This window comes from Fluviicola sp. (assembly GCF_039596355.1).
Classification (GTDB): Bacteria; Bacteroidota; Bacteroidia; order Flavobacteriales_D; family Crocinitomicaceae; genus Fluviicola.
The window spans coordinates 692,058-807,400 of the sequence record NZ_JBCNJW010000001.1; the positions used below are offsets into that span (position 1 = coordinate 692,058).

The following is a 115,343-nucleotide window of genomic DNA, read 5'->3' on the forward strand; positions in this document are numbered from 1 at the left end:
CGCCAGGAAGGATTATTCACTGCTGAAAGAGTTTACGGAGAATACTTCGCATGAATTGCAGACGCCGCTGGCAGTGATCAAGGCGCGCATCGAATCATTGCTGGAAACGGAATTGAATGAAAATCAATATGCCTTGTTATCCGGTATGCTGGATGAACTGGAACGGCTTTCAGCGATCAACCAGGCCCTGATCGTACTGGCAAAACTGGAATATCATGATCCGACACAGAGCGGGCAGACCAATATCAGTGAGTTGGTACAGGAAGTTGTTCAGGGCTATAAAGATGCCATCGCGATGCGTAAACTGGAATTACACACCGTTATTGAACCAGGCCTGGTAATGCAGATCGACTCACCTCTTTTTCAGCTGGTTTTGAAAAACCTCCTGAGCAATGCTTCCAGGCATAACAGGGACCAGGGAGCGATTGAAATCCGGCTGTCGCAGGAAGAACTGCTGATCCGAAACACCGGTTATCCGCCGCAGGTTCCTACGGAGGAATTGTTCGGGCGGTTTAAAAAGGGAAATACTTCCGTCAATTCGATCGGGATCGGCTTGGCAATCGTGAAAAAAATCTGCGAGCGCTACCAGTTCCCGATTCAGTACGTGTACCGGGAAGGCTGGCATGAGATCCGGATCGCGTTCGAACCAGGCAGCGACCAGGCGGTTATAGAGGGATAGCACCGGGGATTTAACCAATCTGAATGGAAGCAATCATTGTTTTACACCATCTAATACGCATTCGAGAAAAAGAAAAATCCAACCTTTTAAGGGGGAGCTCGTCTACGAAATGTAGGCAAGTTTCCTTGTCCTACCGGATGGTATGACAAAAACTAATTTTAGTAATATTTTTTATCAATTGGGTAGACCTGTTTTTTATATAACTTTTATTCTAACACTGTTCACTTTCCTGCATGGGTATGCTCAGGAGAAGAACCTTGTTCCAAATGGAAGCTTTGAAGAATACTATCAATGTCCTATCTCGGTAGGTGCCGTAGGCAATGACCAATTGGAAAGATGCAAATATTGGTACAAGCCAACACACGCAACTACAGATTATTATAATGCTTGCCAAACAGACCCAAGTTCAGGGGTTTGCGTCCCAAGTAATTGGTTTGGTTGGCAACAGCCTTTTGAGGGCGAAGGATATATTGGATTAGGTACTTTTATTGAAGGATCTTCTTCTGCTGAATATGTCCAATGTAAACTTTTACAACCATTAGAAGCATGTAAAAAATATCATTTTTCAATGCGTGTAAGTCTTGCGGATTTCAGTTCCAGATCGACAAATACTTTAGGAGTACGGTTTGATAAATACCCTATAACGTACACTCTTCCGCTAGAATTTATTGGATTTGAGCTACCTGCTAGTGTTGCGATGTATGCTTATATCACAGACACTGTAAATTGGGTTCTTTTTTCCGGAAGTTATATTGCTGAAGGCGGAGAACAATTTTTAACCATAGGCAGGTTTGTTGATACAAGTCTTTATTCAAATTCAAATGTCCCAAACATTCCAGTAAATTGTGACTCTTGTTTTGGAGGTCTTCCAGAAGCTTATTACTACGTGGACTCTGTTACACTAGTTCGAACTAATGAAATGGAAACAGATGAAAACATCCCAAATATTCTAACTGTAAATGGAGATGGAATAAATGATTATTGGCATCCAAATAACGCTTGTTTAGATAATTGGAGCTGCGAAATTTTTAATAGATGGGGAAATAAAGTCTTTCAATTTGTTCAAGGAGATAAAGGCTGGAATGGAAAAGACAAATCTGGAAATGAGTTGACAGAGGGAGAATATTTTTATAGGGTCTTCAGTGAAAACAAAGAAAAAACAGGTTTTATTCAGTTGGTAAAGTAACGCTTATCAATACATGAAAATAAAATATATTTCAAGACCGTTCCTGTTTTCCGCAGTAGCAGTGAATGCAAAAATAAATCCAATGATTTTCCTGTTTTTCGTGCTAGCGTGGTGATTAGTTCTGTCTTGTTCATTTCATTTAGATTGAATAACCTAAATATATGAAATAGATGACCAGAAGACAAATGAGTATTTATTCATCAAAATCAAATAATTCTTTCATGCTGATATTGAGGGCAGATGCTATCATTTTCAATGTACAAACACTTGCGTTCTGTTCCCCTCTCTCTATTCTGCCGATTTGTTCTGCAAAATTGTCCATTTTGCCTGCCAAATCTAATTGGGTCATTTTACGCTCTTTTCTAAGAATTCTAATTCTTTTTCCGAGCTTTTTAAGGTACACAACATCTTTTACATCCTGCATGATACAAAGTGGCAGGTTTTAAAAAGAAAATAATAGAATATATATGTTCTATTTTGTGAATAATGTTACATTCGCATTTTAGATAGATGCTAGTTCAGTAGCATATTTGACTGGACGGAAATACCAAGCTTCCGTTTTCCTTTTGTTTTAGCGCAAAAGAGTACTACAACTTCTTGACGTAATTGTCATGCACAATCGGAAGATCGTAAAATGCTTACGGTGCTGAAATCTAATTTTGCATTAAGTTCACACCCTTTAAAAAACAAACAAAGAACAGAAATCCTATTCACTGGCGAAGCTGTCCTATCGTGGGGCATCATGTATAGGGAGACCTAGGCACTTCGGAAGTCCATTGCCCGATTGGACAATTGAACGATCACTATTTTGTTCCACTATTTAAATTAACGCTCAAATGAATAAATAATCCAACCTTTTGTTAGGTAGCTCGTCTATGAAATGTAGGCAGGTTTCCCTGTCAGCCGGATGGCATGACAAAAACTAATACTATTTTTGGAACAAACTTATCAATTGGATAAACTCGTTTTGCATATTGTTTTTTTATTGACGCTATTCATTGCCAAAGCACAGGAAAACCTTGTTCCAAATGGTAGCTTTGAGGAATACTATTCCTGTCCGGAAAGCAATGACCTAAACGATGGGCAACTGGAGCACTGTAAGGGCTGGTGGAAACCTACTAAGGGTACAAGCGATTACTTTAATGAATGTAACCATACCATCGTTAGTGTGCCAGCTAATTTTTGGGGCTACCAGCAAGCTTTTCAAGGGCACGGATATGTAGGTATAGTTCCTATCGAATGGAACAAAACAACCGGTGAGATTGTAGCGCAAGAATATATCCAAACAAAATTGTCTCGTCCCTTGAAACCCTGTACAACTTTTCATTTAAGCTTTTATGTTTCATGTGCCGATTTATCGCACTATGCGATCGGTAAACTTGGTGCATATTTTAGCAAGCACGAAATACAAGGGCAGACAAATCAAGTTCTAGAATTTATTCCACAGGTTCGAAATCAACAAATTATATCTGACACAATTAACTGGATAAAAATTGAAAGTGATTTTATAGCTACGGGAGGAGAAGAATATTTGACTATTGGATATTTCTCGTCGAATTTCGCCTATGATACAATGTTTATACAAACGGCGAGTACTCCAAGTGTCGCACCTTATTATTACATTGACAGTGTATCGGTAATAGAAATCGGAGAAGTTGATGGGTGCGATATTAAAATCCCCAATATCTTCTCGCCAAACAGTGACGGGATAAACGACCAGATTGATTTCAGTTATCTCGACGGTTTCGAAGAACTCGACTTTAGGATATTGAACCGTTGGGGAAATGTCATTTTCAAGTATGATGCTAACAACATAATATGGGATGGTACAACTCCAAACGGAGAGCCTTGCACAGACGGGGTATATTTTTACGTGCTTAATTCGAAGACCACAAGAAAAACAGGATTTATCCAATTGATAAGGTAACGCTTATCAATACATGAAAATTAAATACATTTTAGGGCTGTTCCTGTTTTCATTGGGAATGGCACAGGCACAGCAGATACCTTCCGGATTTCCTGTTCCGAACGGCAACTACACCACGGCCCAACAGGCAGCGAGTGCCTGGTATCGTGGAGGGAATTTACAGGGAAATCAAGCCCAGGACTTTAACTTGTTCGGAACGGCCTGGAACTCACCGATCTATTTCATTACCGGGGGTTATTCAACCACAAATTATCGGATGAAGTTGAATGGGGATTTCTCCAATTCTTCACAATATCCAATTGATGGTTACGGTACTTATGGAAATGCGAATACCTTAGTAAATACCAGCGGTTATCTGTTGTTGGGGCCGGACGCTCCATTCCAGACCCAGCTGAACCAGACGATCTACAACAATCGTGGCGCATATTCACTGTTGCACTTAAACGGTACAGCTCCTATCCAACAAAACGGGTACAGACCCTGGATGAAGACTGGTATAACTTTCACGGATAACCAGGACATGAGCTATTTCGGACTGCGACAGATCGGAACCGCTTTGGACTACACAGAGACAGTGCTCAACTGGTCGGACAATACCAATGGTTTGGACGATGATATGTGTTTCCGTTTTACGGGACCGACCACATCCAGCACCACGATTGATCAGACAAACCTGCGTAGTACAACTGATCTTGACGGATTGCACATTGCCCGTTTTTCTTCGACTGGTCGGTTTGGATTGGGGAATACCTTCGGACATACCAATGCACCGGGACACCCGATCAACTTCTATGTTTCACCACAGTCATTGTTGCACATGAGTTATGACCATCAGGTTGGAGTGGCCAATCAGCCTTATGGTTTCATGCAGGTTACCTACCGTCAGGGAACAGGTAGCCCCGTGATCGGAACAGGAGAGGCAGCAACCGATGGCCTGCGTTTTGGAATTGATAATACAATTTTTTCAGGGCCTCAGAACCACCTGAACAGCTATTTGCGTTGGCAGGAAGCATCCAGTTTTATTATTCAAACCGAGGATGATAATGTACCAAATATTTCATCCAATGAAAGACTTCGCGTTACTTCCATCGGAGCGTTGAACTTAAATTATAACACATTGCTTTACGACGGTTTGACAGCCACAACCAATGCAACGCGTATTTCAATGAGTGAGTCCGGTTCGGCACCGCTTATGCGCCCGAAAAGTCTCCTGCACCTGGGATATGATTATGGAGGACTTTTTACTGTACAGGGTTACCGTAAATGGATGGACTTGGGAGTACTTACCAGTAACAACAAAGATCATGTGTGGCTTGGTTTGAAACCTCGTACATCACTGACAACAACAGTTGCAGCTGACTACGATCAACTGGATGCAGTGGTAGCCTGGGGAACCGACAGAGAAGCGACCTCTCCGACAGCAGTAGATAACATGCGATTTATTTTTACAGGACATACGTTTGATGCAAACCCGGAGGGTGCTCCTTCCGTAAGTACCGATGGTTTGGAGATGGCGCGACTATACCCTGCTACAGTGTATACTCATCCAGTCTATAATGCGAGTGGTGCACTCATTGGCAGTGAAAAAAGCTATGGTAGATTTGGCGTTGGAGATTTTACTGCTTCCGGGGTTAACGGAAATCCAACTGAAAAGTTAGATGTAGTAGGAAACGCACGATTACGTTATCTGCCAGATTCAACGTACATGGCCGATACCACGGTTCAAAAGATCGTCATGGTAGACAAGAATGGCGTATTGCGCTGGAAATCTTCTATTCCGACATCATTTGGAGCAGCATGTTCCGATGCGATTAATGGAAAGTTGCAATTTGATACCAAGGTAGACCTCAATGACCACAACCTGTATTTTACAAGAAACAACGTTGTTGGAACCAATAAAATGGGGCTTGGATATGATTGCGGGACAATCATGGAAGCAAAGTTGAACGTGTTTTCTAAAAATGAAACCTGGTCAGGAAGCTTTTATGTGGACGGAAATTCTCCGGTTGATGTTTCTGCAAACAGCCACCAGGGAGGTGTAAAAAGTATCATTGACTCTACCCGTACATTAAACGCAACAGCGATGTACGGTTATGTCGCTCCTAATAACTATGTTACAATGGGATCCCAGATTGGGGTTAAAGGAGAAGTAGACGCACGTTCCGCAAAAGAGGCTATCGGTGTTTTCGGAGATGCGAGCGTACTAACACCAACAAGCGGTGCGCTTGGAGGTAGATTTCTTTCCAGTGGAAGTGCAGCTGGTAGAGCAGTACAAGCTCAAAACAGTACCGTACAAACGGCTGGAACCTATTCCGGATTTGGTTTCGGAGGAGATTTCAATTCCATTACGACTTTCGGGCATATTGTAAACTCCAATACCGGAGTTGGAGGAAGTGCCACAGGAAATGCGACCGTGAATATCGGTGTGCGAGGTTTGGCAAGCGGAAACGGTACAACCAATATTGGCGTATATGGAGAAGCACTCAGCGGAGGTGTTAACTGGGCAGGTTACTTTGAAGGAAACGTATACGTTTCCGGTTCATTTGGTCCTTCCGACCAGAATCTGAAAGAAAATGTGGTGACAATGGAACATGCAGACTCGCTCCTTGGCCTGTTGAACCCGGTAACGTTTGATTTCAAGGTAAATGATTACCCGCAGCTGCATCTGCAATCAGAAAACCAGATGGGATTGATCGCACAGCAGGTAGAAACCGTTTTCCCAAATATTGTGAAGGAAAACACTTCTCCGGCGCAGTATGATTCAGTAGGAACGATGATCTATCCATCTGTGACATTCAAAACAGTGGATTACACCAAATTAATTCCGGTGCTGATTTCCGGACACCAGGAACAGGCAAGAGAGCTGCACGCAAAGGATTCAATTATTGACTCCCAGCAAAGCCAGATTACAGATTTGAATAACCGTTTGACGCAATTGGAAAACTGTTTATCCGGAATCCTGCCTTACTTGTGTCAATTGAGTCAAAGTGCCATTCAGGCAAATACGCCTGAAGCACAGGAAGAAGTACGCAGAAACCTCAATATCACGTTGAGCAACCGCAGTGCGATCGTTTTGGATCAGAACGTTCCAAACCCGTTTGCAGAACAAACTGTTATCAACTTCTCCATTCCTGAGACGGTACAAAAGGCACAAATCCATTTCTATGATGGAAACGGACGTTTCATGAATTCAGTTGAAGTGACGGAAAGAGGCATCGGAAGCGTGACCGTATTTGGTTCCGATCTAAGCACAGGGATCTACACGTATACGCTTGTTGCTGATGGACAAGTTGTCGCAACGAAAAAGATGATGAAGCAATAAGCAGGAAAATTCTTGCTCCCATTTCTTTAAAAGCCGTTCCCTGACATTATCAGTCTGGGAACGGCTTTTTTTTGCCTCAAAGTCTCATCTCTTTCAACAAAACAAGTCTTTCGAAGAAATTGAGTAATTTTGGATGCCCCGATCTCTCAGTCAGGGGAACCCTTGATGCCAACTATGACAAAGTTTGTTTTATTCTTCGTTTTAATCGGGGCTGTTTTACTTCCCCGGCAGCTGTTTGGTCAGGATCCTGTGGATTCCCTGCGTTCGTTGATGAAACAGGCGGGTGAAAAACGCAAGGGCGAACTCAACCTGGAGTTGGCCAATTATTTCCTGGCAGAATATCCGGATTCTTCGATTGTTTATAGTGGAATTGCCCGTACGATCGGGAAGCAGACAAACAATCACGTGCTTGTTATCCGTTCTTATACTGTAATCGGAGAAGCCTATCAACGGCAAAATAAGATGAAGGAAGCCATTTCGTCTTATCTGAAGGGACTTAAACTGGCAGAGAAATACGACGAAAAATCGCTGGCAGGAACCATTTACAACGGAATCGGGGTTTGTTACTTTTACCTGAGTAACCCGAAAAAGGCCGAAGCCTATATGAAGCTGGCGGCCCAGGCCAAAAAAGAGGCGAATGATTACCAGTATTATGCGATCATTGCAACGAACCTGGCCGGTTTGCAAATCATGAACCAGTCGTTTGATGCATCGATCAAAACGCTGAAAGAAGCCGAAAAGACCCTGATCAAGAATAAACAAGACGAATACCTGGCAACGGTTTACAACTCGCTCGGAGCCGCATATCAGTCCGTTCAGCCCGATTCTTGCCTGTTTTATTACGAGAAAAGCCTGGATCTCGCAATCCGGAAGAAAAATTACCTGAATATGATGAATGCCTATCAGAATATCGGTGATTATTATTTGGATCGAAAGCAATATTCCCGTGCAATCGACTACATGAAAAAAGCACTGCAGACGAATGAGCATCGTCCGGAAGATCACTACAAACCGGCGATGTTTGAACGGATCAGTGCCTTGTATGATTCGATCGGGGACTATAAAAATGCCTACCACTACAAAAAACTGGAAACGGAAGTCCGTCAGCGCTTGTTTTCAGCTGAAAAGGAAAAAGAAATCGAGGAACTGGAAATCAAATATCAAAGCGAGAAGAAGGAAAAGGAAATTCAACAGCACAAACAGGAAATCGAAAAACAGAAGAACCAGCAAAACAGGCTGTTGTTCGGTGCTGTCTCGGTGTTTTTAATTGCCGGATTCAGTACCTACCTGCTTTTCCAGCGCAGAAGAATTACGCAGCAATTTGAACAGGAAAAATTGCGTTTGTTTGAGAATATTTTCCACGAGATCAGAACACCACTCACGCTGATTGAAGGCCCGATTCAGCTGATGAAACAACAGGGAGATGCGGTTTACCGGGAAGAACTGGCATTGATGGAGCGGAATTCCAAAAAACTGATCAGCCTGGTCAATGAACTGCTGGATGCATCCAAACTGGGAAAAGGCAGTTTTCAGCTTCATTATACCACCGGAAATCCGGGAGATTTTATCGGGAATATCGTGAACAGTTTCGTTGCCGAAGCCGCTTTGAAGGAAATCCGGGTTGTTCATACAGTGCATGATTTCGGATCGTCTTATTCTTTCCCGTCAAACGCTTTGGAAAAAATACTTTCAAACCTGGTTGGGAATGCAGTGAAATACTGCCCGCCGAAAGCGGAAATCCAGGTAGAATCACGGATAGAAGAAAACAAACTAATCGTCCGTGTAAGCGATAACGGGCCGGGAATCCCAAAAAGAGAACTGAAAAAGGTCTTCCGCCGTTTCTTTAGAGGAAAACACGATGCGGATGTGAGCGGAACCGGAATTGGATTGTCGCTGGTAAAAGAACTGGTTGATTTGACCAAAGGAACGATCTCGCTTCAAAGCAGTACTTCCGGAACCACATTTACTGTCGTTATCCCGGTTGAAACTGTACAGCATGCCACAGAAATGATCCTACCGAATGAAGGTGTCCCGATCTTGCTCCTGGCAGAAGATGATCCGGACACCGCTGCATTCAGCATGTCGGTATTGAAAGAACATTTCCACATCATTCACGCTAAAAACGGGAGAGAGGCGCTTGACCTGATTCGGGAAAACCTGCCGGATATGGTTCTTTCCGATATCATGATGCCGGAGAAAGACGGAATTGACCTGCTGCGTGAAATCCGTTCGAATGAACTGACGAATCACCTTCCTGTGGTTTTGTTTTCCGCAAAAGCATCTCCCGAAAGTCGTTTGGAAGGATTGCAGCACGGGGCGGATGCCTACGTTTCCAAACCGTTTTCGCCGGAAGAGTTGAAACTCACGATCCGCAACCTGTTCACTACTATTCAGCGAAATAAAGAGGCTTACCGGGAATCCATTCAGTCGGAAAAAACATTCGAAGAACGGATCCAAAGTGAGCATGCGTATGTGAACAAAGTAATCGGGTATATTGTCCATAATATCGACGATCCTGAATATTCTGTCAACGAACTTGCTGCGGATATGACTGTCAGCAGAAGTCAGCTGCACCGGAAATTAGCCGCCTTAACCGGCTTTTCAACAACAAACTTTATCGCGATGATCCGGCTCGAAAAAGCAAAGGATTTGTTGCGGAACAACGAAGGAAACATCACCGAAATTGCATATAAATGTGGTTTCAGCAGTCAGTCTTATTTCACCAAATCATTTACCGAATATGTCGGTCGGAGTCCCAGTCAATTTATTAAAAATCAATAGTTTTTGATCGCTTGCAACAATAGTGCACGATCCGGCAACATGATTACACATCGTTTCAAACACTGCTGGCTAATTTTGCAGACGTATCAATTATTTAAATCAATCAGTTTTATGACAAAGTATCTTTTGTTATTCATCATTTCTCTCTGGCATATTTTCTCCTATGCCAATGATGAATGTGCCAATGCGGTGCAATTAACTCCCGGAACAACCTGTACTTATACTACGGGATCATTCAGCGGGATGACCATGACCGGCGCTGCACCTTCCTGCGGAAGTAACTCGATTCAGGATGTGTGGTACAAGTTTACCGCAACAGATTCCACGATGAGTATCAGCCTGGGGTCAGTGTCCGGGTTAAATCATGGTTTTGAGCTTATCCAGGGCAGTTGCGGCGGAACAGTAATAGCTTGTGTGAATAATTATGCATCCAGTTATGCAGAGAGTTATTTCAACAATAACTTCATTCCCGGACAAGTGTATTATATCCGTGTCTTCAATGCCATTTCGTCCTTGAGTACGGCATCCTTCTCGATCTGCGTTCAAAAATACGCCGCCCCTTCAAATGACGTGTGCGCGAATGCAACGGTTCTAACTCCCGGTACTTCCTGTACCAATACTGCCGCAACTTTCAGCGGGGCCATGATGAATGGCGGAACACCTGCTTGTGGAATCGATGCATTCCAGGATGTGTGGTACAAGTTTACGGCAACGGATTCTACCATGAGCATCAGCCTGGGATCTAGTTCGGGATTAAATCACGGATTTGAAATTATCCAGGGTAGTTGCGGAGGAACCGTGGTTGCTTGTGTGAATGGTTACGGATACAGCTATGCGGAGAGTTATTTCAACAATAATTTCATCCCGGGACAGGTGTATTATATCCGTGTCTTCAATGCTGCGGCATCTTTAACAACCTTGTCTTTCACCATTTGTGTTCAAAGATATCCGAGTCCGGCGAATGACCAGTGTGTCAACGCTACGACATTAACACCTGGAACTACCTGTACCAATGTGGCTGGAACGTTCAGCGGAGCGATGATGAACGGCGGAATTCCTTCCTGTGGAATCAACACGATCCAGGATGTGTGGTACAAGTTTACGGCAACGGATGCCACCATGAGTATCAACCTGGGGGCAACTTCCGGATTGAATCACGGATTTGAGATCATCCAGGGAAGCTGTAACGGAACCGTTATTGAATGTGTGAATGGTAATGGAGTCAGCTATTCGGAAAGCTATTTCAACAATAATTTTATCCCGGGACAGGTATATTATATTCGTGTCTTCAACGCATCAGGGGCTTTAACGACTGCATCTTTTACGATCTGTGTTCAAAAGTTTCCAAGCCCGGCCAATGATGCCTGTGCGAATGCAATTACCTTGACACCTTATGTTACCTGTGGTTATACAACCGTTAATTTCAGCGGAGCGATGATGAATGGTCCGGCTCCGTCTTGTGCTCCGAATGCTTCACAAGATGTTTGGTATAAATTCGTTGCGACCGATTCTACGTTGAGTATCGATTTGGATGCTCAATCCGGAGTAAACCACGGATTTGAACTGATCCAGGGTGGTTGTGGCGGAACGGTTCTGTTTTGTATGAACAATAACGGAACATCCTACTCGGAAGGTTACTTCAACAACAATTTCATCCCGGGACAGGAGTATTACATCCGTGTTTTCAACGTTTCCGGTAATTTGTCTACGTCCAGTTTCCTGATGTGTATTCGCAAATACCCGAGTCCGTCGAATGACCTGTGTTCAAACGCAATAACGATTACCCCGGGAACAAGCTGCGGGAATATCTCGGCGACTTTCAGTGGTGCGATGATGAACGGTCCGGCTCCGTCTTGTGCTCCGAATGCTTCACAGGATATCTGGTACAAATTTGTGGCAGTTGATTCCACGATGAGCATCGATTTGACAGCTACCTCCGGTGTGAATCATGGATTTGAGATCATCCAGGGCAGCTGTACCGGAACGGTAATTGCTTGTATGAATAATAATGGTGTTTCTTATTCAGAAGGCTATTTCAATAATAATTTCATTCCGGGACAAACCTATTACCTGCGTATTTTCAACGCTTCGGCGAACTTGTCAACTACCAGCTTCACGTTTTGTGTCCGCAGATACCCGGTTCCGGCGAATGACCTGTGTTCAAACGCAATAACGATTACCCCGGGAACAAGCTGCGGGAATATCTCGGCGACTTTCAGTGGTGCGATGATGAATGGTCCGGTTCCGTCTTGTGCCCCGAATGCTTCGCAGGATATCTGGTACAAATTTGTAGCTGTCGATTCCACGATGAGTGTTGATCTGACCGCCACATCCGGTGTGGATTTCGGTTTGGAGATCATCCAGGGTGGTTGTACCGGAACGGTAGTTGCTTGTATGAATAATAACGGAGCTTCTTATTCAGAAGGTTATTTCAATAACAATTTCATCCCGGGACAAACCTATTACCTGCGTATTTTCAACGCTTCGGGTAACTTGTCAACGACCAGCTTTACGTTTTGTGTCCGCAGATACCCGGTTCCGGCGAATGACCTGTGTTCAAACGCAACAACCATTACACCGGGCACAAGCTGCGGGAATATCTCGGCGACTTTCAGTGGTGCGATGATGAACGGATCAACTCCATCTTGTGCACCGAATACTTCTCAGGATATTTGGTACAAATTTGTAGCTGTCGATTCTACAATGAGTATCGATTTGACGGCAACATCCGGTGTGAATCATGGATTTGAGATCATCCAGGGTGGTTGTAACGGAACGGTAATTACTTGTATGAATAATAACGGAGCTTCTTATTCAGAAGGTTATTTCAATAACAATTTCATCCCGGGACAAACCTATTACCTGCGTATTTTTAACGCTTCGGGTAACTTGTCAACTGCCAGCTTCACGTTTTGTGTCCGCAGATACCCGACTCCGGTCAATGATCAATGTATGAATGCCATTGAGCTTACACCGAACCCGTCTTGCAGTTATACCTACGGAACGTTCAGCGGTGCGATGATGAACGGCGGAATTCCTGCCTGTGCAATTAGTACGCCGCAAGACGTTTGGTACAAGTTTACCGCATCAGCTACGTCAATGGGAATTCAATTGAATGCAAATAGTGGTTTGAACAGTGGTTTCCAGGTTTACGAAGGAAGCTGTTCCGGCTCAGTCATTAACTGTACCAATGCGAATGGTAGCAGTTATAGTGAGGCTGCGACACTGACCAGTCTCACGATCGGACAAACTTATTACATCCGTGTGATCAACGCGTCATCGGGATTGACTACCAGTACTTTTGGAATTTGTTTGACCGGTCCGACTCCAACTTCCTGTACACCTTCTGTGTCTATTTCTACGTCAAACACGACTATTTGCCAGGGAAGTTCTACAGTATTTACTGCCGTACCGACGCACGGAGGAACTTCACCTTCTTACCAGTGGAAAGTGGATGGAGGAAACGTTGGTACAAACAGCGCGACTTACACCACCAGTACTTTGCTGAGCGGAAGTGTTGTGACTTGTGTCATGGGAAGTAATGCAAGTTGTGCTTCGCCAACCGTTGCAACCAGTAATGCCATTACGATGACAGTTGTGAGTAATGTTACTCCGACCTTTACCCAAATTCCATCGATTTGTTCCGGTGATCCGTTGAGTTTGCCAACCACTTCGAATAATGGAATCAGTGGTACGTGGAGTCCGGCAGTGAACAACACGGCAACAACAACCTATACGTTTACGCCGAATGGGGGGCAGTGTGCAACAACGACTACCATGACCGTGTCTGTGGGAAGCGTTGTACCAACATTTACTCAGATTGCAGCGATTTGTACGGGCGGGTCATTTACTTTGCCGACCACTTCGAATAACGGAATCAGTGGTACTTGGAGTCCGGCGATCAACAATATGACGACTACTACGTATACCTTTACTCCAAATGGAGGACAGTGTGCTTCACAAACAACGATGACAGTTACTGTAAATACTGGAACAGTACCTTCTTTTAACCAGATTGCAGCGATTTGTACGGGTGGGTCATTTACTTTGCCAACGACTTCTACGAATGGAATCAGCGGTTCGTGGAGTCCGGCAGTGAATAACACGGCAACGACAACATATACTTTTACGCCGAATACCGGACAGTGCGCAACGACTACGACGATGACCGTAACAGTGAACAATGGTTCAACAACGCCTTCGTTCACGCAGGTTGCAGCGATTTGTACCGGAGGCTCGTTTACACTTCCAACGACTTCCACGAATGGAATTACCGGTTCGTGGAGCCCGGCAGTGAATAACACGGCAACGACAACATATACTTTTACACCGAATGCCGGTCAATGTGCAACGACGACAACGATGACTGTAACTGTAAACAATGCGTCGATTACGCCGACGTTTACACAGATCGCTGCAATTTGTCCGGGCGGATCCCTGGTATTACCGGGAACTTCCACCAACGGAATCAGTGGTTCATGGAGCCCGGCGGTGAATAACACGGCAACAACGACGTATACCTTTACGCCGAATGGAGGACAGTGTGCAACAACAACTACGATGACCGTAGCGGTGAGTAGTACAGCAGTAACGCCGACATTTACACAGATTCCTGCAATTTGTATTGGTGGATCATTCACTTTACCGACCACTTCGAATAACGGAATCAGTGGTACGTGGAGTCCGGCAGTGAACAACACGGCAACAACCACGTACACTTTTACACCGAATGCAGGGCAGTGCGGATCAACAACGACCATGACAGTTACGGTGAATACTACTTCCGTAACACCAACGTTTAACCAGGTTCCTGCAATTTGTGCGGGGGGATCGTTTACTTTGCCGACTACTTCCACCAATGGAATCAGTGGTACATGGAGTCCGGCAGTGAACAACATGGCAACAACAACTTACACGTTTACACCGAATGCAGGGCAGTGTGGAACAACTACCACGATGACCGTTACGGTCAATAACAGTGTGACGCCGACCTTTACCCAGGTTCCTGCAATTTGTTCCGGTGGCTCATTCACCTTGCCAACTACTTCTACGAATGGAATCAATGGTACGTGGAGTCCGGCAGTAGACAATACCGTAACAACGACCTATACATTCACACCGACTTCGGGACAGTGTGTTGTAACGACAACTATGACGGTTGTGGTGAATTCGGTGAACACAGGAACAAGCGTTCAGGGGAATACAATCACGGCGCTGGCAACAGGAGCAACGTATCAATGGATCAATTGTTTAACGAATCAGCCGATCAATGGAGCTATAAATGCTTCGTTCACACCAACAGAAAGCGGAGCGTATGCGGTTACCGTTACTCAAAACGGGTGTTCCGAAACATCAGATTGTGAGGTGATGATTGTTCTTGGCCTGGAAGCCAATACTCAAAAAGGATGGAATGTGTATCCGAATCCTGCAAGCGATGAACTGTTTGTGGAACTGGATGAAACAAGTGCGATTGAGATTATGGATATGACCGGAAAAGTGATTCAGACTCAAGTTCTGAAACCGGGCAAAAATGCGATTAATATTCACGAGCTGAGCACCGGAGTTTACTTCCTGAGATCGGCATCGGGAGCGAACGTGAAGTTTGTGAAGAAGATGTGATACTGGAAATGGGATTTCCCAGCTTTTTGCCACCCCTTTACAAATTGATAAAATGGTGTAAAAAGCCCGGATTTATTGGCTTAAATGCCATTTCCTACTACCTCCAAGCCCCTGGTTCTTTCAAAAGAGTCAGGGGTTTTTCATTCATTCATTATCAGAAACAACTCAATGCGTCAAAGCGGAAGACATCAACGATGCCTGGAACAAAGTCGAGAACAAAGAGGCGCGTTACAGATACGTGATTGATGCAAGTACGTTTTAACGAATTACAATTTCTGTACATACAACAAAAAGCGGGGAGAACCAGTCCTGGAACTTCCCGCTTTTTTTGAATCCGTTTCGTATGATGGATTATCCTTTTCCGGGCTTTTTGATCTTTTTGAGTGAAGCTAATTCTGCTTCTTCTGCTATTCCGGTCCTGGTGCAGCTGTTGGTTTCAAAGGTGTTGGGCATTTTAGTATGTTCTCCATAACCGATAAAGATGTCTTCGACAGCATAAATGATGTAGCTTTCACCAACCTTGAATCGAACACCACAATCACCTCCACCGAAACCGGTGATGATCGTAACGGTATCCGATTGAATTTTGCCTTTGTACCTGGAAGTCACCAATACCCGAAAACTAACGCGTTCCAACTCTCTTCTTAATGAATTGTTTTCATCCCGAGGCAGCGTGATTTCATCTCGCGACAGGATTTTTCCTACTATTACCAGGTCCGATCGTTTCACTTCCTCTTTTACGGAATTTTCACCGATGCAGGAACAGCAAAAACCGGTTTGCCCCAAAAGGAGCAGGAATAAGAGAATAATTCCGTTTTTCATAATGATCTGATTGGAGTTGTTAAGATACCATTTTTCCGATTTTTCCATAATTTGATTCGCGCATTTTTGATTTACTTTACTGGCTGAAAACTGAAATTGTATGGAATCTCCCAAATTACCTCCTTATTTTAAACCGTTTCTGGCCGTTGTATTTGGCGTTCCGCTGGTTTTATCTTACCTGTTTACTGAAATGCAATGGTATCCGGCGACGTATGTGATCGAATGGCTGACAGATGAATCCGGGATGTTCCGTTTCAAGACCGCTGTTGTTTTGAATTGGGCCTTGTTTCTGATCCCGGTATTGATATTGGGGCTTATTGCATTGCCTTTTATCAAGAAGCGATATGATAAATAAGTAACAATTGAGAATTGAAAAGTGACTTCGACTCCGCTCAGTCTACTTTTCAATTTTAAATGAGTGGGTAGGTGGACGTAATTCCGCAATATTACGTCCAGATAAGATTGGGGCGAATCACTGTGTTTTTGAAGTTACAATCATACGGACTTCCCGCATCAATCCTTCCAAATTATCCACCTGCTGAATGCCGAAGCGCTCACAGACAATATCCACGTTTCCCTTTCTCCAAAAACCTTCCGGACAACATACGATCACTTTCCCCGACCGGGCGAAAAGTCCCAGTTCAAGTAAGGTAACCGGAGATTTTGTTTCGGGGGAGAAGTAATACACAATCAAATCGGAACGTTCCAGTCCGTTGAGTTCCCAACTTACCTGTTCGTTGAAAATGGCATTGCTCTTTTCCTGTTTCCAGCTCGCATCCCAGTCGTCGCGCCGTGGATTGAGCAAGCAGATGTTGTCCACGTCCGACAGTTCCACAGCAATGCGTTCCTGCCAGTCTGTCGCTGTTCCCATTTCAATTGATCCGGCAAGGAAAATAGTGAACCGGCCTGCTGCGAGTGCTAAATCGGATGTTGGTTTGAGGATCATATGGTTTAGTAGTTTACCGGAATTTCAAACGCTTCTTTGAAGATATTCAGGATAGCGACGTCTTTTCTTCCGTAAATGGCAAATACAATCTTTTTGAAGCAGTTTGCATACTTTCCTTCAAGTAGTTCTTTAAAATAACCGGCTACTTTCACCGGATCATTTTGGAACACACCGCAACCCCAGGCTCCGAGAATCAGGCACTCGCTTTGCTGGCTGAAAGCCGTTGCAAGCATGTGATCAATGCGTCGCTTGAATGTGTCCTCAAGTGCTTCGAGTTCATTCTCGCGGTGATGCTGCAACATCGCACCTTTGTTCGGAGCGGGTGAGGTGATCACGTGCACCGGAACCGGTTTGTCCAGGAAATCGCCATTGTCATTCATCCAAAAGAGTACATCCGGACTGTAAATCAAATAGTCGGAATACAGGAAGCTGGAATGTGCCCTGTTGTATTGGTACATGGTCAGGTCCTTCGTCAGGGAAGCATACAGAGATGAGGAACGTGCCAGGCTCTCTTCCTGTGCGGATGCTCCGCCGATGAAACCGCCGCCCGGATTTTTAGCCGAAGCAAAGTTCAGAACGGTTGTTTTCCGGTAAGCGGATTCGTGCAGCAGTGCTTCGATCGTGGATTGATGTGTAACCAGCAATTCTGTTTCGAAGGTTCCCGGTGCAACGATTGGTTCTCTGGCCAGTTTTTCCAGTTCTTCCGGACTGAGAGTGAAAGTGCGGTCAACACTGGAGTGAATTGCTGCGCTGACATCGATTTGATCCGTTTCCCTCACAAGGATCCCGGTATCAATGATTTCCAGTGTGCGTTCTGCTATATAGGCGTTTTTGTGTTTTGACATGTTTTTATGATTTAATTGGTTAATAGTTCATATTTCGACAAGCTCAGTATGTTTAGTTCAATAGTTCAAAATTGGTTTAAACGTTTTGAACCCATTGAACTAGTGCTGTTAGTTTCTTCCGCGTTCGTCCGGATAAAGGGTTTGAACGACATCGCTTTGCCAGAACTCCTTTGTTTCGATGTCCATGATGCTCAATTTTCCGGTAAAAGCAGATCCGGTGTCCACATTCCAGACATTGATTCCGTTCATCGGAATGTCTGAATGGTAATTGATCGTGGGGGTGTGACCGATGAAAATCTCGCTGAACAATTTCAGGCGTTTCGGGTAGAGAACAGAATCCTTTTGAACCCGTTTATCCATCGTCAAAGCCATTTCCCACAGGGTGCGATCCCAGCTGTAGTTGGTAGCGTAGACTTCCTGTTCCGGTCCGTGCATGGACGAAAAACCGGCATGGATGAACAAACGGTTGTTTCTATCGATGAAGTAATTGTACATCTGGTGGTAGAATTCCAGGTGTTTGGTTCGTTCTTCTTCGGTAATCGAAGCATAACTTTCCACCGTTGCTTTACCGCCATGTATCAGCCATTTCTCATTCGACAAACCAAATCGAAGCCATTCTTCGCACCAGGTATCGTGATTTCCACGAATAAACAGGCAGGAATTGCTTTCGCTCAGGGAAATCAGGCGATCAATGACTTGTTTCGACTCGCTCCAGCCGTCTACATAATCTCCGAGAAAAACCAGGGTGTCGTTCTCCGTAATCGCGGCTCTTTCCAGCACCTGCTCCAAAGCTCTGAGTGCTCCGTGAATATCTCCGATAACCAGTATTCTTTTTTTCATGACTGTAATTTGTACATAACATCGGTTCGTAAAGCATATTTGACCCCGGAGAGAACCGTTTCCCCGGTATGTTTTAGTGGATGATGGAAAACCAGTGCAGTGCCTTTTTTCGGCTTGACAATACAGTTTTCAAAGCTGGTTTCCCCGCCTTCAAAATCATCGTTGAGATAAATCATGAAGGTGAATAGGCTGACTTCTTCATCATTTCGGATAAAGCTCCCGTCGCGGTGTTTCTTGAAGCGCTGATTGGGCTCGTATTTGTAAAAACGAAACAATTCGTTCAAACCGATTGCGGTGCTGTTTTCGAAAGGTGTCACAGCATACGCTTCGAAGCGATTCCAGATGCGTTTGGCAAGATCAACATCCGTCAGGAGAATCCGGGAATTATTCCGGATTCCTTTTAGCATGATTTCCTGTCCATCTACCTGGACTTTGGCTTCTTCAAAACCGGTTTGTTCGCTCCAGATGATGAGGTCGTCACATTCCTGCACACTGAAGAAATCTTCAATGAGGTAGAGGTCTGTGTCCAGATCGATTCGTTTCATGGCTTAAAACTGGATGTACTCAACCGGAACCTGGTCGCAGAGCCATACGCCGTTTTTGGATCGGTAGAAGGAATACCCGTCCTGGTTCATTCGTACTGCATCAACCGTCAGAATGACTGGTTTTCCGCGTCTGCTCCCCACTTTCACAGCTGTTTCAAGGTCTTTGCTCAAATGAACGTGGTGGCGGTTCATCTTTTTCAAGCCCTCGGCGCGAATGTTTCCCAGGAATTTATCGACCGTTCCATGGTAGAGGAAGCCCGGAGGCTCAACTGCTTCGTAATCCAGGTCAATCTCAATCGAATGTCCCTGGTTTGCACGAATTCGGGTAAGGTCTTCATTGAATGAAAAGCGTTGTTTGTCGTTTCCGGCAACCACTTCTTCCAACGTTTCAAAATCCAGGTGTCGTTTCTTTAAGTTGCATTTTTCGATCAGTTCGTCTACATCGACCCAACCGTTTGCATCTGGTGTAATGCCTATTTCCTGTGGTTTGTGACGCAATACCAAACTGAGGAATTTACTGATATGTTTTAAATCTTTCATGATTGTAATAAGTTGTCCCGGACTTCCATGAGGGCAAAACCGAGAAGGTTTTCACCGCGCCATTTCGCCGGATTGTTTGCATTTTCGTGGTCTTCAGCCAAACCGATTCCCCAAACAGGATCTACCGGGCTGGCTTCAACCAATACTTTGTTTGTTGTTTGAATCAGGAACTGCTTCAAGGCTTCGTTTTGCGAAAACTTCAGAAGATTTCCCTGTCGTACGATTTCATATTTGTGTTTGTCCCACTTTTCGGGATCAAAATTCCGTACCTGTCTTCCCAGGTCTTTGACATCTTTCGGGGAATCTTTTGCTACAATACGTGCAGCAATTTCCTCGTCTCCGAACAACAAGGCTTTGTGTGCCATCATGTAGTGTTCGGCAGTTTTGTAGATCACCCCGTTTTCCGTAAATGGGGTAGGCCACCACTGACTCATACAGGTTTTGATGATCGATCCGTCTCTGCTCGGTTGATGTCCCCAGAAGAATAAGTAATCGACTTCCGGTTGGTTCTTTAATTGTTCGATAGAATATTTCATCATGTTGTTTTTCAGTTAAATAATTTCTTTTAGTTAAAGCTCAAAGTGAAATCCTTTTTTGGTGAGTTCCTCATACGCTTTTTTGTCAAAGCTGTAGTAAAACGCCGCTTTTCTCGGTACGTTTTGCTCTTTTTCATCGAGTTGTTTCAACAAGCCCATCCCGATGATTTTCTTCCGGAAGTTCCGTTTGTCAATCGGAGCCTGGAGGATGGCTTCGTACACGGATTGGAGCTGGCTCAGCGTAAACTTCAAATCCAGGAGCTCGAAACCGATCGGCTGGTAGCGAACCTTGCCTTTCAGTCGTTCAATGGCTACGGAAACAATCTCACTGTGATCAAACCCCAATTCCGGGAGCGCGGAGATCGGGTGCCATGCTGCCTGAATCGTGTCCCGACCTGCGATCAGTGCAAACTGTGTTTTGTTCACCAAAGCAAAATAACTTACCGAAACGATCCGTTCACGTGGATCGCGGTCAATACTGCTGAAAGTGTACAACTGCTCAATAAAGACATTTCCGATGCCGGCTTTTTCCCGGAGCAGTCTTTTGGCCGCTGTTTCCGTTGTTTCATGCATGAATACAAAACCTCCCGGAAGTGCCCAGGTATTTTCAAACGGAGCTTTCTCTCTTTTCAGAAGCAGGAGTTTTAATTCTCCGCCGTCGAACCCGAAGATCACACAATCGGTTGCCAGGGCCGGCCTTTCATATTCGTATTGAACCATTGTTTCAAAGTGTTATTTTGACACAAAGGTAATGCATCATTTGAATAATGCAAATTTTAAAGTGTTAAATTTACACTTTGATGTTTTTGTGTTGTGAAATCTGAGAGGTGGAGTGTTGGTGTATTAGGTTTAATATGTTGATTGTTATCGTGTTTTGTTTCCGGTAAGTACAGTGGTTTTATGATGCTTACTTCCGAAGCTCCGGGACATTTAAGCGAGACCAGCCTGTCCCGACTTTTCGGGAGTAGACTCGCTCTAATCTGCTCATCTGTGGTAAAAAATAAAGAGTGCCTGCTGGTAAGTATTGAAATTATAAACGCAAAGATGCAACACTTACGCTATAGCTTTAGCGAAGGTGCAAAGAACGCAGAGGTTTTGATTACTGGAGTTGAATAATGATCCGCTGGTTTTTTGGTTCAATCTGGATCCATTTTTTCTGATTCTCATCCGGAATGGTGTGAACGAGACTCAGATTGCCCATATAATTTGCGATAGCCTGTTCACCCAGCCGGATAATCATTTCGTAATGATTTTCTCCTTCTCTCCCGATCCAGGCTTTGGTAACAATTTCTTGGTGTTCCCGAATCTTACTTTTCGTCAGGCTTTTGATATCAGCAGGTAAATGATCAACCCCGTCACACCAAAATCCTGTTAGCTCCTCCATGTCCAATTCGTCAAAGTCGAGTTTCCACTCCAGATGCGAGCAAAACTCCCTGTTGAACGGAGGTTCATCGAAATTGTAATTGAACGCATGGCATTTAGGACACTCAACATTTTCTCCTGTCAGATTCTTAAAATTGCATTTCACACAATGTCCGTTTTCACAATGGATATGTATTGCGACAACTTTTGCGTCGGAGTGACTCATCTTGAATTCATTGATTAGCTTACTGACGAGAAAGATCTTCATGTTTTGAGCCGCCAAGCCCCAGATTTCCAGTTTTTGATCTTCTGTGAAATTCAGCTCGGGGATTTCATTGGAACATTTTTTACAGGTGTGTGCCATAGATTGTTATCGTTATAAACTCAATGTTTCACAAACTTCACCGATTTGCAAACTGTCTGATCCATCGAACCGCTGAGGATGTAAACGCCCGAAGAGAGGTGGCTGATTGAAACCGGGTGATCCGAAGCTTCAGATTGTTCCAGTGTTTTTTCCAATGCCAGGCTTCCGCGGCTGTCCGTAATACGAACCGTAACGATTCCGCAATGCTCACAATGGAGGTGAATCGTCTCAGTTGCCGGATTCGGGAACAGCACAAAATCACAATTATCCAAAACAAGCGGTACAGCATTGGAAGGAATGTACGAAACCCATGGTCTGGCTTGCTTAATCACCAATTGCCCGGTGCTGTCTATTTTGTATTCGATGTCCATGGCAAAAGTAGGATTGTTTTCCGCGTGATACAAAACTGCAAAACGATCGTGAATGGTTGCCAGGTAATGCCGGAGCAGGTTCCGTTGAGAATCGTTCATCAATAATGAATCCACATCGAGCAAACTCGAATACTGGATAATCGAATAATCATCGGTTCCATTGGGGTAACGTTTGAGTAATAATTCTTCCGGGAAAGTACTTTCCGGGTTTGTGATCAGCTCTTCTCCCAATTGTGAATTCAGGTAAAACGTACTGTCGGTGAAATAAACAGGATCGGCACTTACGCCCACGCCGTTCACTTGCTCATCTTCAAAATTCGGATGGCATAACACTCCCATGGAAGCATAAAAATGGTTCACACGGTAAAATTCACGCTCTTCAAATGCACGCAGGTTCCACAAACTGGCATAAACCTGTTTGATCGTTTTGCTGATGTGTCCTTCATTGGGATGATGCGTTTTGGAGTCGTAGAGACCGGCACCGCTGAATCCCGGAAGGTCTTCGTTGTTGGTACTGGAACGGCAGCGAACAGATGTTCCCGTCGGAAATGCTTCCTGCATAGCGGAAAGCTGATCGAGCATCCAGGCCGGCATGCTTGCGGCTTTGATCTCCGAACGAAGATCAGCCAGCATCGCATCGCGGATGGTTCTGTCTGAGACAAAGCCCGGATCGTGAATCATGGATTCGATTTCCTCGAAAAAATGGTTGTGCTTCATGAATTTCTGGTAGAAGTAGAAGGGAATACCGAAACCATTGGGAATAGCTCCTTCCGGGAATCCGAAAGTGCGCATTGTGGCAATATTGGAAGCTTTGGCTCCAAAACCGTCGCTCATGGCGAAAGCAATCTCATCCAGCGGGAGAATTTCCGTGTAAGAGAGGTTGAGCGGAGGAAGCTGTTCGGCAGCCGGTCGTTGTTGCTCATACCAGTGATTCACTTCTTCAAGCGATGCCTCCCGGATTTCAAAATTACTCTGGTTGGTTTTGAAGTAGATGTAATGATTCAGGAGATTGGCAATGGTGTCAATAGACAGCGGATCGCGGACGAAAGCATTGGGAACATTGTCCTACATGGCTCTCAGGTTCACATGAGAAAGCGGGGTTTGGATCACAGAAGTCATGATTCCACCCACTCTCGGAAGCGAATTCGGAAGCGCTTCGTACAGTACAATATCTTTGGAATCGGGAACTTCTCCCGGAGACATCAGCCGGAAAAAGCCGTAACCTTCCGATTGGTGTAATCCCCAGTAATTGATTCCTGCATACACATTGGTTTCAAACAAAACGGCTACCCGCGATTGCTGGTAAAGCGCCAGGTTATTCTGGTAATCGGTTTCGTTGTTCTCCGTAACGAAGTATGCCAGGTTGTTTTTCAGGTACGACATGTTTGACGCGAGTAATTCCTGTGTCCGTTGCACCGTTTCAAAGGGCATGGTTTCGTTATTGGTGAAGTTGAATGCATATGTTCCGAGCGTTCCGTTTGCCGATAATACATTCGGGAAATAAATGATCTGCCCTTTTTTGACGGTCGGCGCCAGGTGGTTGACACCCAGATAAGAAGCAAAATCTGCATGCAGATCGTAGTTGTTGCTGTTGATGAAATAGATTTTTGGTGCATTGGAATCGAAGTCCAGGATGATGAATTTGACAAACTCCACGTCGTTCAGGTATTCTACCCAGGGAGCCGAATTATCCTCCGTTGAAACGGTCTGAAACGCAGCAAGCGTGTTTAAGGCTAGTGATGCATGGTGAATATCAACCGGTGTAGCGGCGTTGAGTGCACCGCGTTGTGGCATGGCGTAGTATTCCGTGATATCATCCGATCCGTCACCATCGGAATCTGCAGGAGAGTTAACGGAATATTCCAGGACACGGTAATGATTTTGCGGATACGCTTTCAACGGTTCTGTGAGGATGGTTGTCCCTGCTTGTCCCGGCGTCATAGACGTTTTGAACACAAACGCAGAATCCGGGTGCTGTCTTACCTCCAGGATGTAGTACTTATCAGTTCCGGAGTTTACTTTCAGGCGCACCTGTCCGTTTACATCCAGTGCGTAATCCAGGATCGGAACTTGTTGTCCGTGAATTGTTCCTGTAATGAAAAGAAAAAGTAGAAAAGGAAAGAACACTTTCATGCGTATGATTTAGAATGAGGTAACTGCATCGAAAACAACATGTTTGTTTGCTCCCGGATGATGGCAAGTTACAAAAATACCTCAAACAATCAAAAGAAACACACTTCACTCAAGGATTACCTTCAATAAGTGACCGGAATGTCGGGATCGCGCCGAATGAATAATCAAGCGGTTTTTCACAGCACGGGGTTTCAGTGAATAGCATAGCGGTGTCGTTTCGTTTCATAAATAGTGGAAGCTTTCCGTGGACAAAGTGCGAAAGGTATAATCAAAAACTACCGTATAAATACCTGATTTTGACATGTGGTTTTCCGAAAAGGAAAAAGTCAGTGATTGGGTAGTTTAAGTACTAAAACTACGGCGTAAGCACTTCGGTCAGAGCGCTCAAAATCCTCTCTGAATATTGAGTTTCGGGTAATAATCTTCGTGATATTCGCTTAGTACAAAGGAATCGTACACTTTTCCTGCTTCCAGTCCTGTTGTTCGTTCACTGGTAACCACCAGGTCAAAAATGATTTCCTGTTCATCTCGTTCTTTATAGGCTCCTTCGAATTGGTTGTCCCGGCAGTAAATAAACGGACGGTAGAAGCAGAATCTCCTGTAATTCGTGTATGATAACATATCCGGATGCAGGGGGAAATCGTGACAGAACGTACTGTTTTCGAGGTTCCCAAGTACCCGAAGCAGCAATTCCGTTGAATAGCCTGAGAGCGTTTCATACTCTTTCCGGAGCGTGAGTTTCAATCGTGTAACGGGTGGAAGATCGGTCCCCATTCTGAAAAACGCTACCATGGCTTTTTTGGTCTTGTTTCCGTCTACCGCTTTCATCACCGCCTTTACCTGGTCTGCAGAAAAGGAAGCCGGATTCGAAAAAGCCAGGTCAACCCATTCACCGAGTTCTTCATCCGATGTTTCAGGCTCAAAATCTGCCAATCCAAGTGCGCGACGCAACAAATTGACCACATACAGACCGCTGCGTCTGCCGAAGAATTTCCGGTAAGCAGATCCGTTCAGTTCTTCCAGTTCGTTGACAGTCAATGCGTATGTTTTGAGCGGCTCAGACTCTTGCGAAAGCAGGTCGATTAGGCGCTGATTTTCCGGGTGGAGTCGTTCATCAATCCAGTTTGTTCCGAAGTGCCGTCTGATTCCCTGCTCCAGGATGTCTGAAAATTCACCATCGAAACGGTTAACAAATCCGTCGTTATCCCAATCATAGAAGGCAATCCCTGTTTTTGAGCGAACCATAATGGCTCCCCAGGCAGCATCGTCCCCGATAAAAAAGAGGACTTCATCGTTTTTGTCGATCGTCAGTTCTGATTCCTCATGGAGGAAATAGGAGAAACTACTCGCTTTGGCGTAAGGCATTTTGTAGTAATTCGTTGCGGGATGATACGTCCGTTTCCCATCGGAATCGAGACCCAGCAATGTGAAGCCGTTCCAGGTTTGATCCCCGCAGCTGAAAAGAAACGATAATCCATTGACGCTGTTGTAGAACGAAAGCATTTCGGCCGGCAGGATATCCTGCCATTTGGAGAGTTTTTCCCCGAAGCGAATCCGGGATTCTTCAATCTTCACATCACTGCGCGAAGCTATTTTTCCAATCCAGACAAGCACCTGCTGTGCCAGCGTCATCTCGGTGTTTCTATCGTGTTGCATAAGGGCACAAGAATAACGATAAAAATGGAGAAAACGGTCGGGTAGAGGGATTGTGGGGTAAGATATGAATTAGTAAATCTTTTGAAATATTTCTGATGTGTTGAAGGATTTTTTGAATTCATCTTCCCAAATCGTAGTATCATTAATACTTAATGGTAATTTGGGGTTGGTAGGTATTGTTGACTTCATAATTTCTAAAAGCCTTTCTCCATCTATTAGGTCTAAATGTAGTTTGGTTTGTACTTTTTTTAATTTTTCAGGAATCTCATAGGTTGGTTTTGTAAAGCGTTCAGCAGTTGTTACAAATATTCCTTGTTGAAACCCTTCGATCACCATCGCTCCAACAAAGTTCTTTACTTCTTGTATAGATTCTATTTCGCGATTAATTCTTCTTTTTACCTGAACTGCTGTTTGAATGGTTGAATTGTCATGACAAACATAAAGATCAATCCCTCCATCAGGAGTATTTACATTGGAGGTCGTATAAAAAACATCACATGACAAATGTTCTTTCAGGATATCTTTTACCAACTCTTCAGCTTTGGAAGCCGAAATCAATTTTCTGTCATTCCAGTGATCCGATAGATGCTTTTTCAATTCGGAGATTTTAACGTCATTGCTTGAAATATCAATACGTTCTAAAATCGAGTGATATTGATAGGCGTAATTTACTTTTTGATTATCCCAGTCAAACTCTTGTTTACATTGCCACCACCCACAGTGAATACAAAAAAACAAGATATTTCGACTGTCGTAGTATTTTTCATTAATAATGAGGCTGTCTATTTTGATATTTGAATACTTTTCAAATGCACTGTTACAATTTGGGCAAAGCCCATTCTCAAATCCTTTGAATACATTGATTCCGATTAAATCATCACCGGATTCAGTATCGACATGGTCATGTTCCTGAAAATCCTGGTAAAAAAGTCGTTTTATTTTGCTCATGATGTATATCACTGTTTAAGTAGTGTGAAGACATTTTAGAACTAGTACTTCAAACAATTCTCCCGCAGTTCATTTTGCTCATCCAGTTCTAAAATGACCTCTTTGATTCGCTCTTCGGATAACTCCGTGACCAGGATCATTTTTTGCATGGACAGGTAATTTTGTCCTTTCAACAGTTCATTCAAATACATGGGGGTCGTAAATTTTGTCCAGTACCTGTCTCCATCGGAAAACTCAATGGTCACTTCAACCAGGCCGGATTCCGGATTTTCAATCGGATCGTCTATTGAAATCGACTGAATTTCGGATTCTTTTTGCAGATCAAAGTAATACGAAGCATACCATTTCAGTTTACCCTGATCGTTTTGAATCCGTACATTTTCCGAATTCACTGCTTCAATGACGTATGCTTTTCTCTTTGTCAGCTGGCTTTTGTAGGTTCCGATGTTGTTACAGAATACGGTTGTTTTTGGAGTCATCATGGTGGGAGAGTTTGTGTAAAACGATTTCAATGCTTCAACACAGGGTACAAAAATTGAAATGCATTCATCACTGCCAGGTGCATGATCGTCGCGTGGTTTTCCAACGGTAAATAATCGAAAAATACGTTTACCTGCTTGCTTTTGCTTTCTTTCAGTTTGTCTGCCAGTAAATTGGCATCTACTTCCATAACCCGCGGTATTTCGGTTGGAGTCAGTCCTTCTTTTCCAACAGCAAGATACACGCTCGTTGGCTGCGTGAAGCTCTCAGAAAGAACCGGTGAATTCAGCTCCAGTAGTGAACCATTGTCCCACCATAAACTCGGGCTGATAATGATGTACCGGTTAAACAACGTCGGTTTTTTCAGGAGAACTTCCGTTGCAAGCAGTCCGCCCAGGGATTGCCCGATAATGGTTTTGTCCGTATTTCCGCGGTATTTTGATTCGATAAATGGCTGAAGTTCTTTTTCGATAAACGAGATAAACTTGTCGGAATGTCCTGCCGTTGGAAGCGGTATGGTCGTTTTGAAGGTACTCGGAAAGGTGAAATCCCGCTGTCTATCCACGTTTGCAATACCAACCAAAATAGACTTCGGCAGTTGATTGATCCACTCAAAATTGTAGAACTGAACAAGTCCAGCAATGTGGATAAAGTCTTCGTCTGCCGATCCGTCTAGCAGGTAGATCACCGGGTATTTCGTCGAATCATTCGGATTGTATCCTTCCGGAAGATAGATGTTCAGCGTTCTTTTTTCGGAAAGTTCTTTTGACTGGATTTCGTCAATTACACCCAGCACAAAGGGTTTACTCGTCGTTTGTGTTTGTTGCGATTTCCCTTTCTGTGCAATTGCAATCGCAGTGGAAAAGACAATTGCCAGGAGTAGTATGATTTTTTTCATGTGTTTCTGATTTATCCAATGGATCTGTTTGTATTTCAATAGTAGCCATAAAAAGTGAGAAGAGGGGATAGCCTTCCGGGTAAACAGGAATCTTTAGGAACCTGAATTCTTCTGCTTCTGTATTTCCGATTACTTCTTATTCAAGTCCTTCGATCTGTTTCTGGTGTTGTTCGACCTGGTATTTATTGAAATTGTTCCATCGCGGTGATGCGGTGGTTTTTTGTCCCATCAATGCATCAATGCAGGTATTGTTATCCCGATATTTTTCGTGTAAGACGGTCAGAATCCTGAAGAAAAAATCATCCAGCATCCCGGTGTTTTCAAAACCGGAAGTACCGGATAACTGCAATACATGGAGAACGCTTTGTTTTTCTTCTTCGTTTATTTCCGTGCGGTAACCGTTTTTCAGGCTTTTGAACACCAGATTATTCCACACCACACTGTCGTGACCCCAGCTTACGTCCGGAACATGGAGGGAATGCTCACAAACCAGCACAATGGCATGGAGTACATCGTTCAAATAATCAGCCGGAAATTCATCAAAACTTCTGAATTCAAACCCGCTCTGGTACATTTTTTCCAGGTTAAAATCCAGGCCGATGTCTGCCAGCAATTCATAATCCATGGTTGATTCGACCTGGTCGCGCCACCAAATATTTTCTTCTTTGCTAAATTTTAAAAGCTTTCTGAATTCATCTACCGGGTAGGTCAACACTTTGCCTTTTGGCATGGCTTTGTTGAAGGTGCCAACACCTGTGTAACGGGACATGGCATTTCGCATTGAACCGGATGCAAATTGTTCTTTCAGACCAAACCTGGAAGAAACGACACTCATGATATCCGGACTTCCCAATGTGGCAATAAATAAGGGCTCAAACCATTGCAGCATGTAAACGGCATTGGTATGCATGGCTTCAAACGCAGGATAATCGACAATCCGGCTATTTTCTGTCAGAACCGGTAACGTGAGGTGAAAATGGTAGGTTCCGTTATTAAACAAAACCAGGTTTTCCTGGTTCGACATGAACATGTTCAGCCCGATGTTGTAATTCGGAAAATTCAGCTTTCCGTCGAAAACCCCGGATTTATTTAATTCATGAATGAATAATCGTTTCGTTTCTCTTAATTCATCACAGGAATCAGAGATCGTGCGGTTTTCAAAATATTTGGTTACAAATTCGATGGAGTCGCCATCAAAATTGACGGATCCCATCGGATTGGTTTTTTGAGTAACAATACTTCGGATATTGTAGGGTTGATTTTCCAAAAAGGTTTCCAGAACGGATTTTCCAAGATACTCCGGGTTGTCTTCCAGCGGATCTGTTCCGGCAATCGTCTTGTGCTGATAGTTTACATCGAGCTTTTCGAGTGAATGACTATTGATCATTCGACTGACCCGGTATGTTTTTGTTCTGTCAAAACCTGCTTCCAGCACTGGTGTCAATGCTCCTGATTTATAACATTTTCGGTAATCGATGCTATAGCGTTCGCAACCGATGTTGTCTTGAACAAATTCACCGGAAACTACCAGAGATTCTTCGAATTTCAGATAGGTTTCGTTTTCTAATCCAATTCCCCAATACGTATTTCTTTTCGGATGTTCTTTCATTTATTTTAAAACAATAATGGATGGTATTTTGTGTTGAAATGTTTGTGTTTAATCGTGATAATAGAAAACATGTGATGAATAACGTTCATGATTCCACCAGTCTTTACGGGCTTTTGAAAAGTAATTGTAATTCAGTTTTCCGGCTTGCGATTGCAGGGGATAAACGACCACTCCATTTTCGCGGTATGCTTTTTTTACATTGGTTTCAGGAACAATGGGTACGATGTGTCCGGAAAGTCCGGCAGTTTTTCGCTTGGCACAAATAATTCCTATTCCACCTTCCTGATTCACTTTGTCCTGAATTTCATCCAGGTTTGTCATTTTTTTCCACCCGAAACTCGGTCCCCATTTGATCAGCCAATCGTGAATGGCACTGGAGTAAATAGGGAGCACCGTTTCGTTAAAAATGGGTTCTACCTCTTCACCGTTTGCAATCTTTTCCAGCGACTCTTCCGTCCACCAAACCGTAGGTAAATAAACCTGCGTGAAATAACAGTAATCATACGAATACACATTGCAATACGTATCTTCCGGCGTACGCTGGTAACGCTGACTTTTGATTACATCCAATTTATTGATAATCCGGCGAATGCTTTCTTTTTTCGTTTCCAGGTCGGTTAAATCGCGAAACGGAATCGAAGGGTCGTCCATCGGATGAAATTTGTCTAAAACAGAATCTAAGCGGGAATTCGGACTTGTGGGCAAAGCCGCAGGCACAATTCGCCCGACGGATATTTTTTCTTCAAGGATATTTGTAATGTTGTTAACTATCATCATTTCGATTCTTTTCTAATGAAGGGCACTCCTTTTTATAATGCATATAAAAATACACTTTCGGATTGAATTGGGTCGTAAAGAAGTCCTTTTTGAGGAAATCAATAATCCGACTTGTTCTTTTTTATTTTGATCCTTAATGTGTTCAAACCGACCAAAAAATCTGAAATACAATGCCTTTCAGGCAAACCGGAATCGAACCGTTGTCGTTTCAATACTTTCGCCTGTCAGGCTGTCGTTCTCCTTAATCCTTCCCGAAGTGTCGGAAAGGAGACTTGAATTGTACTTCGAAGCGGGATTCTAAAGTGAATGTTTAACTATTCAATTCGGCATTTTTTAATTCGCTGTAAAATTTGCTTCTATCGGTTTTGTCAGGAAGTCCGGCAACTTGGCCATCCCCAAGTTCAATGATGATGAACGTCCCGTTTTTTTGCCTGGCAATGTCCATACTGAAAAAATGGCTTTGAATTTGAGCGGCAAGTTGTTCAAATTCAACCGTGTTGGGTTTGTCAAGTTTGTATTCACCTTCTTCCCAGTAGTCGTAAGTTCCAATAAGCTTCCCATTGCAAAAAAATAAACGATATTCTTCAGTCAAAGGCATTCCACTTTTTGAATGAATTGTTAAGTCATTCAGCTCTATAAACTCCCGGACAACAATTCCTTCGTTTAAATAGCTGCCGCGAAGCTCGATAAGCTTACTGATTTTTTGTCTCAAATCGTCTTCATTTGAAGCGTCTCTTACGAAACAAGCACCTTCCCAATCATGTTTTTCGGATTTCACATAGTCCTTAAGGATTATGGGGTTCTTTCCGAAGACTTTCGATTTTTGGATTAACTTGTCAAGACTATTTTCCGAATCAAATTTTTCAAATACGGTTTTGGGCGTCCTGGCTTCGATGAATTTCAGGCTGTTGGGTAAATAATGGCAATTCTGATATTCCTCAACCGTATTGATGAGTTGATAATTTTTTGACAGTAAATCATGGTATAGAACCGCATACTGATCCGGCGTTAACATCCAGCCCCTGTAAATAACCCGGACTAATTGATCGCTTGAGATTATCTGCCTGGTTGCACTTGAAAACCGGTCATCATTTGTTAAGTCCTCAAAACTGAATAATAGTGTTCCAAATCCATTTTCTTGTGCTGAAGCGAATTCATCCTCAAAGTCTTCGTCAACCCTGTTTTTTTCGAATGGACTTTCACAGAATAAGATGTAAAGTTGTTCTGACATTGGTGTCTGAATTGGTACTGCTTTTATTAAAGTGAGTATAATTAGAATCGTTTGCGATTGATCATCTGTCCCTAAGAAGGGAAGTAGATTTTAGACCTATTTGATCAATTTATAAAGTCGCCTTTGTGTAATCGAATGTATTTTATTTGTAAATCAATCAGATTTTCTTCTTTATACAGGTCGTAAAATTCATCGTCATACACATCTAATGGATTGTTTTCATACGATTTACTGAATCCTTCCAGGGTTCCGTCCTGATGTTCTGTTATTTTATCGTATTCTAATTGGTATGTAGCATTTGCTCTACCAGCTAAATCGGCAAATTTAATTGCACCAATTCGTTTTAAAGCATCGGGAACCAGTTCTGAAAACTGACCACTTGAATTGAAATAAAATTGATTAAATCCGCCGTTATTGACTTCTCCCTCCAACAACCAAATGATATAAATAGCCTGGCGAGATTTATTCCATGAGGTCACTATGTTGAATTCGTTCTTATAATTATCTCCGACATTTTGGAGTAAGTTATCAAATACAAGTTGCGGTAAATCATCGTCTTCCGAAGAATCGATCATTTGTTCGGTTATTATTGATTTGTTGGATCGAAATAATTTTAAGAGATGCTTGAGCATGGTGGATTTTGATTTTTTGTAACGAGAATCAATACTACCAAAAAAATCTGAAATACAATGCCTTTCAGGCAAACCGGAATCGAACCGTTGTCGTTTCAATACTTTCGCCTGTCAGGCTGTCGTTCTCTCTGACAGAGTCATCAAGACCTTAATCCTCCCGGCACAAACCATTGGTTTTCAAATGCAAAAAAGCATCCAACTGCTGCTGAATGCTTTTTCCGGATGAATAGGTTGGTTTGGCAGAGCATTCGGAAATCAGCGGGTAACTTTTATGATATAATAGATGTATGCGTTTTTACTCCTGGTTTCTTTAGCTGTTCTCGGTTCTCCATTGGTTCCGTCATTAATCGGGTTGGTGATGGTCAGCTCTGTAAAATAGTGTCCGTTACGTTCATCCCCACTATCGGTATTGTTGGGGCCACCGTAACTCGGCGAACCATGGCTCCACGATATACCATGCCGGTGTCCCTGGAAAGCATCGTACTGGATCGATCCCACCAGGTTTCCATTGTTTCCGGGGTTCCCCGAAGGTTCACTTCTGGGAGAACTTCGAGTGGTTTTATCCGGATCGTTGTCACTGTCTCCCGAAACGCCTCTCAAAAACATTCCGCGTAAATCGGGTAAATAAAAACTCGGAATCCCTGAACCTCCCCAAACTGTCCCGATGGCTTGAAACAAATCCGGAAAGGCGTCTTTACTCAATTCTCTTCCGTCGCATTCATACCAGCCTGCCGGAATCTTGTTGTATTCACCTGCGAATGCTATAATTGTTCCTATAGGAACACCACCGATAATTGGTAGTTCTGTTGCTTCATTATTCATAATATCAATTTTTAATGATTTATTGAAGCAAACATACAAGCGATTGTTTGAGGAATCTATGGGAGTTTCCTCCATGGTAGCCGGGTGTTTTTCGCTCAGTTTTTTGTGTGAATTACGAGTTGATGTCTTTATTGTTAGTTGATTGAAATGCCTTGGTCGGGTCTCACTAAAGATTTGTGGTTCCCATGTTCCAGGGTTCTTCCTGAATGGTTGGGATGGGATTTCACGCTCATTCTCGTTCTCATTTTCGCTCTGCAAAAAGGAAAAAGCCCGGAAAGACAGAGTGAGTGTGAGCGCGAGTATTGAGGGACAAAAAGCAAAAAAGCATCCAACTACCGCTGAATGCTTTTTTCTTTTTGTGGAGAAGGGCGAACGGAAATGGAACCAAAAATGATTCAGATTTACTTGCGTTTTCTGTTTACTCTATTCAAATAATATTGTGTTTTTTTAATGTGTACACCAGCTTGTTTTTGTAAATCAGCTATAATATTCTCTTGGGTAGAACTCTTTTCTTCAAGTTCCTTAAATTTAAGCATTAATGATTCAATTTCAGGAGTAAAGCTATATCCTTTTTCTTTCACGATTTTAGCAAATTTGAGATATTCATCAAATTCTAATTTGGTGTTTATATCATCAGTTTCGTCTGAAATTTCATCTAGATCATCAGATGAATTGTCGGATGACAAATGTTCATGAATTGCATCTTTTAAATCCTTTTTTAATCTTACTATATTTTTATCCTTTAAATCAACACCAGCGTTAACTAAATGCTTAATGTGTAACCAATTTTCGTTAACTACATCAATTAAAAAGGGGTTATCAAACAAGTTCACAGTCTCTTTAGCACTCATAGTAAACAATCCAATTTGCTCAAAAATGTTAAGTAACGCAGAAGGGTTAACAGTTACATTCTGCTTAAGCCCAATCATATAAGCACATCTCAAAGTACGTATAGACGAGGTGACTAAATAAAAATCTCCAGGTAGGATTTTAACTTCTTGTGAATTGCTAATCTTTTTATTGAGAAAATAAGCAGTCAAATACTGTTTTGCATCAGTTGCTGCTATTGACTTATTCTCATCTTCCGTTCTATATTGTGCTTTCGCAGTTTTAATTGTTGCTTTATAAACTTCCGAAGACAATTTTGTCAATAATTCATCAGGAATTTGAGTTGTTTCAATTTCCTCAATTGTTTTAAAAATAATTGATTTGCTCAAATAGGTTTTTATGAATTCACATAAAAATTCATAGCCATTATCAGGATCATAGTAATTAGATAAATAGGTTTTAAATGTCAATGTTGAATTTAACTTTCTTGCAGAATAGTACCCTTTTACAAATATGTTTGAAATTTTTTCGTCTATAACCAGATCGTCAATGACATCAAATGTATTTTTAAAATAATTGTAATTACGCTCAGCAAATTCTGCATGCTTAATTACCTCATAAACTACGTCTTCAGTGATTTCAACTTGACATCGGGACTTAATTAATTCACTTAGTAATGATCTGTAAATTGGACTGATTTTAGTTTCTCCAACGATACAGTATAATAAAAAATCAGTATCTAGAATGAAAGTTTTCTTTGTAAGATTTGTTAACTGAAACTCTTTTAATGATGGGTCAAGACTCATTATTTGCGCTCCAATAAATGCTTTTGACCATTCAGCTAATGTCTCCGCTTGAGCATCTGATGGGTTCTTAATAATCTCACCCAATGAATATAACAAAGCATCTCCTAAAGGTTTTGATAGCCCTTTTCTAATTATAGCAGTTATATCAGCGTTTGTAGAAATCGAATCATCTAAATTTTTAAAAAGAGGATTCATTGATTCATCAGAATATTCTAATCCATGCAATCTAAAAAAAAGGCTTAATCCATTTTTTACATTTTGCTCAATATTGTAAGTACTCGCATTATCTATTTTATCTGGATAAATACTTACAACATTAAGAACTATATCATTGATTAATGCTTTGGTGCCTTGATTGATTTTTGATACGTTAGACTCAATTTTTTCAATTGAATTTTTAGAGGGCTCGAATTTTCCATCACTTTTTTTAGTTAAGAGCCCTGATTTTTTAAGTCTATCAATAGCCGAGCTTACTTTATCAATGGGAATTACCTTAAAAAACTTGTCACTAAAAACATTTACAACATCTTCTGCAATACCCGATTTCAAATCAACAAATATTGCAAGTACAGTCCTATCAAATAATGCTTTCCTTGTAGAACCACCATCCTTATTAAATGTGAATAATAGAGAACATTTTAACAGCGAGTTCGTCAATGTTTCGTTAGATGCATCTGTAAAAATTGTTTTACGCTCAAACAACTGTCCAGTTAATTGCTTTTGAATATCTCCAAAATACCTAGTAAAAATATCATTACGTGTTGACAATGTCGTAACAAACGTTGATCTTTCTATGATTTCTAACTTAACTCTATTTGAAAATTTCGTTCGAACTTTTGCCTTAATCGCCTGAATATTATTTATTTGGTTTGAGGAGACTATTATTAATTCGTTGAAAGAAATAGCGTTTGCTTCTAGTTTCCTAATAGTATCGTAAACCTTAGCATTTATATTATCTTGTAAAGTAATTTGAAATACCGTTGTTTTTGTCTCATCGTGATAATATTTAACTAATATGGCATCAATTCCATCATCATCAATACCACCCACGGGTATGATATTTTCGAAACCATTTAATTTCAATATTTCTATAGAAAGCTGCTCGAATCTACGAAAATCTGTATAATGCTCTAAAGCAATCTCTATTATATCCATCATATAATTTTTTATGGATTCTTTAATTAAGTAACGGTATTTTGAATAGCATGAATAGTCTAAGCATGATAAAAATACCTTTTTTTTCGAAAAATGACATTCAAAATATAGGATTGGAACCACTGAACTCTTAAACTAGTTGCTACAATTCTCAGCTATACCAAGTGGTTTAGGGGAAACAAAAAAGGACAAACTAAGTATTATCCTAGTTTGTCCCTCTTGGTGGAGTCGGAGGGGTTCGAACCCTCGTCCAAACGATGAATCCCAATGTCTTCTACATGTTTAGTTTTTGATTGATTGTAGGAAGAAGTCCGGACAAAAACACCCAATACTTCAACTTAGCCTCTAAGATCTCACACCGCCCGCGAGGCGTGTTTGGTGCCAGATTTTCTAAAATGATTCCCCTGAGCCTGCTGACCGAAAATCACAATCGTGCAGAGGAGAAACTTGTCCGTGTACTATATCTTCCACTGGATTAAGCCGAATTTACCTGGTAAATTAAGCAGCAAGTGCGTATGACGTATTGTCAATTATTGTTCGAACCAAGATATTTACGAGCTTCAGTTCACCGCTCGACATGCTTCCCACCGAAATCGCTACCGCTGTCAAATCCAACGTCGACCCCAATTTGAATATACAAATCTACTAAAAAATATTGATTTCAGGCAGTCATCTTAGGGTTTCTTAACCAAAGCCTCAAAATAGAAACGAGTAGAGCAGGAGGGAGCTTTAAGAGCGGAACACAGATTGCATAAAACAAAAAATCCCTCCGGCTTAGCCGGAGGGATTACTATTAATAGTCATCATCTTCGTCGTCGTCATCGTCCCAGCCTGAGGAACGATTTCTATTGTAATTCAACAGATCGTCATCGTCCTCATCATCTTCTTCAAAGAAACGATTTCCTTTCCCGCTTTTTTTGTACGCATCCATTTTCGTTTTCTTCGGAGCATCCTTACTTCCACGGTTATCTTTCTCCTTTTTGCGCTCTACTTTTGCAGGTGCAATATCATCCGGACTGTTGAACGCTGGCTTCGGAGCTCTGTTGTCGTCGAGTTTTTTGTAATCGGATTTGTAATCAGTTGTTGTATTCCGATCTTCTCTTGGACGGTCGTTGTTCCTGTTGAAAGGTCTGTCATTCTGGCGGCCACCATGGTTGTCACCGGAAGGTTTTCCGCCGGAAGCACGGTCATCAGCCTTTTTAACAGCAATGTTTCTGCCGTTAACAGCATAATTGTCCAACGCCTTGATAGCGGCTTCAGCCTCTGATTCATCGAACATTTCCACAAAAGCAAAACCCCTTGGTTTTCCTGTTTCGCGATCTTTTGCAATGGTGACACGGTTGACACGACCATGTTCTTCAAAAAGGGACTTCAGCTGTTCTTCTGTTGCGCTGAAATCGAGTTTTGCCACAAAAATACTTGTCATTTGTATTTGAATATTCTCTTTTCCGTCCTTAAAGGACAATTGTTTCGAACGAAGATATATAAATTTTCAAATTCTCAAAACTTTGAACGATAATTCCTTTGAACCAATTTATTGAATGGTTTTCAAGAGTGATTAAACGTACCCGTTTTTCGGATGCTTATTTGTTCTTCAACAAGTCGCGGATTTCTGTCAAAAGTTTCTCTTCATTAGACGGTTCCGGCGCAGCAGCAGGAACTTCTTCTTCCTTCTTTTTACGCAGCGACATGGCTTTGTTCATTCCTTTTACGATCATGAAAATACAGAAAGCAACCACCAGGAAATTGATTACTGCGGCAATAAATTTACCATACAGCACACCATTCCAGGATAAATTCTGTAAATCGGTAATCTGTAATTTTTTCATTACCGGGTTCAGAATCAGCGGAGTGATGATATCGGCAACCAAAGAAGAAACAATCGCACTGAAAGCAGCACCAATGATCACGGCAACAGCAAGGTCTACCACATTCCCCCGCATAATGAACGATCTAAATTCTTTTAACATAGTCTTTACTTTGAAGTTCAACCAAATATACCATTATTTTAATCCCGGCAATGGAAAGTAAAAACAAATTTTGGCTTTAGGATTGAAAAGGAATGCGTTGCTGAATAGACCGTGAAAGGGTAATTTCATCGGCATACTGGATCTCAGAACCTACTGCAATTCCGCGGGAAAGCGTAGTGATTTGAACCTGCGAAGCATGCAGTTTCTTGTATAGGAAAAAGTTGGTCGTGTCGCCTTCCATCGTGGGGCTGAGTGCAAGAATCACTTCATCAACTGTCGATGCGGTACATTTATCCACCAATGGCTGAATAAACAGGTCGTTGGGACCGATTCCGTCCATCGGGGAAATAATGCCGCCCAATACGTGATAAATACCGGTATAGGTTCCGGTGCTTTCGATCGCCATCACGTCGCGGATATCTTCCACTACACAAACCAGCCGATGGTTCCGTTTCTCATTGGAGCAGATGGAGCATATCGGCGTATCTGAAATATTCCCGCAGGAAGAGCAACTTTGAACGTGCGTTTTCAATTGCTGGAGAACATCCCCGAAGCGTTCCAGTTCGTCCGGATTGCGCTTCAGTAAATTAAGCACCAGGCGCAGGGCAGTACGCTTCCCGATTCCAGGAAGGGAACTGAATTGCTCTACAGCTTCTTCAACATATTTGGATGGAATATTCATCGGCTCAAAAGTACGGATAATCTCCCGCTGATTTTGCCGATTCTGCTGATCTTTTTATAAAGGAATCGAAACATCGTGTTTTATATCTTTAATGAAGGCAAAGAAGCAACGAACGCAACGTTTTTTAGGAATGATCAGCGTGATTCGCGGGAGCACATTTGCATTTATTTGTGTTTTCTGGCTCGAAACAGTACTTTTGCCCCGTGGAAGTAATACAATTTGATTTTTTAGGATTGCATTTGCAGGAGCCGATGGCACTGCTTTTTAATTGGATCATTGCCGGATTCTGTTTTTTTGCGTTCAGTAGGCTTGGGACATATAAGAACACCGCAAACTTCTATTGGAGAGCGTTTTACCTGACGTTCGGAATCTCGACTGTATTTGGTGGATTGGGACATTTGTTCTTTCAGTATACCGGCTTTTTCGGGAAATATCCAAGCTGGATTTTCGGATGTATTGCAAACGGTTTCGCGGGAATGGGAATGTTGAACTTCAGAGGAATTTCGACTCCCAAAAACTATGCATATCACCTGATTTGGATCAAAAGCATCGGTTTTTGCGTCGCTTCCATCCTGACTCAGAAATTTATTTTCGTGGCGGTCGATGCGATTTTAACGTACATCGGTTACACCGGAGTATATGCATACATGTTGATGAAGCGCGATGTGCGTGCGAAGTTTCTCAAGTACATGATTACTGCGGTATTGATTCTACTACCGTCAGCATTTATTTTTATTTTTAAATTCAATGTACATCAGTGGCTGAACAAAGATGATTTGAGCCATATTCTGATGTTGATTACGATTTACTATTTTTACCTTGGTTTAAAGGAATGGGGTCGAAACGAGGCCCAGGTTGAATATGTCTAAGAACGAAATAAATATCAAGAACAAACGCGCCCGGTTCGAATACCAGCTGGACGAGTTTTTCACTGCAGGAATGGTGCTTTCCGGTACTGAAATTAAAAGTATCCGGAATGGAAAAGCCAGTATCCTGGAGGCATATTGTATTGTAGACAACGGCCAGGTTTTTATCCGGAATATGCACGTTTCTCCCTACGAAAACGGATCATTTTACAACCACACTGCGCGCTCTGACAGAAAATTACTTCTGAATAAGAAGGAAATCAAAAAGTTGGAAAAGTGGGTAAAAACGAAGGGAAATACCATTGTTCCACTCAAATTATTCTTGTCTGAAAAAGGTTGGTTGAAACTGGAAATGGCAACTGCTGTCGGTAAAAAACTTCACGACAAACGTCAGGATCTGAAAGAAAAAGACGACAAACGCGCGATGGATCGTGCGATGAAACGTTAATTCATTCGACGTATAGTTTGTTCCGCTAGATGCGCGAAATGAGCACAATCCGGGGGAGAATCAATCTAAAGAAATCCAAGACTGAGTACATGCAGTAATCTTCCCTGCGTCAGTAGAATATAAGCCGAGATAATCCCGACTCCCCAAAACGATAAATGATAAACAAAGACAAATGTCAGTGTTTTTCTGCGCCACAAATAGGGGAAAAGCGGAACCAGCAACAAAGCGATCAGTAAATAACGAATGCTCCAGACATGAAAATCGAATACGCTCCGGTATCGGGAGAAATCATCTGTTGAAATCATCTTAATCGGTGTATGAAGCATCCAGGAACTTTCAATGAGCACTTCCGGATAGGTACTTTCCCACGCAAAAGCATTGTTTTGAATGTAATATGAACCTCTTTCCCGGAGTTTAATTCGCGTAATATTGCTGCGGATAATCCCGTTGTTCAATGATTTGGTAGAGCCGATCAGGATATCCCGTTCGTAATGCCGCGGAAGAAACAATTCGATCGTCATAGCCAATGAAAGTACCAGCGAAACCCACATGATGCATTGGTAAATTTTCCAGCGTTTCCCAGTGGTCAGAGACAGAAAATACCGGGCATTGTCGGTTGCCTGACGCATCTGTTGTTGTTCGAAGCGCATTTTGGCCACGCGCATGCGTTCCAGTCGTTCTTCTTCTGTTTCGTTTCCTGCTCTCCTGGAAGGGCGTTTATCAACTTTTTCCTCTGTGTAATTCGGATCCAGGAGAATATCCACCGCTTTACTAAGCAGAATAAAAGCCTCATGCGCCTTGGGATCAGGGTTCACGTCCGGGTGCAGCCGGAGCGCCATTTTCTTATACTGCTTCCGGATTTCGCTTTCACTCGCAGTATGTGGTAACCCCAGCAGACGGAAGCATTCGTTTCTCGTCATTTGAGTGCGTTTAGGATTTCTTTTCTTCGGATTTTCCCACTGGCAGTCTTCAGGATCGGATACACGACCTGTTTTTTAGGAATGGCATATTTCCCGAAGTGCTCCTGCACGATGGTTTGTATGCTAGAAAAATCTGTTTTCGGAATCGCCTCTTCAACAATGAGTACGCACATTTCCCCAAAAGAGGGATCAGACACTCCACCGATGATAAACGGAACAGGCAAGTAAGGGTCGATTACTTGTTCCAAAGTTTCCGGATGAATCTTGATTCCACCGCTGTTAATCGCAAAATCTGCTCTTCCCAGCCATTCAAAACGATTGGGGCCGTGAAACTGAATCTGGTCGTTGGTTGCCATGTGAGAGATGCCCAGTTTGGAATCGGAAACCACCAGGCAGTCTGCTTCAGATTGGAGTTCAACACCGTCCAATGCTTCATATACCGGATTTCCCATTTTTCTCATCGCAATGTGGGAAACGGTTTCCGTCATTCCGAATCCAATGTATACTGCCGGTTTAATTAGAGACAGCTTTTGTTCTAATTCATGGGAAAGTCCCATCCCGCCAAGCAATACCTGGTCAAACTGCTCCAGTTTTTCCGGACTTTCATCCAGCATACGCTTGATCTGGTAGGGAACCAGCGACACAAAGGAATAATGCACACCGTCCGGAATATACTCCTCGGGATTCCCGCTTGCTTCCGTGATATCGATCTCATAATTCCCGACCATGGCACGGATCAGCATCATTTTTCCCCCAATGGTGTGCGGAGACAAACACATGAAAACACGTGCGCGCTCATCCAATCCGAAAAATGCGTTGCTTCTTTTGGCAGAAGCTTCCAGTTGTTCACGGAGTAAAGTGATCGGTTTGGGGGGTCCTGTCGATCCACTCGTTTTTACTTCATATTTCGCCTGAAGGCTCTGCCATTGATCAATGACCGATGAAATTTCAGACTGGGTTTCGGAAGAACAATGCAGATAACGAACGTTGAAAGCCATGAGTTTGGAACAGTACTTGTTGTTTGTTTAATTTTCGAATACAAAATAGGGGATTTATAATTGAAAATTGAAAAGGGAAGCGGGAAAATATGATTCGGGATTGCGTTTCGGTCGAAAATAAACGATTGTTTCCGGAGGATTGCAGAGATATACCCGGGTATTGGTTCGTAATATGGCGAATTGGCGAATTTGCAATATTACATTTGAAATTCAGGTCGTAATCACTCTGAATCTTTGAAAAGTCACGATTGAATGTCTGTAATTCTATCGAACAACGACTTCCTCTTTCATTCATCATTATCTCAGTTGTAATTCGTAATTTTAAAACAAGAACAGTCATACACTTCAAATAACGAAACATGAAATTTCCAATCCTATTCTTTTTAGGTCTTTCGGTACTTATTTTCTCTTTCCGCTCCTTAACGCCGGAAACAACTGCCGGAGCTTCCGGAATCAAATTTTCCAAATTGTCATTCGAGAAAGCGGTGAAACAGGCTAAAGCAACCGGGAAACTCATTTTTATTGATGTACATACCAGCTGGTGTGGACCGTGTAAGGAAATGGATAAAACCACTTTTTCCGATTCACAGGTAGGAGAGGAGTTCAACCGACGCTTTATCAACCTGAAAATCGATGCGGAAGAAAGTAAAGACGGCCCGATGATTTCAAAAGCATATACCGTTGCCGGCTACCCAACGCTCTTATTCGTTAATGGAGAAGGAAAACTGGTGAAAAAACTGGTTGGAAAACAGAGCAAAGAAAAACTATTGGCTGCAATTTCAACAATCAAATAATTTCTTAATTGAGAAGGTAAAACTGAAAAGTAGGCTGAATGCTTGCGTAATAGCTACAGCATGGGAGTAGCGGAGTCGAAGTCACTTTTCAATTCTCCATTTTCAATTGATACTTTAAAGCGTATCCTTTGTTCGTGGTTGCATACAAGGTATTTCCTTCCAACAGTAATGCGCAAAAGTTTCCTTTCGTGAAGAAATTCCAGGTTTTTCCGTTGTCGGTCGAATAATCAATTCCGTTAGTTCCGCAGCAGAATAAAATCGTGGAGTTTCCGGTAACACAAGAGCGGTAACCATGCGGTTGTTTCTCCGACAGATTCCACGTTTTTCCTCCGTTGGTTGTATAAACGGCAGTAGAATCGGATGCATGAGGCTTGGTATAATTTCCACCTGCAATGACTCCGTTTTGCTTATCGATCATAAAAATGGAGAACGGTCCGGCGCCTTCAGCGTGTGGCATAGGTAGCTCGGATGTGATTCCTGCAACATATTCAAAAGTACTTCGCTTATAAAAAGTAGCATTGTTTGGTCCGCCGGAAACAACGTAGTAAACACCGTCCATCAATTGTGCTGTTGTTCCGCTGGCAGCATAATATGCTTCACCTGCTACAGTTTTGAACGGACCGTGTGAATGTACAAATCCCTTCCGCACGTCGAGGACCTTCAGGGTGAATGCATTATCGACGGGATCACTCAGGATAATTAGTGAACGATCCTTCAAAACCAGGTCGTCCATAAAACTATTGTCACGGTATAACTCCCGGACTTTTTTTCCGTTTGCCTCGTAAATAATCCCGCAATCACCACTGGTACAGGCGTAAACGGATTTCCCGCTGACAACCAAATCCCGGAATTCACCACAACCTGCAGGTTGAATGAGTACGCGGGACAGTCCGGTTTTTTCATTGAAAAGAATAACACCCGTTTTGGATGTTCCGAACAATAATTCGTTTTTGGAATAACGCGCCACGATCCGCGAATAAGAAGAATCAGCCGCAAAGTGAAGCGTGTCGGTAGTCAGAATCTGCTGTCCGAAGCCGAACTTACACATCAGGATGATTCCTGAAAAGACGATTAAATTTCTCACGTTGTTCTTCTTTTAGTTTGGGAATATCGTCCGGAACGGTTCTTTTCCAGCGTTTGTGCGACCACAGCCAGGGACCTGGTTCGGAAAAAATGCGTTGTTCAAGCAGGCGTGTATGCGTTTCGGTAATTTCTCCCCAGGGAAGAGTGCGCGGTTCGTTCGTCAAAAGCTGTAATTCCACTTCGTAATATCCGCGTTTCACTTTTTTGGGCAGGTAGAAAACAACTGCCTGGTCATAGGTATTCGCAAGTTGTTCTGCACCGAACAATACGCCGGTCTGCTGGTGCAGGAAGGTTGTCCAGTAGCTTTTCATCGAATCCGCCGGACTCTGATCACTCAAAACGAGTGTAGCAGTCGGAATACCTTTATCTACATAGGAATTGAAAGTTTCCTTGACGATTTTAGCATGAATCACGTGCATTCCGAAACGGGAACGCAGGGTATTGATCTTCTTGTCCCAATAACCACTGGTTAAGGGCATCCCGATCCCAACGGCCTGGTGCGGAAAAAACAGGTCTTGTCCGGTAATCATCCATTCCCAGTTCATGTAGTGGGCAGAAACCAGCAGGACGCTTTTTTGTTGGTCGTAGAGTGCTTTCATCAATTCTGGATTTCGGATTACAAAGCGTTTACGAAGTTCTTTTTCGGAAATTCCCAGGTTCTTGACCCCTTCGAGGAGCATATCGGCAAAATGCCTGTAAAACGAACGTTTGATACTGCGTTGCTCGGATTTCGTTAAGTGTGGAAATGAACGTGAAATATTTCCCTCAATGACTTTTTTGCGGTAAGGAAAAACCGTAATCAGAAGCAGGAAAAACAAGTCCGAAAAACGGTAAGTGAACCACAGTGGCAGCCTCGAAAGCGGCAAAACGAATAAATAATAAGCTACCCGACTCATTTTTTAAACTTATTTGGCCAAAGTGTTTGGAGTTGTTTCTGAATTTCCTGCTCGCGGGCACTGCTTCCTGAATGGAAGAAAGTACGGTCTTTCAACGCATCCGGGAGGTATTGCTGGAACACAAAATTTCCCGGGAATTGATGCGCATATTGGTATTCCGCCCCGTAACCGAGGTCTTTCATCAACTTGGTCGGAGCATTTCTGAGATGAAGCGGAACCGGGGCGTTCGGATCCTGGCGTACTTCTGCAATGGCTTCGTCAATTGCCAGGTAAGCCGCATTTCCTTTTGGAGAAGTAGCCAGGTAAATGGCACATTGCGACAGGATGATCCGCGCCTCGGGCCAGCCGATAACCTGGATAGCCTGGAACGTATTATTCGCCATGATCAATGCTGTAGGATTTGCCAGTCCGATGTCTTCAGATGCTGAAATCAACAACCTGCGGGCAATAAACTTTGGATCTTCTCCGCCTTCGATCATGCGTGCCAGCCAGTAGACCGCGCCGTCGGGATCGCTTCCGCGAATAGACTTGATAAAAGCCGAAATAATGTCGTAATGCTGTTCTCCGTCTTTGTCGTAACGCACGCGTTGCTGCGCTAGCTGATTCACCAGTTCGTCGGTAATGACAGCCGTTTCGTTAGGAGGAAAGGTGTTGACCACCATTTCCAGTAAATTCAGCATTTTCCGGGCATCACCGCCCGCAACGGCAATCAGTGATTTGTATTCGCGCAGTTCAATGTTGCGCTTCGAGAGAATCACGTCTTGTTTGAGTGCCCGGTTGATCAATTCCAGTAAATCTTCCAAAGTGTGGCTTTCCAGTGTGTAAACCTGGCAGCGTGAAAGCAAAGCCGAAATGACTTCGAAAGAGGGATTTTCCGTTGTGGCACCGATGAGTGTGATGGTTCCTTTTTCAACCGCTCCAAGCAGGGAATCCTGCTGTGATTTGGAAAACCGGTGAATTTCGTCGATGAACAAAACCGCGCCATTTTGCTGAAACATACCCTGATTTTCGGCTTTTTGAATGATCTCACGCACATCTTTTACACCAGAAGAAATAGCCGACAAAGTATAAAACGGACGATTCAACTGTTTTGCCAGCAGGTTCGCCAGCGTGGTTTTTCCCACTCCCGGAGGTCCCCAGAAAATAATCGACGGAAGGATTTTTGATTGAATGGCTCTTTTTAAAGCCCCGTTTTCCTCCAATAAATGACGTTGACCAATGTATTCGGATAAATCATTCGGACGCATACGTTCAGCTAAAGGAGCACTCATTTTTGGTTCTTTTTTAAACGGTTCAAAAAGTTCAATAGTTCAGAAAATCCAATGATTTCCCATCATATATGGATACAATTGTTTGAACCCTTTAAACTTTTTTGAATACGTTGGACTTGTTCCAAAGATACGCTTTTTCTGCCTAGTTGTCTGCCGGATTCAGCGGATAATCTGCCATGAGTTTGTATTTTCCACCCAGTTGGGAAATCAGGTCGCGCCACAGGTCATCGTCCACTGCACTGAAAACGGAGAAGTTTTCCGGATTTTTCATCACCACCCAGCTCAGTTCATCAATTTCTGACTGTAGCTGTCCTTTGCTCCAGCCTGTATAGCCGATGAAGAAACGGAGGTTTTCAGGTGTCATTTCGTTTTCAGAGATCATGCGTTTGATTTCCGTGTAATTGCCGCCCAGGTAGAGTCCGGCAGAAATAATTGCAGATCCGCTGACTGAAGCATCGCGGTGTACATAGAACAATTGGTTTCGTTCCACAGGGCCACCGAATCCGACCGGGATTTTTGCTTCCGGGAAATCTGTCACCAATTCGTTGATCTCAATTTCAAGGGTGTTGTTCAGAATCAGGCCGAAACTTCCTTCGTCATTGTGTTCACAGAGAAGAATCACGACGCGCGAGAAGTTGCTGTCAATCAGAAAAGGCTCCGAAAGCAGTAAGTCTCCCCTTTGAGGACTTGGCTGTTTGCTTATTTTTAATGGAATCAACGCAGTTTGTTTTTGATGTAAATAGCCTGAATGCTTATTCCCTATGGAGGTTAAAATACAAACATTTTTTCATGTTGCGCCGAAAATCGCCCGAATTTTAAATAATTAGTTGAGTACAATAGGTGGTTTACGAATATTGACGTTTGCATTTTGCAACATGGAAGCGTTTCCGCGAAGTCCGATAGTGAAATTCTTGTTTGTTCCGATTGGTGTCCAGTTAAATGTCACGTTCCAGCAGTGGATATTCCGGTATAAATTGATATTGAAGTTACTGATAGCGCGGTTGTCGATATCATACATCATGCGTGCGCCGATTTTCCAGTTGGGAGTAATACTCACGTCACCGCTCACCGTCACGGTATTCGTAGGGAGGTAGCGTTTATTCCGGAAAGTAGCCGTATCCGAATTCAGGTTGAGTGAGAAAATGTGATCAATGGTCAATTTCCACGGAATCTCGAAGTAAACCATTTGGTTCGGGTTGAGAATCCATTGCTGGTACTGCGGATTCCAGGTATTCGACATTTTGTTCGAAATACTCTGCAGGCGTTCCCGGCTTTTCTTGGTGGTGAGGACGAGGCTGGTGGCAAAAGAAGCTATGGTGATCCGTCCGATTCCCTGATGGGTGCGGAAAGCGTATTCTTTTTTGATGCGCCCGGTGGTGGTGTCCCAGCCATACCAACTGTGATTTGCCATAATCGTCAGGTTGATGAATTCATTCGGGTTGATCACCATGCGCATGTTCAGATCGCCCCAGTTCATCGAATCCTTGAAAATATCGTAGTCTGTGCTCAGGAAAAAGTTATCGATCAAACGCGTTTTCTTAAATCCGGTAACGGTGTCTTTCTCACTTTTTTGTTTGAGTTCAAAGGTGTTGTTCACCCCGAAAACAATTCGTCCGGATGATTTCGTAAGGTATTCCGAATACAAACTTCGTTCATAAATGCTGTACCGGATGTCTTTGTTCAGTACCGAGTCACGGTATTCTGCAATGCCCTGCTGAATGGACGGCGTATAGTTGAAGGAAACGGTCGGGGTCATCACGTGACGAAGCAACGTTTTGCGTTTCCCGACGAAACGGTAATACGAATACAGGTTCGAGGTCAAAGACACGCTGGAAGTAAAGGAATGGCTGAAACCGCCTTGCCCGATCGTATCAACCTGAACGAGGTGGCTCGAATCCATCATTTTGCGAATCGACTGGAAATTGTAAATCTGTTTGTAGGTCGCGGAAGGAGTGATACGGATCGTATTCTTCAGAATACTGAAAGTGGCTTGTACATTGACGTTTTGCGTAAATCCGTTTCTGAAATTGTGCCCGATACTGTCAAAATTTCCGTTTTTCAGGTAGCGATCCCGGAAGCTTGAGCGGTTTTGAATTTCATTCGAATAGCTGAAACCAACTACTTTATTGACCTTTTTGAACGGGAAAATCCGGTTCGTGGTCTGGAAGTTGAAAACCGGGGAAGTCAGGTCGATTGTTTTGGTCGTGGAGTTTTGTCTCATGCTCAGTTTCAGGTCGGCAGAGATCGGCAGTGAACCGAAACGTTTTCCGAGACGGATATCCGAGTTGAGGGTATTGTTGAAATACTGTGGATTATTAACCGTATTCAGTGTTTGCTTGTTCGTCGAATTCGAGTTGAAGTTCACATTGGCTGAAAAAGACCAGTTCGGATTCAATTTCGGATCCTGGTTGTGTACCCAGTTGACACTGGTGGTTCCGAAAACCGTTGAATCCGGGAAACCATAGCGGAAACGCGTATAAGCCACGTTGAAGTTTCCGTTGTATTTGTACTTGGTCGAATATTCCGAGTAATTCCGGAAACCGAAACTTCCACGGGAGAACCCCGTGACATATGCAATCGTTTGAAAACGATCCGAAACAGGAAAGTAGTACCCCAAATCCTGGAGTCCCATCCCGTATGCCGAAACAACCGAATACTGCGGCATGATGAACCCGCTTTTCCGTTCTTTCTGCTTCTGCAGCGGAATCATGGCAAAGGGAAGCCCGAGTGGGGTCGGAACGCCCATAATCCATAAGTTGATCGGCCCGGAAACAATGCGTTTGTCCGGAACCATTACTGCTTTGGAAAGGGCAAAATGATAATGCGGTTCTTCGAGGCTGCAGGTCGTGAATTTTCCATGTACAAAATGCACCTCTTCATTGGGCTGTTTTTTAGCCGTTTCCATACTCAGGTAGTATTCATCCTGTTTGATGGCTGCTTCCTGGATATATCCTTTTTTGGTTTCGAAGTTGTAGCGGATTGATGCTGCTCTCAGGGTATCTGCATTATCAATAAAGAGCGGCATACCGACGCGTCTTCCCAATGAGTCGAATGTGTAGCTTGCCAGCACTTCATTTTTCTTCAGATCGATCAGCAGGTAATCAGCTGCCATGTCTACTCCTTCGTAGTTCAGTTTCGCATCACCGAACAAATGCACCTGTTTTTTTCTCAGATCGGAATAAATGGAATCCCGGGAAGAGTAGGTAATAATGGAATTGAAATCCGTTTGATTGATATAAATTTTACGCGTTTTGGTCGAATCCGGAAGTGAATCGGGAACGACTTTCGGGATTGTATCCGGTTGCGAATAAGCACTTGCTAATCCAGGGAAAGCAACAAACAGCAAAAAGAACAGCGTTCTGATTGCCACAGGAAAATCCATAAAAGCGTTCCTTCTTGTTTTCAATTCACGTATTAACGGATGCAAAGCTACGAAATTACCATTGTTTTGATTCATTCTATAAACCCAATTGTCCGCAACTTGTTGTTCATATACTTCTGTTTTGTGCAATAATGGTGGTGATTTGATTTTTTGGAAGTCAGTAAACAGGTTCAAAGTGTCCAAAAAGTAAAACGATCATTGCTGATTTCAGTTAAAAAAGAACCTCCATGCAAAAGTCGTGCAAGAAATCCCGGTTTTACTGAATTTGTATGTTTTTCAACATTCTGGTATAGATAAGTTTCAGCTTTGGTCTGAAGATTGCAAGTAAAACCGGAGTAATTTTAGATTGGAATCGATATATCGTAACATGAAACGATTGGAAAATGCATTAAAATGGGTGAGGTGGGTAGCAATGGCTGTCCCGTTTGTGATGCTTTTTGGTTTTCAAACCCGTCAATCCGTTGCCCCGAAGAAACAAACAGGAACCATTCGAACCGTTGTGATTGATGCAGGTCACGGTGGGAAAGATCCGGGGTGTCACGGTTCATCTGCGCACGAAAAGCACGTGTGTCTGGCAATGGCACTTGAATTGGGAAAGAAAATCAAGGAAGCTTACCCGGAAATCAAAGTGGTGTTTACCCGCGACAAAGATGTTTTTGTGGAATTGGACGACCGGGCAAAGATCGCCAATAAAGCCAATGCCGACTTATTTATCTGCATTCATGCCAATTCTGCTTCTCCAACCGCTTATGGAACGGAAACCTATGTACTAGGGCTTCACAAAACCGAAGCACAGGCAAAAATTGCAGATCGTGAAAACAGCACCATCTACCTGGAAGCAGATAAAGGAGAAAAATACAAGGACTTTGATATGTCGCCGGATGCAATTATTGCACGCCAGCTGCAACTTTCCGTGTTCCTGGATCAGTCGATCATTTTTGCAGATAAATTACAAAGTGAGTTCAAAGCGATCGGGAGATACGACCGCGGAGTGAAGCAAGCCGGATTCCTGGTATTGTACAAAACAACCATGCCGAGCGTGCTGATCGAAACGGGATTCCTGACCAATAAAGAAGAAGAAAAATTCCTGGCAGATACTACCGGGCAGAAAAAAATGGCCGGAGCGATGTTTGTGGCCTTTGAAAAATACAAGGCCGGATTGGAAGGTGTGGATTATAAAACCCGCGGAACTCAGGAACCGATAACAACAAATAATCCGGGCACAACAAACACACCGGTAGAAAAAACGGATTTGAAAGATAAAATCGTTTTCCGAATCCAGGTAGAGACTTCCGAAACGAAAATTTCACCGACTTCGACGCGTTTCAAACGGCATGAGGTCTATGAATATCAGCAGGATCGACTCTTTAAATATACGGTAGGGGAATTCGTCAATGATTTTACTGCTGCCAACAATTACAAAAACGAATTACGACAGAAAGATTTTCCCAATGCTTTTGTTGTAGCTTTTCAAAATGGAGAGCGTATTAGTTTGGAAAAAGCTATTAAATTAGCAGAAAAATAAAAGTTTTGAAGATCAAAAAAGAAATAAAAGCAGGCCTCATTGCTATTGCGGCGATTGGTTTGCTTGTTGCGGGCGTTAATTTTTTGAAAGGCTACTCATTTTTTGGCGGGGATGATAAATACACAGCGTATTTTCCCAATGCCGGAGGTTTAGGTGCTTCTACTTCTGTTTATGTAAATGGAGTAGTAGTGGGGAAAGTGATTTCCGTGGATTATAATCCGCAGGGTGATTCCCTTTCCAAAGTGAAAATGGTATTCACTATCCAGGAAAGTGACCTGAAAATCCCGAAAACTTCAAGACTTGAAACCGGATCAGTGGATTTGTTGAACAAAGGTTTGCTGCTTTTCATCGGGGAAGACCTTTCCAAAGGATACTACACGGAAAAAGACCACATCCAGGGAAATGTACAGCTTGACATGTTCGGTCAGCTGAAATCGTATGCCAACCCGGTCTTGCAGAAAGTTTCCGCTTTGGTGGTGAACGTAGATAAAACAATCAGTTCGTTGAAAGGTTTCTGGGACACGACGGCGACTTCAGAAATTAAAACTTCCCTCGAAGAATTGAAATATGCATTCAAGAAATTCGGAAATATTGCAGACGATGTAGAAGGACTGGTGGCAACTGAAAAAGTGAAACTGGGTCGGATCATGAGCAATATTGAATCCATTACCGGGAACCTGAAGGCTTCGAATGACAAGATTACCAGGATGGTAGGTAACTTCGAGAAGATTTCAGATGATCTGGTAACGGCAGACTTCAAGAAAGTAATCACGAATGCGAATGCTACAATTGAGAAATTGAATGCTACCTTTGCGGCGATTGAGTCCGGTAACGGGACACTCGGGAAACTGCTGAAGGACGAAAAACTATACAACGAACTGGTGCAAACCAACAAGAGTCTTCAGAATTTGGTAGAAGACCTGGAGAAACACCCGGAAAGATACATTCACTTCTCAGTATTCGGAGCGAAAACAAAAGGAGTTCCGATTACGAACAGTGATGAGAAAAAATTACGTAACTTGTTAGACTCAATCCCGGATTAATAAAATAGGTATGATTGCTTCAATTATTTTCAGTGTATTACTTATCGGAGGATTTGGATGGTTCACTGTGAACATTCTAAAAATTCGTTCCAATATTTTACTGGGAAGAGAGTTAAACCGGAATGACAAACCGAAAGAGCGTTGGAAAACAATGGCGCTGGTAGCTCTGGGACAGAAAAAAATGTTTGCAAGACCGATTCCGGCTTTGCTTCACCTTGGAATTTATGTGGCTTTTGTCATTACGCAGGTCGAACTGATCGAGATCATCACCGACGGAATTACAGGTTCTCACCGCATTTTCATGTCGTCTTTGGGAGGTTTCTACACGTTTGTGATTTCGATTATTGAAATCCTGTCTGTTGCGGCATTGATCGCGACTATCGGGTTCCTTTCCCGCAGAAATATCCTGAAACTGGCTCGTTTCCAAAAACCGGAAATGAAAGGTTTCCCGACCTTTGATGCAAACATGATCCTGTGTATGGAATTATTGCTGGTAACCTGCATTTTTACCATGAACGGAGCAGATGAAGCTTTATACCTGAAAGGTGCATCGCACGCATCACACGAAGCAGGATCCTTCGGATTTGCTATTTCATCTTGGGTCGGACCACATCTATTTGGTGGTTTCAGTGTAGAAACGTTACACATCCTGGAGCGAATCGGGTGGTGGGGACACTGGTTAATGGTACTGGCTTTCCTGAACTACCTGCCGTATTCCAAGCACTTCCACATTTTGTTGGCTTTCCCGAATACCTATTACTCCAACCTGGAGAAAAAAGGAAAGTTTACGAACATGGAATCCGTTACCAATGAGGTAAAACTGATGCTCGACCCGAATGCAGACCCGTTTGCGGCAGCTCCTGCAGAAGGTGCTCCACAGCGATTCGGAGCAAAAGATGTAACAGATTTGACCTGGAAAAACCTGATGGACGCGTATACCTGTACCGAGTGTGGACGCTGTACGTCTTCCTGTCCGGCAAACATTACCGGCAAAAAATTGTCTCCGCGTAAAATCATGATGGACACCCGCGACCGAATGGTTGAATTGGGTGAAGCGCGCAGAAAGAACGGAAAAGACTTCGAAGACGGAAAATCACTCCTGGGTGATTACATTTCCGAGGAAGAAGTTTGGGCATGTACATCCTGCAACGCATGTGTTCAGGAATGCCCGGTAAATATTGACCCTTTATCTATTATTGTTGATTTGAGAAGATACCTGGTGATGGAAGAATCCAAGGTGCCTGTAGAATTAACAGGAATGCTAACAAATATCGAAAACAACGGAGCCCCTTGGCAATTTTCTCAGGCAGATCGGGGAAATTGGATTCACGAGGACTAACGTTGTAATTCGATAAACATGAAAAAAAAGAAAGAAGAAAAGCAGTTCATTGAAAAAGTAGAAAACGGAGTACATGTTTCTCCCGTTTTACCGGAACATATCAAGAATTACCTGATTGATATCGACGGGACTATTTGTGATGATATCCCGAATGAAGAACCGGAGCGGATGGAATTTGCAGCCGTTTACCCGGATGCACTTCAAACGGTGAATCAGTGGTATGACGAAGGACATATCATTACCTTTTTCACCTCCAGGCTGGAAGAACACCGGGAAGTGACTGAGAAATGGCTGCAAAAACACGGTTTCAAATACCACGGAATGATGATGGGCAAACCCCGCGGTGGAAATTACCACTGGATTGACAACCACATCGTTCGCGCAACGCGGTTTGAAGGAAAGTTTACTAATTTGATTGAAGTTCAGGCGAATATTCAAGTTTTTGAAAAATAAATTATGAGCACGATACACGTACCAACAATGGCCGAAATGATGGCGCAGGGACAAACCCCGGATATCTTGTTTTGGGTTGGTTGTTCGGGTAGTTTTGATGACAGGGCAAAGAAAATTACCAAAGCATTGGTTCGGATTTTGAACGAATGCAAGGTCAACTTTGCCGTTTTGGGTGCGGAAGAATCATGTACCGGAGATCCTGCCAAGCGCGCCGGAAATGAATTCACGTTCCAAATGCAGGCCATGATGAACATCCAGGTGTTGGATGGTTACGAAGTGAAAAAGATCGTAACTGCTTGCCCGCATTGTTTCAATACCCTGAAAAACGAATACCCGGAGTTGGGCGGAACATATGAAGTCGTGCACCATACACAACTGATCCAGGAATTGATTAATTCCGGGAAACTGTCATTGAAAGACGGCGGTGTGTTCAAAGGAAAGAAAATTACGTTCCACGATCCGTGCTACCTCGGAAGAGCAAACGATGTATATGAGGCTCCGCGTGCCCTGATCGAAAAACTCGATGCTGAACTCGTGGAGATGAAACGTTGCAAAACAACCGGATTGTGTTGTGGTGCAGGAGGCGCTCAGATGTTTAAAGAAGCTGAGAAAGGAAACAAAGAAGTCAATGTAGAACGTACCGAAGATGCTTTGGAAACACAAGCTTCGATCATTGCAACGGGTTGTCCTTTCTGTAATACCATGATGACCGACGGAGTGAAAAACTTCAATAAAGAAAGCGAAATCCAGGTATTGGATGTCGCAGAATTAATTGCCAACGCAGCAGAATTATAGTCATGATTCCTTTTGAAAATCTTCCTGATGAAGCCCGTTTGTGGAGCTACCAGTCGGATCGAAAACTAACGGCAACCGAAAAAGCATGGGTGGAAGAAGTGCTTCCTGATTTCCTGCAGGAGTGGGCCGCGCACGGTGCAAAACTGAATGCATACGGTGCTGTTTTGGGAGATTACCACCTGGTACTTGCCGTTCATGAAGATCAGGCAAATGCTTCCGGATGTTCGATCGACAGTTCGGTTCGCTTTATCAAGCACCTGGAAAAAGAATTGGGAATTTCCTTCTTTAACCGGTTGAAAATGCTGGTGGAGGCGGAAGAACCGTATTTTGTTTCTTTTTCGGAATTGGATCAATTAAGCCCGGATTCATTGGTGTACAACAACATGGTGATGAACGTAGGGGAGTGGAAACGTTCCTGGAAAGTTCCGGTTTCGTCGCTGGTGACTCATTAATAAATCCAAATTTTTAGTTCCGAATTCCGAATGTTTTTAATGAAGTAATTCGTAATTCGTAATTCGTAATTCGTAATTCGTAATTCGTAATTCGTAATTAATTCCAGTTACTTTTTATTTTTCTCTTCTTCCTCACGCGCTTTTTTCTCAGCTGCTTCGCGTGCTTCCTTCTTTTTGGTCACGTTTAAGCGAACTCCTCCTACGAGCTTCAGGTAATAATAGGTTTGCCGGTAATTAAAATCATTGAAGGCAATCGATTTGTTATCGAAATCACTCACAAACATGATGAAGTATTTCGGGCGGTTGATTCCACCGATTACTTTAATATCGACCCGTGGCGCAAGTCCGAGGAAACTCCGGGTCGTTTCGTCAAACGTGTACAATTTGGATTGTAGTACAATTCCGACGCCGCCCATAATCCCGAACTGGAATATCCGCCATCTCCGCACATAAGCGTAACCGGGCACAACTCCTACATCAAAGGCCGCAATCACAGAAGACGATGTTTTACTCTCCGTAGAATCTTGTAATTCTTTTGGTAACAGCGGCTGGTTTGATGAAATTCCGTGGTAATTGGTCGTATACTTCAAATAGAACGTCCGGATATCCCGGTGGTAGGATGCTGTTTTTCCCCGAAATGCGGCCATTTTGAATTCTTCTTTCCAGAATTGCCACGCGTTGATCGAAAAACTGCTCGCGTTAATATCTTCCCGGATGAGATTCGGTTCTGCCTTGGTAATCGTATCGTTCCAGCGGTAAGCATCCCGCATGGCATAACCTTCATACAAGTGCCAGTCCACATCAAAATACATGTTTTTGAAACTGAAATCGAAACCGAGATCGTAGTATTTTGTTTTTCCGTACTTGTTTTTGGAACGCACGGAATTGGGAAGTGTGATACCAAATCGCAGCGACATCCACTTATATGAAAAACCGAAACCTAAGACAGGGTTGAAATTGTTGCGGTATTTGACGCGCTTCATTCCCTGCGGAAACGGATATCCGATAGACATCGGAGCGGTACTCCACCCAAAATCGGAATACAAAACCAAGCGGGAACCGTATTTTTGATATGGAAGCAATGAGTCTGCAACCTGACCGTAAACGGAACAGGAAAACAAACTAAGGAACAGAAAAAGAATGCGGATCCTACTACTCATTAATACCCTGAATGTAGCACAAAAATGCAAATTCTTTTGCAACTTCTAAACGTTCGGTGCTTCTTCCTGAGCCTCCTCCATGACCGGCGCTCATGGTACAATCAAATAAAATCGGGGAATCCCCGGTTTGGTTCTTACGCAATTTTGCAACCCATTTCAATGGTTCCCAGTACTGTACCTGTGAATCGTGATATCCTGTGGTGATCAACATTGCCGGGTAATCGAGTTTGCGGATATGATCATAAGGCGAATAACTGAGCATATACCAATAATCTTCTTCCACATTCGGATTTCCCCATTCTTCGTATTCCCCCACTGTGAGCGGAATGCTTTCGTCAAGCATAGTCGAAACAACATCCACAAACGGAACCTGTGCAATGACTCCCTTGAACAGGTGAGGAGCCATGTTGGTCACAGCACCCATTAGCAAACCACCGGCACTCCCTCCCTGGGCGTAAATCGCATTTGGATCGCAATATCCCTGCATGGTTAGCCATTCGGCCGCATTGATAAAATCTGTGAACGTATTTCGTTTGTGATTCAGTTTTCCGTTTTGATACCAGTCTTCACCGAGGAATTTTCCTCCACGGATGTGCGCAATGGCATAAACAAAACCGCGATCCAGTAAGCTCAGACGTGTAGCCGAAAAAGTAGTCGGGATGGTAATTCCGTAACTTCCGTAACCGTAGAGCAGCATCGGAGCTTTACTCAGGTCGATTCCTTTTCTGTAAACCAGTGAAACCGGGATTTTCTGTCCGTCGTTGGCAGTAGCCCAAACGCGCTTGGAAACATAATTATCCGGGCTGAAATTCGGATCGATCAGCCTTTTCTGGAAAAACAGTACCGAAGATTTGCTGTCTACGGAATATTTGTAAATCGAGCTTGGATTGGTGAAGGAAGTATACTGGTAGTTGACCGTTTTAGCTTCATAATCGTCCATGAAGCTGAATCCCAGTTCGTACACTTCTTCCGGCATGGAAATACTGGAAAACCCGGTTGCATCCAGGCTTCCGATCGCAATTTCTGTCTTTCCGTTTTTACGTGACTGAACCGCAATGAAGTCTTTGAAAGCAATCATTTCTTCGAGATATACTTCCGGATCATGGGCAATCAGTGTTTTACAGGCTTCAATCGAAGCGGGGATGTTTTCCGAGAAAACCAGTTTCCTGTTCGGACTTTGCTTGTTGCTCAGGATATAGAATCCGTTGTCGTGGTGACTGATGTCGTATAGATGATCTTTTTCACGTTTCAGAAAACAACTTGCTTTTTCAGCAGGTTTATCGGCCGGAATCAGCCAGGTTTCCGAAGTGGTACTGCTCACGCTGTGAAACAGGACGTATTTTTTGTCGAAAGTTTTAGACAGGTATACATAAAAACGTTCGTCCTTTTCTTCAAAGAGCAATTCGTCTTTTGAACTGCTTGTTCCCAGTATGTGTTTGTAAATTTGAAACTCGCGCAGTGTTGTCGGATCTTTCTTGACATAGAAAATGGTCTTGTTGTCGTTGGCCCAGACAATACTTCCGTCGGTATTTTTGATTTGCTCTTTCAGAATTTTCCCGGATTTGTTTTCCCGGAAAGAAATGATATAGTTTCTGCGACCGATTTTATCTTCGGAGAAAGCCGTTAATTCGTTGTTCGGAGAAACGGAAAGATCGCCCAAACCATAGTATTCATGTCCTTTTGAAGCGGCATTTTCGTCAAAGAAGACTGTTTCTTTTCCGTTTTCAATGAGCACCAGCTGGCGGTAATCCTGGTCTTTGATTTGTCTCCACTGGTATGTTTTACCCTGGATTTCAAACGGAGCACTGGTTTCTTCCGGGTTGATGCGGTTTTCAAACTCTTTCAGGAAGTTTTCAATCAACACGTGTCTGCCATCAAAAAAAGCTTTGGAATAATTGTTTTCTGCCGCAATGTAATCCAGAACCGGCTTTGAATCGCGCTCGTTCATCCAGAAATACGGATCATTTCTAACGTGGTTGTGTTTGATTAATGTTGTGGGGATTTCCTTAGCAACAGGAACATTTAAGGTATTTTGTGCACTCACGATAACTGGAATAAATGGGGATATTGTTAGCAATAGCAGAAAATTCTTCATACTGCAAATTTAAAAGAAGTCTCGAAAGATTGTGGCTCAGATGTCTGAGATTATTAAATTTGCTTCCATGAAAAAAGTCTATAAGTTTCTTTTGAATAAATTGCCGCGGCCGCTTTTGATCCGTTTGAGCTACGTTTTTAAGTTGTTCGCTCCGCTGATTTACAAGGGAAATAATGTGGAATGCCCGGTATGTGAGAGAAAATTCAAAAAGTTTCTGTCTTATGGTTCCGAAGTATCACACCGTGAAAATGTGCTTTGTCCATACGATTTGACTTTGGAGCGTCACCGCCTGATGTGGCTCTACCTGAAAAGAGAAAGCAATTTCTTTTCTGCAGATAAGTTAAAGGTGCTTCACATTGCGCCGGAGCAGTGTTTTCATAAGAAATTTAAGAACCAGAAGAACCTGGATTACCTGACGGCTGACCTCGTTTCCCCGATTGCAGATATGCATTTTGATTTGCATCAGATTCCGCTGGAAGACAATCGTTTCGATATCGTATTCTGTAACCATGTGATGGAACACGTAGACGATGCGCTTCAGTGTATGAAAGAACTGAACCGTGTGATGGCTCCGGGGGCTTGGGGAATCATGCAGGTTCCGCAGGATATTAACCGCGCTGAAACATACGAGGATTGGAGCATTACTTCTCCGGAAGAACGTGAAAAACATTTCTGGCAAAAAGACCACGTGCGTTTGTTTGGAATGGATTACCCGGATTGGTTGCGAAAAGCCGGTTTTGAAGTAGAAATTGCTTTTGAAAAGAACCCGATCTCCCGGGAAGAAATCGACCGTTTCCGTTTGGCTAAAACAGAGATTCTGTACATTGTCCGAAAAAAATAGTTTTTTCCTTCAAATCATCTTAACTTGAATTTCAGAAGCTATGATGATTGATAAGCGTTTTGTTTTTTTGCTGGCTGCAGCGAGTGTGCTGTTGTTGAAGTGCTCGTCTCATTCGGGACTAAAGCCTGAGTTGAAGAACGTTCCGTTTCCAAAAGATAATCCGCTTACCGATGCAAAAATAGCTTTTGGCAAGCAACTCTTTTTTGACCGTCGTCTTTCTGCCGGAAACCAAATTTCATGCTCCTCCTGTCACCGTCCTGAAAAAGCATTTACCGACGGATTACCCAAAAGTAAAGGCGTTTTTGGCAGAACTGCCCTGCGAAATGCTCCAGGTATTCTGAACAGTGCCTATTTCAAGAGTTACCTGTATGATGGGGAAGTCAAAACCCTGGAAGAGCAGGTATTGGTGCCATTGCAGGACCACCAGGAAATGGGAAGTTCGATGAAAACCATTCTGCAAAAACTATCCAAAGACAAAGAATACCAGCAACTGGCACGGACTCTTTTCGGAAGAGAACTGGATGCGTATGTTATTACGCGTGCCATCAGTTCCTACGAGCGATCACTTGTCAGCCGTAACAGCCGTTTCGACCGCTATCGATCCGGGAACAAAAAGGCATTGACCGCCGATGAACTGGCTGGTTGGAAACTGTTCTCTGAAAAATTATATTGTACAAAATGTCATTCGGGGCCTGATTTCACGAATTATGCGGTTGTGAGCAATGGCCTGTATACGGATTATGGGTTGGATCAGGGACGTTACCGGATCAACGGACTAGAGCAGGAGCGGGGAGCTTTCAAAGTTCCGGGTCTTCGGAATGTGGAACTAACAGCTCCCTATATGCATGACGGCAGTCTAAAAACGCTGCGGCAGGTGATTTCGCATTATGCCAAAGGAGGAGCTGGTTTTCGCAATCAATCGCCAGTTATTGTGCCGTTTTCCCTGACGGATTCGGAAATGCGGCAACTGGAATCTTTTCTCCGGTCACTTACGGATCGCTCGTTTGCCGAGTAAGTTTGGAGCTGATGTGATGTGTTAATTCAGATTCAAGTGTTTGTTAATGAGATTTTTACATCTCTACATAGCTGTCGGATTATAAAACTGTAAATTTGTAAAATGACTTCGAAGAAGATCGAAACCATCCGATTTTTCCATCAACTCACCTGAAAAATCTACTTAATTGATAGGATTAATTGTGTAATTCGTCGAAAAACTGTTAAAAGAACCCTTCTTTTTAGAGGTATCTGATAATATTCTGAAAAATATCGCGTTACTTTAGTTATACCCAATGTAAAAATTATGCAAACCCAAAATCCAAATATACCATGGCAATTAATGCTTATTTCCACCAGTCACCGGAACTGCTCCAGGAGGAGCAAGTATGGGTGATGCAAGCAAAGGCAGATCCGGCAAGATTTGAACCTTTGTATCGCAAGTATTACGACTCAATACTTCGCTATTTGAAACAGCGTATTGATGACCCGGAGCAAGCCCACGACATCGCTTCACAGGTTTTCATCAAGGCGCTGAAAAATTTACCGAAGTATGAAGACCGCGGGGTACCATTCGGCTCCTGGCTGTATCGAATAGCTAAAAGCGAATTGTACCAATCCTACCGGGAAACCCAATCAAACAGAACTGTTCCGATGGAACACGTGCAAATTCCAACGTTTGACACCCTGTTTTTTGACACCCAGGAGTTTGAGCACAACCAGTCTTTATTGCTGGCTGCAATGCAAAAACTGAAAGAAGAGCAATTGAAATTAATCGAAATGCGGTTCTTTGAACAACTCAGCTTTAAGGAAATCGGTGAAACTATCGGGATCACCGAAAACAATGCAAAGGTGAAAACCTTCCGCGCATTGGAAAAGTTAAGAGAGTATTTCTTAGGAAGATACGCCGCTTAAAATGAATGAGCCTTCCGGATTCCGGAGGGCTTTTTTCTTGAAAATCACCTGATTTGTTAAAAAACAATTCGCTAAAAGTAGTCACTTGTTCATCAACACCGTCTATTTAAAAAAAAGCAACAAAAAATTTAGGTGGCTGTGAACTAAAAAGTGTAATTTAGCATGTGGATACTACAACTCCAACATAAATTATTAGAATGAAGCATATAACTCTAACTCTATTATCGATAGTTTCAACAGTCTCTCTTGCACAGACTTCCAATTTTAATACGCAGAGAAACTGGGCGATGAACAAGAAAGAAATTTCTTTCGGTCTTGGCGCAACTAACTTCTTGGGAGACTTGGGAGGAGCTAACCAGATTGGTACGGATTACAGTTTGAAAGACCTTGATTTTAATTCGACTCATATTGGCGGAGCAGTTTCATTCAGATACCGCTTTCATCCTTATTATGCTACATCCACTTATTTGAACATGGGAATGCTGCGTGGTAGTGATGCATTGACTGCTGATCCTGTTCGTAACATGAGAAACCTGTCTTTTCGTACATTTTTTGTGAACCTGAGCCAGCGTTTTGAAATCATTGTACTTGCAAACGAAAAAATCGGACGCCGTTACAACATTCCGGGACTGAGAGGGTTTACAGACCACAACGAGCAATTATACCTGATTGCAGGAATCGGTGCAATGTACTATAACCCGAAAGCACTTTACCAGGGCGGATGGGTGACATTGCGCGATATGCATACGGAAGGCCAGGGATTACCCGGAGGTCCTGCAAATTACAGCCGCATCACAGCAACTGTTCCATTGGGAATCGGAGCAAGAATGGGAATTAACCGCATGTGGAGAATCGGTATCGAAGCCACCTATGTGAAAACATTCTCCGATTATATCGATGATGTGCATGGGGTGTATTACGATCCTGCAATTATCGCAGCTTCTTATGGGCCACAGGCTGCGTATTTGTCCAATCCGTCTTCCAATCCTTCGGCGTTTAACCCGGGGAGTGTGCGTGGACACAAACAAAAAGATGCTTACCTGTATGTCAATATCATGGTGACCAGAAACATTACGTACAAAGCTGCTTCCGGAAGAGGACCGATGAAATTCGGAAAACGCAGATACCGTGCTAAGTTCTAAGATACTTTTAAAATAATTTTAACAAAACGAGCTTGTCTATTGATAAGCTCGTTTTGTGTTTATAACTTTGGTACAAATTCGTAGCATGTATCCTTTGTTGAGATGGTTTCTCTTTCGTTTTGATCCGGAGAAAGTTCATTATTTCACATTTAATCTCTTAGGTTTCTGGTTGAAAGTTCCCTTTGTAAAACCAATCTGGAAGTCCATTTATTGTATGAAACACCCGCTTTTGGAAACAGAAGTGGCTGGAATCCGCTTTCCGAACCCGGTTGGTTTGGCGGCAGGGTTCGATAAGAACGCACTGCGTATCAATGAGCTTGCGGCTTGTGGTTTCGGATTTGTGGAAATCGGAACGGTGACTCCTGTAGGGCAAGATGGAAATCCAAAACCACGCTTGTTCCGTTTAATTGAAGACCAGGCGATCATCAACCGGATGGGATTCAATAACGATGGAGCAGAGGTCATCGTGGAGCGTTTAAAGAAACTTAAGCCTGAATGTATCATCGGGGGAAATATCGGTAAGAACAAAGTAACCCCGAATGAAGATGCAACTTCCGACTATTTGAAATGTTACCACAGCCTGGAACCGCATGTGGATTATTTTGTGGTAAACGTATCTTCACCGAATACACCCAATTTGCGCGAGCTCCAGGATAAGGAACCGCTGACTAACCTGTTGCAAACCCTGATGAACGAACGCGAAAAAACCGGGTCTTCCAAACCGATTTTTCTAAAGATCGCCCCGGATTTGACCGATTCGCAATTGGACGATATTGTAGACATTGTTAATGAAACTAAAATAGCCGGTGTAATTGCCACGAATACAACCATCGAACGAAGTAATTTAGTAACTTCAGGTAGCAAAGTCGCAGCGATCGGTGCAGGTGGTGTTTCCGGAAAACCATTGACAAAACGTTCTACGGAAGTGATCAGTTACCTGTACCGGAAATCGAGTGGTTCTTTCCCGATCATCGGAGTCGGAGGAATCTATTCGGCTGAAGATGCAATAGAGAAATTAATAGCAGGAGCCAGTTTGGTTCAGATCTACTCAGGATTTATTTACGAAGGTCCTGCGTTGGTGAAACGGATCAACAAGGCAGTTTTAAAGAAAAGAAAGCAGATCGCACATGAATAATCGTGTTTTTTTGACGGAATGTCCGAGAGATGCCATGCAGGGAATCAAGGACTGGATTGAAACCTCGGATAAAATCACTTATCTGAATCATTTGCTGCAATGTGGTTTTGACACGCTTGATTTTGGCAGTTTTGTTTCCCCGAAAGCTATTCCGCAGATGCAGGATACTGCAAAAGTACTGGAAGGACTGAACGAAAGCGATACGAAATTGCTTGCCATCATTGCAAATGAACGTGGAGCAGAAGATGCTTCGCGGTTTGAACGGATTCATTTTCTGGGGTATCCTTTTAGTATTTCGGAAACATTTCAGTTGAGAAACACGAATGCGACTATCGAGGAATCATTGAAGCGGGTAGAGGCCATTGCGAATATCTGTCACAAGGAAAACAAGGAATTGGTTCTGTATCTTTCCATGGGATTCGGAAATCCATACGGAGACGCGTGGTCACCGGATTTGATTGCGAGTTGGTCGGAGCGTTTGACTCAATTGTTTGAAGTTTCGCGTCTTTCCTTATCCGATACGATCGGAGCGGCTACACCGGAATTGGTACAGCAGGTGTTTTCCACCATTTCAGCAGAGTTTTCAAATATCCAGATCAGCGCGCATTTGCATACGGTTCCTGAAAATGCGACAAAGTTGACCGAAGCAGCGTATGCCGGAGGTTGCCGCTATTTTGAAGGTGCAATCAAAGGTTTCGGAGGCTGCCCGATGGCGAAAGATGAACTGACCGGAAATATGCCGACCGAGCGCATGCTGGATTGGTTTAAAGAACAGGGAATCGAAACGGGAGTAAAAGAGACGGAATTCACGGAAGCATTTGTAACTTCGTCTAAAATCTTTCATTAATCCCTTAAAAGTCCGATGAAATTTAAAATTCTGTTTGCCATTCCGCTGTTTTTCTTCTTCAGTTCCTGTGATGATGAAGCGGATCAGGAGATTACCATACAACCGAGAAAAACGGAAGAGAAGAAAGCAGTGGATAACACTATCAGTACCAACTTCAACGAAAACGTATTTAGTTCCAAAGATGAAGCGGAGTTGTTGAAAGAACTTCATTTGTGCGATCCGAAGGCCAAGAGTGATGAGGATCCCAAACATCCGAGTTGTAGTCCGCGTTTTTTCCGCTTTTTCAAATTGAATGACCAAACTCCGTTGAAAGACGGCTTCAAGTTGTTGATCAAAGCAGGGGTGAATGGTTTTCCGTTGAGAAGATTGCTTGTTTTCGAACGGGAAAAAGACGTTTTGGTTAAACTGAATGGATTTAACGGAAACCTGATTGAAGAACGAAAATCCACTTCAGGTTACAATGACCTGGTGATTCGTTTCCCGGATAATATCAACGATAACATTACGTATTATAACTGTTTGTTCCGCTGGACGAACGGAAAATACGAATATGTCAACTGCGAAGTGATTGATGAAGACGTTCCTAGACGTATCAAGTCTGAATTTAAAGATTCCATGGGCGTTGAGATCAAGAAAGTACTGGATCGGAACGAAATGATTTTTTAATGTAACGAAATTGAAAAAGTAGACTGAGCGGAGTCGAAGGCACTTTTCAACGATCAATTTTGAATTCTCAATTCAATTTGACTTGCCGATGAAATCAAATCTGGTATATCTATTCCTGGTTTTATTCCTGACTGCTTGTTCCGACACGGAAATCGAGCCGATTGATCATTACATCCTGCTTCACGACAATTCTTCCAAAGTTTGGTTGGTAGATCAGCAATTAGACGGCGATAAAGACTATACACCGCTTCAGATCGGGGCAAAGGAAATCATCGTGTTTCACCAGTCGCGGGAAGCTTACTTTCACCGTTTGAAAACGCTCGGTACCAAACCGGGACTTAAAATGAGTTTCTGGCTGGATCAGCGAAAGAACGAACTTGGATTCAGAGGTCCGAAAAAGGATCTGATTTTTGAGATCAAAAGTTTATCAAGAACCCGGATTGTCTTGAAGCCAAAATACAGTTCCTACAAATACACCATCGTTTTAATTCCTTTTCCTGAATATTAGTTTTGGGTAGATGATGTGTCAATTTCAATGAACAAATAAATCCCCGGTTTAGAGGAGATTTTTTATATTTGTTTGTAATTCAGCGTTATGAAAAAACGAGTGTATTTTCTGTTTTTGATTCCGGTTTTGGTTCTTTTTGCATCCTGTAGTTCAAACGAGGAATGCAAAGAATGCCAGGTGGACGCAGTGAAAGATACTGTTACGGAAACGGATGATCTGACTGCTGCTTTGAAGGATACGGCCGTTGAGAAAAAATCTGTAACGGTTGAAATGAAGGAAAATCACGAGAAAATTGTCAAAAAATATGGGGAACAGTGGGATTTCTGTACCTGTGTGGTTGCAAATGATTCCATCAATGATGCCTTTGAGAAAGGCGGTATGACTCCTGCGCAGGAAGAAAAAGTCATGGCCCGATGGGAAGTGGTGGATCGCAAGTGTAAAGAATTACTCACTACACCGAATACCACACCGGAAGAGCGTGCCAAACACGATAAAAAGGTCTTGAAATGCCTGAAGCAAAACGGGTTGAAGAAATAACCTTCGCAATTGCTGCTTTGTGCTAATCCTCGTAAACACAGGTTATTTTGTTGTAAGCACCACCTGCGTAATATCCCTCTTCCTGAACATCCGAAAGGCTTTCACCACGCTGTATGAACCAATATCGATTTGATATCCGAAGCTGCCGTAACTGCTTGTGGAACATGGACTATACCATCGTCCGCAGGAAGAACAGCTAAGTAAGGTGAAAGAGACGAGAAATACATGGATTAGTCTGATTTTTTTCATGATGTGATCGATTGATTCTGGATTTTCCCGAAATGCAAGCCGCTTTTTATTTCCCTTTTTTTACAATCTTATTGCAATTGAATTGCATTTAGTTTATTTTTGTCCCATGAGTAAATTGGCGGTGCGGATTATTTCTTCTCTTTTGCTGGTTGGTTTCCTGGTATTCCTGGTTCCGATCAACAACTGGCACGCCGCTGCTCACAATCATTCTTCCAAACAGCTGGATAAACACCATGGAGGGTTGGTTTTTAAGAACGGAGTAGATAAATGTGCTTTTTGCGATCTGCATCTTCCGTTCTTGTATCATGAAAATCCGGTGGAGATTACTTATCTGAAGGATTTCACTGATTTTCTGTTCCTGGATTTCGCATGTGTTGAATTACCGGTAAAAACAATACATCTCAAACTTCGCGGGCCGCCTGCAAACCTATTTGTCTGATCGATCTTCAGTTTTATACTGAACAAGTTATTGTTTGACAATATAGTTCCATTTTCATGAGATTTTATTTACTTGGAGTGTTCCTGTACTTCTCCTTGTCGGTCTATTCGCAGCAATGTGATTATTCCATTCAGGGGGAAATTCGGGATATCCATACCAATCAGTTGATTCCAAATGCACGGGTTTCGATTCAAACCAGTTCTACGCAAACGGATTCCCTGGGAGTTTTTTATTTTAAAAATGTATGTGCCGGTAAGCTTAAATTGCGCTGTGTGCCTCATTTTGGCTGTGAACCGGTCGACATGGAAATTGTTGTTCCGAGTTCAGAACCGATTGTCTTTAAGGTTGAAACGCACGAAGTTGAGCTTGCTGAGTTATTGATTGAAGCCTATCGTTTTCCAAGGGAATCCCAGGAAAAGATGACGCTGAAAACCAATGATCTCTCCCAAATCAAGGGAAATACGCTGGGAGATCAGCTGCTTCGCTTTCCGGGGGTAACGAGTTTGAACACCGGTTCATCGATTGTGAAGCCCGTCATCAACGGAATGCACAGCAACCGTTTGGTGGTCGTGAACAACGGAATCCGGCAGGAAGGCCAACAGTGGGGAAGTGAGCATGCTCCGGAAATTGATCCCAATCTAGCTGGCAACCTGACTGTGATCCAGGGAGCTTCAGGATTGCAGTACGGAACGGATGCCATCGGAGGTGTGATCCTGGTTTCCCCGGATGAACTGCGTTATCATCAAAACACTGCCGGGTGGGTAAAACTAACCGGAAACAGTAACGGATGGGGCGGAGGAGTTTCCGGACTGGTCGGGGGATCATTTACCAAATCGAAAAAATGGGCATATCGCGTTCACGGAACCGGGAGAATCAATGGAACTCAAAAAGCACCGGATTACCTGATCAAGAATACCGCATCGAATGAATACAGCTACAGTGCAGCGCTCGGTTACAAGGGCGAAAAGTTTGAAATGGATGTATTCTATACGAAGTATTCGACCAATTTGGGGATTTTTACCGGTTCACACATCGGAAACCTGTCCGACCTGAATGCGGCGTTTGCGGCTTCCGTACCAAAAGATACCGGGGTTTTTACCTACAAACTGCAAAGTCCGCGGCAATTGGTACAGCATGATTTGAGCAAAGTGAGCCTGGCATACAACTGGAATAAAAAGATCCGGACGAGTTTGGTTTACGGTTATCAGTTCAATCTCAGACAGGAATACGATTTGCATAAAGCCTATAATGATAGCATTGCAGCATTGAATTTGCCTGCTTTCGAATTGAATCTCTGGACGAATTCCCTCGATCTGAAAACCGAGATCAAACACAATGACCGGTACAAAAGTGTATTCGGCGTTTCCGGAATGGAGCAGAGTAATGCATATTCGGGGCGGTTCTTTATCCCGAATTTCAAAAAACAACAGTTTGGCGGGTATTACCTGGGAACATACGAAAATAGCAAGTGGCTGTTTGACTTTGGTGTGCGCTACGATTATTCCCGTTTGCAGGCGTTTCTTTACAAGAACAATGTGCTGACCAGTCCGGTGAAAACGTTTCAGAATCCGAGTGCTTCAGCGGGAGTTTCCCGTTTGATGGGACATCACTGGATTGTGCGCCTGAACGCAGGAACTGCCTGGAGACCACCGTCGATCAATGAACTGTACAGTAACGGACTGCACCACGGAGCGGCTTCCATTGAAATCGGTGATGACCAGATCCGGAAAGAGATCGTTTACAATACGCAATTGGGAGTTCAGTACAAATCGCATGTTGCGAAGGTCGATCTGTCTGTCTTCTACAATTACTTCGACGGATACATTAACCTACAGCCATCTCTTCCCCCGATGTTGACCATTGTAGGAGCCTTTCCGGTATTCCGCTACATTCAGTCGGATGTGCAAATTATGGGATTAAACGGACGACTGGAAATTCCGATCGGGAAGTACCTCAATTACCAGTTCCAGGGAAATTTTCTGCTCGGAGAAGATTTGCGTACGGATCAATACCTGTACGGAATGCCTTCTAACCGGATTACGCAGCGGCTTCGTTTTTCGACGATCCGTACCGGGAGCAAACTGAATTTCTTTGCAGAAGTTGAATTACTGGATGTTTTCAGGCAAAAGAGATACGTAGCCAATTCGGATTATGTGGCTCCTCCGAAAGGGTACGATTTATTAAGTGCGCAGGTGGGCGTTGCGAAGAAAATGACAAATGGAGAAAGCTTGCAGGTGATCCTGGCGTGCTCCAATTTGACGAATTTAAGTTACCGGGATTACATGAACCGGTTCAGATATTTTACGGACGAACTGGGAAGGAACTGGACTATCAAGGTATTGGTTCCGTTTTCAATCATTAAAAACCACCGACGATAATTGTCGGTATTAAAAGAACAGAAATGAAAAGAATGACATTGATTTTGAGCGTGCTGTGTATTGCATTGGCTGCTTGTAAAAAAGAAAAGAAACAACAGGTGACCACACCAACGAATCCGAATGAGGAAGAAGTGATTACCACATTCAAAATTGTTTTTACGGATGCAAACGGTACACTTCCAAATGTAGAAGCGCGTTTTGTGGATATCGATGGCCCTGGAGGAAATGCCCCGACGGTTTTCGATACCATTCGTTTGGTTGCCAATGCAACTTATAACGCATCGATCACTTTATTGAATGAAAGTGCGAATCCGGTTCAGGACATTACGGCTGAAGTAGAAGAGGAAGGAATCGATCACTTGTTCTGCTTTGATATATCAAGCGGTTTGGCAGTAGCCATTTTGCGAACAGATGCGGATGCAAACGGATTGCCGATTGGGATTACAAGCAAATGGACGATCGGAAGTGCTTCTACCGGAACAACAACCATTCGCCTGAGACACCAGCCGGGCGTGAAAAACGGACAGTGTGATCCGGGAGAAACAGATATCGAATTGAATTTCCATACAATTATTCAGTAATCCGGAGAGGTACTTAATTAGTCGGGAAGAGGTTTCTAATTCAGGAACCTCTTTTTTGGTTGCGGCTGTTCTTACGTCCCTATTTTGAATATGAGAAGAATAGGAATCGTATCTACCATGGTAAGTGGTGGATAAGCGTACACTTATCCACTATCAACAAAAAAGCCGGCCTATCTCTCGATAAACCGGCTCTCCATATGTTCTTAACGATTGATTAATAGTAAATCAAACGCTGTACTTTCGTGATGTGTTTCGCCAGGCGGATTACTTGTTTCGTGTAACCGAACTCGTTATCGTACCACGTATACAATACTACGTTTTTCCCGTCAGGAGAAACGATGGTAGCATGTGAATCGTAAACTGAACAACAGGTGTTTCCGATGATGTCGCTGGATACCAATTCCGGATCGTATGAATAGAAAATCTGGTTTACCAAATCACCTTCCAATGAAGCTGTACGTACTACGTTGTTTACATCTTCGATGGTTGTTCCGTTTTTCAATTCCAAAGAAAGAATTGCCAGTGAACCGTTTGGAGTTGGTACGCGAACTGCGTTTGCAGTCAGTTTATCTTTCAAATCCGGAATTACTTTTGTTACAGCAGCACCTGCACCTGTTGAAGTGATTACCATGTTGATAGCAGCAGAACGTCCGCGACGGGAAGATTTGTGCATGTTATCCAGCAAGTTCTGGTCGTTGGTGTATGCGTGAACCGTTTCGATGTGTCCTTTTACAATTCCGAATGCATCGTTTACCACTTTCAATATAGGGGAGATTGCATTGGTTGTACAAGAAGCAGCAGAGTAGATCGTTTCGTTCTCTACATCGAGTGTGCCCTGGTTGATTCCATATACTACGTTTGGAATTTCTTTTCCTGGTGCGGTCAACAATACTTTGGAAACACCTTTTGCAGCCATGTGTCTTGCCAAAGCCTCGCGGTTGGTGTAAACACCTGTATTGTCAATGATCAATGCGTTGTTGATTCCATATTTCGTGTAGTCAACGTCTTCCGGGTTGGAAGCATCGATCATGTGAACGATTTGTCCGTTGATGATCAGTGCTTTGTTTTCCAAATCTTCCACAACGCTTCCTTTGAATGCACCGTGAACCGAATCAGAACGAAGCAAAGCTGCACGTTTGATGATGTCTTTATCGCTTGCACCGCGTGTAACGATTGCACGCAAACGCAGCTGCTGTCCTTTTCCTGCTTGTTTGATCAACTCGCGGGCAGCCAAACGACCGATACGACCAAAACCGTACAAGACAACGTCTCTTGGTTCAACACCTCCTGAAGCACTGGAGAAATTCCCCAATTTTGACGCAAGGAAAGATGCTTTGGAGTCAAAGGAATGTCCTTCTACAAGCCATTCGCTCGCTAATTTACCGATATCGATTTTAGCCGGAGCCAAATCCATTTTCAGCAACTCTTCTGCCAAGGCAGCAGATGTTTCAATGTCGATCGGTTTTTTAACAACGTTTTTAGCGTATTCATGCAGGTTCAGAATCTCTGAAATGGTAATGTCAGTAAGGTGGTTACGGAACAAAACCAATTCGATTCCCTTGTCATAAAGCAATTCACCCAGGTGACTTGACAATTTAACCGCAGCGCGTTCTTTCTGAACGTGCATGTTTAACTCTTTTTCATAGCCTAATGCAGCTTCCATCTAACGTGATTATTTATTTATGTTTATTATTTTCAACTTGTTATGCATTGTCGGTATAAAGCAAAAAAGGCCGCCCGCGATTGCAGACAGCCTTTTTTCTTATCCTAAATATGCTTTCAATAACTTATTTCGGGAAGTGTGTCGAAGACGTCGAATCGCCTTCTCCTTAATTTGTCTCACGCGCTCACGCGTCAGGTTAAACTTCGCGCCGATCTCTTCCAGCGTCAGTCCGTGATTCATTCCGATTCCGAAGAACAGGCGAATGATTTCACGCTCCTTATCTGTCAATGTGCTCAGCGAGCGTTCGATTTCTCTCTGAAGCGACTCTGCCATCAATGCGTGATCCGCTTTCGGAGAATCCGTGTTTGCCATTACGTCCATCAGGGTACCACCGTCTTCAGAAGAAGAAAGCGGAGCGTCCATTGATACGTGGCGACCGGAAACGTTTAAGCTTTCTTTGATTTTGTCTTCCGGAACCTCCAGTGCTTCTGCCAATTCCTCAGCAGATGGCGGTCTTTCGAATTCCTGCTCCAAACGGGAGAAAGCCTTGTTAATTTTATTTAGGGAACCTACCTGGTTCAAGGGTAAACGTACAATACGCGCTTGCTCTGCTAATGCCTGCAAGATTGACTGACGGATCCACCAAACGGCATAAGAAATGAATTTAAAACCGCGTGTCTCATCAAATTTCTGTGCAGCTTTGATCAAACCTAAATTCCCTTCATTGATCAGATCGGGTAATGTCAATCCTTGATTTTGATACTGTTTTGCTACAGATACGACGAAACGCAGGTTTGCACGGGTTAATTTCTCTAATGCTCGCTGGTCGCCTTGTTTGATTTTACGCGCCAATTCTACTTCTTCTTCGGCGGTGATTAGCTCTTCTTTACCAATGTCCTGGAGATATTTGTCTAACGACTGGCTCTCACGATTGGTAATCGATTTTGTAATCTTAAGTTGTCTCATGTAATGAACTTCGTTTAATAACGATTAATGAAAATCAGGGGGCAAAGTTACGATGAAAAAGAAGTGATTTCCAAATAAAAGAGGCATATTTTTAAGAGATTTTAATCTCTCAAAAACCATGCCTTAACATTTTTTATTTATATTCCCACGAAAGTGGAAGTTTTAAAGGTTTGGAGAGTGAAAAAGTTCACCTGTTCAAAACGAGATAACGGATAACTATCTGAACACATTCACTTTTTCACTTCTCACAGTTACCTTTTCAATTTTAAAGGCCGAAACCTAAATATTCTTTCTTGCCGCTTTCGGAAGCAATCTCAAGCAGAACACCGCCTTTGGAACTATTCAGAATGCGTGTCAGTTGCTCAATCGATTCGATCTGGGTTTGATTCACTTTCGTGATGATATCCCCTTCGGAAAGTCCGCTTGATTTCAATTTACCTGGCTCCAGGGTCACTACTTTTACTCCGTAGCTCAGGTTCAATTCCTTCTTTTCCTTGGAGGTCAATTCAGCAAAAGTTGCACCCAGCGCGCTCGTTTTGCTCATTTCTTCCTTTGATTTCAGAGCTGTTTCTCCATCGGCAGAACGAAGCAGGATTTCTTTTACGACCTCCGTACCGTCCTCTGTACGCAATGTCAGGTTTACTTTGTCGCCAGGTCTGCGCTTCCCGATTTCTTCCTGCAAAGCTGCAACGGAATTCACTTCTTTGCTTCCAACTTTCAGGATGACCCAGTTTTTCTTCACACCGGCTTTTTCAGCACCACCGTTTTCAGTCACACTTGGGATAAACACTCCTTTGGTAGAAGGAAGTTTGTTTTTCTCTTTGATCTCCTGATTGATGTCTGCAATCTGAACGCCCAGGTAGGCACGTTGCACGATTCCGAAATCGATGATGTCGCGCATCACTTTATTTACCAGGTTCACCGGAACCGCGAAACTGTAACCGGTATAGGAGCCGGTTTGAGAAGCAATTGCTGTGTTGATTCCAACCAATTCTCCTTTGGTATTCACCAGTGCACCTCCGGAGTTCCCCGGGTTCACTGCCGCATCTGTCTGAATGAACGATTCGATTGGAACGTTGGTGTTTCTCGTTCTGTCGGAAAGCAGGTTGATGTTACGCGCCTTCGCACTCACGATTCCCGCTGTGACGGTTGAAGTCAGATTGAACGGGTTTCCTACTGCGAGTACCCATTCTCCCACGCGCAGGTCGTCGCTGTTCCCGATCGCAATCGGTTTCAGTCCCGGAGCGTCAATTTTCAGTACGGCGATGTCGGTAGAAGGATCTGTTCCGATCACTGTTGCCGTGTATTTCGAATTGTCGTTCAGGATTACTTCAATTTCGGATGCATCCTGGATCACGTGGTTGTTCGTCACGATGTAGCCATCGCTTGAAACGATGACTCCGGATCCGGAACCACTTCCGTATTGTTTGTATTCTCTTCCGCCGGTTCCCGGACCATAGAAAAATTCGTAGAATGGATCACGCTGAACTTGCGTGCGGACAACTTTCGTGGTCACGTGTACCACTGAATTGATCGTGTTTTCTGAGGCATCCACAAATGAAACGCTTCCTTCTACGGGCATTCCATTATAAGAAACCGTTTTCGCAAGACGATTGCCGTCGATTACTTGCTCTGATAGAGGGATGTCATGATTGGAGGATAACATCAAACCAAAAGCGAATGGAATCATACCGCCTATAAATCCGACCCCCAGGTACTTTAATGTGTTGTTCATGGCCTTCTAATTAGTTTTGTTTCTGTTAAAAATTATCACAATTATAATGCTAATCGACTCATGATTGTTACATTTGTGCTGTTAAAGATTGTTAAGCCGAAAAAGGCTTGTAACTCAATCACAGCAAAGGATATATGAGTTTGCACTTCGTAAAATATCAGGGTACGGGAAACGATTTTATCATGATTGATAACCGCTCCGGAGAATGGAATCAACTGACCATTTCAGATATTCAAAAACTATGCGACCGCCGCTTTGGAATCGGTGCCGACGGACTGATTAAAATCAATTCCATCGACGGATATGATTTTGAAGTAGATTATTACAATTCCGACGGTTCGAAGAGTTTTTGCGGAAACGGAGCGCGTTGTTCGGTTGCTTTTGCTCATGAATTGGGAATTTTGTCAGATTCTGTCTCATTTATGGCAATCGACGGTGCGCACGAAGCTGTGAAATCCAATGGTTTGGTCTTCCTGAAAATGAATGATGTTCCATCGATTGATACTTCTTCTGCTGATTATGTATTGAACACGGGATCGCCCCATTTTATTCATTTTACCAACTCAGTGACGGATTTTGATATTGTAGCTTACGGAAAAGAAATCCGCTATTCGGAAAAGTACCGGGAAGAAGGTATTAACGTGAACGCGATTCACCAGCCGGATGCCGGGTCTTTTGAAATCCGGACGTACGAGCGTGGAGTAGAAGATGAAACGCTGAGCTGCGGAACCGGTGTAACGGCCGCTGCACTGGCTTTGGGAGAAAAAAACGCTATTACCGGGGAATTTGAATACCAGGTAAAATCGAAGGGAGGAAACCTTTCTGTGAAATTTACCCGCGATGCAAACGGATTCAGTAATATCTGGCTGATTGGTCCGGCAGTTTCCGTCTTTAAAGGAAGTGTGAATGTCTGAATTTCTTTTTGAATCCATCCAGGATGGTTTTCCGGAACAACTGACACAGAAGCATATCCTGTGGATTTGGAATGCAGATAAAATTCCACCGCATATCGGGATTTCTTCCGGGAAGGATTATTTCAGTCTCACGTACCGGAAATCAGAACACCTCCAGGTATTATCGATGGTTAAACGGGCGCGCCGCTCGAACATTCCATTGGTTTTGGTTGAGTTTTCTGCTTCATTGACAGGTGAAGAACTGGCTGAAGTTTTTTCAAGATACGAACGTGCTGTTGACGGGGTAACCTGTCTGCGCCCAATCCGGGAAGTTTTAAATGCTGATGTAAATCAATTGGCAGATCTGCTGATCTTTTTGAAAACAGAACAATTGATTGTCGGAGTAAGCGGGTTGAATTTGCCGGAAGGGTATGCCGGGATAGCAGATTATTCGATGGAGGATATTTTGAATCGGATTCGTTTTTTGAATGGTAAATAATTGTTTATCAAGTTTTTATTTTTGATTTGATAATGTTTAACTTGAGGTCCAATCGTAATATGGCGATATGGGAATTTTGCAAAATGGTATCTGAATCGAACCTAAAATCAATTTGTTGAAAGAATTCGCCAGCGACTCCTGCCAGTAAACCGATTTTAACTTACATTTGAGCGCTTTTCAAAAGCTGTAACGTAAAAAAGTCATGAGTTTAATCGGGAAATCTATTTTCTTGCGCGCCGTTGAAAAAGAGGACGCAACAAAACTGATGCTTTGGGAAAACAACCCGAAGCATTGGAAGATTACCGGAACCGAAGTACCTTTTTCTTTTTCTGCCATTTTAGAATACATTGATCAGGCTCAGCACATCCGTACGCACGGACAGTTGAGGCTGATGATCTGCCAGGTTGGAACCAAAGAACCGGTCGGTGCCATTGATTTGTACCAGGTCGATTTCAAACACCTCCGCGCAGCTGTTGGGATTTTGATTGCAGACGAAGACAATAAAAATCACGGTTACGCTTTTGAAGCACTTACGTTATTGGAAAAATACGCACGGCAGATTTTAGCTTTGCATAACCTGCATTGTTCGATTCACAGTGATAACCTGGCCAGTATCGGGTTATTTGAAAAAGCGGGCTTCGAACGAATAGGAATCAGGAAAGAATGGTACCTGGAAAGAGGTACTTGGTTGGATGAAATTTTGTATCAGAAATGTTTAAAAAAGGATTAATTGTTGTCGGAATCCTGGCAGTGATCGGAGTCGCGGTAGGATGGAAGCATATCGGGGCATTTTTTAATGGCAGAACGTCGACGGTGAACTCAAAAGCAATTCGCGTTGCCGTAGACAACCGCAAGAGCCTGAAAGAAATTGCAGAAACGTTTAAAACTGCCGGCGTGGTGGATGATGTAGACGCATTTTTGTCGTTGGCGGATTACAAAAAACTGACGAATACCAAGATAGGTTCGGGAATGTATGAAATTCAGCCGGGAACGAACTATCGAACGCTACTCAATGGATTAACGCTGAATAGTTCCGGAAACGGAAATGCGGAAATTGAAGTTTCGGTGACATTCAACAACTGTAAAACCATTCACGACCTGTGCGTGAAAGTATCCGGATGTATTATGGTCGACAGCACCGAACTGGAAGACTATATCACCAGTCCGGAAACATTGACCAAATACGGATTTACGTTGGAGCAGATTCCGGCTTTGTTTATGCCGAATACCTACAAAATGTTCTACGATACCAGTAAAGAAGCCTTCCTGGAGCGCATGGCGAAAGAATTCAAAAATTACTGGACTCCGGAGCGCATGGCGAAATTAAAAGCAGTAGGATTGGAATCACCATCTCAGGCAGTAACATTGGCTTCAATTGTGTACGGAGAACAGTCCAAAAATGCTTCCGAGTGGCCGATTATTGCACGTTTGTACCTGAACCGCTTGAATACAGGAATGAAACTACAGTCAGACCCGACATTCAAATTCTGTTGGGGAGACCAGTTGGAAGGAGTACAGCGTTTGACATACGAACACCGCAACAAAGATTGTCCGTACAACACTTATTTGTATAACGGATTACCTCCGGGACCGATCTCCATGCCTCCGACAGGAGTGGTTGAAGCGGTTTTGAACCCGGACAGCAACGATTATTTGTACATGTGTGCTCAGCCAAACTACGATGGATTGCACAATTTTGCGAAAGATTACGCAGATCATGCAAAATATGCTGCTGAATTCCAGAAATGGCTGGCATCCGAAATCGCTAATAACTAAGACATGGAACGCAGATCCTTTGTGAAATTAGGTGCGGTCGGGTTGGTCGCATCCATCGTGAAACCTGCTTTGGCAGCAAACGAAGACACGAATTCAGAACCGTTTTCATCCGACTATACCGGCGAAGCTAAAATGATTTCAACCTGGAGTCACGGTCAGGAAGCCAACCGTGCAGGCTGGAAATTGCTGGAAGAAGGAAAGTCCTCATTGGATGCCGTTGAAGCCGGAGCAAGACACACGGAAAGCGATGTTACAAACCGAAGCGTTGGAATCGGTGGAATGCCGGATCGCGAAGGACATGTAACCCTGGATGCCTGCATTATGGACTGGAACTCCAATTGTGGTTCCGTTGGGTTTCTGGAAGGGATTGCACACCCTGTTTCCGTAGCAAAACACATCATGCAGCACACGCCGCATGTCATGCTGGTTGGCGCAGGAGCAAAGGAATATGCATTGAAAAACAAATTCGAAACCATTAAAACACCACTTCCGGAAGTGAAAAAAGAGTGGGAAAAATGGAAAAAAGAACAGGCTGCGATTACCAAAAAGCCAGAAATCAACCACGAAAACCACGACACGATCGGTTTGCTGGCAATTGATACACAGGGGCGAATCAGCGGAGCATGTACGACCTCCGGTTGGGCATATAAACTACCTGGACGTTTGGGAGATTCCCCGATTATCGGTTCCGGGTTATTCATTGATCAGGAAGTAGGCGGAGCAGTAGCAACCGGTTTGGGTGAATCCATTATCCGCATTGCAGGTTCACATACGGTGGTGGAATTGATGCGTCAGGGGAAAAGCCCGGAGGAAGCCTGCAAGGAAACGGTTCAGCGATTGATCCGTAAACACAAAGATATGACCGGGTTGCAGTGTGCCTTTATTGCAATCAATACAAAAGGAGAAGTAGGCGGATATTCGGTTTTCAACGGGTTCAACTATGCGCTGAAAACCAAAGACCAGGATGTGTTAATCGATACACCTTTTGACCGGAAATGGTAAGATTTGTTTCGCTTGTCCTGTTGTTTTTTTTGACAAATAACCTGTTTGCTCAAATGAAATTATCGTGGAAAGTACAGCATCCGGTTTCGAAAGCGTGGATTCCCTTCGGAGAAAAGGGTTCTGTGCAGGAAGCGCTGATTGCGGTAAAAGAACTTCCGGATCCTTTCGTGGGCTTGAACGAAGAAAAATTCGGATGGATCGAAAATTACCAGTGGATCCTGGAATCGGAATTTGTATTGAGTGAAGCAGAACTAAACCGGTTTGTGGATCTGGATTTCCCTTCAATCGATACTTATGCCTCTATTTTTTTGAATGGAAAATTCGTTGCGGAAACCGATAATGCCTTTGTTCATTACCATTTCGACGTAAAAGATAAAATCCGTGCAGGTTTCAATAAATTGCGTGTGGTATTTACACCACCGGTGATGTACCAGAAACCGCGGATGGCAAAAGTGGGCGTAACGCTTCCAGCACCGAATGATGTTGGGAAAACGGAAGTAGCACCTTATTGCCGTAAACCGCAGTACCAGTTTGGCTGGGATTGGTCTATGCGGATGCTCACAATGGGGTTTGTTGAACCGGTGAAGCTGGCAATATACAACAACAACTGTGTGCTGGCAGATTACATCAAAACAACTGATGTCTCGGCAAATGCTGCAACCAATGAATTTTCGATCGTCCTGGCAAAGGAAAGTTCGGAATCATTCACCTGGGAAAGTACTTTGTTTGGTACTCAGACACTAAAAAGCGAAAATAAAACCCTGAAGCGCGTTGAAACGATTCAAAATCCGAATTGGTGGTGGCCGAGAGGTCAGGGAGAAGCATTTCTATACCGCGATCACTGGATTCTGAAAAACGACCGGGGAGAAGTCATCCTCGAAAAAGATGTGCGTTTCGGAGTGAAAAAAGTGGAATTGGTTCAGGAAAAAGACCAGTGGGGAACATCGTTCAAGCTGAAAGTAAACAACCGCGTTGTGTTTTGTAAAGGTGCGGATTACATTCCGGATGATATTTTCCCTGCGCGGATTACCGATGAAAAACTGAAACTGGCTGTGCAAACCATGCTGGACTGTAATTTTAACATGGTCCGGATTTGGGGAGGTGGGTTTTACCCGAGAGAATCATTTCTTGCTGCTTGTGACGAAGGCGGTTTGATGGTTTGGCAGGATTTTATGTTCGCCTGCGCCATGTATCCGGGAACAGACGAATTTCTGGCGAATGTGAAAGAAGAAATTTCACAGCAGATTCCGCGGTTGGCTTCACATGCTTCCCTGACTTTGTTTAACGGGAACAACGAAGTGGATGTAGCCTGGAAAAATTGGGGGTTCCAAACAACTTACAGCTTATCGAAAAAGGATGAAAAACTGATCGAATCCTACTACCAGAAATTGTTTAAGGAACTGATTCCGCAAACCGTAAAGCAATTCACCAATCTGCCATACGAACATACTTCGCCGCTGAGTAACTGGGGAAATGACGAGTTCTACAACCATGGAACGCAGCATTACTGGGGTGTTTGGCACGGAAAAGACCCGATTGAAGATTTCGGACGTAAATCCGGGCGCTTCAATGCAGAATACGGTTTTCAATCCTTCCCGGAACTGGCAACGCTGGCTCCTTATATCCAATCTAGCGATTGGAAGCTGGACAGCCCGGTGATGAAAAGCCGTCAGAAGAGCTACGTGGGAAACAGCATGATTGCCAAGCATTCCGATTTGCTTTATGGAAAAACCGACAATTTTGAACGTTTTGTATACTTATCGCAACTCACACAGGCAAAGGCAGTCGGAATTGCGATTGTGGCGCATCGTACCACGTTTCCGCGTTGTACCGGGACACTTTACTGGCAGTTTAACGACTGCTGGCCCGCACCGACCTGGAGTAGCATCGATTACTTCGGAAGATGGAAAGCATTGCAGTATGAGGCGAAAAACGATTTCAAGGATGTAACGATCGCTGCGAAAATCGATACGATCGGACGAGAGAAATACGTCTTGATTTCCGACATTCCGAACGGCTATTTGTGTGAAATCGAAGCAACGGTTTACGATTTGCAGGGGAAAGTGCTCGATACCTTGAAATGCCGACAAGCGCTGGCATATCCGCATGCAACGGAACTTTTTCCGAAAGAATTACAGTTTTACCAGGGAGATGATTTTGCCGTGCGCTTCAAATGGAACGACGAACAGGGAAAGATCAATGAACGCTTATTCGTACATCAGTTATTTCCGTCCAAACCACTCGTTGGTGTGAGCCCGAAAGTTGAAATCGAATTGCTGGATTTCAAAGCCGGAAAAGGTGTGTTTACTGTTGAAAATGAAACCATTTTGCTTGATTTCTGGTTCACATCCAAAGAAGGAAAGGTGCTGATGGACAAGAATTTTGTTCATCTGTTGCCTGGAAAACACCGTTTTGAGTTCTCATTCGAGGGAAAATTGAGTCCGGAAGACTTTGTGTGGTATTGCCATTAGCATGCATTCAAATTGAATCATTGGTACTTGTTGAATACATAAAATCCTGTATTTACGGGTGTTTTTCAGCTTACAAGTTCCACTTTCGATTAAATTTCTGCCGTCTGTCATTTTAGAGATTAAAATTAAATAAGAAAAATTAACTTTGCAGAGTTTGTAAATATTACCCCGGTAATTAATTTTGTAACATGGAAATAGGCCAAGTCATCCAATCGAAATTCAAAAACTCTAAGCACAAAGCTGTGGTAAATCTTCGTTATACTGCAAATCACCTGGGAAATATTCAAAATTCCTACATGGCAAAATTCGATTTGTCCATGCCGCAATTCAACATTCTGCGCATTTTGCGGGGAGCACAGGACGCAATCAGTGTGAACAGCGTCAAAGACCGGATGGTTGAAAAATCTCCGAACACAACCCGTTTAATGGATAAACTGATCGACAAAGGACTGATGGAGCGTGTGCGCTGCGAATCAGACCGGAGAGTCGTTTATGTTTCTATTACCGAAGCGGGATTAGATGTGCTCAGGCAGATTGACGAAGATGATCAGTCTCAGCTTGATTTTACAGGTAACCTGACGGAAGAGGAAGCGGAATTATTGAGTAATCTCCTGGATAAATTACGTGGTTAGGTCCCGCTGTATGCAAGCGTTTTATTCTGAATTAAATTTGCCAAATTGCGAACGGGATTAATTAATGCTTGAATGATTTATGCTTAAATAGTTGTTATTCAGGTGTTTGTAAATCATTACTGATTTACTTTTTTTACTTCAGGAACCCGGTTCAACTTTCATTTACTCCATCCTCCTCCTGGATTTTTAAAACATTTCTTAACATAGTTTTGGGATAAACGGCTACCTGCTCTGGGGTAATTGCGTTATTTTTGCATCCCATTCGACATCCTGATTATGCGCTTTACGCTTCTTACATTCTTTTTACTCATTGGTATTCTTACATTCTCTCAGGCACCCGATGCTACGGGATCCATCGATGGAAAAGTACTCGATTCCATCACCAAAACACCGCTGGAATACACCATGGTCCGTATTTTTAGTGCGAAAGATTCGTTGGTTGTAACCGGAATCTATACGGATGAAAACGGATCATTTGTACTGGAAGAAGTGAAATTCGGAAACTACTACCTGGTTGTTTCCAATCCGGATTACAAAGACAAGAAGATTTCCAACATTGTCCTTTCAGCAACTAAACCCCTGCGGAAAATGGGGAATATTTCACTTGTTGGACTTGGTAAAGAACTGGACGAAGTGGTCATTCAGCAGGATAAGAACCCGATGCAGATCGGAATTGAAAAGAAAATCTACAACGTAGGAGATGACGTTGCAAGTACGGGAGGAAACGTAACCGACGTATTGAATAACGTTCCTTCAGTTGAAGTGGACCAGGATGGAGGAATTTCCCTGCGCGGTGATGCGAATGTGACTATTCTGATCGACGGAAAGCCGAGTAATATGACCGGAGGAAACGGGAAAAGCGTACTGGAAGGAATTCCGGCGAGCAGCATCGAACGCATTGAGATTGTTACCAATCCTTCGGCAAAATATGACCCGGACGGAACTTCGGGGATCATCAACATCGTGTTGAAGAAGAATGCGAAGAAAGGAATCAACGGAAACGTGGCGGCATCTGCCGGAACAGGAAATCTCTACACCGGATCGCTGGGACTGAACGTGCGGAATACGCGTTTCAATTTGTACGGGAATTACGCTTATTCCTACCGGGATGGTTACCGCAACAATTTCTCGGATTTGAACCAGTACTTCGGCGATACAACGAGCAGTTTAAACCAACGCAGATATGGTGGGGATTTGAACATCACCCATACGGCAAAAGTTGGGATGGATGTGTACATCAAAGACCGGAACACGCTTTCCTGGAGTATTGCCGGGAATTTTGGCGACCGGGATCGTACCGGAAATCAGATTAATACGCGCTACAACAACTTCGGAGATACATCAGCCGTGTGGCAGCGCGATTCAAGAGAACCCAACCAGAGTCAGAACGTAGATTTTGCACTCGGATATAAATGGGATTTCAAAGACGATAAGGGATCGTTGGATTTCAATGCCTACCAATCGTTGTCGAAAGGCGGTGATCAGGGCTTCTACCAGCAATATTTTATTTATCCCACGGATTCGACAACTTCCGATCAGCGTTTGTATAGCCGCGAATCAAATGATTATACGACGTTTTCATTAGATTACATCCGCATGTTCAAATCCCGTTTCCGGGTAGAAAGCGGTTTGAAGATGATCCAGCGGAATATGGGGCTTCGATCCAACTCCGAATCGTTGAATGCATCCGGAATTTACGTTCCCGACACTTTTTCGACCTATAACTACAAATACCTCGAAAGCATTTACTCAGCATACGGAATTGTAGGCGGACAATACAAAAAACTCAAATACCAGGCCGGATTGCGCATGGAATACAGCATCCAGGCTCCAAACCTGATTTCGACCAACCAAAGCTTCCGGAACGAATATTTCAATTTCTTTCCTTCGGCGACAGTACGCTACGAAGTGGCCAAGTCGACTGAATTGTCTTTGGGATACAGCCGCCGTATCAACCGCCCGAATTCCGGGAATTTGAACCCGTTTACATCGTATTCGGATCCGTATAACCTGCGAAGCGGAAACCCGGCATTGCGTCCGGAGTATATTCATTCCATCGACCTGGGGTTGGATTACAATACCAAGAAGTTCATTTTTACATTTGCGCTTTACCAGCGTTATACGAATAATGTGATCCAGCGCGTGAAGATTTTCTACCCGAATGGAACTTCCAACGGAACATTTGCAAATATTGATCGTTCCATCAGTTCGGGTGGGGAAATCGTGATGCAGATCAAACCATACCCGATCTGGAGAAACATGCTTTCATTCAATGGAAATTACATTACGTACAGGGATAACAGCCCTTCTGTAAACTGGAACCGCGAAGGATTTGTGTTCGGAATGAAATTCAGTTCAACCGTTGATTTACTGAAGAAAACACTGACGTTGCAGATCAACGGAAGATACAGTGCACCTTCCGTTACTGCGCAGGGAATGATGAAACCGAGAGGGTCTGTTGACTTTTCGGCAGATAAGTCGCTTCTGGATGGCAAATGGGGAATCGGCTTGCGCGTGACGGATATTTTCAACACGCAGGGATTCTACTTTGAGGTGGACCAGGCGAATGTTTTTCAGTCAACCCAGTTTAAATGGGAGACCAGAAGGTTGATCGTTAGTATTCGTTATCGATTTGGAAAAACCGAATTTAAAGAGGATAAACGTGCTAACGATAATGGAGGCGGAGGTCTTGATTATTAGGCTTTCTTGATAGATACGGGTTGTACAGGGTAGTGAATCCCCAACTGAATCAAACCTTTGTCAAAACTCTTTGCGCTGTTTCCTTTTTTTTCTTTGATGATTTTTGTTTTCATGACGCTTGTTTTATTGAAGTTACTCAATTAATATGCCATTTCTGTCTCATATTGATTGAAACGTTTTCACTACTGATTTTAGTGTATGACATACTAATTGACTTAAAAACGAGTTACAGAAACATGTGGATTTCAACAAAAGCATAAAAAAGTACCATTTAAATAAAATTATGAGAATATTTAAGGGTACTGTTGGGAAATCCTTAAAAGAAGCGTACTTTTGTAACCCCTTTTTTTAACAAATGATCGACGAAGAGCTGTTTCAGGCAAAAAAATTATATCCGTTTCAGGAAAAAACTGTCAAAGCAATTATAGACGAATTAGATAAGAACGGATCTGATTTTAACTTACTATTCCAATTACCTACCGGAGGTGGGAAAACGGTTATATTCTCCGAAGTTGCTAAAAGTTACATTGACCGCTATCAGAAGAAAGTATTGATCCTGACGCACCGCATTGAGCTTTCGGTTCAAACTTCCAAGCAGTTAAATGCAATTGGCATTCCCAGTAAGGTAATTTCCAGTGATGTGAAGAATCTGATTGATGAGGATCACTATCCGTGTTATATCGCGATGGTAGAAACGTTGAATAACCGTTTGCAGGAAAATGAAAATTTTGTCGACGGTGTAGGATTGGTCATTGTCGATGAAGCGCACTACAATAGTTTCAGAAAGATTTTCCAGTATTATTCCGGGGCGCATATCCTGGGGGTTACAGCAACACCGCTGAGCTCCAACAAGGCTTTGCCGCTGAATGATCATTACAATAAACTCCTGGTAGGAGAGAGCATCTCATCGCTGATTCAGAGCGGGTATCTTTCTGACGCAGAAACATTTACATACGATGTGAATCTCCACGGACTGAAAATCGGAACAAACGGCGACTTTACGGTCAGCTCTTCCGAAACGGTTTACGGAAACTATTTCATGCAGGAAAAATTACTTTTTGCATACGAGGAAGTCGCTGTAGGTGATAAAACATTGATTTTTAACTCCGGTATCGAAACATCGCTCCGGGTAGAAGAGACCTTTAAAAAGAGAGGGTATAAAATCCGTCACCTGGATTCCACCTTCTCTGATAAAGACCGGAAAGACGTCTTGCATTGGTTCAAAACAACCAAAGATGCAATCTTAACTTCCGTAGGGATTTTGACTACCGGTTTCGATGAACCGACGGTAGAAACAATCATTTTGAATCGTGCAACCCGCTCATTGACATTGTATCACCAGATGATCGGTCGCGGATCGCGCCGTTTGCCGAATAAATCAAACTTCAAGCTGATTGATTTAGGAAATAACGTGCGTCGTTTCGGACTGTGGCAGGATTACATCAACTGGCAGGATGCTTTCCGTTTCCCGGATCGTTTCCTGGAATCGCGCCTGAGCGAAGATGATGATCTGGAGTTTGAAGTTGAATTCGAATTTCCGCGCCACATGGAGCAGTTGGTTGATACGAGCTTTTTGGAAAGCTTCAGTATCCGCGACGTGTACTATGATTGCCTGGATAAAGGTGAGAAGGGGAAACTGGCGGTTGATCTGTCACTGACGAATCACTGCGAAGGAATCGTGCGTAAAACCAAAGACCTGGATGATGCCATTCAGATTGTGGACGCGTTGCAGGATCACATCGAGCACCGTTTGAAAGCGTACACGAAATGTATCGCGAAAAGTACTCCGAATTACTTCAAATACCTGATGGAAACGTATAACCGTCAGTTACGCCAGGAAATCCGGATGAAATTTGACGAGATGGAAATGGAAGCCGAAGAGAAAGAAAGAGAAGCGGGCTCCAATTAATAGTCAGAGATACTTCTCAAGAAATAAAGAATCTGTCTGTATGTTCGCAATATCGTAAACATGCAGACAGATTTTTGCTTTTATCCCTTTTTGCTGACCCGGATGAATTCTGCCGGGTGTATCAAGCATGCATTAATAGTTAATCAGTAACTCCGTGGTGTCGAAAGGAACAGTAGTCACTTGCAGTGTACCGTTATTGGTTGTTCCCTGCACATCATAATAAATCTGGTAGGTGCTGTTCCCGTTGTTGATACAGTAAACAGATTCATCGGTTGCATACTGGAGCTGGATTTCACCGGTCGGACAACATTCCGTACAGCCGTTTTTTCCAACTTGCTTGAAATACTTAATGATTTTGGTTCCATCGCTCACAAAATGCAGTTTCACCCATGATTTTGCATACATCCCGAAGTTGAAAGCATTGTCATCATCGAGCGATAAATCTTCCAGCGTAGCGGTTGCACCGTCGGAAAAGTAATTGTCTTTCGTAATAGATATAATAATACTTTGGTATTTTTCCCGTTTCAATTCATAGCTGTAATTCCCGCTGGCATCGGTTGTGAGGGTTGCGAGTGTGGTTCCGGTTGAGTTGGTTGTCGAAGTCGCTTTAATAACAACTTGTGCTCCTGAAAGCGGTGCACTTAATGAATAATCGTAAACCGTTCCTTTGATTTGGTAGCTTAAGTCCTTCTTTTTGCATGAGTTAGATCCAATTAGTACCAGAAGGGCGAAGAGAAAAGTTATTTTGCGCATGACTTTGTCTAATAATTAACAAATTAAGTTATTTCACTACTTTTTAATCACATTGTTTGACCGCGAATATTGTTAACAAACGCGCGGATATCAAAATTTTGGGACTTGTTTTTCTATCGTTCAAAACTTTGGAAACCCCGATGTATCTGAGCTGCGCGAGTTTATCAACTAAAATTATTGGATAAAAAAATATTCACTTTTTTTAACAAAATGGCTCAATCTAGAAATAAAGATATTATTTTCGCCGTGTAACTCAAAATTTATATAATTATGTCAGAAAATTTAGACGCAACATCTGCAGCTAAGCCACAAGGAAAAGGAATGGCAATTACAGGATTCGTTCTTGCCGTAGTAGGTTTGGTTCTTTGTTCATGGATTGCAGTTATCGCTGCAGCTGCTATCGTTTTAGGAGGTAGCCCTTGGATCATGTACTTATGGTTGGTAATGTGTATCGTAAGTATTATTCTTTCTGTAATGGGAATGTCCAAATTGAAGAAAACAGGTGGTAAAAGAGGTATTGGTATTGCAGGTATGGTCGTAGGGATCGTTGCAACTGTATACTCTTTGATCCTGACTTTAGGTTTGGGAGCAGCAGCAGCAGCATCTGGTGATATGTCAGATCAAATGAAAGATGCTTTGCAGAAAGAAATGCAAAAAGAATTGGATAAAATGTAATTTGCATTTTAAACGATATTGTTTAAATCCCCGGTTTTTTTGCCGGGGATTTTTTTATACTTTCGGTTCTGGTAAAATCTAAATCGCGCAATGGAAAACTGGAAAACAGAAGAATCCGTAGACAGCCTGGAGATTCAGCTGAGTAACAAACGGTCGATCCTTTTATTGGTTATCTGCATCCTCACATGGGTAGGATCACTTTACTCCTTTGTAATGATGCTCATAACTTCTTTTACGGCTTCTGCGATTACCAGGGTGTTCCAGGACGGTTCTTTTGCTACCACCTACTGGTACTTTATCCTGGGAACCCTTGGCCCGATCCTGTGTTCGCTCGGAGCACTTTTCATGTTCCGTTTGAAGCGCTGGGGATTCTGGATTTACTGCCTGGGAGAAATTCCACCGGTTATTTATTCTGTCTACACGATGCTGGCTTTAACCAAATCCTGGGGTGGCGGTATGTTTTTCGGCATTCTTGCCAACCTGTTTCCGATGGCGTTTATCGTGATGTATGCTATTGAAATGGGCAAATTGTCGCGAAAGCCCGTTTCTACTGATTTTTAGCCTTCACCGGAAACCATAGATTCGAAATCACGCGGATTTACCGGTAATCCAATGCACAATTGAGTAAATAGGGATTATTCATTGAAATAATTTGTGCATTTTTGTCTTCTTTAAAATTTAATACCTACTTATTTATGTCTGATTTAGATGTTTTAGACGTTGGGAATTCCAACAATTCACCCGCAGCTGTTCCAAACGCTACTGCTTGTCTGGTTTTGGGAATTATTTCAATTGCCACATGCTGGTTGTATGCATTGCCGGGACTTATTTGTGGAATCATTGCGTTGGTCTTGCACCAGAAGGATAAAAAGATCTATTTTTCCAACAGGGAGAAATACGAACAATCATTCAAAACTTCAAAAGCAGGATTTGTTTGTGGAATCGTAGGATTGTCCCTTTCTGCTTTGATGTTGATCTATTTGATCATTGTATTTAGCTTTTTGGCAAGTGTAGCAGGAGCAGGAGGATTCTCCAGATTTTAATCGTTCGCTCGTCTTTTCAATACGATGTTGGATTGTGCCTGGAAACGGACTACGGGGCTGGATTGTCCGGGATGTGGAATGCAGCGCTCCTTTGATCAGTTGATTCATGGGAATCTGACTGAGAGCCTGTATCTGTTCCCGGCCTTGCTACCGTTGATCTTCCTGGTACTTTACGCTGGTTTGCATCTCATCAATCCCCAAAAGTTTCCGGCCAAAGGCATTGTGGTCTCGGTTTCGATAGTCGGCATACTGATGATCGGGAACTGGATTTTTAAGATGATTTAGTTGACGTGGCAGGGGAAACAGCTGTAATTCATTTGTAAATCAATAAAATATCGTGAAAATGAGAATCAACTGAGTTTTATTTTTATTTTCACAAATGAATTTTTAAAGTAACTACTTATGTTTGGAGCAGCCCTTGCCATGTTCATGATTATTTTACTTGTTGCTCTTGCAATAGGAATCGTAATCGCCGTATTCTATTTAAAAAACCTGCAGGACTTGTTGAATGAATGTGATCCTGTAAATCAGCAGATGCCGCCGGTGAATGTGTGGCTGATGTTTATTCCATTGTTCAACATTGTTTATGCATTTATCATGTATCCGAAAATTTCGGAGACGCTCAGAAGAGAATTTGAATACCGGAATGCACCTCAGGAAGGAGACTACCTGAAGAACCTGGGGATGGCTATGGCGATCCTGGGAGTAGTTGGTTTGGTTCCTGTTCAGGCGATCAAAGGAGTAGTCGGATTGGGAAGTTTGGTGATTTTCATCATTTACTGGGTAAAATCAGCTGAAATGAAAAACAAGCTGCGTTCACTTCCGAAAACAAGCAGCGGAGTACGACTATCCGATAACGCGGATTTACTGGATTAATGACCTCAATCAGTCTTTGATGCTGATTCATTTCGTGCCGTTTCTGGTAAAAACAGAGCGATTTGATCGAACAATGATAACTATTTCAAAAAGGTTCCGGAATTCCGGAACCTTTTTTGTTTTATGCAGATCCTTTTAGATCAATTTTACTAACGGAATGTTATCTTTGTTTTTCATAAAAAATGAAGCATGTCAGACGATAAAAAGATCATATTCTCGATGGTTGGAGTTTCCAAAGTGACTCCACAGGGAAAACAAATCATTAAAAATATTTACCTGTCGTTTTTTTACGGTGCGAAAATCGGGATTATCGGTTTGAACGGTTCCGGTAAATCGACCGTGATGAAAATCATTGCCGGACTCGATAAATCGTATCAGGGAGACGTGGTTTTTTCGCCGGGATATTCTGTGGGCTACCTGCCACAGGAGCCGGAACTGGATCCGAAGAAAACCGTGAAGGAAGTAGTCATGGAAGGTGTTCAGGAAATCGTTGATATTCTGAAAGAATACGAAGAAATCAATGCTGCCTTCATGGACGAAGAAGTCTTGAATGATCCGGATAAAATGGATAAATTGATCGCGCGTCAGGGAGTGGTTCAGGATAAAATCGATGCCGTTGATGCATGGGAACTGGACAACAAGCTGGATCGTGCAATGGACGCTTTGCGCTGTCCGCCGGATGATCAGTTGATTGAAACACTTTCCGGAGGGGAGAAACGCCGGGTGGCTTTGTGTCGTTTGTTGTTGCAGAATCCGGATATCCTGTTGCTCGATGAGCCTACCAACCACCTCGATGCTGAGTCAATCGACTGGTTGGAGCAGCACTTACAGCAATACAAAGGAACAGTGATCGCTGTAACGCACGACCGTTACTTCCTGGATAATGTTGCGGGATGGATTTTGGAGCTGGACCGTGGAGAAGGAATTCCGTGGAAAGGAAACTACTCTTCCTGGTTGGAACAAAAAGGAAACCGTTTGAAAGAAGAAGAAAAAACGGAATCCAAACGCCAGAAAATGCTTGCGCGTGAGTTGGAGTGGGTACGTATGAACCCTAAGGGACGTCACGCGAAGAACAAAGCCCGTATTCAGAACTACGACAAAATGATGTCGGAGGAAATGAAAGACAAAGAAGTGAAATTGGAAATTCCGATTCCGAATGGTCCGCGTTTAGGAAACAATGTCATCGATGCGGAACACGTCATGAAAGCATTCGGAGACAAATTGCTGTATGATGATTTGAACTTCAAACTTCCTCCGGCAGGAATTGTCGGGATTATCGGGCCGAACGGTGCGGGTAAAACGACGATCTTCAAAATGATCATGGATGAACTGCAGCCGGACAAAGGAACCTTTTCAATCGGTGAAACGGTGAAGATTGGTTATGTAGATCAAACACACAAAGATATTTCTCCGGAAAAAACAGTATTTGAAGTTATCGGAGGCGGAAACGAATTCATCGAAATCGGGAACCAGAAATTCAATGCACGTGCTTACCTGTCGAAATTCAATTTTGCAGGTTCTGACCAGAGTAAGAAAGTCGGAATCCTTTCCGGAGGAGAGCGTAACCGTCTGCACCTGGCGATGACCCTGATGACGGAAGCAAACGTATTGTTGCTTGATGAGCCTACGAACGACATCGACGTGAACACACTGCGTGCACTGGAAGAGGGAATCGAAAGCTTTGCAGGATGTGCGGTAGTGATTTCCCACGACCGTTGGTTCCTGGATCGTATTTGTACACATATCCTGGCATTCGAAGGAGATTCACAGGTCGTTTGGTTTGAAGGATCCTACTCCGAATACGAGGAAAACAAACGCAAGCGTCTTGGAGACGCTGCTCCGAAGCGAATTAAGTATCGTAAACTGGTTTAGAAATATAGAGGAGATATTGGAATTCTTCCCCCTTTGAAGGGGGAGCGAGGGGGATGGTAAATTCTGCCCCCTCCTTAGTCCTCCCTCAAGGGAGGAAACACAAATACTTCTCAATTTTCAATTTGAAAAAATGGATCCTCTGCACGGAATAACACTGGAGCGAATAGTCACTGAACTGGTGGACGAATTCGGTTTTGAACGATTGGGACAACTGATTCCGATCAATTGCTTCATACATGAACCGAGCGTGAAATCCAGTCTGAAATTTTTGCGCAAAACCCCGTGGGCGAGAGCCAAAGTAGAAGATCTCTATATCAACAGGATTGTAAACATTCGAAACAGTTAGTTTAATTCCAAATTCCAGGTTACGAATGAGGAATTCAGATATCTAAAATAAAACTTAGAGTGTCTAATTTGTAATTAGGCATTCATAATTTGTAATTAAAAAGATGGTAAGAAATTTAGAACCAAATGCATTGTGGAATCACTTTGCAGATTTGAATGAAGTGCCGAGAGCGTCGAAGAAAGAAGAGCGTGTAATTGCTTTTATGATGGAATTCGGAAAATCATTAGGTCTCGAAACCATTCAGGATCATATTGGTAATGTGGTGATTAAAAAGCCTGCAACGGCCGGGATGGAAAACCGGCAAACCATTGTGATGCAATCACATTTGGATATGGTTCACCAGAAAAATTCCGAAACGATCTTTGATTTTGACGAACAGGGAATTGACATGATTGTTGACGGTGATTGGGTACGTGCAAACGGAACAACCCTGGGAGCCGATAACGGAATCGGGGTGGCGACCATTATGGCGATCCTGAAATCGACTGATATTGCGCATCCGGCTATTGAAGCCTTGTTTACCATTGACGAAGAAACCGGGATGACCGGAGCTTTGCAGGTAGATGCTTCAAATATCAGCGGAACCATTTTGCTGAACCTCGACACGGAAGATGATGACGAATTGTCAATCGGATGTGCCGGTGGAATTGATACCAATACTACAGCGGAAATTACCTATGAAGATTTACCGAATAACTATTTGTGTATCGAGATTCGTTTGCGCGGTTTATTGGGTGGTCACTCCGGGATGGATATCCACCTGGGAAGAGGAAATGCCAATAAATGGATGAACCGCTTCCTGCATCATGTGATGTCGGTGGTCGATGTGCGTTTGTGTTCTCTTGACGGAGGAAGTCTTCGAAATGCGATTCCACGTGAAAGCACAGCTGTGATTGCTATTTCGAAAGATGAAAAAACACAGTTTCACCAGGCGGCAGAAGAAATCATTGCGCAAATCAAAGCAGAGTTTCATACGATTGAGCAGGATGCAAGTTGGACAGTATCTGAAACTGCTGATTTAAGTAGAGTAGTAAAACATGTTGATTTCGAGCGGATTGTTAATTCGATTTATGCCGTTCATAACGGTGTTTTCCGGATGAGTCCTTCTATCCCCGGATTGGTGGAAGCTTCTTCCAGTTTAGCGAAAGTAACGGTCGGAGACGGCAAATTTACAACACAATCCTTACAGCGAAGCTCTGTTGATTCATCTAAAATGGATGTGGCAAATACGATTCGTGCCGCATTTGAGAGTGTTGGAGTTGCTGTGGTTCAAAATGGCGAGTACCCGGGCTGGGAACCGAATGCGGATTCTGCGATTTTGAACATCATGGCCGATCTGTACCGGGAAAAATTCAATGCGGAACCGAATATCAAGGCATGTCACGCCGGATTGGAATGTGGAATCCTTGGAAAACACTTCCCGGGTATGGATATGATCTCATTCGGACCAAATATTCGCGGTGCACACTCGCCGGACGAATGTGTGCAGATTTCATCTGTTCAGAAATTCTGGGATTACCTGCTGGAGGTGTTGAAACGCATTCCAGCCTGAGATTTCCAAAAAGGATTTAGTTCCTGGAAATAGTGGTTTTGGTGCGTTTTTCAACGGTTGATCGGGAAATATCGTTAATATTTAACGCGTGCTGAGACTTCTTTTTTGAATTTCAGATGTGGAAACCAGGATTTTGTGTTTATTTGCCGTCATAACTTATAGCATGGCTAAACTCGAGCGTGACTTTATTGATTTTCATGAGAAGATTAAATACAAGTTGGTGAAACACTTGTGCATTTTTTTCGTCATTCTCATGTCGATCGTGGCAATTGTTAATTTTTCCAATAGAAATTTCAGTGCTACGCCTAATGTCTGCGCTGTAGTCATGTGTTTGCTGGCACTTGTTTTCCTGAATTACACCAAAAACTACAAACTGGTTGCCAAAATCTGTTCGATTGCATCGTTCGGGATTATTTCGGGTTCTTTCCTGTTTCTGAAAGCAACGCATTACCTTACTCCGATGTGGATGGTTGTGAACATCATGTTTACGTTCTTTATTCTGGGGAAGAAATGGGGTGTTTCCCTGCTGGTCTGTCACTTTCTGTTGTTGTTCTATTACCTGATTTACTTTCACGAAGCGAATATTTTACGTGTAGAATCCTTTTCAGGGAATGACATTGCGACATTTATTACCGAATATTCGATTGTAGGATTTGCAATTGGTTATTTGTTGAATCTGTACATTCTCACAACCAGGTATTCCGAAAAAGAACTGCAGGAAAACAACGATATCCTGATCGAGCAGAACAAGATCATTTCCAAGCAGAATTCCGAAATGGAGGTAATGCTCCGCGAAATTCACCACCGGGTGAAGAACAACCTTCAGATTATCACGAGCTTACTTCGGTTACAGGCCAATAGCGGGCATGTGGACAGCCATGATTTCTACCAGGAAGCAATCGATCGGGTGACGGCGATGGCGATCATTCACGAAAAAATGTATCAGTCTGGATCTTTGTCGAAGTTTGACCTCGAAAAGTATTTGAATTCTCTGGTGAACAGTTTGCTGCTGAGTTATTCCATTGAGCGGAAACCCGATTTCGAAATTGAAGTGGAAGTAGCAGATATGAAGTCGAAAAGCATCGTTCCGCTGGCGCTTTTGATCAACGAGCTCCTGCTGAATTCCTTGAAACACGCCTTTCCGCAGCAGGAAAACCCGAAGATTGTGATTCGCTTAACAGAATTTGAACCTGCTCAGTCGGTTCGTTTTCAATTGTACTACAGCGATAATGGAACCTGGGCTGAAAATTCGGTTGCATCTTTCGGAACAGAGATTATCCAGGCAATGTCGGAACAACTTGAAGGGGAATTTGAGTTGAAAACATCTGATTTGGGGACGGAATATGTCTTCAATCTGGCGAATTTGAGCTAAATTCACCCTATGGATGAACATCAATTGGTTGTACTGGCAAGGACCAAAATGCCCTTCGGAAAATACAAGGACAGATACCTGATCCACCTACCTGAAAATTACCTGGTCTGGTTTAAGCAAAACGGTTACCCACCGGGGAAGCTGGGGCAACAACTGGAATTGGTTTATGAAATCAAAATGAACGGATTGGAACACCTGATTTATCCGCTAATGCCTAAATAGTAATACATGATCTGGTCTTTTTTACTGGAAATTCCGGTTGAACATTTGGATGGATATGCGCTCGCCGAACGCGAGATGGAGCGCCAGAAACTGATCGAGATGATCATTGGTTTTACGATTACTGCCATGATCATGTCCGTTCCGACCTACTGGCTGATCCGGTACACGTGCTCTAAGATCAAGCGGGAATTTCGCTTCAAGACCAAATTCAACCAGTACAATCACGTCGATGCCTTGATTTTATTGAGTATGAATGTCCTGAGAACACACCCGGATTGTTTCCGGGAAAAATGCGCCTATCTGAAGGAATACATCGTCTATCTTTACCCTGAAAATGATTCTTTTCATGAATCGATTAAAATGGCTTATGAAGATGTTTACCATTCGGAGTCGATTGTGCGCTGGCTGAATCGTTTTCAGGATGCGGATCAGCGCAGAAACACCGTACGTTTTCTTATTCATATGGCGGCTCAGGACGGAGTGATTGCTCACAGGGAAGAAGCAGAGCTTTTCCGGATCATCGATTCTTTTGAACTGACACGTCCGGAATGGGCTGAGCTGATTGCTAACATTAACCAGGAATTTGCAAACCGGCAGAATCGCTGGCGTAAAACAAATCCGAAGGCGGAAAGTTATAGCGAAGACATCCAGGATAGAGCTTTGATTTATTTTGAAGTAAAACGGGAATCAATCGATGAGCAGTTACTGAGAGAAAAATACCGTAGATTAGTGAAGGAGTATCACCCGGACAGGCATCCGGATGCAACTCCGGAAGAACGGAAGGAATTCGAACTGAAATTCCAGGAATTGCAGTTGTATTATGAAGAATTGCTCAAATTATTGCAGTAAGTGGCTTGCATTGAAGGTTATGAAACTGGTTTATTAATGTTGACTTGATGAATGTGTTGCTGATGATATTGGGGGTGGGAATGTTCCTGTTTTTAGCGCTTCTTCTCAGGAGGCACCGATTAGACACGAAAGAACGTAAAATCAGTTCTGAATTGGTGTTGAAACGGAGTTTTCAACCTCCTGCCGGAAAGAAAAATGAAAAAACGGTCTTCCAGATTTATGTATTACTTGCTGCCTGGATGATGCGTAAAAATTCATTGAATTCATTTGAAAAACAATCATTTGTAGTTGTTTATTTAAATCAACAATTTAAGGTTGATTCGCTTGAAATTGCAAACGAATTAAGTTTGGTTAACGAAACCTCCATTCATGTCAGAAGTGTTGCAAACTGGATTGTCCGGCAAATGACAGAAACACAGGAGCGCGCTGATTTAATTGATTTTCTGGTCGACCTGGTGTTTGTGGATGGCGACATGATTGACCGGGAATTCACGGCTTTGATCCGTTTAGGTGAATTGATCGGTGTGCGTTCGATATATATTGAAAATAAAGTCATTGAGTTTCGTAAACGGATTTTCGGACAGGCCAATCATTCCAGGTTGCATGAGATTGCGAATGGAGGAACCCGTCGTAAATTTGCCCTGGCAATCCTGGATTTAAGTTCAGACGCTACGGATGAAGCGATTAAAAAGCAGTACCGTACACTGGTGAAGAAGTATCATCCGGATCGGAATCCGGATCTTTCAGAGGAGGAGCAGGCTGAAAATGCACAACGTTTTTTAGAGGTGCAAGATGCATATGAAGAGCTGATTTCCAATTAATTTCATTTTTTTTAGTACATATGTGATAAAATTATTTTTATTACTTAATTTATTGTTTTTCAATTGTTTGATGGTGATTAATTGACTTGGTTATTTAATAAAAACAGGGTAACTGAGTATTTTTTTTAATTTATTTTGTAACCTAATATAGAATAGTGGCGTAAACGGGATCAGAATTGAATCGCATTTAAGTTTTACATAATATGGAAAGTACGATGATAAATAACGCAATAAGCCTGGCGAAAAATAAACTGGCACGTCACAAAGCTATGGGAAAGAATAGTAATCTGACAATTGTTGAAGTAGCTGAATTGATGGACTTAGTTACATTTGGACCGAATTTACCCCAGGTTAAAAAAAGCATGCTTTTCTTTGGCTATAGCTCAAATTAAGAGAGGAAAAATAGATAAAGTGGAAAGGGTTGCCTACTGGCGGCCCTTTTTTGTGTTTAGTTGTGTTACAAATGTGAATATTGATAGGTTTTAAAATGTAAACTATAAAGATTACATTTGTAATTATGGAGGTTAAGGATCGTTTGAGAATGATAATGGATTCGCACAAATTGAATGCGGGTTCGTTTGCTGATAAAATCGGCGTGCAGCGCTCCAATGTAAGTCATGTGCTGAGTGGCAGGAATAAGCCGAGTTTTGATTTCATGGAGAAGCTTTTGCTTGCTTTTCCGCGTGTTTCTGCTGAGTGGTTGTTTACGGGGCGGCAGTCTTCTTCTGTTAAAGATGTTCCGGAGCTGGATTCGGTGGGAGAAAACAGGGTAGTGGAAGTGGTTTCAGGGGTGCAGGAGCAAAAAAAATCCGCCCGGAACCGGACGGATAAGAAGATTGTAAAAACATTGGTTCTCTACGAAGACTTCACGTTTGATGTGTTTCTTCCTAATGAGAAATGATTCCGGATCCGACCAGTTCTTCGTTTAAATAAAGAGCTGCAAACTGTCCCGGAGCTATTCCGCGTTGTTTCTGATCAAATAAGATGTAGAAACCGCTTTCAAGCCGTGTAAGGATTCCTTTTTGCAAGGGCTGGCGGTAACGGATTCTGATCGAAAACGTTCTTTCGTCGCCAATATTCATTTCATACAACGGGTTCACCCAGTGCATTTCACTTGTTTCAATTTTCAAAGCCCACTTGTTTAATCCCGGGTGCTCGTCTTTCTGTCCGGAATACACGGTGTTTGTTTCTGTATCAATCCCGATGACAAATGACGGATTTGGTCTTCCGCCGATGTGAAGCCCTTTTCGTTGTCCGATGGTATAATAATGCGCACCAATATGTTTTTCCACTTCCGTTCCCATGCCCGGAGAGTAGATGAATTCCTTACTTAGTTCTACCACGTGGTTCAAATCAACCGGAATCGAAGCGTATGCTTTGAATTGGTCTTCATCTTCATTGATTTCCACAATGTTTCCGTGTTTAACTTGAAGTTTTTGTTGAAGAAATTCCGGAAGGGAAATTTTCCCTACAAAGCACAATCCCTGTGAGTCTTTCTTATCTGCAGTAACCAGCCCGATTTCTTTCGCAATGGCTCTGACTTCTGCCTTTTGAAGGTTTCCGATCGGGAAGAGGGCTTTGGAGAGCTGTTCCTGGGATAATTGGCACAGGAAGTAAGATTGATCCTTATTTGGATCCAATCCCGCCAGCAAGTGGTGAACGCCGTCTTCAGTTGTTGTTTTCCGGCAGTAATGACCGGTTGCCACGTAATCAGCACCCAGATCAAGTGCTGCCTTCAAAAACACGTCGAATTTAATTTCCCTGTTGCAAAGCACATCCGGGTTGGGAGTTCTTCCTGCTTCGTATTCCGCAAACATATAATCTACGATGCGTTCCTTGTATTCTTTACTTAAATCCAATACCTGGAAAGGAATTCCCAGGTGTTCGGCTACTAAAAGCGCGTCATTACTGTCGTCAATCCACGGACAGTCGTTGGAGAGTGTTACGCTTTCATCGTGCCAGTTGCGCATAAAAAGACCGATTACTTCATAACCTTCCTGTTGCAGCAAATATGCGCTGACACTGGAATCTACTCCGCCTGATAAGCCTACGACTACTCTTTTCATGTTGCAAATTTACGAACTTTTGAGGTGTGCTTATGGAAATTCAATTTCTTTCGAAAAATTAACAGTTACAAAAGTGAATAAATGAAGTTTACATTTGTATTCACATTTGTTGCGGTGTAAATAGATTTGTACAAACGAATACTGTCTGTTTTCCTTTGCGCTCTTTGTTTCTTTGCGTTCAATAATAATGGTATGGTGTTTTAAATACAAACGCTAAGGTGAAAAGGATGCAAAGATGAGTGCGAATACTCATTCAAAAAGTTCGAACAAACTGAATATTTTCTTTCTGTGTAATCAGCGATATTCGCGGGAGAGCCAGGGAAGTTGGATTCTAAATAATCGTTAATGGAATTAAAACCCTGAAAAAAAGTCATATTTTCGTTTCATGAAACTGATTGTTCCAATCTTATTGCTTTTGTCTGGTATGACTTATGGACAAAAGCCCTGCAACAAAGTCTGGCTAAAAGGAAAAGTAGAAGATACTTTAAACAGGCACGCTTTTTTGAACCTGATGGTGGTGAACACAACTACAGGTGAAGGTGTTTTTGGTCAGCCTAACGGAACTTTCGGCGTCTATGTAGGAAACAATGACTCGATTATTTTGTCGGTAAAAGGATACGAACGCTATGGCTTCCGGGTTGTGGGAGATTCATCCTGTCATTTTGATGTATATGCTGCCGTAGAACGCAAAGCGCGCCAGATTGAAGAAGTGGTGATCCGTCCATTGAAGTCTATTCAGCAAATTAAAGAAGAGCGTGCGGATCTGGCGCTGCGTGAAACGCGAACCATTGCGGGAATTGAAGCCTTTCAAAGTCCGATCACGGCATTGTACCAGCGCTTTTCCAAAAGAGAGCAGTCGAAAGCCATTGTAGCGCAGAAAGAATACGAGGATAAGAAAGTGGAGATCGTCCAGGAATTACTGCGTCTCTACGTATCTTACGATATTATCAAACTGGATTCGGACGATTTTGTGGATTTTGTGCATTTTATGGCGATGGACGAGGATTTCCTCAAAACAGCATCGGACATGGAACTGGTAACATTCATCAAGGATAAGCTGGAGCATTACCTGTTACTGCATCCGGAGAAAGAGACGAGGTATCAGCAACAGAAATAGGCTGAAAAAATCGAACTAAAAGACGGATAGACATAGCTTGTCCCGCCATTGCGGGATGTCTATTTGCCCGGCAGGAATCAGCGATTCATGCGATTTTTCTTTCCCCCTCTCGTTTTCTTCGTCATTCCTCCAACATATCCAGGTTCGTTTCCTCGATCAATTGCTTTTCATACATTTCCCGGTAATGGCTGTCGCGCCCGAGTAATTCCTCCGGTGTACCTTCCTCCAGGATTTTTCCGTCATCCAGAACCAGGATGTAATCTGAGTTGCGAAGACTGGAAATCCGGTGACTCACGATTACGGAAGTTGTTTGATTTTCTACGTTCAGCTTCTTGAGATTGCGTAAAATGATTTCTTCCGTTTCGGTGTCTACCGCCGATAAACAATCGTCTAACAACAAAATCTGGGGCTTGCGAATCAGTGCACGTGCAATGCTCACACGTTGTTTTTGTCCACCGGAAAGATTCACGCCGCGTTCACCCAGGAGTGTTTCAAATTTTTCAGGAAAAGCCTCAATGTTGTGTAATACGTGCGCATTTTTAGCTGCATCACGGATTTCTTCCAGGGACACATGTTCCATATCCAATGCTCCGAAAGCAATGTTGTTTTTGATCGTGTCGGAGAACAGGAACACATCTTGCGGAACAACCGAAATCTGTTTCCGGTATGCATCTAAGTTGATTGAAGCCAATGCTTCCTTATTATACAACACTTTTCCGGCAGAAGGATCCAGCTGGCGTACGATCAGTTGGAGCAGCGTCGATTTTCCGGAGCCGGTTTTCCCGATGATTCCTAACGATTCGCCGCGTTTCAATGTGAAATTGATATTGGAAAGTACATCCGGAAGGTCTTGTTTGTAACGGAAAGACATGTTTTCAAAACGAATTTCTTCAAATGCTTCAACAGGTCGTTCAGTCGTGTTTTTGATTTCCGGTTCCGTTTTCAGGAATTCATTGATACGTTCCTGGGAGGCCGCTGCACGTTGAATAATACTCGTTACCCAGCCCACACTCGCAAACGGCCAGGTGAGGTTGTAGATAATCAGGATAATTGTCAGGATTTCTCCGGTTGTAACTGTGCCTTGGTACGTGAAAAGACCGCCGATATAAATGCTCAGCAAAGTACTTGTCCCGATCAATAAGGAAATAGTCGGCATGAAAAGCGCATTGGTACGAACCAAACGCATTGTTTTCTTCAGGTAAGCCTGTGAACTCTCTTCGAAATTCCCGCGGGCATGACGTTCCTGGATGTAAGCCTTGATCACGCGGATTCCGGAGAATGTTTCCTGCCCGAGTGTACTCAATCGGGATTGTTCCTGCTGTACGTCTTTGCTAAGTTTGTTCATGCGGCTTGAAACCAGGTAAATGAGAACAGCCATCACCGGAAGCGGAACCAACGCATAAAAAGTCAATTCGGCATTGATCTTCAACATCTGGTATAAGTTGAAAGGGAAGAGTACAATCAGGTTTACGGTGTACATGATTCCCGGCCCGAGGTATTGCCGTACCTGGGAAACATCCTCGGAAATACGGTTCATTAAATCTCCTGTAGACTGACTTTTATAGAATTTGTAATCGAGTTCCTGGTACTTCTCGTAAATCTCGTTTTTCAGGTCGAACTCAATGTAGCGCGACATCACGATGATCGTCTGCCGGGTCAGGAACAGGAAAAATCCCTTAATAATGTTAAAAAGGATAATCATCCCGGCGAGGGTGAGCGCCGTCCAGAACAAGGTCTTCCCGTTGAAAATCGTTTCCTTGTTTCCTTTCAGAATGTCAGTGGTTTCACCGATAATAACGGGAATCTTTGCTCCGAAGTAATTGTTGATGACAATGAAAAGAATCCCGAGGAGCAAACGCCAGCGGTATTTGTAGAAATATTTGTTTAAATAGCTTAGAGACTTCATCCGATAAATTTCCTATTTTTGCGAGCGCTATTGCGATTTTGTTCGAAATACAAAATTAGCCATTCGCATTGAAATAAAAGATTAAAACTCGCGTATGTTTGAAGTAAAAGAAGTCAAAGATTTAAATCTGGCTGAAAACCCCGTTATTTCTCAAATGAGTATGTATGGCCACGAGCAGTTGTTGTTTTGCAACGACACTGATACCGGCCTGAAAGCAATTATTGCTGTGCATAATACTGTTCTCGGACCTGCATTGGGTGGAACACGTATGTGGATGTATAACAATGAAATGGAAGCTCTGAACGACGTATTGCGTCTGTCAAGAGGTATGACATATAAGAATGCAATTTCCGGGTTGAATTTAGGTGGAGGAAAAGCAGTAATCATCGGCGATTCCCGTTCGATGAAATCAGAAGCTTTGTTCCGTCGTTTCGGGAAGTTTGTGAACTCCCTGGCTGGAAAATATATTACAGCAGAAGATGTGGGTATTTCACCTGCAGATATGGTACTGGTTTCAATGGAAACAAAACATGTAGTTGGTCTTCCCGGAAAAAGCGGTGATCCGTCTCCGGTAACAGCTTACGGGGTATACATGGGAATGAAAGCGTGTGCAAGCCAGCAGTTCGGTTCTGATTCATTGTCCGGAAAGAAAGTGGCAGTGCAAGGTGTTGGTCACGTAGGAGAATACCTGGTAAAACACCTGGTTTCAGAAGGTGCTGACGTTACTGTAACAGATATTCACGAAGAAACCTTGAAGCGCGTTGCAAGCCAGTACGGAGTGAAAGTGGTTGGTCTGGATGAAATCTATGACGTACCGATGGATATTTACGCTCCTTGTGCTTTGGGTGCAACTGTTAACGATAATACCATTGACCGTTTGAAGTGTTCTATCATTGCCGGAGCTGCAAACAACCAGCTGGCAAACGAAAAAGTACACGGACAATTGGTGAAAGATAAAGGAATCATTTACGCTCCTGACTTTGCTTTGAACGCAGGTGGTGTGATCAATTGCTATTCAGAGGTGGCAAACCTGCCGCTGGAATGGTCCATGAAAAAAGCGGAAGACATTTACACCACAATCGGAAACATCGTTTCCCGTTCAAGTGCAGAAGGAGTTCCGACTTACCAGATCGCGAACAAAATGGCGGAAGAGCGTATTGAGTCTATCGGTAAAGTTAAATTACCACTTTAATAAAAGATAGGAGAGTCATTACGAATGCTGAACAGAAGACATTTACGTATTAAGGTTTTACAAGCTCTTTATGCTTATTTCCAGGGAGATGAAGAGAGTATAAAGAAAACAGAGAACGAATTGATGCTTGCGGTAGACCGCATTTACGATTTGTATTTGTATTTATTGCTGACTTTCGGGGAACTGAAAGAAATTGCAGAACACCGTATCGAAGAAAACAAAAAGAAGATCCGTCCGAAAGAGGAAGATCTGAATCCGAACCGCAAATTTGTGGATTCAGCGGTGATTCAATTGCTGCAGGACAGTTATTCATTGCGTGAAGCATCCGAAGACCGATCTGTGAACTGGATTGGTGACGATCACCGCGAAATGTTCCGCAAAATCTTCCTCCAGATGAGAGAAAGCGAAACGTATTTCTCGTACATGAACAATGGTTTGACTGGTTTTGAGGACGACAAGAACTTCATGATCAACCTGTTCAAGGCCGAGATTGCAAACTCTCCGCTGGTTTACCATTTCTTCGAGGAAAAAAGCATTCATTGGCTGGATGATATCGATTTGGCGTGCCAGATGGTCATCAAATCCATCAAAGCAATGGAAGAAGGTGAGAAGTTTGTCGCTATGCCGTTGTATAAGGACAAAGAAGACGAGCAGGAATTTTTGCGCACGCTTTTGCGCAAAACCATTTCGATGGACTCTGAGAACCTGAAGCTGATTGATGAAATGACCGACAACTGGGAATTGGAGCGTATTGCGAAAATGGATATCCTGTTGTTAAAAATGGCTGTTACAGAGTTGCAGGTCTTCAAAAATATTCCGAAGAAAGTGACTTTGAACGAATACATTGAGATTTCCAAATTCTATTCAACTCCGAAAAGTCATGGATTTATCAACGGAATCCTGGATAAAGCCGTTGATAGATTGGTAAAAGATGGAAAAATTTCTAAACTCGGAAGAGGTTTAATGGATTAATGTTATGAAAAAAATCATGTTTTTGGCCCCGGTAGTCGGGATGGCCTTATCGCTGTTAACAGCTTGTGGATCTGATTCTCCTTCAGAAGTTGTCGGATATAAAACAACCATGAAAATACAAAGCGTATTCAATGCTGGGAAAATTGCCAGAGGAGAAGTAATCCACGCAAAATTTACGGTTGAAAATACGGGAGACCACCCGCTGGTGATGTCTGATGTATCCGGATCATGTTCTTGTACGGTTGCAGACTGGAGCAAAGACCCGATTCTTCCGGGAGAAAAAGGCTATGTAAAAGCAGACGTGAAAACAGAATCGTTTTCCGAAGGACCTGTAACCAGAAGCGTGACCATTTTGTCTAATACGACTCCTCCAAGTACGAAAGTGGTTATTGAGGCAAATATTATCAAGTAAGAAAAGGTTCAAATGTTCAAAATGTCTGATTGTTCAAAGTGATTGAACTTTATACTGTTTTGAACTCATTGAACCAGTAGTTTAGTAATAGTTAAATAAAAATAGAGAGTTATGCAAATTATAATGCTCGTATTGATGCTGGTGGTGTTTTATTTCTTTTTAATTCGCCCGCAGCAGAAGAAGCAAAAAGAACTGAAAGCTTTTCGTGAAAACCTGAAACAAGGTGACAAAGTAGTTACAATCGGTGGAATCCATGGAAAAATCCTGGAAATTACTGATACAACTGTTTTGATTAGTTCTGAAGGGACTAAATTGCGTTTTGAGAAATCTGCTATTTCGACTGCAGTAGCGGATAACCTGGCACAAGGAACAGGGTTGAATCCGTAATCAGATAAGAAACCAAATAAAAAAGCCGGGAATAAAACTCCCGGCTTTTTTATTTGGTAGATATTGTTTTTGTTATGCCATCCAGGTATTATTTGCTCCGGGAAGGAAATAAAACTGTCCGGTTGCATTTTCTCTTCGTTCTACGCGTCTTTTCACTCTTCGGCGTGTGCGTCTTCTGACTCTTCGTCGCTCACCCCCGGGAGCTTGTGCTAAAAATGTAGCATGTGCATCTCCGGTTTGAATGGTCGAAGAAGATTCTAAACTGGTGTATTGGTTTTCCGGAATTTCGACCTGGATCATGCTGAGCGATAAAGCCCCGTAGAGGAATGTGCTGAGGATAAAAGCTGTTGTTTTCATCGGTTTTAATTTTTGTAGTAACTATTTTTTTTAACAAAGAGTGATAATATACTCAGAAAGTTAAATACAAAAATAAAGCCATTCTATCAAAAGACAGAATGGCTCCGAATTATTTGTTTAAAATCAGATGTTTTCGATAATCATCGCAGAGGCTCCACCGCCTCCGTTACAGATTCCTGCGCCACCGATTTTTCCACCGTTTTGTTTCAATACGTGAATCAGGGTAACGATGATTCGGGAACCGGAGTTTCCAAGCGGGTGACCCAAAGCCACAGCTCCACCGTTTACGTCCACTTTTGCAGGATCTAAGCCCAGTAATTTAGTGTTGGCCAAACCAACAACCGAAAATGCCTGGTTCAATTCCCAGAAATCAACCTGGTCTGTAGTCAATCCCGCTTTAGCCAATGCCTTAGGAACTGCTTTGGAAGGTGCAGTTGTAAAGAATTCAGGCTCATGAGCCGCATCTGCATAGCTAACGATTTTCGCGATTGGTTTCAAACCGTGTTTTTCTACCGCTTCTTTCGATGCAAGAATCAGGGCAGAAGCACCGTCATTCAAGGTAGATGCGTTTGCAGCTGTAATTGTTCCGTCTTTTTCGAAAGCTGGTTTCAAGGACGGAATTTTATCCAGGAATACGTTTTTGTACTCTTCATCTTCTACTACCAAAATAGGATCTCCTTTACGCTGAGGAACAGAAACACCAACAATTTCATCCTTGAATTTTCCTGCCTCCCATGCAGCAGCTGCACGTTTGTAGGAAGTAATAGCGAATTGATCTTGATCCTCACGGGAGAATTCATATTTCTTTGCAGTCAGTTCAGCACAAGTTCCCATCGGAACTTTACTGTACACATCCAGCAAACCGTCTTTTGTAATTCCGTCCAGCATAGAAATGTTACCGAACTTCGTGCCGTTTCTTCCGTCCAGGTAGTGCGGAGTCTGACTCATGTTTTCCATTCCACCTGCAACAACGATTTCGTTGTCACCTGCAAGAATCGTTTGAGCTCCGAGCATAATTGCTTTCATTCCGGAAGCACATACTTTATTCACCGTTGTACAAGGAACAGTATTTGGCAAACCTGCCCCCAAAGCCGCCTGACGAGCCGGAGCTTGTCCAACACCAGCCTGGAGTACATTTCCCATAAAAACTTCATCAACAGCTGCTGGGTTAACTCCTGATTTATCCAGAGCGCCTTTGATAGCAGTTGCTCCCAATTGAGTAGCAGAGATCGATGACAGGCCACCCATAAAGGCTCCCATTGGAGTACGAACCGCTGCTATAATGTAAACTTCTTTCGACATAGCAATTATTATTTCGGTCACGAATTTACTCAATTTTCTTTGTTTATTTTTAGCTTTTTTTAGATTCCAACATTTGAAAGGAAGATAGTTCCTATAAAATGTTAATTTAACTAAATTTGCAGTGTTCATTAAAATAATCACACACATATGAAAAAGGCCATACTATTCGTTCTTGTTTTGTTTGCAAGTGCATCTGTTTTTTCCCAGGAAGGGTACGAAAAGATGCGAAATGATCTGAAAAAACTGGATGCAACACACGATTCGCTGCTTCCGAAAAAATATTGGACATACACCAGTTTGTTTGGGTTGTCTGCTTCTCAGACCGCTTTTGTGAACTGGGCAGCAGGAGGTCGGAATAATATTGCCGTACTGAGTTTTATTGATTTCTCTGCAACCTACGAAAAACGCCGTTTTAAGTGGGCCAACGATGTGAAACTGGCACTTGGTGGAATGTATTATACCGATTCTGCCGGGAAGAAACAGGGATTGCAGAAAACGGATGACCGGATTGACCTGGCAACTTCTGTAGGATATGAATTTAAGAAACATTGGTTTTTAACCGCTATCGGTGGATTCAGAACCCAGTTTTTAAACGGGTACAACTTCCCGAATGATTCCGTGCCGATTTCTACGTTTATGGCACCTGGATATGCTAATTTTTCGCTTGGTATCGAATATGCTCCGGTAGATTACTTCAGCGTGTACTTGTCTCCGGTAGCTTCAAAAATGACGTTTGTGAGAGATCAGCGCCTGGCAGATGCAGGAGCATTCGGCGTAACAGCTGCTGTGCTGGATGATAATGGCAACCTGATCAAACACGGTTTGCGTTTCCGCAATGAAATAGGGGCCTACTTCCGGGTGCGTTTCCAGAAAGAAATCTTCAAGAATATCGAAATGAAGACCCGATTGGAATTGTTCACCAATTACGCGCATAATCCGCAAAACATCGATGTTAATTTTGAAAATATCTTCACTTTTAAGGTGAATAAGTGGTTCCAGGCTTCCCTGCAGTGGAATCTGATTTATGATGATGATATCAAAATCCGGGATTCGAAAGGACGAACAGGGCCGCGTACACAATTCAAATCGGTATTAGGCTTAGGAATTTCATACACTTTAACGAATGTGAAAAAGTAAAAAGCGTATTTTAGTCGCATGAATTACTTTTCCGATCATTCTTTGTGGTGGTTACTTCCTATTTCAATACTCGCTGCAGGATTTTCATTCTATTATTATTTCAGAACCGATCAGCGGTCTGTCTGGAATGTAAAGCAGCTGCGGGTTTTGTTTTCTTTCAGAACCCTCGGACTTTTCCTGTTGGGATTGCTCTTGCTGGGATTGGTTTGGGAAACGATTAAGTACCGTCCGGAAAAACCTTTGATCATCACCCTGGTGGATTCTTCCGGTTCCATGTTGAACTACAAAGACAGCGGCCAGGTCAAAAAGAATATCGAAGGATTCAGAACCGCACTTCCGCAATCTTTGGGAGAAGAGTATGAATACCTCGAACTCGCGGTAGGAACAAACGTCCGGGATTTGGATCAGTTGGTTTTGAATGATCAATCAACGGATTTGGCGGCAGGATTCAAACACGTTAAAGACCGCTTTTTCAACCGGAATATCGGTGCCATTGTGTTGATTTCAGACGGAAACTACAACCAGGGAGTGCATCCGATGTACGAAGCTGAGCGTATTGAACTGACACCTGTTTTTGCACTGGCAGTAGGAGATACGGCTTTGAAACGGGATATTGTGGTGCGTTCGGTGAGCTCCAACGAAGTAGCCTTTTTGAACAACGAATTTCCGGTTCAGACCCTGGTCGATTTTCAACGCGTTCCAACGGGATCTTACCAGGTAAACCTCTTACAGGACGGAAAAGTGATCCAGTCTCAGAAAGCACAGGTGACCAATGTAAACCTGGATCAGAAAGAATTTTTGTTTACGGTTCCGGCTAAAATCAAAGGATATCACCGGTTCACCGTTTCTGTTCAGGCTGTTACAGGTGAGTTCACCAAAGAAAACAACCAGCAGAGTTGTTTTGTGGAGATTGTGGATTCAAAAAGCAATGTACTCTTATTGGCAAGTGCACCGCATCCGGATGTGGCGGCTTTGAAATCTGTTTTTGAACTCGACCAGGAGGCGGTGGTTTCTTCCGAATTGATGACCAATTATACACTGGGAAATAAAATTCCGGATTTTGTGGTGTGGTATGAAAACGGGCTTCGTCCGAATCCGGGTTTGTTCAAACAAATCCAGGAGAAGGGAATCCCGGTTTTGATGATCCTCGGGCCGAATGTATCGACCAGTTTGATGCAGAATTACGGTTTGGCAATCAAAACTCCGAACGGAAGTCAATATGAAGATGTGTACCCGGCTTTGGCAAACGGTTTCAACTCGTTCGGACTTTCAGCTGATTTTACGTCTTTGATCCCGGTATTGACACCGCTCAGAACCAAATTCGGAGCCTATAAACTTCCGTCCAACAGCATCGTGGTTTTGAACCAACGAGTTGGAAACATTGCGAAGAACGATCCATTGATCGCTGTAGCTCAAACGCAAAAAGCAAAAATCGGCTTTATATTGGGAGAAGGTTTGTGGCGCTGGAAGATGAAAGAATTCATGCAGAAGAAAACCAGCGTTGGCTTCGAAGAATTTGTGCAGAAACTAACACAATACATTTCCGTGAAACAAAACCGTGAACCATTGCGGGTAACGTTGCCGAAACGCTTCAATACCATCGAAGAAATTGTGTTCAAAGCCGAATTCTATAACGAAGCGATGGAACTGATTACTACGCCTGCGGTTGAAATGACGATCACGAAACGCGGCGGGAAGAGTTTTAAGCAGTTATTTTCTCCAACTGCAAACTTCTACCAGTTAAACGTAGGGCAGCTTGCTTCCGGAACCTATGACTGGAAAGTGATTGCTGATAATAACGGGAAGAAATATTCGAAATCAGGTTCCTTTGCGGTGGATGAGATTTCATTGGAAGACCAGGACACACGGGCTAATTTCGCTACCCTGAATCAATTAGCGGTTCAGTCGGATGGTTCCTATAAAACGTTGGATCAATACCAGGCGTTGATCCGGGAGATCAAAAAACGCGGCGATATTACAACTGTTCAGTACGAAGATACCGGTTACCAGGAATTGATTGACTGGAAATGGATTTTTGCGCTGATTATCGCATTGTTCACAACGGAATGGTTCCTGCGCCGCTGGTGGGGAAGCTATTAAGATTGTCCTTGTAACGAGCATTCAGGTGCTGCTTTAGCCGCTGGCTGACGTACCCGACAGGGATTATTTGCTCCAGGCAATTGTTAGATGCTTGAAAAGGATGGAATTACTTGCCATTGAGTTCCATGGCTTTTATGTTTATTGGCTATATTTTGGGGCAAAAAGTAATCGGGATTCGATTGTCTTTCCGTGCATTTTCCGGGAATAAAAGAAGCGGGTCGATTGCTCAACCCGCTGAATAACATGACGTGTAAATACGTTCGTTTTATTCCTTCACAAAAGCGATTCTTCCGATTGATTCATTGCTTTTGGTTTGTACATAATACATACCACTTCCCAATTGCTGCAGGGAAATACTGATCGATTGATCTCCGTTTGTTTCCCAATTGATTGCTTGTTTTTCTCCCCGAACAGAATATACTTCAACCGCATCAATTTCCTGAGCGCTGCGGATAGTCAGTTTTTCCGCGGCGGGATTCGGGAAAATCTCTAGTGAAACCGTTCCGTAAGTTGCTACCGCATTGGTACCGATGGTAAATGTTTTACAGGTGGAGCAATTATACATGTAACCGCCGTCGTTGAATGAATACCCGCTGTAATAGAGACATGCAGTATAGGTTCCCGGGTTGTAGTTCACATCGTAAATCCGGTTAATAAATGTGCCGCTGGTCCCGTTTCCAAAATCCCAGAGTGGTTCAGATGGATGCGAGCTAAAAGAAGGCGAGTGGATAAGGCTTGTATTGGAGAAAGTAACGACGTTTCCGTTGGTATGCATCAGGAAATCCCCGCCGCACAAAGAATCTGTGAAATGGTCATATACTACGTTCACGGAAGAATAAACACAGTGAAAAGGAACTCCACTTGATTTTCCCCATTGTTCGAGTGTGACGGTGTAATTTCCGGGGGAGGCATACTGATGGGATGCAGATCCGGTTCCGGGATTGGTGTTCTGTGCGCTTACCCCGTCTCCAAAATCCCAGTGTAAAGAATCCAGGAGATCATTGGGATAGGTGAGTACCGTGAAACTGGATTGATCCAGTGAAGTACTGGTGATAAACGTGCGCACATTGCAATTGTTTTGTGCATTAGAGACAGGGATCAGGCACCAGGAAAAGAGTAGTAGCTTAAAAGTTTTCATACGTTGTAGTTTTGTTTGCCTAAAGAACGTATGAAAAGATTAGTTAGTTGCTTTGAAATGTTCTACTGATGCAGAAAAAAATACTTATCAAGGAGCTAAGTGGCTGTATTCTAATGGTTAAAAAACAACGAAAAGAAGTTTACTTTTTGAAGAAAAGTTCCGGGATAGTGCTTTCGGGCTTTTTAGAGGAAAAGCGAAGTTTGAAAAATGAAGTAAGATAGCCGGTTCCATACCCGTAAAACTGGATGCACACAGCAATGATCGAGTAAAATCCGACCTGGATATTCTTGTTTTCAATGGATGAAAGCACACCGATCAAAACAAGGTATAAGCTATACAAATACAGGAAATACCCGAAGCCAAACAACGCTAGTAAAACGGAAAAAGCAGCTCCACATAAAAACAAGGACGGGAACCAGAAGGTCAGTTTTTTGTATTCAGGATGCCACACATCCAGGATAGGGCGGGCCTTCCCGAATTTATTGACCTGTTTGTAAAACTTCTGCCAGTCGATGCGGCGTTTGTGATACACGTATGCGCCAGGGAAGAGTTTGGTTTCGAATCCTTGTTTCCACAGCCGGATCGATAAATCGGGATCTTCTCCCGGGTGAATGTTTCCAAAACCTTCAGATGCTTCAAATGCTTTGCGCGACAAGCCCATGTTGAAGCTGCGAGGCTGAAATTTCGTGATTTTTTCGGATTTTCCTCTCACGCCTCCGGTAGTGAGAAAAGAAGTCATGACAAAGTTGATTGCTTTCTGGATGTCGCTGAATGAATCCAGAGCTGCATCCGGGCCACCAAAGCAGTCTACGTAGGTTTTTTGAAGGTTTTGATCCACGCTGCTCAGATATCCCGGAGGAATAATGCAATCAGAGTCCAGGATAATGAAATAATCACCTTTGGCGCGTTTCATCCCGAAGTTCCGGGAATCTCCCGGTCCGCTGTTGGGTTTGAAATAATAAGAAATAGACAACTTTCCGGCATATTTTTCTACCACTTCCTGGCAGGTTACGGAAGAACCGTCTTCAACGATTACAATTTCGTATTGTTCTGTGTAATCCTGTACTGCCAGGCTTGCGAGTAATTCTTCTACTTCGTCCGGACGATTGTATACAGGAATGATCAGCGAAAAAAACATCTTCAAACTTTACTTTAAACAAAGTTACGGTTTATTTACCCGGCAGGTTGTTTTTCCTGCCGGATAAACCTCATTATTTCTTGAGCATATCGTTTGCCATCATCTGCTTGACGCTTTTTTCCATTCCTTCCACGGAACCATCCAGGAAGATCACATTTCCTTTTCCTTTTTCGGCAAATTCTTTCACCGCTTCGGTCCACATAGAGAACAAAATCAAGGAAGTGTCGAGATCAGCAGCTTTCATTTTTTCAGCGGCTTCTGTCATACCTTGTGCTACTTCTTCCCGGAAGAGTGCAATTCCCTGACCTTTCAACTGTGCGGCTTCTTTTTCTGCCTGAGCAGCAATTTTAATCGCATTTCCTTCTGCTTCAGCCGCTTTCGTTTTGGTAATCAACAGGGCTTGACCTTCGTTTTCTGCCGCAGCTTTCAAGTTGTTTGACGCAACTACTTTCGCCATGGAAGTGGTAATTTCGGCATCGAATGTAATGTCATTCAACTGAAGGTCGATCAGGTGGAATCCCCAGGTTTCCAAGGTGTGATCCAGGCTTTCTTTCACATCATCTACAATCTCACGACGGAGTAACAAGATTTCTGCCTGTTTTTTCGTGGCTACAAATCCGCGTACCGAACCCTCAATCGTACGGATCAATGCCTGGATAAAGTTACGCTGATCGACAAATTTAAAGGCTACATTTTTAATTGTTTCTTCGTTGGAATCCAATACGGCATACACCAGCATGGCCTTGAAGTAAACATTTGCCTGATCCTGCGTAATAGCCTGGAATTCCATCTCAATAGCACGGTTTTGAATGGAAACGCGGTTATTGAGTTTCTCCAGGAAGGGAATCCGGAAATTCAATCCCGGGTGCATGATCCGGCGGTATTTTCCGAACATGGTGACAACAGCGATAGTTCCTTGCTGAACAGTTACAAAACTGAAGGCAATCAGGAGTACAACAACTCCGATTAGGATGTATTTGATTTCGATCATAAAAAGTGATTTGTAACAAACTTAGTTAAATTGAAAATGGAAAAGGCAAAAGTGAAGAATTAAACTTGTTATCCGTTGCAGGATGTGTTGATGAGTGATCAATTAAAAAAAGTTTTTGGTTGTTATAAAATAAACCGAAAAGAAATTCGTTAGAAGAAATAAAAACGCAACTTTATTAAGCCTATGGTAAATAAATACTTGACTAAAATGCAAACACAGGAAGTTACTGAGATTGCGAATCCATCCGCAGCCGTAATCAGTCAGATTCTGAATTACAGCAAGTCTTTGGAGGTGAAGAAATTAAAGCGCAAAAAAGTGCTTTTGAATTTAAACTAGAAAAGAAAGGCCCCTTCAAGGGCCTTTTTATTTGTTTGATGTATTTTATAGCATATTGATTTACAGGTATTTGAATTCCTTGTTTTAATGTAAGGATTGAGTGGAACGTAATATTGCGGAATTACGTCGAAACAACCTTTCTTTACTTCCTAATCTGCCACCTTGGTATACTCAAACGTCCCCACGCTTTCATATGTAATCACCCGTCTTGTTTTATCGAAATAATCCACCGTAAAGGGAATCGGTAGAATTCCGGCAACAATCGTCAATGTTTTTCCATCCGCAGAAAGTTTCCATTTTCCTTTGTGAATTTCATCCCCGACAATACTCTGAAACTTGTTTTTGTCTTCCAGGAAGAGTTGGAATACCTGATCTGTGTGGAAATGATCCTTCAGGTTTTTCTCTTTCCCGTTTTGAGTCCATTTAACCAATTGCCATTTTCCGATCAATTCGGCAGAGGTTTGCGCGCTGACGCCGAATGCCAGCAGGAAGAAGCATGTGAATAGTGCGTTTTTCATAATCATGTGGTTTAATGATTTGAAAGGTACTGTTTTTCACTTGATTCAAAAACTTTTATTCAAAAATCCCGTTGATACTTTGGAACAATAATGAGTGTTTCCCAATTGGAATAATACGTTTTATTCAATCCGGAAATATTCTTTGTCGGACGAATTGCAACACGCACCCGGTATGTTCCGGGATTCGGAAACTGGTGGAATTGGGTTAAATTGATCAGCTTGGTATAATTTTCTTTCGGCGCAATGATCAAATCCTTTCCATCACCAAAAAAGGAGATTTCGGTTTCTGTGAAGAAGTGAAATTTTCTTCCGTCTGCTGAAATCGCTTCCAGGTAGAGTTCCGTTCCACTATTTTCCAGGCAAAAGCGCAGGCTGTTATCGCGGATAGTTAGTTTCTGAAGCTCCTTGTTTTCAATAATCAGTTTTGCATAACAGTCAGACATTGCTGGGGGATTGTGAGATGATACGATGAAGGCAGTATCTTTTCCCAGTTTTAAATTCAGTATCAGCGCCTGATCCGGACTTTGATAGATCGTTGTGTCAAAAGGCTGCTCACAGTGTTGTTCTCGGTAAGAAGCACCTGTCTGACCAGCGTTTTTCCATTCTTTGCATGCTTTTTCAATATCACCCATCCCCATGAAACTAAGTCCGAGGTTATGGTGTCTGAATTCCAGCGCACGCTGATCCTGTGAATATGCAATGGCATTTTGAAAATCAATCAAAGCACCTTCCACATCTATTTTCGAGTTGAATTTGGCATTTCCGAGTGCGTCGAGAATAATAGGATTGTTTGGCTCCAGTTGATTCGCTTTGTTCAGTATTTCAATCATTTTTTCAAAATCAACCGGGCCTTTGTATTCCAGCTCTTCAGCTTCTTTTACCAGCCTGGATACTTCCGGATCACTGATCTTTTCTTTTCGTTCTTCGGAGTTTTGATACAAGAATGCTGTTATTTCATTCAACGGACCTTTTTGTGTGTTTCTGCCGCTGCATATCGTCACAGTCTCTTTCTTGTCCTTCACGGCATTAATATGCTTCTCAGTAATCTGAGACCGATATGTTGAGCAAAGGATATGGAAAAGCGTCAGCCTGACGTTCGGATTGGAATTCTTGGTGTAAATACTATCAATGGTGTTGAAGTCTAGCTGTGACACGATCTCCAGTTCTTTGATTTGCTTCTTTTCAAAGTCATTGGCGAATCGTTCTTCGTAGAAAAGTAAAACACATTCTCCTTTTTCGATAGCGGAAATGGCCTGTTTTACACGCTTACTGTCTGGCGTTGTCTGACCAAAACCGATTGAGATATTGCAGAGAAGAAGCAGGGATATAAAAAGTGGTTTCATACATTGAATTTAGGTAAATGAAAATAAAAAAGACCATTTGAACGAGCAAATGGCCTTTTTAAAAATTGGAATGATTACCAGATCTTAGCAACCTTCTCATCCGGGTTGCGCATTTTGTCGCCTGGTTTTACATTGAATGCGGCAAAGAATTCCGGACAGTTCATCAGCGGACCGTTTACGCGGTACATTCCCGGCGAGTGCGGATCTGTTGCGATGCGCTTTTTCAACTCTGCTTCCGTGT

Annotated in this window: 107 protein-coding genes and 1 other RNA gene (2 of these 108 cut by a window edge); 59 read left to right on the top strand and 49 right to left on the bottom strand. The window is 43.0% G+C overall.

The genetic code is table 11. From position 1 onward, the window contains the following. Both ABDV94_RS02770 and ABDV94_RS02775 read left to right on the top strand, forming a co-directional pair. Positions 1-679, top strand: the 3' portion of a protein-coding gene (locus ABDV94_RS02770) for a HAMP domain-containing sensor histidine kinase (RefSeq protein ID WP_343604565.1). It extends 617 nt beyond the left edge of the window; the window shows 679 of its 1,296 coding nt (coding positions 618-1,296); its start codon lies beyond the left edge, outside the window; it ends in the stop codon at positions 677-679. Positions 680-821: 142 nt separating this feature from the next. Beyond that, positions 822-1,865, top strand: a complete 1,044-nt coding sequence (locus ABDV94_RS02775; protein ID WP_343604566.1) for a gliding motility-associated C-terminal domain-containing protein — start codon at positions 822-824, stop codon at positions 1,863-1,865. Positions 1,866-2,058: 193 nt separating this feature from the next. On the opposite strand, the gene ABDV94_RS02780 is transcribed toward ABDV94_RS02775, so the two are convergent. After that, complete coding sequence (locus ABDV94_RS02780) at positions 2,059-2,289, bottom strand: helix-turn-helix transcriptional regulator (protein ID WP_343604568.1); 231 nt, start codon at positions 2,287-2,289, stop codon at positions 2,059-2,061. 510 nt (positions 2,290-2,799) lie between these two features. On the opposite strand from ABDV94_RS02780, the gene ABDV94_RS02785 reads away from it, so the two are divergent. The 4 genes from ABDV94_RS02785 (at position 2,800) to ABDV94_RS02800 (ending at position 15,514) form a co-directional block, all read left to right on the top strand. Next, entirely contained in the window at positions 2,800-3,792 is a 993-nt protein-coding gene (locus ABDV94_RS02785) for a gliding motility-associated C-terminal domain-containing protein (RefSeq protein ID WP_343604570.1), read from the top strand. 13 nt (positions 3,793-3,805) lie between these two features. Beyond that, the gene (locus ABDV94_RS02790; protein WP_343604572.1) at positions 3,806-7,114 is read left to right on the top strand and encodes a tail fiber domain-containing protein; all 3,309 of its coding nucleotides are present in this window, start codon (positions 3,806-3,808) and stop codon (positions 7,112-7,114) included. A 174-nt stretch (positions 7,115-7,288) separates the two neighbouring features. Continuing rightward, positions 7,289-9,895, top strand: a complete 2,607-nt coding sequence (locus tag ABDV94_RS02795; RefSeq protein ID WP_343604574.1) for an ATP-binding protein — start codon at positions 7,289-7,291, stop codon at positions 9,893-9,895. Between the two features lie 111 nt (positions 9,896-10,006). Next, entirely contained in the window at positions 10,007-15,514 is a 5,508-nt protein-coding gene (locus ABDV94_RS02800) for a T9SS type A sorting domain-containing protein (RefSeq protein WP_343604576.1), read from the top strand. Between the two features lie 351 nt (positions 15,515-15,865). Here the strand turns inward: ABDV94_RS02800 and ABDV94_RS02805 are convergent, their stop codons facing one another. Then, on the bottom strand, positions 15,866-16,384 hold the full coding sequence (locus tag ABDV94_RS02805) for a hypothetical protein (RefSeq protein ID WP_343604578.1): 519 nt from the start codon (positions 16,382-16,384) through the stop codon (positions 15,866-15,868). A 52-nt stretch (positions 16,385-16,436) separates the two neighbouring features. On the opposite strand from ABDV94_RS02805, the gene ABDV94_RS02810 reads away from it, so the two are divergent. Continuing rightward, positions 16,437-16,691 carry a hypothetical protein gene (locus ABDV94_RS02810; RefSeq protein ID WP_343604580.1) on the top strand — a complete coding sequence of 85 codons (255 nt, stop codon included), beginning with the start codon at positions 16,437-16,439 and terminating at the stop codon, positions 16,689-16,691. A gap of 117 nt (positions 16,692-16,808) precedes the next feature. Here the strand turns inward: ABDV94_RS02810 and ABDV94_RS02815 are convergent, their stop codons facing one another. The 24 genes from ABDV94_RS02815 to recR form a co-directional block, all read right to left on the bottom strand. Beyond that, on the bottom strand, positions 16,809-17,282 hold the full coding sequence (locus ABDV94_RS02815; protein ID WP_343604582.1) for a nucleoside 2-deoxyribosyltransferase domain-containing protein: 474 nt from the start codon (positions 17,280-17,282) through the stop codon (positions 16,809-16,811). 5 nt (positions 17,283-17,287) lie between these two features. After that, positions 17,288-18,127: a TIGR02452 family protein gene (locus ABDV94_RS02820; protein WP_343604584.1), complete on the bottom strand. Its 840-nt coding sequence runs from the start codon at positions 18,125-18,127 to the stop codon at positions 17,288-17,290. Between the two features lie 108 nt (positions 18,128-18,235). Continuing rightward, positions 18,236-18,967, bottom strand: coding sequence for a metallophosphoesterase family protein (locus ABDV94_RS02825; RefSeq protein WP_343604585.1), 732 nt, complete (start codon positions 18,965-18,967; stop codon positions 18,236-18,238). Continuing rightward, on the bottom strand, positions 18,964-19,512 hold the full coding sequence (locus tag ABDV94_RS02830) for a 2OG-Fe(II) oxygenase (protein ID WP_343604587.1): 549 nt from the start codon (positions 19,510-19,512) through the stop codon (positions 18,964-18,966). The genes ABDV94_RS02825 and ABDV94_RS02830 overlap by 4 nt, the downstream gene beginning before the upstream one ends. A 3-nt stretch (positions 19,513-19,515) precedes the next feature. Then, positions 19,516-20,052 (bottom strand): RNA 2'-phosphotransferase, encoded by a 537-nt coding sequence (locus ABDV94_RS02835; RefSeq protein ID WP_343604589.1) that lies wholly within the window; start codon positions 20,050-20,052, stop codon positions 19,516-19,518. Next, complete coding sequence (locus ABDV94_RS02840; protein WP_343604591.1) at positions 20,049-20,588, bottom strand: NADAR family protein; 540 nt, start codon at positions 20,586-20,588, stop codon at positions 20,049-20,051. Before ABDV94_RS02840 ends, ABDV94_RS02835 begins: the two co-directional genes overlap by 4 nt. A 33-nt stretch (positions 20,589-20,621) precedes the next feature. Further along, the gene (locus tag ABDV94_RS02845; RefSeq protein ID WP_343604592.1) at positions 20,622-21,308 is read right to left on the bottom strand and encodes an NUDIX domain-containing protein; all 687 of its coding nucleotides are present in this window, start codon (positions 21,306-21,308) and stop codon (positions 20,622-20,624) included. A 379-nt stretch (positions 21,309-21,687) separates the two neighbouring features. Then, positions 21,688-22,314, bottom strand: coding sequence for a hypothetical protein (locus ABDV94_RS02850; RefSeq protein ID WP_343604593.1), 627 nt, complete (start codon positions 22,312-22,314; stop codon positions 21,688-21,690). A gap of 20 nt (positions 22,315-22,334) precedes the next feature. After that, the gene (locus ABDV94_RS02855) at positions 22,335-23,621 is read right to left on the bottom strand and encodes a PEP/pyruvate-binding domain-containing protein (protein ID WP_343604594.1); all 1,287 of its coding nucleotides are present in this window, start codon (positions 23,619-23,621) and stop codon (positions 22,335-22,337) included. A 129-nt stretch (positions 23,622-23,750) separates the two neighbouring features. After that, positions 23,751-24,818, bottom strand: a complete 1,068-nt coding sequence (locus tag ABDV94_RS02860; RefSeq protein ID WP_343604596.1) for a hypothetical protein — start codon at positions 24,816-24,818, stop codon at positions 23,751-23,753. A gap of 384 nt (positions 24,819-25,202) precedes the next feature. Continuing rightward, positions 25,203-26,474 (bottom strand): hypothetical protein, encoded by a 1,272-nt coding sequence (locus ABDV94_RS02865; RefSeq protein ID WP_343604598.1) that lies wholly within the window; start codon positions 26,472-26,474, stop codon positions 25,203-25,205. 69 nt (positions 26,475-26,543) lie between these two features. Further along, a complete protein-coding gene (locus ABDV94_RS02870; RefSeq protein ID WP_343604600.1) occupies positions 26,544-27,422 on the bottom strand; it encodes a restriction endonuclease in 879 nt (292 codons plus the stop codon). 41 nt (positions 27,423-27,463) lie between these two features. Then, positions 27,464-27,904: a hypothetical protein gene (locus ABDV94_RS02875; protein WP_343604602.1), complete on the bottom strand. Its 441-nt coding sequence runs from the start codon at positions 27,902-27,904 to the stop codon at positions 27,464-27,466. A gap of 26 nt (positions 27,905-27,930) precedes the next feature. Further along, on the bottom strand, positions 27,931-28,800 hold the full coding sequence (locus tag ABDV94_RS02880) for an alpha/beta hydrolase-fold protein (RefSeq protein WP_343604604.1): 870 nt from the start codon (positions 28,798-28,800) through the stop codon (positions 27,931-27,933). Between the two features lie 136 nt (positions 28,801-28,936). Beyond that, positions 28,937-30,409: a hypothetical protein gene (locus ABDV94_RS02885; RefSeq protein WP_343604606.1), complete on the bottom strand. Its 1,473-nt coding sequence runs from the start codon at positions 30,407-30,409 to the stop codon at positions 28,937-28,939. A gap of 48 nt (positions 30,410-30,457) precedes the next feature. Continuing rightward, positions 30,458-31,186: a hypothetical protein gene (locus tag ABDV94_RS02890; protein ID WP_343604608.1), complete on the bottom strand. Its 729-nt coding sequence runs from the start codon at positions 31,184-31,186 to the stop codon at positions 30,458-30,460. Positions 31,187-31,496: 310 nt separating this feature from the next. Next, positions 31,497-32,417 (bottom strand): ATP-grasp domain-containing protein, encoded by a 921-nt coding sequence (locus tag ABDV94_RS02895; RefSeq protein ID WP_343604609.1) that lies wholly within the window; start codon positions 32,415-32,417, stop codon positions 31,497-31,499. A gap of 104 nt (positions 32,418-32,521) precedes the next feature. Continuing rightward, positions 32,522-33,049, bottom strand: a complete 528-nt coding sequence (locus ABDV94_RS02900; protein ID WP_343604610.1) for a DUF4375 domain-containing protein — start codon at positions 33,047-33,049, stop codon at positions 32,522-32,524. Positions 33,050-33,304: 255 nt separating this feature from the next. Then, positions 33,305-33,871, bottom strand: a complete 567-nt coding sequence (locus tag ABDV94_RS02905) for a phage tail protein (RefSeq protein ID WP_343604612.1) — start codon at positions 33,869-33,871, stop codon at positions 33,305-33,307. A 401-nt stretch (positions 33,872-34,272) separates the two neighbouring features. Then, positions 34,273-36,660, bottom strand: coding sequence for a hypothetical protein (locus ABDV94_RS02910; protein WP_343604614.1), 2,388 nt, complete (start codon positions 36,658-36,660; stop codon positions 34,273-34,275). Between the two features lie 220 nt (positions 36,661-36,880). Next, positions 36,881-37,285: a transfer-messenger RNA gene (gene ssrA, locus ABDV94_RS02915) on the bottom strand. A gap of 168 nt (positions 37,286-37,453) precedes the next feature. Continuing rightward, complete coding sequence (locus ABDV94_RS02920; protein WP_343604616.1) at positions 37,454-38,086, bottom strand: RNA-binding protein; 633 nt, start codon at positions 38,084-38,086, stop codon at positions 37,454-37,456. A 157-nt stretch (positions 38,087-38,243) separates the two neighbouring features. After that, a complete protein-coding gene (mscL, locus tag ABDV94_RS02925) occupies positions 38,244-38,630 on the bottom strand; it encodes a large conductance mechanosensitive channel protein MscL (protein ID WP_343604617.1) in 387 nt (128 codons plus the stop codon). Between the two features lie 76 nt (positions 38,631-38,706). Beyond that, positions 38,707-39,312 (bottom strand): recombination mediator RecR, encoded by a 606-nt coding sequence (gene recR / locus ABDV94_RS02930; RefSeq protein ID WP_343604618.1) that lies wholly within the window; start codon positions 39,310-39,312, stop codon positions 38,707-38,709. A gap of 203 nt (positions 39,313-39,515) precedes the next feature. On the opposite strand from recR, the gene ABDV94_RS02935 reads away from it, so the two are divergent. Next, positions 39,516-40,181, top strand: coding sequence for a hypothetical protein (locus ABDV94_RS02935; protein WP_343604619.1), 666 nt, complete (start codon positions 39,516-39,518; stop codon positions 40,179-40,181). Beyond that, positions 40,174-40,626 (top strand): SsrA-binding protein SmpB, encoded by a 453-nt coding sequence (smpB, locus tag ABDV94_RS02940; RefSeq protein WP_343604621.1) that lies wholly within the window; start codon positions 40,174-40,176, stop codon positions 40,624-40,626. Before ABDV94_RS02935 ends, smpB begins: the two co-directional genes overlap by 8 nt. Positions 40,627-40,691: 65 nt before the next feature. Here the strand turns inward: smpB and ABDV94_RS02945 are convergent, their stop codons facing one another. After that, a complete protein-coding gene (locus ABDV94_RS02945) occupies positions 40,692-41,546 on the bottom strand; it encodes a J domain-containing protein (protein WP_343604623.1) in 855 nt (284 codons plus the stop codon). Next, positions 41,543-42,544: an AMP-binding protein gene (locus ABDV94_RS02950; RefSeq protein WP_343604625.1), complete on the bottom strand. Its 1,002-nt coding sequence runs from the start codon at positions 42,542-42,544 to the stop codon at positions 41,543-41,545. The genes ABDV94_RS02945 and ABDV94_RS02950 overlap by 4 nt, the downstream gene beginning before the upstream one ends. A 359-nt stretch (positions 42,545-42,903) precedes the next feature. Here ABDV94_RS02950 and ABDV94_RS02955 point away from each other — a divergent pair, with 359 nt between their 5' ends. Beyond that, on the top strand, positions 42,904-43,338 hold the full coding sequence (locus ABDV94_RS02955; RefSeq protein ID WP_343604626.1) for a thioredoxin family protein: 435 nt from the start codon (positions 42,904-42,906) through the stop codon (positions 43,336-43,338). A gap of 88 nt (positions 43,339-43,426) precedes the next feature. Here ABDV94_RS02955 and ABDV94_RS02960 read toward each other — a convergent pair whose 3' ends face one another. The 5 genes from ABDV94_RS02960 to ABDV94_RS02980 form a co-directional block, all read right to left on the bottom strand. Then, positions 43,427-44,422: a sialidase family protein gene (locus ABDV94_RS02960; RefSeq protein ID WP_343604628.1), complete on the bottom strand. Its 996-nt coding sequence runs from the start codon at positions 44,420-44,422 to the stop codon at positions 43,427-43,429. Continuing rightward, the gene (locus ABDV94_RS02965; protein ID WP_343604630.1) at positions 44,379-45,317 is read right to left on the bottom strand and encodes a lysophospholipid acyltransferase family protein; all 939 of its coding nucleotides are present in this window, start codon (positions 45,315-45,317) and stop codon (positions 44,379-44,381) included. Before ABDV94_RS02965 ends, ABDV94_RS02960 begins: the two co-directional genes overlap by 44 nt. Next, entirely contained in the window at positions 45,314-46,588 is a 1,275-nt protein-coding gene (locus tag ABDV94_RS02970; RefSeq protein ID WP_343604632.1) for a replication-associated recombination protein A, read from the bottom strand. The genes ABDV94_RS02965 and ABDV94_RS02970 overlap by 4 nt, the downstream gene beginning before the upstream one ends. A 142-nt stretch (positions 46,589-46,730) precedes the next feature. Continuing rightward, positions 46,731-47,306 carry a YqgE/AlgH family protein gene (locus ABDV94_RS02975; protein WP_343604634.1) on the bottom strand — a complete coding sequence of 192 codons (576 nt, stop codon included), beginning with the start codon at positions 47,304-47,306 and terminating at the stop codon, positions 46,731-46,733. Positions 47,307-47,411: 105 nt separating this feature from the next. Next, positions 47,412-49,970 (bottom strand): putative LPS assembly protein LptD, encoded by a 2,559-nt coding sequence (locus ABDV94_RS02980; RefSeq protein ID WP_343604636.1) that lies wholly within the window; start codon positions 49,968-49,970, stop codon positions 47,412-47,414. Between the two features lie 367 nt (positions 49,971-50,337). Between ABDV94_RS02980 and ABDV94_RS02985 the strand changes: the two genes are divergently transcribed. Genes ABDV94_RS02985 through ABDV94_RS03010 form a run of 6 tightly spaced genes read left to right on the top strand, consistent with a single transcriptional unit; the run spans position 50,338 to position 55,577 of the window. Continuing rightward, a complete protein-coding gene (locus tag ABDV94_RS02985) occupies positions 50,338-51,495 on the top strand; it encodes an N-acetylmuramoyl-L-alanine amidase (protein WP_343604638.1) in 1,158 nt (385 codons plus the stop codon). Between the two features lie 5 nt (positions 51,496-51,500). Further along, the gene (locus tag ABDV94_RS02990) at positions 51,501-52,538 is read left to right on the top strand and encodes an MlaD family protein (RefSeq protein WP_343604640.1); all 1,038 of its coding nucleotides are present in this window, start codon (positions 51,501-51,503) and stop codon (positions 52,536-52,538) included. A 10-nt stretch (positions 52,539-52,548) separates the two neighbouring features. After that, entirely contained in the window at positions 52,549-53,877 is a 1,329-nt protein-coding gene (locus tag ABDV94_RS02995; RefSeq protein WP_343604642.1) for a (Fe-S)-binding protein, read from the top strand. Between the two features lie 18 nt (positions 53,878-53,895). Next, positions 53,896-54,330: a phosphoheptose isomerase gene (locus tag ABDV94_RS03000; protein ID WP_343604644.1), complete on the top strand. Its 435-nt coding sequence runs from the start codon at positions 53,896-53,898 to the stop codon at positions 54,328-54,330. After that, positions 54,331-55,125 (top strand): (Fe-S)-binding protein, encoded by a 795-nt coding sequence (locus ABDV94_RS03005; protein WP_343605347.1) that lies wholly within the window; start codon positions 54,331-54,333, stop codon positions 55,123-55,125. A 2-nt stretch (positions 55,126-55,127) separates the two neighbouring features. After that, positions 55,128-55,577, top strand: a complete 450-nt coding sequence (locus ABDV94_RS03010) for a hypothetical protein (protein ID WP_343604646.1) — start codon at positions 55,128-55,130, stop codon at positions 55,575-55,577. A gap of 107 nt (positions 55,578-55,684) precedes the next feature. On the opposite strand, the gene ABDV94_RS03015 is transcribed toward ABDV94_RS03010, so the two are convergent. Together ABDV94_RS03015 and ABDV94_RS03020 are read right to left on the bottom strand one after the other, a co-directional pair. Then, positions 55,685-56,737, bottom strand: coding sequence for a DUF4421 family protein (locus ABDV94_RS03015; protein ID WP_343604647.1), 1,053 nt, complete (start codon positions 56,735-56,737; stop codon positions 55,685-55,687). Beyond that, on the bottom strand, positions 56,730-58,781 hold the full coding sequence (locus ABDV94_RS03020) for a S9 family peptidase (RefSeq protein WP_343604648.1): 2,052 nt from the start codon (positions 58,779-58,781) through the stop codon (positions 56,730-56,732). The genes ABDV94_RS03015 and ABDV94_RS03020 overlap by 8 nt, the downstream gene beginning before the upstream one ends. Positions 58,782-58,899: 118 nt before the next feature. Here ABDV94_RS03020 and ABDV94_RS03025 point away from each other — a divergent pair, with 118 nt between their 5' ends. The 12 genes from ABDV94_RS03025 (at position 58,900) to ABDV94_RS03080 (ending at position 70,063) form a co-directional block, all read left to right on the top strand. Further along, positions 58,900-59,673: a methyltransferase domain-containing protein gene (locus tag ABDV94_RS03025; protein ID WP_343604649.1), complete on the top strand. Its 774-nt coding sequence runs from the start codon at positions 58,900-58,902 to the stop codon at positions 59,671-59,673. Between the two features lie 40 nt (positions 59,674-59,713). Further along, entirely contained in the window at positions 59,714-60,688 is a 975-nt protein-coding gene (locus ABDV94_RS03030; protein WP_343604651.1) for a cytochrome c peroxidase, read from the top strand. Positions 60,689-60,999: 311 nt separating this feature from the next. After that, on the top strand, positions 61,000-61,581 hold the full coding sequence (locus ABDV94_RS03035) for a sigma-70 family RNA polymerase sigma factor (RefSeq protein WP_343604652.1): 582 nt from the start codon (positions 61,000-61,002) through the stop codon (positions 61,579-61,581). 287 nt (positions 61,582-61,868) lie between these two features. Continuing rightward, complete coding sequence (locus ABDV94_RS03040) at positions 61,869-62,723, top strand: hypothetical protein (protein WP_343604653.1); 855 nt, start codon at positions 61,869-61,871, stop codon at positions 62,721-62,723. 85 nt (positions 62,724-62,808) lie between these two features. Next, a complete protein-coding gene (locus ABDV94_RS03045; protein WP_343604654.1) occupies positions 62,809-63,858 on the top strand; it encodes a quinone-dependent dihydroorotate dehydrogenase in 1,050 nt (349 codons plus the stop codon). Beyond that, the gene (locus ABDV94_RS03050) at positions 63,851-64,705 is read left to right on the top strand and encodes a hydroxymethylglutaryl-CoA lyase (protein ID WP_343604655.1); all 855 of its coding nucleotides are present in this window, start codon (positions 63,851-63,853) and stop codon (positions 64,703-64,705) included. The genes ABDV94_RS03045 and ABDV94_RS03050 overlap by 8 nt, the downstream gene beginning before the upstream one ends. Before the next feature lie 15 nt (positions 64,706-64,720). Further along, the gene (locus tag ABDV94_RS03055) at positions 64,721-65,371 is read left to right on the top strand and encodes a hypothetical protein (protein ID WP_343604656.1); all 651 of its coding nucleotides are present in this window, start codon (positions 64,721-64,723) and stop codon (positions 65,369-65,371) included. A gap of 88 nt (positions 65,372-65,459) precedes the next feature. Continuing rightward, positions 65,460-65,879 (top strand): hypothetical protein, encoded by a 420-nt coding sequence (locus ABDV94_RS03060; RefSeq protein WP_343604657.1) that lies wholly within the window; start codon positions 65,460-65,462, stop codon positions 65,877-65,879. 87 nt (positions 65,880-65,966) lie between these two features. Continuing rightward, complete coding sequence (locus ABDV94_RS03065) at positions 65,967-66,416, top strand: hypothetical protein (protein WP_343604658.1); 450 nt, start codon at positions 65,967-65,969, stop codon at positions 66,414-66,416. A 355-nt stretch (positions 66,417-66,771) separates the two neighbouring features. Then, positions 66,772-67,104 (top strand): hypothetical protein, encoded by a 333-nt coding sequence (locus ABDV94_RS03070; RefSeq protein WP_343604660.1) that lies wholly within the window; start codon positions 66,772-66,774, stop codon positions 67,102-67,104. 56 nt (positions 67,105-67,160) lie between these two features. Beyond that, complete coding sequence (locus tag ABDV94_RS03075) at positions 67,161-69,482, top strand: TonB-dependent receptor (protein WP_343604662.1); 2,322 nt, start codon at positions 67,161-67,163, stop codon at positions 69,480-69,482. 23 nt (positions 69,483-69,505) lie between these two features. Continuing rightward, positions 69,506-70,063 carry a type 1 periplasmic binding fold superfamily protein gene (locus tag ABDV94_RS03080; RefSeq protein WP_343604664.1) on the top strand — a complete coding sequence of 186 codons (558 nt, stop codon included), beginning with the start codon at positions 69,506-69,508 and terminating at the stop codon, positions 70,061-70,063. Between the two features lie 214 nt (positions 70,064-70,277). Here the strand turns inward: ABDV94_RS03080 and ABDV94_RS03085 are convergent, their stop codons facing one another. The 3 genes from ABDV94_RS03085 to ABDV94_RS03095 all read right to left on the bottom strand — a co-directional run bounded on the left by ABDV94_RS03085 (position 70,278) and on the right by ABDV94_RS03095 (position 74,427). Further along, positions 70,278-71,726: a glyceraldehyde-3-phosphate dehydrogenase gene (locus tag ABDV94_RS03085; RefSeq protein WP_343604666.1), complete on the bottom strand. Its 1,449-nt coding sequence runs from the start codon at positions 71,724-71,726 to the stop codon at positions 70,278-70,280. A 99-nt stretch (positions 71,727-71,825) separates the two neighbouring features. Then, positions 71,826-72,692 carry an RNA polymerase sigma factor RpoD/SigA gene (locus ABDV94_RS03090; protein ID WP_124745751.1) on the bottom strand — a complete coding sequence of 289 codons (867 nt, stop codon included), beginning with the start codon at positions 72,690-72,692 and terminating at the stop codon, positions 71,826-71,828. Positions 72,693-72,957: 265 nt separating this feature from the next. Next, positions 72,958-74,427: a Do family serine endopeptidase gene (locus ABDV94_RS03095; RefSeq protein ID WP_343604672.1), complete on the bottom strand. Its 1,470-nt coding sequence runs from the start codon at positions 74,425-74,427 to the stop codon at positions 72,958-72,960. Between the two features lie 134 nt (positions 74,428-74,561). Here ABDV94_RS03095 and dapF point away from each other — a divergent pair, with 134 nt between their 5' ends. The 9 genes from dapF (at position 74,562) to ABDV94_RS03140 (ending at position 86,309) form a co-directional block, all read left to right on the top strand. Next, positions 74,562-75,341, top strand: a complete 780-nt coding sequence (gene dapF, locus ABDV94_RS03100; RefSeq protein WP_343604673.1) for a diaminopimelate epimerase — start codon at positions 74,562-74,564, stop codon at positions 75,339-75,341. Beyond that, a complete protein-coding gene (locus tag ABDV94_RS03105) occupies positions 75,334-75,819 on the top strand; it encodes a hypothetical protein (protein ID WP_343604674.1) in 486 nt (161 codons plus the stop codon). The genes dapF and ABDV94_RS03105 overlap by 8 nt, the downstream gene beginning before the upstream one ends. Positions 75,820-76,021: 202 nt before the next feature. Further along, complete coding sequence (locus tag ABDV94_RS03110; protein ID WP_343604675.1) at positions 76,022-76,549, top strand: GNAT family protein; 528 nt, start codon at positions 76,022-76,024, stop codon at positions 76,547-76,549. After that, a complete protein-coding gene (mltG, locus tag ABDV94_RS03115; protein ID WP_343604676.1) occupies positions 76,531-77,595 on the top strand; it encodes an endolytic transglycosylase MltG in 1,065 nt (354 codons plus the stop codon). Before ABDV94_RS03110 ends, mltG begins: the two co-directional genes overlap by 19 nt. Before the next feature lie 3 nt (positions 77,596-77,598). Then, positions 77,599-78,597 (top strand): N(4)-(beta-N-acetylglucosaminyl)-L-asparaginase, encoded by a 999-nt coding sequence (locus tag ABDV94_RS03120; RefSeq protein WP_343604677.1) that lies wholly within the window; start codon positions 77,599-77,601, stop codon positions 78,595-78,597. A 53-nt stretch (positions 78,598-78,650) separates the two neighbouring features. Then, positions 78,651-81,068, top strand: a complete 2,418-nt coding sequence (locus ABDV94_RS03125; RefSeq protein WP_343604678.1) for a hypothetical protein — start codon at positions 78,651-78,653, stop codon at positions 81,066-81,068. Positions 81,069-81,256: 188 nt separating this feature from the next. Beyond that, on the top strand, positions 81,257-81,700 hold the full coding sequence (locus tag ABDV94_RS03130; RefSeq protein WP_343604679.1) for a MarR family transcriptional regulator: 444 nt from the start codon (positions 81,257-81,259) through the stop codon (positions 81,698-81,700). A gap of 276 nt (positions 81,701-81,976) precedes the next feature. Next, the gene (locus ABDV94_RS03135; protein WP_343604680.1) at positions 81,977-84,400 is read left to right on the top strand and encodes a TonB-dependent receptor family protein; all 2,424 of its coding nucleotides are present in this window, start codon (positions 81,977-81,979) and stop codon (positions 84,398-84,400) included. A 355-nt stretch (positions 84,401-84,755) separates the two neighbouring features. After that, positions 84,756-86,309 carry a DEAD/DEAH box helicase gene (locus tag ABDV94_RS03140; RefSeq protein WP_343604682.1) on the top strand — a complete coding sequence of 518 codons (1,554 nt, stop codon included), beginning with the start codon at positions 84,756-84,758 and terminating at the stop codon, positions 86,307-86,309. Between the two features lie 132 nt (positions 86,310-86,441). On the opposite strand, the gene ABDV94_RS03145 is transcribed toward ABDV94_RS03140, so the two are convergent. Continuing rightward, positions 86,442-87,062, bottom strand: coding sequence for a hypothetical protein (locus tag ABDV94_RS03145; RefSeq protein ID WP_343604684.1), 621 nt, complete (start codon positions 87,060-87,062; stop codon positions 86,442-86,444). Between the two features lie 270 nt (positions 87,063-87,332). Here ABDV94_RS03145 and ABDV94_RS03150 point away from each other — a divergent pair, with 270 nt between their 5' ends. The 14 genes from ABDV94_RS03150 to ABDV94_RS03215 all read left to right on the top strand — a co-directional run bounded on the left by ABDV94_RS03150 (position 87,333) and on the right by ABDV94_RS03215 (position 97,591). Next, the gene (locus ABDV94_RS03150; RefSeq protein WP_343604686.1) at positions 87,333-87,737 is read left to right on the top strand and encodes a hypothetical protein; all 405 of its coding nucleotides are present in this window, start codon (positions 87,333-87,335) and stop codon (positions 87,735-87,737) included. 90 nt (positions 87,738-87,827) lie between these two features. Then, entirely contained in the window at positions 87,828-88,298 is a 471-nt protein-coding gene (locus ABDV94_RS03155) for a hypothetical protein (protein WP_343604688.1), read from the top strand. A gap of 134 nt (positions 88,299-88,432) precedes the next feature. After that, complete coding sequence (locus tag ABDV94_RS03160; protein ID WP_343604690.1) at positions 88,433-88,780, top strand: CCC motif membrane protein; 348 nt, start codon at positions 88,433-88,435, stop codon at positions 88,778-88,780. Between the two features lie 24 nt (positions 88,781-88,804). Continuing rightward, positions 88,805-89,065 (top strand): DUF2752 domain-containing protein, encoded by a 261-nt coding sequence (locus tag ABDV94_RS03165; protein ID WP_343604691.1) that lies wholly within the window; start codon positions 88,805-88,807, stop codon positions 89,063-89,065. Positions 89,066-89,182: 117 nt separating this feature from the next. Next, positions 89,183-89,656, top strand: coding sequence for a hypothetical protein (locus ABDV94_RS03170; RefSeq protein ID WP_343604693.1), 474 nt, complete (start codon positions 89,183-89,185; stop codon positions 89,654-89,656). 189 nt (positions 89,657-89,845) lie between these two features. After that, positions 89,846-91,528, top strand: a complete 1,683-nt coding sequence (gene ettA / locus ABDV94_RS03175) for an energy-dependent translational throttle protein EttA (RefSeq protein WP_343604694.1) — start codon at positions 89,846-89,848, stop codon at positions 91,526-91,528. Positions 91,529-91,658: 130 nt separating this feature from the next. Continuing rightward, positions 91,659-91,874 carry a VF530 family protein gene (locus ABDV94_RS03180; protein ID WP_343604695.1) on the top strand — a complete coding sequence of 72 codons (216 nt, stop codon included), beginning with the start codon at positions 91,659-91,661 and terminating at the stop codon, positions 91,872-91,874. A 94-nt stretch (positions 91,875-91,968) separates the two neighbouring features. Beyond that, a complete protein-coding gene (locus ABDV94_RS03185; protein WP_343605349.1) occupies positions 91,969-93,426 on the top strand; it encodes an aminoacyl-histidine dipeptidase in 1,458 nt (485 codons plus the stop codon). Positions 93,427-93,589: 163 nt separating this feature from the next. Then, positions 93,590-94,798 (top strand): sensor histidine kinase, encoded by a 1,209-nt coding sequence (locus tag ABDV94_RS03190; protein ID WP_343604697.1) that lies wholly within the window; start codon positions 93,590-93,592, stop codon positions 94,796-94,798. Between the two features lie 9 nt (positions 94,799-94,807). Then, a complete protein-coding gene (locus ABDV94_RS03195) occupies positions 94,808-95,020 on the top strand; it encodes a DUF3820 family protein (protein WP_343604699.1) in 213 nt (70 codons plus the stop codon). A gap of 6 nt (positions 95,021-95,026) precedes the next feature. Continuing rightward, complete coding sequence (locus ABDV94_RS03200) at positions 95,027-95,869, top strand: DnaJ domain-containing protein (RefSeq protein WP_343604701.1); 843 nt, start codon at positions 95,027-95,029, stop codon at positions 95,867-95,869. A gap of 47 nt (positions 95,870-95,916) precedes the next feature. Further along, positions 95,917-96,690: a DnaJ domain-containing protein gene (locus tag ABDV94_RS03205; protein ID WP_343604702.1), complete on the top strand. Its 774-nt coding sequence runs from the start codon at positions 95,917-95,919 to the stop codon at positions 96,688-96,690. Between the two features lie 203 nt (positions 96,691-96,893). Continuing rightward, positions 96,894-97,082 carry a hypothetical protein gene (locus ABDV94_RS03210; protein ID WP_343604703.1) on the top strand — a complete coding sequence of 63 codons (189 nt, stop codon included), beginning with the start codon at positions 96,894-96,896 and terminating at the stop codon, positions 97,080-97,082. A 125-nt stretch (positions 97,083-97,207) separates the two neighbouring features. After that, the gene (locus ABDV94_RS03215; protein ID WP_343604704.1) at positions 97,208-97,591 is read left to right on the top strand and encodes a helix-turn-helix transcriptional regulator; all 384 of its coding nucleotides are present in this window, start codon (positions 97,208-97,210) and stop codon (positions 97,589-97,591) included. Here ABDV94_RS03215 and mnmA read toward each other — a convergent pair. After that, a complete protein-coding gene (gene mnmA / locus ABDV94_RS03220; protein WP_343604706.1) occupies positions 97,578-98,756 on the bottom strand; it encodes a tRNA 2-thiouridine(34) synthase MnmA in 1,179 nt (392 codons plus the stop codon). The two genes, ABDV94_RS03215 and mnmA, sit on opposite strands and share 14 nt — an antisense overlap. Before the next feature lie 385 nt (positions 98,757-99,141). Here mnmA and ABDV94_RS03225 point away from each other — a divergent pair, with 385 nt between their 5' ends. Continuing rightward, complete coding sequence (locus tag ABDV94_RS03225) at positions 99,142-99,873, top strand: hypothetical protein (RefSeq protein ID WP_343604707.1); 732 nt, start codon at positions 99,142-99,144, stop codon at positions 99,871-99,873. Between the two features lie 121 nt (positions 99,874-99,994). Here ABDV94_RS03225 and ABDV94_RS03230 read toward each other — a convergent pair whose 3' ends face one another. Then, complete coding sequence (locus ABDV94_RS03230) at positions 99,995-101,779, bottom strand: ABC transporter ATP-binding protein (protein WP_343604709.1); 1,785 nt, start codon at positions 101,777-101,779, stop codon at positions 99,995-99,997. A 94-nt stretch (positions 101,780-101,873) separates the two neighbouring features. Between ABDV94_RS03230 and ABDV94_RS03235 the strand changes: the two genes are divergently transcribed. The 4 genes from ABDV94_RS03235 (at position 101,874) to yajC (ending at position 104,742) form a co-directional block, all read left to right on the top strand. After that, positions 101,874-102,971 carry a Glu/Leu/Phe/Val dehydrogenase dimerization domain-containing protein gene (locus tag ABDV94_RS03235; protein WP_343604711.1) on the top strand — a complete coding sequence of 366 codons (1,098 nt, stop codon included), beginning with the start codon at positions 101,874-101,876 and terminating at the stop codon, positions 102,969-102,971. A 24-nt stretch (positions 102,972-102,995) separates the two neighbouring features. After that, a complete protein-coding gene (gene nusB / locus ABDV94_RS03240; protein ID WP_343604713.1) occupies positions 102,996-103,943 on the top strand; it encodes a transcription antitermination factor NusB in 948 nt (315 codons plus the stop codon). Positions 103,944-103,947: 4 nt separating this feature from the next. Beyond that, positions 103,948-104,355, top strand: a complete 408-nt coding sequence (locus tag ABDV94_RS03245) for a DUF1573 domain-containing protein (RefSeq protein ID WP_343604715.1) — start codon at positions 103,948-103,950, stop codon at positions 104,353-104,355. Positions 104,356-104,466: 111 nt separating this feature from the next. Continuing rightward, positions 104,467-104,742: a preprotein translocase subunit YajC gene (yajC, locus tag ABDV94_RS03250; protein ID WP_343604716.1), complete on the top strand. Its 276-nt coding sequence runs from the start codon at positions 104,467-104,469 to the stop codon at positions 104,740-104,742. A 72-nt stretch (positions 104,743-104,814) separates the two neighbouring features. Here yajC and ABDV94_RS03255 read toward each other — a convergent pair whose 3' ends face one another. Next, complete coding sequence (locus ABDV94_RS03255) at positions 104,815-105,099, bottom strand: hypothetical protein (RefSeq protein WP_343604718.1); 285 nt, start codon at positions 105,097-105,099, stop codon at positions 104,815-104,817. Between the two features lie 123 nt (positions 105,100-105,222). Then, positions 105,223-106,401 (bottom strand): acetyl-CoA C-acyltransferase, encoded by a 1,179-nt coding sequence (locus tag ABDV94_RS03260; RefSeq protein ID WP_343604720.1) that lies wholly within the window; start codon positions 106,399-106,401, stop codon positions 105,223-105,225. Between the two features lie 147 nt (positions 106,402-106,548). On the opposite strand from ABDV94_RS03260, the gene ABDV94_RS03265 reads away from it, so the two are divergent. Both ABDV94_RS03265 and ABDV94_RS03270 read left to right on the top strand, forming a co-directional pair. After that, a complete protein-coding gene (locus ABDV94_RS03265; protein ID WP_343604722.1) occupies positions 106,549-107,538 on the top strand; it encodes a DUF3078 domain-containing protein in 990 nt (329 codons plus the stop codon). Positions 107,539-107,556: 18 nt separating this feature from the next. Continuing rightward, complete coding sequence (locus ABDV94_RS03270) at positions 107,557-109,638, top strand: vWA domain-containing protein (RefSeq protein WP_343604724.1); 2,082 nt, start codon at positions 107,557-107,559, stop codon at positions 109,636-109,638. 265 nt (positions 109,639-109,903) lie between these two features. Here ABDV94_RS03270 and ABDV94_RS03275 read toward each other — a convergent pair whose 3' ends face one another. The 3 genes from ABDV94_RS03275 to ABDV94_RS03285 form a co-directional block, all read right to left on the bottom strand. Further along, the gene (locus ABDV94_RS03275) at positions 109,904-110,776 is read right to left on the bottom strand and encodes a T9SS type A sorting domain-containing protein (RefSeq protein WP_343604726.1); all 873 of its coding nucleotides are present in this window, start codon (positions 110,774-110,776) and stop codon (positions 109,904-109,906) included. Positions 110,777-110,915: 139 nt separating this feature from the next. Beyond that, positions 110,916-111,914, bottom strand: a complete 999-nt coding sequence (locus tag ABDV94_RS03280; protein WP_343604728.1) for a glycosyltransferase — start codon at positions 111,912-111,914, stop codon at positions 110,916-110,918. Positions 111,915-111,987: 73 nt separating this feature from the next. Further along, on the bottom strand, positions 111,988-112,905 hold the full coding sequence (locus ABDV94_RS03285) for an SPFH domain-containing protein (RefSeq protein WP_343604730.1): 918 nt from the start codon (positions 112,903-112,905) through the stop codon (positions 111,988-111,990). A 207-nt stretch (positions 112,906-113,112) separates the two neighbouring features. Here ABDV94_RS03285 and ABDV94_RS03290 point away from each other — a divergent pair, with 207 nt between their 5' ends. Next, a complete protein-coding gene (locus tag ABDV94_RS03290; protein WP_281281538.1) occupies positions 113,113-113,241 on the top strand; it encodes a hypothetical protein in 129 nt (42 codons plus the stop codon). Between the two features lie 149 nt (positions 113,242-113,390). Here ABDV94_RS03290 and ABDV94_RS03295 read toward each other — a convergent pair whose 3' ends face one another. From ABDV94_RS03295 to ABDV94_RS03305, 3 genes are all read right to left on the bottom strand, one after another. Beyond that, positions 113,391-113,759, bottom strand: coding sequence for a hypothetical protein (locus ABDV94_RS03295; protein ID WP_343604733.1), 369 nt, complete (start codon positions 113,757-113,759; stop codon positions 113,391-113,393). 59 nt (positions 113,760-113,818) lie between these two features. Continuing rightward, complete coding sequence (locus tag ABDV94_RS03300) at positions 113,819-115,102, bottom strand: hypothetical protein (RefSeq protein WP_343604735.1); 1,284 nt, start codon at positions 115,100-115,102, stop codon at positions 113,819-113,821. A gap of 74 nt (positions 115,103-115,176) precedes the next feature. Then, positions 115,177-115,343, bottom strand: the final stretch of a protein-coding gene (locus tag ABDV94_RS03305) for a M13 family metallopeptidase (RefSeq protein ID WP_343604737.1). The gene runs 1,906 nt beyond the window's last position; only the last 167 of its 2,073 coding nucleotides appear in the window; its start codon lies off the right edge, out of view; it ends in the stop codon at positions 115,177-115,179.

What these genes read in the sequence shown, in the direction of transcription:
- ABDV94_RS03190 (WP_343604697.1), top strand. Translation starts at nt 93,590, where the DNA reads ATGGCTAAACTCGAGCGTGACTTTATTGATTTTCATGAGAAGATTAAA.
- ABDV94_RS03150 (WP_343604686.1), top strand. Translation starts at nt 87,333, where the DNA reads ATGTCAGAAAATTTAGACGCAACATCTGCAGCTAAGCCACAAGGAAAA.
- ABDV94_RS02860 (WP_343604596.1), bottom strand. Translation starts at nt 24,818, where the DNA reads ATGAAAGTGTTCTTTCCTTTTCTACTTTTTCTTTTCATTACAGGAACA.
- ABDV94_RS02870 (WP_343604600.1), bottom strand. Translation starts at nt 27,422, where the DNA reads ATGAGCAAAATAAAACGACTTTTTTACCAGGATTTTCAGGAACATGAC.
- ABDV94_RS03245 (WP_343604715.1), top strand. Translation starts at nt 103,948, where the DNA reads ATGAAAAAAATCATGTTTTTGGCCCCGGTAGTCGGGATGGCCTTATCG.
- ABDV94_RS02945 (WP_343604623.1), bottom strand. Translation starts at nt 41,546, where the DNA reads ATGACGAGAAACGAATGCTTCCGTCTGCTGGGGTTACCACATACTGCG.
- ABDV94_RS02955 (WP_343604626.1), top strand. Translation starts at nt 42,904, where the DNA reads ATGAAATTTCCAATCCTATTCTTTTTAGGTCTTTCGGTACTTATTTTC.
- ABDV94_RS03110 (WP_343604675.1), top strand. Translation starts at nt 76,022, where the DNA reads ATGAGTTTAATCGGGAAATCTATTTTCTTGCGCGCCGTTGAAAAAGAG.
- ABDV94_RS02970 (WP_343604632.1), bottom strand. Translation starts at nt 46,588, where the DNA reads ATGAGTGCTCCTTTAGCTGAACGTATGCGTCCGAATGATTTATCCGAA.
- mltG (WP_343604676.1), top strand. Translation starts at nt 76,531, where the DNA reads ATGTTTAAAAAAGGATTAATTGTTGTCGGAATCCTGGCAGTGATCGGA.
- ABDV94_RS03155 (WP_343604688.1), top strand. Translation starts at nt 87,828, where the DNA reads ATGGAAAACTGGAAAACAGAAGAATCCGTAGACAGCCTGGAGATTCAG.
- ABDV94_RS02800 (WP_343604576.1), top strand. Translation starts at nt 10,007, where the DNA reads ATGACAAAGTATCTTTTGTTATTCATCATTTCTCTCTGGCATATTTTC.
- ABDV94_RS03080 (WP_343604664.1), top strand. Translation starts at nt 69,506, where the DNA reads ATGAAAAGAATGACATTGATTTTGAGCGTGCTGTGTATTGCATTGGCT.
- ABDV94_RS03295 (WP_343604733.1), bottom strand. Translation starts at nt 113,759, where the DNA reads ATGAAAAACGCACTATTCACATGCTTCTTCCTGCTGGCATTCGGCGTC.
- ABDV94_RS03225 (WP_343604707.1), top strand. Translation starts at nt 99,142, where the DNA reads ATGAAACTGATTGTTCCAATCTTATTGCTTTTGTCTGGTATGACTTAT.
- ABDV94_RS02820 (WP_343604584.1), bottom strand. Translation starts at nt 18,127, where the DNA reads ATGTCAAAACACAAAAACGCCTATATAGCAGAACGCACACTGGAAATC.
- ABDV94_RS03255 (WP_343604718.1), bottom strand. Translation starts at nt 105,099, where the DNA reads ATGAAAACAACAGCTTTTATCCTCAGCACATTCCTCTACGGGGCTTTA.
- ABDV94_RS03055 (WP_343604656.1), top strand. Translation starts at nt 64,721, where the DNA reads ATGAAATTTAAAATTCTGTTTGCCATTCCGCTGTTTTTCTTCTTCAGT.
- ABDV94_RS03000 (WP_343604644.1), top strand. Translation starts at nt 53,896, where the DNA reads ATGAAAAAAAAGAAAGAAGAAAAGCAGTTCATTGAAAAAGTAGAAAAC.
- mscL (WP_343604617.1), bottom strand. Translation starts at nt 38,630, where the DNA reads ATGTTAAAAGAATTTAGATCGTTCATTATGCGGGGGAATGTGGTAGAC.
- ABDV94_RS03125 (WP_343604678.1), top strand. Translation starts at nt 78,651, where the DNA reads ATGAAATTATCGTGGAAAGTACAGCATCCGGTTTCGAAAGCGTGGATT.
- recR (WP_343604618.1), bottom strand. Translation starts at nt 39,312, where the DNA reads ATGAATATTCCATCCAAATATGTTGAAGAAGCTGTAGAGCAATTCAGT.
- nusB (WP_343604713.1), top strand. Translation starts at nt 102,996, where the DNA reads ATGCTGAACAGAAGACATTTACGTATTAAGGTTTTACAAGCTCTTTAT.
- ABDV94_RS03215 (WP_343604704.1), top strand. Translation starts at nt 97,208, where the DNA reads ATGGAGGTTAAGGATCGTTTGAGAATGATAATGGATTCGCACAAATTG.
- ABDV94_RS03015 (WP_343604647.1), bottom strand. Translation starts at nt 56,737, where the DNA reads ATGAGTAGTAGGATCCGCATTCTTTTTCTGTTCCTTAGTTTGTTTTCC.
- ABDV94_RS03105 (WP_343604674.1), top strand. Translation starts at nt 75,334, where the DNA reads ATGTCTGAATTTCTTTTTGAATCCATCCAGGATGGTTTTCCGGAACAA.
- ABDV94_RS02910 (WP_343604614.1), bottom strand. Translation starts at nt 36,660, where the DNA reads ATGGATATAATAGAGATTGCTTTAGAGCATTATACAGATTTTCGTAGA.
- ABDV94_RS03085 (WP_343604666.1), bottom strand. Translation starts at nt 71,726, where the DNA reads ATGGAAGCTGCATTAGGCTATGAAAAAGAGTTAAACATGCACGTTCAG.
- ABDV94_RS02895 (WP_343604609.1), bottom strand. Translation starts at nt 32,417, where the DNA reads ATGTCAGAACAACTTTACATCTTATTCTGTGAAAGTCCATTCGAAAAA.
- smpB (WP_343604621.1), top strand. Translation starts at nt 40,174, where the DNA reads ATGTCTAAGAACGAAATAAATATCAAGAACAAACGCGCCCGGTTCGAA.
- ABDV94_RS03285 (WP_343604730.1), bottom strand. Translation starts at nt 112,905, where the DNA reads ATGATCGAAATCAAATACATCCTAATCGGAGTTGTTGTACTCCTGATT.
- ABDV94_RS03010 (WP_343604646.1), top strand. Translation starts at nt 55,128, where the DNA reads ATGATTCCTTTTGAAAATCTTCCTGATGAAGCCCGTTTGTGGAGCTAC.
- ABDV94_RS03095 (WP_343604672.1), bottom strand. Translation starts at nt 74,427, where the DNA reads ATGAACAACACATTAAAGTACCTGGGGGTCGGATTTATAGGCGGTATG.
- ABDV94_RS03045 (WP_343604654.1), top strand. Translation starts at nt 62,809, where the DNA reads ATGTATCCTTTGTTGAGATGGTTTCTCTTTCGTTTTGATCCGGAGAAA.
- ABDV94_RS02810 (WP_343604580.1), top strand. Translation starts at nt 16,437, where the DNA reads ATGGAATCTCCCAAATTACCTCCTTATTTTAAACCGTTTCTGGCCGTT.
- ABDV94_RS02995 (WP_343604642.1), top strand. Translation starts at nt 52,549, where the DNA reads ATGATTGCTTCAATTATTTTCAGTGTATTACTTATCGGAGGATTTGGA.
- ABDV94_RS03160 (WP_343604690.1), top strand. Translation starts at nt 88,433, where the DNA reads ATGTCTGATTTAGATGTTTTAGACGTTGGGAATTCCAACAATTCACCC.
- ABDV94_RS02830 (WP_343604587.1), bottom strand. Translation starts at nt 19,512, where the DNA reads ATGAAACGAATCGATCTGGACACAGACCTCTACCTCATTGAAGATTTC.
- ettA (WP_343604694.1), top strand. Translation starts at nt 89,846, where the DNA reads ATGTCAGACGATAAAAAGATCATATTCTCGATGGTTGGAGTTTCCAAA.
- ABDV94_RS03040 (WP_343604653.1), top strand. Translation starts at nt 61,869, where the DNA reads ATGAACAAGAAAGAAATTTCTTTCGGTCTTGGCGCAACTAACTTCTTG.
- ABDV94_RS02920 (WP_343604616.1), bottom strand. Translation starts at nt 38,086, where the DNA reads ATGACAAGTATTTTTGTGGCAAAACTCGATTTCAGCGCAACAGAAGAA.
- ABDV94_RS02980 (WP_343604636.1), bottom strand. Translation starts at nt 49,970, where the DNA reads ATGGATTTTCCTGTGGCAATCAGAACGCTGTTCTTTTTGCTGTTTGTT.
- ABDV94_RS03090 (WP_124745751.1), bottom strand. Translation starts at nt 72,692, where the DNA reads ATGAGACAACTTAAGATTACAAAATCGATTACCAATCGTGAGAGCCAG.
- ABDV94_RS02850 (WP_343604593.1), bottom strand. Translation starts at nt 22,314, where the DNA reads ATGGCACACACCTGTAAAAAATGTTCCAATGAAATCCCCGAGCTGAAT.
- ABDV94_RS02890 (WP_343604608.1), bottom strand. Translation starts at nt 31,186, where the DNA reads ATGATGATAGTTAACAACATTACAAATATCCTTGAAGAAAAAATATCC.
- ABDV94_RS02815 (WP_343604582.1), bottom strand. Translation starts at nt 17,282, where the DNA reads ATGATCCTCAAACCAACATCCGATTTAGCACTCGCAGCAGGCCGGTTC.
- ABDV94_RS03035 (WP_343604652.1), top strand. Translation starts at nt 61,000, where the DNA reads ATGGCAATTAATGCTTATTTCCACCAGTCACCGGAACTGCTCCAGGAG.
- ABDV94_RS02900 (WP_343604610.1), bottom strand. Translation starts at nt 33,049, where the DNA reads ATGCTCAAGCATCTCTTAAAATTATTTCGATCCAACAAATCAATAATA.
- ABDV94_RS02790 (WP_343604572.1), top strand. Translation starts at nt 3,806, where the DNA reads ATGAAAATTAAATACATTTTAGGGCTGTTCCTGTTTTCATTGGGAATG.
- ABDV94_RS02835 (WP_343604589.1), bottom strand. Translation starts at nt 20,052, where the DNA reads ATGAAAGATTTAAAACATATCAGTAAATTCCTCAGTTTGGTATTGCGT.
- ABDV94_RS03205 (WP_343604702.1), top strand. Translation starts at nt 95,917, where the DNA reads ATGAATGTGTTGCTGATGATATTGGGGGTGGGAATGTTCCTGTTTTTA.
- ABDV94_RS03025 (WP_343604649.1), top strand. Translation starts at nt 58,900, where the DNA reads ATGAAAAAAGTCTATAAGTTTCTTTTGAATAAATTGCCGCGGCCGCTT.
- ABDV94_RS02950 (WP_343604625.1), bottom strand. Translation starts at nt 42,544, where the DNA reads ATGGCTTTCAACGTTCGTTATCTGCATTGTTCTTCCGAAACCCAGTCT.
- ABDV94_RS02880 (WP_343604604.1), bottom strand. Translation starts at nt 28,800, where the DNA reads ATGAAAAAAATCATACTACTCCTGGCAATTGTCTTTTCCACTGCGATT.
- ABDV94_RS03180 (WP_343604695.1), top strand. Translation starts at nt 91,659, where the DNA reads ATGGATCCTCTGCACGGAATAACACTGGAGCGAATAGTCACTGAACTG.
- ABDV94_RS03265 (WP_343604722.1), top strand. Translation starts at nt 106,549, where the DNA reads ATGAAAAAGGCCATACTATTCGTTCTTGTTTTGTTTGCAAGTGCATCT.
- ABDV94_RS03165 (WP_343604691.1), top strand. Translation starts at nt 88,805, where the DNA reads ATGTTGGATTGTGCCTGGAAACGGACTACGGGGCTGGATTGTCCGGGA.
- ABDV94_RS03195 (WP_343604699.1), top strand. Translation starts at nt 94,808, where the DNA reads ATGGATGAACATCAATTGGTTGTACTGGCAAGGACCAAAATGCCCTTC.
- ABDV94_RS03060 (WP_343604657.1), top strand. Translation starts at nt 65,460, where the DNA reads ATGAAATCAAATCTGGTATATCTATTCCTGGTTTTATTCCTGACTGCT.
- ABDV94_RS02965 (WP_343604630.1), bottom strand. Translation starts at nt 45,317, where the DNA reads ATGAGTCGGGTAGCTTATTATTTATTCGTTTTGCCGCTTTCGAGGCTG.
- ABDV94_RS02845 (WP_343604592.1), bottom strand. Translation starts at nt 21,308, where the DNA reads ATGGTTCAATACGAATATGAAAGGCCGGCCCTGGCAACCGATTGTGTG.
- ABDV94_RS03290 (WP_281281538.1), top strand. Translation starts at nt 113,113, where the DNA reads ATGCAAACACAGGAAGTTACTGAGATTGCGAATCCATCCGCAGCCGTA.
- ABDV94_RS03075 (WP_343604662.1), top strand. Translation starts at nt 67,161, where the DNA reads ATGAGATTTTATTTACTTGGAGTGTTCCTGTACTTCTCCTTGTCGGTC.
- ABDV94_RS03130 (WP_343604679.1), top strand. Translation starts at nt 81,257, where the DNA reads ATGGAAATAGGCCAAGTCATCCAATCGAAATTCAAAAACTCTAAGCAC.
- yajC (WP_343604716.1), top strand. Translation starts at nt 104,467, where the DNA reads ATGCAAATTATAATGCTCGTATTGATGCTGGTGGTGTTTTATTTCTTT.
- ABDV94_RS03050 (WP_343604655.1), top strand. Translation starts at nt 63,851, where the DNA reads ATGAATAATCGTGTTTTTTTGACGGAATGTCCGAGAGATGCCATGCAG.
- ABDV94_RS03065 (WP_343604658.1), top strand. Translation starts at nt 65,967, where the DNA reads ATGAAAAAACGAGTGTATTTTCTGTTTTTGATTCCGGTTTTGGTTCTT.
- mnmA (WP_343604706.1), bottom strand. Translation starts at nt 98,756, where the DNA reads ATGAAAAGAGTAGTCGTAGGCTTATCAGGCGGAGTAGATTCCAGTGTC.
- ABDV94_RS03070 (WP_343604660.1), top strand. Translation starts at nt 66,772, where the DNA reads ATGAGTAAATTGGCGGTGCGGATTATTTCTTCTCTTTTGCTGGTTGGT.
- ABDV94_RS03145 (WP_343604684.1), bottom strand. Translation starts at nt 87,062, where the DNA reads ATGCGCAAAATAACTTTTCTCTTCGCCCTTCTGGTACTAATTGGATCT.
- ABDV94_RS02865 (WP_343604598.1), bottom strand. Translation starts at nt 26,474, where the DNA reads ATGCAACACGATAGAAACACCGAGATGACGCTGGCACAGCAGGTGCTT.
- ABDV94_RS02805 (WP_343604578.1), bottom strand. Translation starts at nt 16,384, where the DNA reads ATGGAAAAATCGGAAAAATGGTATCTTAACAACTCCAATCAGATCATT.
- ABDV94_RS03135 (WP_343604680.1), top strand. Translation starts at nt 81,977, where the DNA reads ATGCGCTTTACGCTTCTTACATTCTTTTTACTCATTGGTATTCTTACA.
- ABDV94_RS03200 (WP_343604701.1), top strand. Translation starts at nt 95,027, where the DNA reads ATGATCTGGTCTTTTTTACTGGAAATTCCGGTTGAACATTTGGATGGA.
- ABDV94_RS03170 (WP_343604693.1), top strand. Translation starts at nt 89,183, where the DNA reads ATGTTTGGAGCAGCCCTTGCCATGTTCATGATTATTTTACTTGTTGCT.
- dapF (WP_343604673.1), top strand. Translation starts at nt 74,562, where the DNA reads ATGAGTTTGCACTTCGTAAAATATCAGGGTACGGGAAACGATTTTATC.
- ABDV94_RS02825 (WP_343604585.1), bottom strand. Translation starts at nt 18,967, where the DNA reads ATGAAAAAAAGAATACTGGTTATCGGAGATATTCACGGAGCACTCAGA.
- ABDV94_RS03260 (WP_343604720.1), bottom strand. Translation starts at nt 106,401, where the DNA reads ATGTCGAAAGAAGTTTACATTATAGCAGCGGTTCGTACTCCAATGGGA.
- ABDV94_RS02775 (WP_343604566.1), top strand. Translation starts at nt 822, where the DNA reads ATGACAAAAACTAATTTTAGTAATATTTTTTATCAATTGGGTAGACCT.
- ABDV94_RS03120 (WP_343604677.1), top strand. Translation starts at nt 77,599, where the DNA reads ATGGAACGCAGATCCTTTGTGAAATTAGGTGCGGTCGGGTTGGTCGCA.
- ABDV94_RS03235 (WP_343604711.1), top strand. Translation starts at nt 101,874, where the DNA reads ATGTTTGAAGTAAAAGAAGTCAAAGATTTAAATCTGGCTGAAAACCCC.
- ABDV94_RS02875 (WP_343604602.1), bottom strand. Translation starts at nt 27,904, where the DNA reads ATGATGACTCCAAAAACAACCGTATTCTGTAACAACATCGGAACCTAC.
- ABDV94_RS02905 (WP_343604612.1), bottom strand. Translation starts at nt 33,871, where the DNA reads ATGAATAATGAAGCAACAGAACTACCAATTATCGGTGGTGTTCCTATA.
- ABDV94_RS02795 (WP_343604574.1), top strand. Translation starts at nt 7,289, where the DNA reads ATGACAAAGTTTGTTTTATTCTTCGTTTTAATCGGGGCTGTTTTACTT.
- ABDV94_RS03280 (WP_343604728.1), bottom strand. Translation starts at nt 111,914, where the DNA reads ATGTTTTTTTCGCTGATCATTCCTGTATACAATCGTCCGGACGAAGTA.
- ABDV94_RS03300 (WP_343604735.1), bottom strand. Translation starts at nt 115,102, where the DNA reads ATGAAACCACTTTTTATATCCCTGCTTCTTCTCTGCAATATCTCAATC.
- ABDV94_RS02885 (WP_343604606.1), bottom strand. Translation starts at nt 30,409, where the DNA reads ATGAAAGAACATCCGAAAAGAAATACGTATTGGGGAATTGGATTAGAA.
- ABDV94_RS02840 (WP_343604591.1), bottom strand. Translation starts at nt 20,588, where the DNA reads ATGAAATATTCTATCGAACAATTAAAGAACCAACCGGAAGTCGATTAC.
- ABDV94_RS03230 (WP_343604709.1), bottom strand. Translation starts at nt 101,779, where the DNA reads ATGAAGTCTCTAAGCTATTTAAACAAATATTTCTACAAATACCGCTGG.
- ABDV94_RS03030 (WP_343604651.1), top strand. Translation starts at nt 59,714, where the DNA reads ATGATGATTGATAAGCGTTTTGTTTTTTTGCTGGCTGCAGCGAGTGTG.
- ABDV94_RS03270 (WP_343604724.1), top strand. Translation starts at nt 107,557, where the DNA reads ATGAATTACTTTTCCGATCATTCTTTGTGGTGGTTACTTCCTATTTCA.
- ABDV94_RS03210 (WP_343604703.1), top strand. Translation starts at nt 96,894, where the DNA reads ATGGAAAGTACGATGATAAATAACGCAATAAGCCTGGCGAAAAATAAA.
- ABDV94_RS03140 (WP_343604682.1), top strand. Translation starts at nt 84,756, where the DNA reads ATGATCGACGAAGAGCTGTTTCAGGCAAAAAAATTATATCCGTTTCAG.
- ABDV94_RS03275 (WP_343604726.1), bottom strand. Translation starts at nt 110,776, where the DNA reads ATGAAAACTTTTAAGCTACTACTCTTTTCCTGGTGCCTGATCCCTGTC.
- ABDV94_RS02780 (WP_343604568.1), bottom strand. Translation starts at nt 2,289, where the DNA reads ATGCAGGATGTAAAAGATGTTGTGTACCTTAAAAAGCTCGGAAAAAGA.
- ABDV94_RS02985 (WP_343604638.1), top strand. Translation starts at nt 50,338, where the DNA reads ATGAAACGATTGGAAAATGCATTAAAATGGGTGAGGTGGGTAGCAATG.